The sequence below is a fragment of the Streptomyces sp. NPDC059743 genome, assembly GCF_042732975.1.
Classification (GTDB): Bacteria; Actinomycetota; Actinomycetes; order Streptomycetales; family Streptomycetaceae; genus Streptomyces.
Genome location: NZ_JBHWGS010000008.1, coordinates 116,641 through 216,209 on the forward strand (window position 1 = coordinate 116,641; position 99,569 = coordinate 216,209).

General features: G+C 70.3%; 85 protein-coding genes and 3 pseudogenes (1 of these 88 running past the window's edge). 41 read left to right on the top strand and 47 right to left on the bottom strand.

Features of this window, described 5'->3' with window-relative positions; all coding sequences use genetic code 11:
• A pseudogene (locus ACFV6H_RS16620) lies at positions 1–131 on the top strand (LamG-like jellyroll fold domain-containing protein); it begins 1,785 nt to the left of the window's first position.
• A gap of 88 nt (positions 132–219) precedes the next feature.
• Here the strand turns inward: ACFV6H_RS16620 and ACFV6H_RS16625 are convergent.
• Positions 220–906: an HAD family hydrolase gene (locus tag ACFV6H_RS16625; RefSeq protein ID WP_385542256.1), complete on the bottom strand. Its 687-nt coding sequence runs from the start codon at positions 904–906 to the stop codon at positions 220–222.
• Positions 907–1,105: 199 nt separating this feature from the next.
• On the opposite strand from ACFV6H_RS16625, the gene ACFV6H_RS16630 reads away from it, so the two are divergent.
• Complete coding sequence (locus ACFV6H_RS16630) at positions 1,106–2,161, top strand: lactonase family protein (RefSeq protein ID WP_385542258.1); 1,056 nt, start codon at positions 1,106–1,108, stop codon at positions 2,159–2,161.
• 116 nt (positions 2,162–2,277) lie between these two features.
• Here ACFV6H_RS16630 and ACFV6H_RS16635 read toward each other — a convergent pair whose 3' ends face one another.
• The 5 genes from ACFV6H_RS16635 to ACFV6H_RS16655 form a co-directional block, all read right to left on the bottom strand.
• Positions 2,278–3,198, bottom strand: coding sequence for a sirohydrochlorin chelatase (locus ACFV6H_RS16635; RefSeq protein ID WP_384782583.1), 921 nt, complete (start codon positions 3,196–3,198; stop codon positions 2,278–2,280).
• A 95-nt stretch (positions 3,199–3,293) separates the two neighbouring features.
• On the bottom strand, positions 3,294–4,280 hold the full coding sequence (locus tag ACFV6H_RS16640) for an N-acetylglucosamine kinase (protein WP_384977905.1): 987 nt from the start codon (positions 4,278–4,280) through the stop codon (positions 3,294–3,296).
• Between the two features lie 64 nt (positions 4,281–4,344).
• A complete protein-coding gene (locus tag ACFV6H_RS16645) occupies positions 4,345–5,022 on the bottom strand; it encodes a uracil-DNA glycosylase (RefSeq protein ID WP_093603755.1) in 678 nt (225 codons plus the stop codon).
• 150 nt (positions 5,023–5,172) lie between these two features.
• Entirely contained in the window at positions 5,173–6,258 is a 1,086-nt protein-coding gene (locus ACFV6H_RS16650; protein ID WP_385542261.1) for a WD40/YVTN/BNR-like repeat-containing protein, read from the bottom strand.
• A 90-nt stretch (positions 6,259–6,348) separates the two neighbouring features.
• Positions 6,349–7,428 (bottom strand): NADH:flavin oxidoreductase/NADH oxidase, encoded by a 1,080-nt coding sequence (locus ACFV6H_RS16655; RefSeq protein WP_385542263.1) that lies wholly within the window; start codon positions 7,426–7,428, stop codon positions 6,349–6,351.
• 179 nt (positions 7,429–7,607) lie between these two features.
• Here ACFV6H_RS16655 and ACFV6H_RS16660 point away from each other — a divergent pair, with 179 nt between their 5' ends.
• Together ACFV6H_RS16660 and ACFV6H_RS16665 are read left to right on the top strand one after the other, a co-directional pair.
• Positions 7,608–7,958, top strand: a complete 351-nt coding sequence (locus ACFV6H_RS16660) for an ArsR/SmtB family transcription factor (RefSeq protein ID WP_384977915.1) — start codon at positions 7,608–7,610, stop codon at positions 7,956–7,958.
• A gap of 119 nt (positions 7,959–8,077) precedes the next feature.
• Positions 8,078–8,986, top strand: a complete 909-nt coding sequence (locus ACFV6H_RS16665; RefSeq protein ID WP_384977918.1) for a DUF6214 family protein — start codon at positions 8,078–8,080, stop codon at positions 8,984–8,986.
• Between the two features lie 60 nt (positions 8,987–9,046).
• Here the strand turns inward: ACFV6H_RS16665 and ACFV6H_RS16670 are convergent, their stop codons facing one another.
• Positions 9,047–9,724: a DUF305 domain-containing protein gene (locus tag ACFV6H_RS16670; RefSeq protein WP_384977921.1), complete on the bottom strand. Its 678-nt coding sequence runs from the start codon at positions 9,722–9,724 to the stop codon at positions 9,047–9,049.
• Positions 9,725–9,881: 157 nt separating this feature from the next.
• Between ACFV6H_RS16670 and ACFV6H_RS16675 the strand changes: the two genes are divergently transcribed.
• Positions 9,882–11,378, top strand: coding sequence for an LVIVD repeat-containing protein (locus ACFV6H_RS16675; RefSeq protein ID WP_384977924.1), 1,497 nt, complete (start codon positions 9,882–9,884; stop codon positions 11,376–11,378).
• Here the strand turns inward: ACFV6H_RS16675 and ACFV6H_RS16680 are convergent.
• The 5 genes from ACFV6H_RS16680 to ACFV6H_RS16700 all read right to left on the bottom strand — a co-directional run bounded on the left by ACFV6H_RS16680 (position 11,354) and on the right by ACFV6H_RS16700 (position 15,401).
• Positions 11,354–12,007 carry a TetR/AcrR family transcriptional regulator gene (locus ACFV6H_RS16680; RefSeq protein WP_384977927.1) on the bottom strand — a complete coding sequence of 218 codons (654 nt, stop codon included), beginning with the start codon at positions 12,005–12,007 and terminating at the stop codon, positions 11,354–11,356. The two genes, ACFV6H_RS16675 and ACFV6H_RS16680, sit on opposite strands and share 25 nt — an antisense overlap.
• A gap of 214 nt (positions 12,008–12,221) precedes the next feature.
• Positions 12,222–12,932: an HAD family hydrolase gene (locus ACFV6H_RS16685; protein ID WP_384977930.1), complete on the bottom strand. Its 711-nt coding sequence runs from the start codon at positions 12,930–12,932 to the stop codon at positions 12,222–12,224.
• Positions 12,933–12,951: 19 nt separating this feature from the next.
• Positions 12,952–13,665, bottom strand: a complete 714-nt coding sequence (locus tag ACFV6H_RS16690) for a phosphatase PAP2 family protein (RefSeq protein ID WP_384977957.1) — start codon at positions 13,663–13,665, stop codon at positions 12,952–12,954.
• Between the two features lie 55 nt (positions 13,666–13,720).
• Entirely contained in the window at positions 13,721–14,656 is a 936-nt protein-coding gene (locus tag ACFV6H_RS16695) for a M56 family metallopeptidase (protein WP_384977960.1), read from the bottom strand.
• A 142-nt stretch (positions 14,657–14,798) separates the two neighbouring features.
• Positions 14,799–15,401 (bottom strand): DUF5134 domain-containing protein, encoded by a 603-nt coding sequence (locus tag ACFV6H_RS16700; protein ID WP_385542267.1) that lies wholly within the window; start codon positions 15,399–15,401, stop codon positions 14,799–14,801.
• A 406-nt stretch (positions 15,402–15,807) separates the two neighbouring features.
• On the opposite strand from ACFV6H_RS16700, the gene ACFV6H_RS16705 reads away from it, so the two are divergent.
• On the top strand, positions 15,808–17,082 hold the full coding sequence (locus tag ACFV6H_RS16705) for a glycoside hydrolase family 71/99-like protein (RefSeq protein ID WP_385542269.1): 1,275 nt from the start codon (positions 15,808–15,810) through the stop codon (positions 17,080–17,082).
• A gap of 108 nt (positions 17,083–17,190) precedes the next feature.
• Here ACFV6H_RS16705 and ACFV6H_RS16710 read toward each other — a convergent pair whose 3' ends face one another.
• The 6 genes from ACFV6H_RS16710 to ACFV6H_RS16735 form a co-directional block, all read right to left on the bottom strand.
• A complete protein-coding gene (locus ACFV6H_RS16710) occupies positions 17,191–19,497 on the bottom strand; it encodes an ROK family protein (protein ID WP_385542271.1) in 2,307 nt (768 codons plus the stop codon).
• On the bottom strand, positions 19,490–22,699 hold the full coding sequence (locus tag ACFV6H_RS16715) for an alpha-mannosidase (protein WP_385542273.1): 3,210 nt from the start codon (positions 22,697–22,699) through the stop codon (positions 19,490–19,492). Before ACFV6H_RS16715 ends, ACFV6H_RS16710 begins: the two co-directional genes overlap by 8 nt.
• Before the next feature lie 210 nt (positions 22,700–22,909).
• A complete protein-coding gene (locus tag ACFV6H_RS16720; RefSeq protein ID WP_385542275.1) occupies positions 22,910–23,989 on the bottom strand; it encodes a Gfo/Idh/MocA family protein in 1,080 nt (359 codons plus the stop codon).
• On the bottom strand, positions 23,974–24,642 hold the full coding sequence (locus ACFV6H_RS16725) for a ThuA domain-containing protein (protein WP_385542277.1): 669 nt from the start codon (positions 24,640–24,642) through the stop codon (positions 23,974–23,976). Before ACFV6H_RS16725 ends, ACFV6H_RS16720 begins: the two co-directional genes overlap by 16 nt.
• Entirely contained in the window at positions 24,639–25,985 is a 1,347-nt protein-coding gene (locus tag ACFV6H_RS16730) for an enolase C-terminal domain-like protein (RefSeq protein WP_385542279.1), read from the bottom strand. Before ACFV6H_RS16730 ends, ACFV6H_RS16725 begins: the two co-directional genes overlap by 4 nt.
• 112 nt (positions 25,986–26,097) lie before the next feature.
• The gene (locus ACFV6H_RS16735; RefSeq protein WP_256098137.1) at positions 26,098–26,883 is read right to left on the bottom strand and encodes an IclR family transcriptional regulator; all 786 of its coding nucleotides are present in this window, start codon (positions 26,881–26,883) and stop codon (positions 26,098–26,100) included.
• Between the two features lie 158 nt (positions 26,884–27,041).
• On the opposite strand from ACFV6H_RS16735, the gene ACFV6H_RS16740 reads away from it, so the two are divergent.
• The 5 genes from ACFV6H_RS16740 to ACFV6H_RS16760 all read left to right on the top strand — a co-directional run bounded on the left by ACFV6H_RS16740 (position 27,042) and on the right by ACFV6H_RS16760 (position 31,812).
• Positions 27,042–28,430 carry an ABC transporter substrate-binding protein gene (locus tag ACFV6H_RS16740; protein WP_385542281.1) on the top strand — a complete coding sequence of 463 codons (1,389 nt, stop codon included), beginning with the start codon at positions 27,042–27,044 and terminating at the stop codon, positions 28,428–28,430.
• The gene (locus ACFV6H_RS16745) at positions 28,427–29,386 is read left to right on the top strand and encodes a carbohydrate ABC transporter permease (RefSeq protein ID WP_385542284.1); all 960 of its coding nucleotides are present in this window, start codon (positions 28,427–28,429) and stop codon (positions 29,384–29,386) included. The genes ACFV6H_RS16740 and ACFV6H_RS16745 overlap by 4 nt, the downstream gene beginning before the upstream one ends.
• Before the next feature lie 16 nt (positions 29,387–29,402).
• Entirely contained in the window at positions 29,403–30,311 is a 909-nt protein-coding gene (locus ACFV6H_RS16750) for a carbohydrate ABC transporter permease (RefSeq protein WP_385542286.1), read from the top strand.
• Positions 30,311–31,198, top strand: a complete 888-nt coding sequence (locus ACFV6H_RS16755; protein ID WP_385542288.1) for an NAD-dependent epimerase/dehydratase family protein — start codon at positions 30,311–30,313, stop codon at positions 31,196–31,198. The genes ACFV6H_RS16750 and ACFV6H_RS16755 overlap by 1 nt, the downstream gene beginning before the upstream one ends.
• 65 nt (positions 31,199–31,263) lie before the next feature.
• Complete coding sequence (locus ACFV6H_RS16760) at positions 31,264–31,812, top strand: GNAT family N-acetyltransferase (RefSeq protein WP_093601440.1); 549 nt, start codon at positions 31,264–31,266, stop codon at positions 31,810–31,812.
• A gap of 77 nt (positions 31,813–31,889) precedes the next feature.
• Here ACFV6H_RS16760 and ACFV6H_RS16765 read toward each other — a convergent pair whose 3' ends face one another.
• On the bottom strand, positions 31,890–32,573 hold the full coding sequence (locus ACFV6H_RS16765; protein WP_093601438.1) for a glycerophosphodiester phosphodiesterase family protein: 684 nt from the start codon (positions 32,571–32,573) through the stop codon (positions 31,890–31,892).
• A 279-nt stretch (positions 32,574–32,852) separates the two neighbouring features.
• Between ACFV6H_RS16765 and ACFV6H_RS16770 the strand changes: the two genes are divergently transcribed.
• From ACFV6H_RS16770 to ACFV6H_RS16785, 4 genes are all read left to right on the top strand, one after another.
• Positions 32,853–34,265: a DUF6421 family protein gene (locus ACFV6H_RS16770; protein ID WP_385542291.1), complete on the top strand. Its 1,413-nt coding sequence runs from the start codon at positions 32,853–32,855 to the stop codon at positions 34,263–34,265.
• A gap of 26 nt (positions 34,266–34,291) precedes the next feature.
• Positions 34,292–35,065 (top strand): SDR family NAD(P)-dependent oxidoreductase, encoded by a 774-nt coding sequence (locus tag ACFV6H_RS16775; RefSeq protein WP_385542560.1) that lies wholly within the window; start codon positions 34,292–34,294, stop codon positions 35,063–35,065.
• Entirely contained in the window at positions 35,044–36,129 is a 1,086-nt protein-coding gene (locus tag ACFV6H_RS16780; protein ID WP_385542293.1) for a threonine aldolase family protein, read from the top strand. The genes ACFV6H_RS16775 and ACFV6H_RS16780 overlap by 22 nt, the downstream gene beginning before the upstream one ends.
• Positions 36,130–36,244: 115 nt before the next feature.
• Positions 36,245–36,937 carry a B3/4 domain-containing protein gene (locus ACFV6H_RS16785; RefSeq protein WP_385542295.1) on the top strand — a complete coding sequence of 231 codons (693 nt, stop codon included), beginning with the start codon at positions 36,245–36,247 and terminating at the stop codon, positions 36,935–36,937.
• 109 nt (positions 36,938–37,046) lie between these two features.
• On the opposite strand, the gene ACFV6H_RS16790 is transcribed toward ACFV6H_RS16785, so the two are convergent.
• Entirely contained in the window at positions 37,047–37,775 is a 729-nt protein-coding gene (locus tag ACFV6H_RS16790; RefSeq protein ID WP_384978006.1) for a lysophospholipid acyltransferase family protein, read from the bottom strand.
• Positions 37,776–37,917: 142 nt separating this feature from the next.
• On the bottom strand, positions 37,918–38,334 hold the full coding sequence (locus tag ACFV6H_RS16795; protein ID WP_384978008.1) for a DUF4395 domain-containing protein: 417 nt from the start codon (positions 38,332–38,334) through the stop codon (positions 37,918–37,920).
• Positions 38,335–38,453: 119 nt separating this feature from the next.
• On the opposite strand from ACFV6H_RS16795, the gene ACFV6H_RS16800 reads away from it, so the two are divergent.
• The 5 genes from ACFV6H_RS16800 to ACFV6H_RS16820 all read left to right on the top strand — a co-directional run bounded on the left by ACFV6H_RS16800 (position 38,454) and on the right by ACFV6H_RS16820 (position 43,081).
• Complete coding sequence (locus ACFV6H_RS16800) at positions 38,454–38,867, top strand: TlpA family protein disulfide reductase (RefSeq protein ID WP_384978472.1); 414 nt, start codon at positions 38,454–38,456, stop codon at positions 38,865–38,867.
• A gap of 178 nt (positions 38,868–39,045) precedes the next feature.
• Positions 39,046–39,552, top strand: a complete 507-nt coding sequence (locus ACFV6H_RS16805; protein ID WP_385542297.1) for a flavin reductase family protein — start codon at positions 39,046–39,048, stop codon at positions 39,550–39,552.
• A gap of 217 nt (positions 39,553–39,769) precedes the next feature.
• Positions 39,770–40,564, top strand: coding sequence for an electron transfer flavoprotein subunit beta/FixA family protein (locus ACFV6H_RS16810; RefSeq protein WP_385542299.1), 795 nt, complete (start codon positions 39,770–39,772; stop codon positions 40,562–40,564).
• A 72-nt stretch (positions 40,565–40,636) separates the two neighbouring features.
• A complete protein-coding gene (locus ACFV6H_RS16815; RefSeq protein ID WP_385542301.1) occupies positions 40,637–41,599 on the top strand; it encodes an electron transfer flavoprotein subunit alpha/FixB family protein in 963 nt (320 codons plus the stop codon).
• Positions 41,600–41,776: 177 nt separating this feature from the next.
• A complete protein-coding gene (locus ACFV6H_RS16820) occupies positions 41,777–43,081 on the top strand; it encodes a DUF6986 family protein (protein ID WP_385542303.1) in 1,305 nt (434 codons plus the stop codon).
• Positions 43,082–43,119: 38 nt separating this feature from the next.
• Here the strand turns inward: ACFV6H_RS16820 and ACFV6H_RS16825 are convergent, their stop codons facing one another.
• Positions 43,120–44,163 carry a LacI family DNA-binding transcriptional regulator gene (locus tag ACFV6H_RS16825; RefSeq protein ID WP_093599709.1) on the bottom strand — a complete coding sequence of 348 codons (1,044 nt, stop codon included), beginning with the start codon at positions 44,161–44,163 and terminating at the stop codon, positions 43,120–43,122.
• 193 nt (positions 44,164–44,356) lie between these two features.
• Here ACFV6H_RS16825 and ACFV6H_RS16830 point away from each other — a divergent pair, with 193 nt between their 5' ends.
• Positions 44,357–45,331, top strand: coding sequence for an ROK family protein (locus ACFV6H_RS16830; protein ID WP_385542305.1), 975 nt, complete (start codon positions 44,357–44,359; stop codon positions 45,329–45,331).
• A gap of 101 nt (positions 45,332–45,432) precedes the next feature.
• Here the strand turns inward: ACFV6H_RS16830 and ACFV6H_RS16835 are convergent, their stop codons facing one another.
• The 3 genes from ACFV6H_RS16835 to ACFV6H_RS16845 form a co-directional block, all read right to left on the bottom strand.
• A complete protein-coding gene (locus ACFV6H_RS16835) occupies positions 45,433–48,273 on the bottom strand; it encodes a BTAD domain-containing putative transcriptional regulator (protein ID WP_385542307.1) in 2,841 nt (946 codons plus the stop codon).
• Positions 48,274–48,613: 340 nt separating this feature from the next.
• Entirely contained in the window at positions 48,614–49,039 is a 426-nt protein-coding gene (locus ACFV6H_RS16840) for a hypothetical protein (protein WP_385542309.1), read from the bottom strand.
• A gap of 104 nt (positions 49,040–49,143) precedes the next feature.
• The gene (locus ACFV6H_RS16845; RefSeq protein WP_385542311.1) at positions 49,144–49,356 is read right to left on the bottom strand and encodes a hypothetical protein; all 213 of its coding nucleotides are present in this window, start codon (positions 49,354–49,356) and stop codon (positions 49,144–49,146) included.
• Positions 49,357–49,580: 224 nt separating this feature from the next.
• Between ACFV6H_RS16845 and ACFV6H_RS16850 the strand changes: the two genes are divergently transcribed.
• Positions 49,581–50,618, top strand: a complete 1,038-nt coding sequence (locus tag ACFV6H_RS16850) for an NUDIX domain-containing protein (protein ID WP_384978032.1) — start codon at positions 49,581–49,583, stop codon at positions 50,616–50,618.
• Positions 50,619–50,729: 111 nt separating this feature from the next.
• Here the strand turns inward: ACFV6H_RS16850 and ACFV6H_RS16855 are convergent, their stop codons facing one another.
• Entirely contained in the window at positions 50,730–51,101 is a 372-nt protein-coding gene (locus ACFV6H_RS16855; protein ID WP_385542313.1) for an MBL fold metallo-hydrolase, read from the bottom strand.
• Between the two features lie 119 nt (positions 51,102–51,220).
• Complete coding sequence (locus tag ACFV6H_RS16860; RefSeq protein ID WP_385542315.1) at positions 51,221–52,585, bottom strand: dipeptidase; 1,365 nt, start codon at positions 52,583–52,585, stop codon at positions 51,221–51,223.
• 161 nt (positions 52,586–52,746) lie between these two features.
• Here ACFV6H_RS16860 and ACFV6H_RS16865 point away from each other — a divergent pair, with 161 nt between their 5' ends.
• Positions 52,747–54,036, top strand: a complete 1,290-nt coding sequence (locus tag ACFV6H_RS16865; RefSeq protein ID WP_385542317.1) for a geranylgeranyl reductase family protein — start codon at positions 52,747–52,749, stop codon at positions 54,034–54,036.
• Between the two features lie 80 nt (positions 54,037–54,116).
• Here ACFV6H_RS16865 and ACFV6H_RS16870 read toward each other — a convergent pair whose 3' ends face one another.
• On the bottom strand, positions 54,117–54,566 hold the full coding sequence (locus ACFV6H_RS16870) for a nitroreductase/quinone reductase family protein (protein ID WP_384978042.1): 450 nt from the start codon (positions 54,564–54,566) through the stop codon (positions 54,117–54,119).
• A 127-nt stretch (positions 54,567–54,693) separates the two neighbouring features.
• Here ACFV6H_RS16870 and ACFV6H_RS16875 point away from each other — a divergent pair, with 127 nt between their 5' ends.
• From ACFV6H_RS16875 to ACFV6H_RS16885, 3 genes are all read left to right on the top strand, one after another.
• Positions 54,694–55,446: a TetR/AcrR family transcriptional regulator gene (locus tag ACFV6H_RS16875; RefSeq protein ID WP_385542319.1), complete on the top strand. Its 753-nt coding sequence runs from the start codon at positions 54,694–54,696 to the stop codon at positions 55,444–55,446.
• Between the two features lie 85 nt (positions 55,447–55,531).
• Positions 55,532–56,863 carry a histidine kinase gene (locus ACFV6H_RS16880; RefSeq protein WP_385542321.1) on the top strand — a complete coding sequence of 444 codons (1,332 nt, stop codon included), beginning with the start codon at positions 55,532–55,534 and terminating at the stop codon, positions 56,861–56,863.
• 65 nt (positions 56,864–56,928) lie between these two features.
• Positions 56,929–57,594, top strand: coding sequence for a response regulator (locus ACFV6H_RS16885; protein ID WP_385542563.1), 666 nt, complete (start codon positions 56,929–56,931; stop codon positions 57,592–57,594).
• A gap of 24 nt (positions 57,595–57,618) precedes the next feature.
• On the opposite strand, the pseudogene ACFV6H_RS16890 reads toward ACFV6H_RS16885, so the two are convergent.
• From ACFV6H_RS16890 to ACFV6H_RS16900, 3 genes and pseudogenes are all read right to left on the bottom strand, one after another.
• A pseudogene (locus tag ACFV6H_RS16890) lies at positions 57,619–57,708 on the bottom strand (DUF6332 family protein); the annotation flags it as partial.
• A 60-nt stretch (positions 57,709–57,768) separates the two neighbouring features.
• The gene (locus tag ACFV6H_RS16895) at positions 57,769–58,116 is read right to left on the bottom strand and encodes an SCO4225 family membrane protein (RefSeq protein WP_385542323.1); all 348 of its coding nucleotides are present in this window, start codon (positions 58,114–58,116) and stop codon (positions 57,769–57,771) included.
• A 117-nt stretch (positions 58,117–58,233) separates the two neighbouring features.
• On the bottom strand, positions 58,234–59,505 hold the full coding sequence (locus tag ACFV6H_RS16900) for an MFS transporter (protein ID WP_385542325.1): 1,272 nt from the start codon (positions 59,503–59,505) through the stop codon (positions 58,234–58,236).
• A gap of 133 nt (positions 59,506–59,638) precedes the next feature.
• Here ACFV6H_RS16900 and ACFV6H_RS16905 point away from each other — a divergent pair, with 133 nt between their 5' ends.
• The 4 genes and pseudogenes from ACFV6H_RS16905 (at position 59,639) to ACFV6H_RS16920 (ending at position 64,931) form a co-directional block, all read left to right on the top strand.
• Positions 59,639–60,856: an ROK family protein gene (locus ACFV6H_RS16905; RefSeq protein WP_385542566.1), complete on the top strand. Its 1,218-nt coding sequence runs from the start codon at positions 59,639–59,641 to the stop codon at positions 60,854–60,856.
• Positions 60,857–61,147: 291 nt separating this feature from the next.
• Positions 61,148–61,453 carry an SHOCT domain-containing protein gene (locus ACFV6H_RS16910; protein WP_385542327.1) on the top strand — a complete coding sequence of 102 codons (306 nt, stop codon included), beginning with the start codon at positions 61,148–61,150 and terminating at the stop codon, positions 61,451–61,453.
• A pseudogene (locus ACFV6H_RS16915) lies at positions 61,450–62,187 on the top strand (ABC transporter ATP-binding protein); the annotation flags it as partial. The gene ACFV6H_RS16910 and the pseudogene ACFV6H_RS16915, both read left to right, overlap by 4 nt.
• Before the next feature lie 173 nt (positions 62,188–62,360).
• Positions 62,361–64,931 carry an ABC transporter permease gene (locus ACFV6H_RS16920; protein WP_385542329.1) on the top strand — a complete coding sequence of 857 codons (2,571 nt, stop codon included), beginning with the start codon at positions 62,361–62,363 and terminating at the stop codon, positions 64,929–64,931.
• Positions 64,932–64,965: 34 nt separating this feature from the next.
• Here the strand turns inward: ACFV6H_RS16920 and ACFV6H_RS16925 are convergent, their stop codons facing one another.
• Both ACFV6H_RS16925 and ACFV6H_RS16930 read right to left on the bottom strand, forming a co-directional pair.
• A complete protein-coding gene (locus ACFV6H_RS16925) occupies positions 64,966–65,490 on the bottom strand; it encodes an ATP-binding protein (protein WP_176732501.1) in 525 nt (174 codons plus the stop codon).
• 267 nt (positions 65,491–65,757) lie between these two features.
• Positions 65,758–66,075 carry a hypothetical protein gene (locus tag ACFV6H_RS16930; protein WP_093594388.1) on the bottom strand — a complete coding sequence of 106 codons (318 nt, stop codon included), beginning with the start codon at positions 66,073–66,075 and terminating at the stop codon, positions 65,758–65,760.
• Positions 66,076–66,253: 178 nt separating this feature from the next.
• On the opposite strand from ACFV6H_RS16930, the gene ACFV6H_RS16935 reads away from it, so the two are divergent.
• Entirely contained in the window at positions 66,254–67,507 is a 1,254-nt protein-coding gene (locus ACFV6H_RS16935) for a PLP-dependent cysteine synthase family protein (protein ID WP_385542331.1), read from the top strand.
• Positions 67,508–67,520: 13 nt separating this feature from the next.
• Here ACFV6H_RS16935 and ACFV6H_RS16940 read toward each other — a convergent pair whose 3' ends face one another.
• Both ACFV6H_RS16940 and ACFV6H_RS16945 read right to left on the bottom strand, forming a co-directional pair.
• Positions 67,521–67,988: an SRPBCC family protein gene (locus ACFV6H_RS16940; RefSeq protein ID WP_385542333.1), complete on the bottom strand. Its 468-nt coding sequence runs from the start codon at positions 67,986–67,988 to the stop codon at positions 67,521–67,523.
• Between the two features lie 134 nt (positions 67,989–68,122).
• The gene (locus tag ACFV6H_RS16945; protein ID WP_384785705.1) at positions 68,123–68,971 is read right to left on the bottom strand and encodes a DeoR/GlpR family DNA-binding transcription regulator; all 849 of its coding nucleotides are present in this window, start codon (positions 68,969–68,971) and stop codon (positions 68,123–68,125) included.
• Between the two features lie 332 nt (positions 68,972–69,303).
• On the opposite strand from ACFV6H_RS16945, the gene ACFV6H_RS16950 reads away from it, so the two are divergent.
• Positions 69,304–71,718 (top strand): hypothetical protein, encoded by a 2,415-nt coding sequence (locus ACFV6H_RS16950; protein ID WP_385542569.1) that lies wholly within the window; start codon positions 69,304–69,306, stop codon positions 71,716–71,718.
• Positions 71,719–71,808: 90 nt separating this feature from the next.
• Here ACFV6H_RS16950 and ACFV6H_RS16955 read toward each other — a convergent pair whose 3' ends face one another.
• From ACFV6H_RS16955 to ACFV6H_RS16970, 4 genes are all read right to left on the bottom strand, one after another.
• Complete coding sequence (locus ACFV6H_RS16955; RefSeq protein WP_385542335.1) at positions 71,809–74,226, bottom strand: right-handed parallel beta-helix repeat-containing protein; 2,418 nt, start codon at positions 74,224–74,226, stop codon at positions 71,809–71,811.
• A 190-nt stretch (positions 74,227–74,416) separates the two neighbouring features.
• On the bottom strand, positions 74,417–75,025 hold the full coding sequence (locus ACFV6H_RS16960) for a hypothetical protein (RefSeq protein WP_384978071.1): 609 nt from the start codon (positions 75,023–75,025) through the stop codon (positions 74,417–74,419).
• Positions 75,026–75,183: 158 nt separating this feature from the next.
• On the bottom strand, positions 75,184–76,059 hold the full coding sequence (locus ACFV6H_RS16965) for an MOSC domain-containing protein (protein ID WP_385542337.1): 876 nt from the start codon (positions 76,057–76,059) through the stop codon (positions 75,184–75,186).
• 82 nt (positions 76,060–76,141) lie between these two features.
• Positions 76,142–76,615 (bottom strand): DUF6643 family protein, encoded by a 474-nt coding sequence (locus ACFV6H_RS16970; RefSeq protein WP_385542339.1) that lies wholly within the window; start codon positions 76,613–76,615, stop codon positions 76,142–76,144.
• A gap of 250 nt (positions 76,616–76,865) precedes the next feature.
• Between ACFV6H_RS16970 and ACFV6H_RS16975 the strand changes: the two genes are divergently transcribed.
• Positions 76,866–78,176 carry a TerD family protein gene (locus ACFV6H_RS16975; RefSeq protein ID WP_385542341.1) on the top strand — a complete coding sequence of 437 codons (1,311 nt, stop codon included), beginning with the start codon at positions 76,866–76,868 and terminating at the stop codon, positions 78,174–78,176.
• A 37-nt stretch (positions 78,177–78,213) separates the two neighbouring features.
• Here ACFV6H_RS16975 and ACFV6H_RS16980 read toward each other — a convergent pair whose 3' ends face one another.
• A complete protein-coding gene (locus ACFV6H_RS16980; RefSeq protein WP_385542343.1) occupies positions 78,214–79,434 on the bottom strand; it encodes a glycosyltransferase in 1,221 nt (406 codons plus the stop codon).
• Between the two features lie 58 nt (positions 79,435–79,492).
• On the opposite strand from ACFV6H_RS16980, the gene ACFV6H_RS16985 reads away from it, so the two are divergent.
• On the top strand, positions 79,493–80,410 hold the full coding sequence (locus ACFV6H_RS16985) for a glutamate racemase (protein WP_385542572.1): 918 nt from the start codon (positions 79,493–79,495) through the stop codon (positions 80,408–80,410).
• Between the two features lie 224 nt (positions 80,411–80,634).
• Complete coding sequence (locus ACFV6H_RS16990) at positions 80,635–81,195, top strand: hypothetical protein (protein ID WP_384785728.1); 561 nt, start codon at positions 80,635–80,637, stop codon at positions 81,193–81,195.
• Positions 81,196–81,253: 58 nt separating this feature from the next.
• Here the strand turns inward: ACFV6H_RS16990 and ACFV6H_RS16995 are convergent, their stop codons facing one another.
• Positions 81,254–82,369 carry an O-antigen ligase family protein gene (locus tag ACFV6H_RS16995; RefSeq protein WP_385542345.1) on the bottom strand — a complete coding sequence of 372 codons (1,116 nt, stop codon included), beginning with the start codon at positions 82,367–82,369 and terminating at the stop codon, positions 81,254–81,256.
• Between the two features lie 383 nt (positions 82,370–82,752).
• Between ACFV6H_RS16995 and lnt the strand changes: the two genes are divergently transcribed.
• From lnt to ACFV6H_RS17015, 4 genes are all read left to right on the top strand, one after another.
• Positions 82,753–84,357: an apolipoprotein N-acyltransferase gene (lnt, locus tag ACFV6H_RS17000; protein WP_385542347.1), complete on the top strand. Its 1,605-nt coding sequence runs from the start codon at positions 82,753–82,755 to the stop codon at positions 84,355–84,357.
• Positions 84,358–84,366: 9 nt separating this feature from the next.
• Positions 84,367–84,846 (top strand): NUDIX domain-containing protein, encoded by a 480-nt coding sequence (locus ACFV6H_RS17005; protein ID WP_093605205.1) that lies wholly within the window; start codon positions 84,367–84,369, stop codon positions 84,844–84,846.
• A gap of 55 nt (positions 84,847–84,901) precedes the next feature.
• Positions 84,902–85,768 (top strand): 3-hydroxybutyrate dehydrogenase, encoded by an 867-nt coding sequence (locus ACFV6H_RS17010; RefSeq protein WP_385542349.1) that lies wholly within the window; start codon positions 84,902–84,904, stop codon positions 85,766–85,768.
• Positions 85,769–85,854: 86 nt separating this feature from the next.
• Positions 85,855–87,747 carry a helix-turn-helix domain-containing protein gene (locus ACFV6H_RS17015; RefSeq protein WP_385542351.1) on the top strand — a complete coding sequence of 631 codons (1,893 nt, stop codon included), beginning with the start codon at positions 85,855–85,857 and terminating at the stop codon, positions 87,745–87,747.
• Between the two features lie 79 nt (positions 87,748–87,826).
• On the opposite strand, the gene ACFV6H_RS17020 is transcribed toward ACFV6H_RS17015, so the two are convergent.
• Together ACFV6H_RS17020 and ACFV6H_RS17025 are read right to left on the bottom strand one after the other, a co-directional pair.
• Positions 87,827–89,227 carry an MFS transporter gene (locus tag ACFV6H_RS17020; protein ID WP_384978096.1) on the bottom strand — a complete coding sequence of 467 codons (1,401 nt, stop codon included), beginning with the start codon at positions 89,225–89,227 and terminating at the stop codon, positions 87,827–87,829.
• 385 nt (positions 89,228–89,612) lie between these two features.
• Entirely contained in the window at positions 89,613–90,302 is a 690-nt protein-coding gene (locus tag ACFV6H_RS17025; protein ID WP_385542353.1) for a hypothetical protein, read from the bottom strand.
• Between the two features lie 473 nt (positions 90,303–90,775).
• Here ACFV6H_RS17025 and ACFV6H_RS17030 point away from each other — a divergent pair, with 473 nt between their 5' ends.
• Positions 90,776–91,981: a glycosyltransferase gene (locus ACFV6H_RS17030; protein WP_385542355.1), complete on the top strand. Its 1,206-nt coding sequence runs from the start codon at positions 90,776–90,778 to the stop codon at positions 91,979–91,981.
• A gap of 85 nt (positions 91,982–92,066) precedes the next feature.
• Here ACFV6H_RS17030 and ACFV6H_RS17035 read toward each other — a convergent pair whose 3' ends face one another.
• From ACFV6H_RS17035 to ACFV6H_RS17050, 4 genes are all read right to left on the bottom strand, one after another.
• Positions 92,067–93,086 (bottom strand): MBL fold metallo-hydrolase, encoded by a 1,020-nt coding sequence (locus ACFV6H_RS17035; protein WP_385542357.1) that lies wholly within the window; start codon positions 93,084–93,086, stop codon positions 92,067–92,069.
• A 273-nt stretch (positions 93,087–93,359) separates the two neighbouring features.
• Positions 93,360–94,634 carry a cytochrome P450 gene (locus ACFV6H_RS17040; protein ID WP_385542359.1) on the bottom strand — a complete coding sequence of 425 codons (1,275 nt, stop codon included), beginning with the start codon at positions 94,632–94,634 and terminating at the stop codon, positions 93,360–93,362.
• 525 nt (positions 94,635–95,159) lie between these two features.
• Entirely contained in the window at positions 95,160–95,891 is a 732-nt protein-coding gene (locus tag ACFV6H_RS17045) for a Clp protease N-terminal domain-containing protein (protein WP_385542361.1), read from the bottom strand.
• A gap of 158 nt (positions 95,892–96,049) precedes the next feature.
• Positions 96,050–98,785, bottom strand: coding sequence for a LuxR C-terminal-related transcriptional regulator (locus ACFV6H_RS17050; RefSeq protein ID WP_385542363.1), 2,736 nt, complete (start codon positions 98,783–98,785; stop codon positions 96,050–96,052).
• 203 nt (positions 98,786–98,988) lie between these two features.
• Between ACFV6H_RS17050 and ACFV6H_RS17055 the strand changes: the two genes are divergently transcribed.
• Positions 98,989–99,569: FG-GAP repeat domain-containing protein (locus tag ACFV6H_RS17055; RefSeq protein WP_385542365.1), on the top strand; the 581-nt coding region annotated here is incomplete at its 3' end.

Consider the following 99,569-nt stretch of genomic DNA (forward strand, 5'->3'; position numbering starts at 1 on the left):
CTCTCGGTCTGCCCTGGCTGCTCGGCGGCTACGAGTACGGCGGCACTCTCGACCAGCTCTTCTACGGCTGGGTCGGTGACATACGCGTCGTGGAACGCCCGCTGCCCGTACGCGACTTCATGAACGCCTGAACCGTCCGTCCGAGCCTCGATGTGGTCCGCCGACGGACGCGGGACCGCCCGCCGTGTGCTGCCTCGCGCGCGGCGGGCGTCTCCGGTGTCACCGGGCCCCGAAGAGCCAGGTGTACGCGGCCTGCGCCGTGAACTCGCGCTGCCCGCCCGGGAACAGCAGCCCTGCCGTGGCGAACTCCGGGTCGGCGGCGGTGGTCCGGACATAGGGAATCGCAATACAGCGCATTCCGGCGGCGTGTGCCGCGACCGCACCGGGACCGGCGTCCTCCAGGACCACACATCCCGCGGGCGCCGTGCCCAGTCGGCGCGCCGCCTCCAGGAAGACGTCCGGCCGCGGTTTGCCATGGGCGACCTCCTCCGCAGAGACCGTTGTGGTGAAGTACCCGTCCAGACCGGTGACGGTCAGGGCCATGTCGATGGCCGCGCGGGACGAGCCGGACGCCACGGCCATCGGTACGCCCTCGGTGTGCAGCCGCTCCACGAACTTCCGCATCTGCGGGAACACCTCCGTCGAGGTGCGGACCCGCTCCAGATAGAGCCGGTTCTTCTCGGCGAGCAGTTCATCGACCGGCGCGTCGATCCCGTACTCCTCGCGCAGCGCCGCCAAGGTCTCCCGGGTGCCGATCCCGATGAAGCGGGTGTGATGCTCCCAGGTGAAGCCGGTGACACCGTGCTGGGCCAGGACCTGTCGTCCGGCTTCGTAATAGTTCGGCTCGCTGTCCACGAGTGTTCCGTCGAGATCGAAGATGACCGCCGGTGTATACGAAGTACTCATGCGCTCCAGCATGCCAAGCCGCGCCCGCCATCGCTCATGGCTCCCGTCCCCAGGCGATCTCCGGCGATCGCCAGGTGATCCGCATGCGATCCCCAGGTGTTCCCGGGCCCGGATCCGGGGATTGGTCCAGACCGCCTGCTACCGTCGGCCGGGCATCAGCGGATCGGTCGTTGAGGTTCAGCCGAAGAGGGGACATATCGTGGGCGGCAGGAACGACGGGCGGGCCTTCATCGGGTCGTTCACTTCGGCGGGTGGCCGCGGCATCATCCACGCGGCCATGGACGCGGAGACCGGCGCGCTGACGGAACGAGGAGCGACCGACGCCGTCGCCGATCCTTCCTTCCTGGCGCTCTCGCCGGACGGTTCCGTGCTGTATGCGGTTTCCGAGACGGAGGAGGGCGCGGCGGCGGCCTTCACGGCACCCGACGGGACCGAGGCCCGGGTGCCGAGGCTGATCGGCGATCCCGTCCCTGTATGCGGTGCCAGTCCCACGCATCTCACGCTCGCCGGCGGCCATCTGCTGACCGCCAACTACGGCTCCGGCAGCGTCACGACTCTGCCGGTCGGCGGCGACGGCGGACTGCTGGCCGCCGCCGGAGTGCTCCAGCACGAGGGCCGGGGCCCGCATCCGGACCGGCAGCGCGGTCCGCACGCGCATCAGGTGGTGGCCGATCCGAGCGGGCGCTGGATCCTGGCCACCGACCTCGGCACCGACTCCGTACGGATCTCCGCCCTCGACACCGCATCCGGAGAGCTGACGGCGCACGGCGAGACGGCGCTGCGTCCCGGCACCGGGCCGCGCCATCTCGCCTTCCATCCGGCAGGCGGCCATGCCTATGTGCTGAACGAGCTGGAACCGACGCTCACCATCTGCCGCTGGGACGCGGAGAAGGGCCTACTCGAACCGGTCGGTGAGACTCCCGTCCTGCCCGACAGCGTGGAGGTCGCGAGCTATGCCTCGGAGGTGGTCGTGTCCCACGACGGACGGTTCGTCTGGGCCGCCAACCGAGGCCATGACAGCATCGCCGTCCTCGCGCTCGACGCCACATACGAGAAGGCGGAACTGGTCACCACCGTGCCCTGCGGTGGCCGCTGGCCGCGCGATCTGGCCCTCGATCCGACGGGCCGCCGTCTGTACGCCGCCAACGAGCACTCCGGTGATGTGACCTGGTTCGACATCGACCTGGCGACGGGCATCCCGGCCCGCGCGGGCTCCATCAAGGCGCCCGCCGCTTCCTGCGTGATCTTCGGCTGACCGGACCACCGGACCGAACGCGGAAGGGCCCGCGCCGGAGAGGTCCGGTGCGGGCCCTTTCCATGCGTACGGAGGACATGGCCGTCCCGTACACAAGGGCATCCGTCGGTGTGGTGTCAGTGCGTCGGTGATCCCTGCGGCTGCGCGGGAATGCCCAGCGCCGTCGTGTACTTCGACAGCACCAGCTTGCCGATCGCCGGATAGGCGCCCAGCGGTTCCGCGGCGGCGCAGTCGGCCTCCTTGAGCGCTGCTTCGAGCAGCCCTTCGGGCAGCTCGGGGCCGACCAGATACGGCGCGAGCGCGAGCTGCGTCGAACCGGATTCGCGCAGTTGCTCCGCGATCGCGGTGATCGAGCCCTCCTCGTCGAGCGCGGCGGCCATCACCGGTACGGCCAGACGCGCGGCCAGCAGCATTCCGGTGATCCCGGCGGTCTGGACCGCCTCCTGGCCGCCCACCGTGGCCAGGATGATGCCGTCGGCCGCCGTCGCGACCGTGAACAGCCGGGCGCGGTCCGCGCGGGCCAGCCCGGCCTCCGACAGACGTACATGCAGAGCCTCGGCGAGCAGCGGGTGCGGACCGAGGACATCCGTCAGCTCCGCGACGGCGCCGCTCTCCGCGACGGCCTCACGTATCCGCGAGACCAGTCCGCTGTCGGGACCGGCGAGCAGCGGTACGACAACGGCGGCGGGGCCTTCGGGCTCGGTGACCTCACGGCCCGCGGCCTTCGCCAGCTCATAGCGTTCGGTGCGCAGCGCGGCGGTTCCCGCCAGGACGCCCGCCAGCGCCGGGTACTCCTCGTCGTCACCGTCCAGGAAGCCGATGACGGCGTTGAGGCCGGGCAGCTCGGAACGGGCGATGCTGACGATCTCTTCGGCCAGACCGCGCACGGCGGCCGAGGGGGTGCCGGGAACGGCGAGAACAAGCGCGGGCGCACCTTCGGGAGCCGCCACCGGTTCGGGACGGCGGTGGCGCCCCGACTGACGGGGTCGCGGCATTCGTACAGGCAGGCCGGATGCGGGCCCAGTGGGGGTGCTCATGCCGTCGAATGCTACTGGTTTTGTGGGCGCGGCTGTTCGGGGAGGGGGCGCTCGTGAACCATCTGTCCTTATTTATCCGTTAGGTATTTTTCCGCTCATCTGTCCTGATGTGTCGGGACGTAGAGCAGCCGTGGATCGTACGGCAGCCGCAGCGAGTCCTTGGCGAGTTCCGCAGCGATCCGCAGCGCTCCGGTCAGCGGATCGGCCGCGGCGGAGACGGTGGTGGCATGCGGAAGCTGCTCGGCCAGCTCGGCCCGCAGCGGTACGAGCAGCGGGTCGCCGAGCTTGAACAGGCCACCGGTGAGGGCGACTTCGGGCGTCCCGGAGGCCGGACAGACCGCCGTGGCCGCCTCCGCGATATACCGCGCGGCGAGCGCGAGGATCTCCGCGGCGACCGGATCCGAGGCCGCGCAGCGGGCCACTTCCGGTGCGAACGAGGCGAGTACGGCGGGCCGGTCGGTACGTGGATAGAGCAGGCCCGGCAGCTCGCCCGCGGGCCCGAAAACCGCTTCCGTTCTGGACAGCAGTGCGGGTGAACCGCCTCGCCGTCCGTCGTGCGCGCGCATGGCCGCCTCCAGCCCGGCACGCCCGATCCAGGCACCGCCGCCGCAGTCGCCGAGGAGATGGCCCCAGCCGTCGGCGCGGTGCCAGCCCGTCAGATCCGTGCCGAGCGCGATCATGCCCGTACCGGCGGCGACGACGGCCCCGGGCCGCTGTCCGAGCGCGCCCGCATAGGCGGTGACCGCGTCCGCGGCGAGCGCCAGCCGCCGTACGCCGAGCGCACGCTCCAGCGCCGTGGGCAGTTCGGCCCGGAGCCCGCCGCCGAGCGTCGCCATCCCGGCCGCGCCGATCGCGACCGCGGACAGGGTGTCCGTACCGGCCCGGGCCAGCAGCGCCTCGACCGCGGGCAGCAGTTGGGCGAGCAGATGCCCGGGATCGATACCGGTGGGCCCGGTGCGGACCGGCTCGGCGGCGGCCGTGGTGCCGATCGTCCTGACTCCGGCCGACTGGCCGCCGGCCGTCGAACCGAGCGCGATCCGCAGCCCGGAGCCGCCCGAGTCCACGCCCAGCACCCAGCTCATCGCCGCTCCCCGGTCATGACCGCTGCCCGTTCATCGCGGCCTCCGCCTCATCGCGGCACCCGGCTCATGGAAGCTGCCAGTCCACCGGTTGCGCGCCCTGGCGGACCAGCAGATCGTTGGCCCGGCTGAACGGACGCGAGCCGAAGAAGCCGCGGTCCGCCGACATGGGCGACGGATGGGCCGACTCGATCGCCGGGAAGTCACCGAGGAGCGGTCGCAGATTGCGGGCGTCACGGCCCCAGAGGATGGACACCAGCGGCTTGCCACGGGCGACCAGCGCGCGGATGGCCTGCTCCGTCACCTCTTCCCAGCCCTTGCCACGATGGGCGGCGGGCTTGCGGGGCGCGGTGGTCAGCGCCCTGTTGAGCAGCAGGATGCCCTGCTGCGTCCAGGGCGTCAGATCGCCGTTGGAGGGCCTGGGCAGCCCAAGATCCGTATTCAGCTCCCGGAAGATGTTCTCCAGACTGCCGGGCAGAGGACGCACCTCGGGCGCGACGGAGAAGCTCAGTCCCACCGCGTGTCCCGGAGTCGGATAGGGATCCTGGCCGACGATCAGGACCCGTACCTCGTCAAAAGGCTGCTGGAAGGCCCGCAGCACATTCGGTCCGGCCGGCAGATAGGTGCGCCCGGCGGCGATCTCCGCCCGGAGGAAATCACCCATTTCGGTGATGCGTCCGGCCGCTGGGCCCAGTGCGTCCGCCCATCCGGGCTCGACAATCTCATTCAAAGGTCTTGCTGCCACGGAGGGCCACTCTACTGCCGCGAAGGGCACACCTCGGCACGCACCCGCCAACCCACCTTCGCCGCACGGCATTTGCCCACCACCTCACAACCCGCTCAGCCGGCTGTCCGGCTGTCGGAAGACCGTCCTGCTGTCACAAGTGTCCTGCTGTCACAGGAGGGCGGCCGCACGGACACAGAGCACATCCGGCAGATGCGAGGCGAGCTGCTGCCAGCTTTCTCCGTCGTCCGCGCTCGCGTACACCTCGCCATTGCGATTGCCGAAGTAGATTCCCGCGGGATCGGTGTCGTCCGTACACATCGCGTCCCGCAGCACCGTGCCGTAATGGTCGCCCTCGGGCAGTCCCGCCGACAGCGGCTCCCAGCTTCCTCCCGCGTCCTCCGTACGGAAGACCCGGCAGCGGCGTCCGGCGGGAACGCGGTCCGCGTCGGCGTTGATCGGGAAGACATAGGCCACATCCGCGCGGTGCGGATGGGCGACGACCGCGAAACCGAAGTCGGACGGCAGGCCCGAGCCGATGTCGCTCCACCGGCCGCCCGCGTCGTCGCTGCGGAACACACCCCAGTGGTTCTGGAGATACAGCCGGTCCGGATCGCCCGCGCCCTGCGCGATCTTGTGGACGCACTGCCCGAACTCCGGATGCGGATCGGGCAGGAAGACCGCCGACACGCCTTCATTGGACGGCGCCCAGCTCGCGCCGCCGTCCCGAGTGCGGAACACGCCCGCCGTGGAGACCGCGACCGTCACGGCGTCCGGATCCCGAGGATCCGTGATCACCGTGTGCACCGCCTCACCGCCGCCGCCCGGCACCCACTGCGAGCGGGTGGGATGCTCCCACAGCGGCCGGACCAGCTCGAAGGTCTCGCCGCCGTCGTCCGAGCGGAACAGCGCGGCGGGCTCCGTGCCCGCGTACACCACATCCGGCGCCTTCGGTCCCGCCGGATGGAGCTGCCACACCCGCTCCAGGGACGCGCCCGTGTCCTTGGGGAACTTCACCGCGGGCCGGCTCGGCTCGGTCCAGCTCGTCCCCAGATCGTCCGACCGGAACACGGACGGGCCCCAGTGCAGACTGTCGGCGCCCACCAGAAGCCGTGGCACCGCCCGGCGGGTGTCGATACCGATCGAGTACACCGCTTGCGCGTTGAAGTGCGGCCCTTCGAACTCCCATCGGCCGCCGCGCCTGCGGCCGAGGAAGAGCCCCTTGCGGGTGCCCACGGTCAGTAGCACGTCGGTCATCGCCGACACCTCCAGGACGTCGCTGTCACGGTACGGGCCAGTCTGCACCCGACCACTGACAATGGCGCCTGGGGTGAACGTCCGCGCAGGTCAGAAGGCCCGGTGATACTGCGGCGGGACAGCTGCGGAGGCGCCCAGCTCACCGGCGGCACGGCGGGCCCAGGACGGATCGCGCAGCAGCTCCCGGCCGAGCAGCACGGCGTCGGCCTCACCGTTGGCGACGATTTTCTCGGCCTGCTCGGCGTCCGTGATCAGTCCGACGGCCGCCACCGGCAGCGCGGTCTCCTTCCTGACCCGGGCCGCGAACGGTACCTGGTAGCCGGGACCGAGCGGGATGCGTACGCCCGAGGCATTGCCTCCGCTCGACACATCGAGCAGATCCACGCCGTGCGCCACCAGCTCGTCCGCGAGGCGCACCGTGTCGTCCACGGTCCAGCCGCCCTCGTCCAGCCAGTCGGTGGCGGAGATCCGGAAGAAGACCGGCAGCTCGTCCGGCCACTCGGCTCGTACGGCGTCGACGACCTCCAGGGCGAACCGCGCGCGGTTCTCGAAGGAGCCGCCGTAGGCGTCCGTACGCCGGTTGCTGTGCGGGGAGAGGAACTCGCCGATCAGATAGCCGTGCGCGCCATGCACCTCGACCACCTGGAAGCCCGCCTCCCGGGCCCGCCGCGTGGCCGCCGCGAACTGCCCGACGATCTCCTCGATCTGTTCCACGGACAGCTCCGCGGGCACCGGATGGCCGTCCTTGAAGGGCACCGCGCTCGGCGCCAGCGGCTGCCACCCGTTGGCCTCGGGACCGACCGGCTCGCCGCCCTTCCAGGGCCGGTCCGTAGACGCCTTGCGCCCGGCATGAGCGAGCTGGATTCCCGGAACTGTGCCCTGCGTGCCGAGGAAGCGCGTGATACGGCGGAACGCCTCGACCTGCGTATCGTTCCAGATCCCGAGGTCGGCGGGGCTGATCCGGCCCTCCGGGCTGACGGCCGTGGCCTCGGTGAGGATCAGCCCGGTGCCGCCGGCCGCGCGCGCCGCGAGATGCGCGAAATGCCAGTCGTTGGGGACTCCGGTGTCCGGGCCGGTCTCGTCCGCGGAGTACTGGCACATGGGTGCCATCCAGACCCGATTGGGGATGGTCAGCGACCGCAGGGTGTACGGCTCGAACAGTGCGCTCACGGTGGACTCCATTCATACGGCGAACTCGGGCGGCGACGGGCGCGGCCGGGCACAGCGGCCGGGCCCGCGCGTCGCGGCGCGGTCCCGGTGATGCTTACTACGATAGCCATCGTAGTAAGGCGACTGTCAAACTACGAAGCCTCTCGTACGATGAGACTCCCTGAAGGAGTGGAGCCGCTGTGACCGCCGCGACCAGTACCCGTGAACTCGCGCATCCCGAGCGCACGGAGATCCGTCTGGAGGATGTACTGCACGCGCTCGCCGACCCGCTGCGGCTGCGTGTCGTGCGCGAGCTCGCCGAGGCGGACCGTGAGCTGGCCTGCTCGCACTTCGAGCTGCCCGTCACCAAATCCACCACCACGCACCACTTCCGGGTACTGCGTGAGAACGGCGTGATCCGGCAGGACTACCGAGGTACGGCCAAGATGAACGGGCTGCGCAGGGAGGACCTGGACGCTCTCTTCCCGGGGCTGCTCGACAGCGTCCTGGAGGCCGCCGGCGCGCAGGCGAAGCGGCTCGGCGGCAGCTGATCCGGGCGGGCGCCCGTCCCCGGCGCGGTATGCGGTGCGATGAGCCGACAGGGTGCCGTACGGGGCCGGGCCGTGCGCGCCATGACAAGAGGCGCGGATTGCCTGATTAAGTTGTGAATGTGTCGGAACATAAATGGATTTCCGCCCAGGAACCCCATGAGCGCGATGCGTACGAGTGGCCCGTGTGGGAGGTGCAGGGGCACGGCACCGTCACCGGCGCCGGTGATCCCAGGGACGGCGCCACACGGCGCGAGATCCTGCCGCCCTGGGTCGATATCCGGCTGACCTTCGCGGACGGCGCCCGGCTCGATGTGCTCGCGGTCGTACGGGACGGCCGTATTGCCATCGAGGACGCGCAGGCCGATCCGCCGCTGGCCCTCGAAGGCTTCGCCGCGCTCGCCGGAGCGATCGAGGCGCCGCTTCAGAACGCCTGCCAGGTGGTCTCGGGCCGGCACCGGCCGCCGGTGCCGGGGACCGTGGTCGCCGAGCCGCCCGTCGCCGGGCCCGTGGCCGGTGAGACGGCCGCCCAGGGCGCCGTCGTCGGCGAGCCCTCCGTGGATGCCGGGCAGGCCGCCGACGGGACCGTGGAGGCCGAGCGGGCCGAGGCCGTCCCGGCCGCCTACGAGATTCCCGCGTACGGCACTCCCGTGTCCGACACCGCCCAGGACGGTCCCGGCCGTGACGTTCCCGCGGCTGACGCGCCCTCCGCCGAGCCTCGCGAAGAGGCGGCGGCCGAGCCCGTGTCCGAGCCCGAGCGGGAACCGGCCGCAGAGGCAGTGGAGGCCGCAGAGTCCGGGCCGGAGCCCGGACGGGAGTCGTCGGGCCGGCACCGGGCCCGTCCGTCGCCGCCGCGCGGCAGCGCCGCCCGGCGCAGCGTCGCCGAGATCTACCGCGCGGCCCAGCAGGCGGGCCAGGATCCGGTGCTCGCGGTGATGTCGGCGACCGGGTTCAGCCGTCGCAAGTCGCTGAAGCTGATCGCGGGCGCCCGCGACGAGGGCCACTTGACGCCGCGTCACCACAGACGCTGACAACACCGCGGCCACCGGCTCCCAGCGGCCTGCTCACATCGAGCCATCGAGCGCATACGGTCACATCGAGCGCATACGGTTCATCTCGACGGTCTGCTGGGCGATGACCTCGTTCGCCATCTCCTCGACCATGACGTTCTTGCCGTCCGTGAGCACTTCCGTGGCCATGGTGATCGCACCTTGGTGGTGTGCCGTCATCAGCTTCAGGAACAGCTCGTCGAAGGCCTTGCCCTTCGCCGCCCGCAACTGAGCCAGTTGGGCCTCCGTGGCCATCCCGGGCATCGTGTGGTGATCATGGCCCTGCTGCGGCTTCGGCCCGCCGTTGTTCTTCAACCAGGCGTCCATCACGTCGATCTCCGGCTTCTGCGAGGCGGCGATCCGCTCCGCGAGCAGCTTCACCGGCTTCGATCCGGCCCGGGTCTCGGCGAGTTCGGTCATCTTCAGCGCCTGACCGTGGTGGACGATCATCATCTGCGCATAGGTGTAGTCGGCCGAGTTGGGCGTGTTGTCGGGTGCGGCCTTCGCCGCCTCCTCGGCGGAGAGCGTCTTCGCGGGCTCGCCCGGTTTGCCCGGCGCCACCACGACCGAGGCGCTGTCGTCCTTGGCCTTGTTCTTGCCGCCGTCCCCCGAGTCGCAGGCTCCCAGGGCGAGTACGGCGACGGCGGCCACCGCCGCGAGAGCGGCCCTGCGGACACGCTGACTCCTGTGGTGGATCAACACGGCGACCTCCTGCGGCACTTGATGTGGTGAAACTTTCCTAGCACGCTTCGACATACGAGTGATCAAAAACTTTCATTACGTCTGTGTTGCCATCTGTTGAGATGTACATGAGAGGGACGATACTGCCGAGGTCCGTGACCCGTTCAACTCTGAACGGATACAAGGGAGGACCGCAGTGATCTCGTTGCACACCACCCGCGTGCGGCGTAGACGTCTGGGCGTGGCGGCAGCCGCGGCCGGACTCTTCGCCACGCTGTTGACCGCCGGACCGGCGGTCGCCACACCCGACCCCGGTGACAGCCCGGCCTCGAAGGAGATCTCCTCCAGCCAGGCCGCCGAAGTGAAGGCGGCCATCCAGCAGGACGAGATACCCGGTGTGGACGAAATCGTCCACAGCGACAACATCAAGCATCTGTCGAACGCCCCCAAGGACCTGATCACGGGGCTCAACTCGGACCTGGCCTTCCAGGGCAAGTACGCCTTCGCGGGCAACTACGACGGCTTCCGGATCTTCGACATCAGCAACCCGAAGTCCCCGAAGACCGTCACCCAGGTGCTCTGCCCGGGATCGCAGAACGATGTCTCGGTCTCCGGTGATCTGCTCTTCCTCTCCACCGACTCCTCGCGCAGCGACAACTCCTGCACGAGCGTCGCCCAGTCGGCGACGATCAAGGAGTCCTGGGAGGGCATCAAGATCTTCGACATCAGCGACATCCGGAACCCCAAGTACATCGCCGCCGTCGAGACCGCGTGCGGTTCGCACACCCACACCCTGATCCCCGAGCGCAAGAACGTCTACGTCTACGTCTCGTCGTACTCGCCGAGCACGACGTTCCCGGACTGCCAGCCGCCGCACGACGGCATCTCGATCATCAAGGTGCCGCGCAAGGCCCCGGAGCGGGCCAAGGTGGTGAACTTCCCGAACCTCTTCCCGGACGGCGGAAACCCGGGCGGGACCACCAACCCGGGTGTCTCGGCGACCACCGGCTGCCACGACATCACGGTGCTGCCCTCCAAGGACCTGGCCGCCGGTGCGTGCATGGGTGACGGCATCATCTTCGACATCAAGCACCCCGAGCGACCCAAGGTGATCGACCGGGTCCAGGACAACGTCAACTTCGCCTTCTGGCACTCGGCCACCTTCAACCAGGACGCGAACAAGGTCGTCTTCACCGACGAGCTGGGCGGCGGTGGCGCCGCCACCTGCAACGACACCGTCGGTCCGAACAAGGGCGCCGACGGCATCTACGACATCGTCGGCAAGCGCGACGACCGCAAGCTGGTCTTCCGCAGCTACTTCAAGATCGACCGTCCCCAGGCGAACACCGAGAACTGCGTCGCCCACAACGGCTCGCTCATCCCGGTCGAGGGCCGCGACATCATGGTCCAGGCCTGGTACCAGGGCGGTGTCTCGGTCTGGGACTTCACCAACTCCTCCCAGCCCAAGGAGATCGCCTACTTCGAGCGCGGACCGCTCTCGGCCACGCAGATGGTGACCGGCGGCCCCTGGTCGGCCTACTACTACAACGGCTACATCTACTCGAACGACATCGCCAAGGGCTTTGACGTACTGCAGCTCAACGACCGCAGGACGGACGACGCGAAGAAGGTGCGGATGGACGAGCTGAACGTCCAGACGCAGCCTGACTACTTCGAGGACTTCCGCCACTGAGCGGTGGTGCCCTGATCCGTTCCGCCGGGCGGTTCACCGCCCGGCGGAACGCCGAGTTCCCATTCCAGCCCGTAGCGCTGGAACAGCTCGGCGCGCAGCCGTGGCAGCGGCATCGGCGCGCCCGGCATGAGCACCGCGAAGACCGCGCCCATCAGCAGGGCGCGCAGCATCGGATACTCGCCGTCCGGGTCGGGCGATCCGTATCTGGTCACCGTCTCGCGCAGCAGGGCCGCGAGTCGCTGCTGTTCCGGACACTGCACAAAGCCCTCGGCCTGGAGAATGCCGGCCATATGTGTCCGCATCAGTACGGGGCTGTCGGCCGCGAGCCCGAGGATGGCGTCGATCGCCCGTGCCAGCAGTTCGCGTCCGTCGTCCGTCACCGGCTCGCGTCCCAGGGCCGCGGCCAGCGTCTGATGCATCAGCCGGTGCACGGCGGACTGGAGGAGCTGCCGCTTTCCCGGGAAGTAGTACGAGATGAGACCGCGCGCCGAACCGGCCCGGTCGGCGATGTCGGCGAGCGTCGTGGCCTCGTAACCGCGCTCGGCGACCAGCTCCACCGTGGCTTGCAGCAGCCGCTCCCGGGAACGCCGGCGTAGCTCTTCATTGACCGATGGGCTCCGCGGGGACATGCTTGACTCCTGCGTTGACTGGCTCTCAGCCAATATACTCAGTGCGTCCCGTCTCAGACCTCATCGGGCCTGGTCAACGGGGCTGCCGTCTGCCTTGGGCGACGCGGGGGATCGCCCAAGACAGACGGTTTCAGCATGCCCGGTGGTGCCGGGACGCCCGTTTCGAGGTACGGGAGTGCCCGATTTCCGGGCGCGGGCGCCCGATGCTCCTGTGTTACGGAAGCGGCCCGCGGCCTGCGAGAGCGAGGACGGGACGCAGTCCCGCAGGGCGCTCCTCCACCGGCAGATGGTCCACGAAATGGACCGAGCAGCCCAGCGCCGCCGCTCCGCCGTCGGCTCCCCGGTCGTCCCCGACCATCAGCACATCGTGCGGATCCTGTCCCAGGGCCTCACAGGCCGTCCGGAAGAGCCGGACGTCGGGCTTCTGGACGCCGTGCTCGTACGAGAGCACATACGCGTCGACAAGGGCGTCGAGACCGTGCGCGCGGAAGACGGGCCGCAGATCCCAGCCGATATTGCTCACGACGCCGATCCCGATGCCCCAGCGCCGCAGCGTGCCGAGCACCTCGGCCGCGTCGGCGTACGGACGCCAGGCGTCCGGTGTCATATGGCGCTCGTAGAGCGCGTCGTACAGGGCGGGACTCGGCAGCTCCACCTGGCGTGCCAGCCCGGTGTACGCGGCGCGGTGGAGCTCGGCGCTCTCGTCCCGGGTGGCCCACACTCCGGCCAGCTCGCGCGGTACCCGCTCCGGTGAGGACCCGCCGGGCAGCGCACCTGCCACGGCCAGCTTCATCGCGTACCGCCGTACCTCGTCGGGTGGCACGGCCACATCCGCCTCGTTGAGCACGGCTCGCAGCCAGGATCCTGCTGATTCGATGCGGAAAAGAGTTCCGGAAAAGTCGAAGAGCACGCCCTTGAAGGTCATGCGTCAGATCCTCGCGGCGTCACCGCTCCCGGGACAAGGCCAGGCGGCTGTAGGAAGCGATGGAAAAGGCCACCAGGCAGCCGCCCAGCAGCCAGCCGGCCAGGACGTCGGCGCTCCAGTGGACGCCCAGCCAGAGGCGTGTGAGGCCCGCGCCGGCCACGGAGACGACGGCGACGGCCAGTGCCGTACGCCATACCCGTCGGCCGACTCCATGGCGGTGCGCCACCCACAGCAGGAGTCCGCAGCTCACCGCGGCGGTCATGGCGTGGCCGGAAGGGAACGCGGCGAAGTGGGCCGAGTCGACCGGATCCGGCCACTGCGGGCGCTCGCGTCCCACGGTGTACTTCATCCCTTGGGAGAGGGCCGCGCCCACCGCGCTCGTCACCGCGACCCAGCAGGCGAGCAGCCGTCTGCCGCGCAGCCAGACCACGATGACCGCCGCCGCGATCAGCAGCCGCATCGTCCATGGGTCCCAGGCCCAGTCGGTGAGCACCCGGTTGATCCAGGTGACTCCGGGCTCGGCCACCGCCCGGCGGTGCAGCGCCTCGGCGGTCATCCGGTCGAAGGAGAGCAGCGGCCCCCACTCGGCCACGACAAGTATGACGAGCAGACCCAGCAGAACGGCCAGCAGACCGCCCGTACGGGCCGGTGTGATCCGTGGGGGAGGAGCCGGGGCTCCCAGGCTTGTCGGCGGCGGTGTCGGATCGGCTTCGGGGATCAACGGCGAGCGCATGGGGAAATCCTCGCCGACGCCGGGCGCGACGGGCCAGTCCGTGCGGGCGTCCGGGTTATCCGAGCGCACGCAGTGCCGGTACGAAGGCGACCAGGAGCGGCACCACCGGCACGGCAGCGGCGGCGGCGGTCAGCCGCAGTCTGCGGCCCGCGGTGAGCCGTGGAACGGGAGACAGCAGCCGGTTCACCCGCTGCGGAAGCTGGGCGTCCGGCGCTGTGCCCGGCCCGAACACCCCACGGTCCTCGTTCAGTTCGACCAGGGCGAGCGCGATGGTCAGCCGGCCGAAGCGGCGCGAGGCCACATCGTCCGCGGCCAGCTCGATCAGCCGGTGCATCTCGTCGCGGAACGCCGCGAACACCGGCACCTGCGGAAAACCGTTGGCGAGCGCTCCCGAGCAGTGCAGCAACCAGTCGTGCCTGGCCCGCGCGTGGCCCTGCTCATGCGCCAGCACGGCATCGAGCTGACTGCCCTTCAACCGGCGCAGCGCCGCCGTGGTGATGACCAGTTGAGGCTCCACGCCCGACAGCCACCAGGCGTCCGGCCGCTCGCCCTCCAGGACGACGAGCGGCTCACCGCCGGGCTCCTCGCCGGGCAGCGCGGGAGCGCGTACGAGCAGCTCCGCGCGGCGCTGACGGCGCCTGCGGCGGGCCCGGTGGATCTCCCGCGACAGCATGGCCGCCGTCCAGACACCGCCGCCCGCCAGAGCCACCGCGAGCAGGGCCGACCACGGCCGGTGCGAACCCAGGGCGTAGGCCTCCACCACTCCGCGCGGCGCGGGCGCGAAGACATGTCCACGGACGGCCAGCCAGGCCGCCGCGGCGCTGAAGGTCATGGAGAGCGCGAAACTCAGCAGGACGGCCGCCACGACGCACTGCCACACCCACAGCGCCACCACAGGCTCGCGCTCCGGCCAGTCGGCACGCGCCAGCAGGCGCGGAGCGACGACGGCGGCCAGTGCGCCGAGAAGCAGCAGCGCCAGGGAGACCATCATGGTCATCAGAGTATGAGGACGGCACTGCTCCGCGGCAGGTCCTCGTCGGTCAAGTGACCTAGGACACGTTTTGGCCGGTGCGGGCCCGTCCCGTACGGAGCCGGCCCTGGTGCGACACGAAGCCGGCCCTGGTGCGGCCCGGTCATACGGTCAGCAGCATCGCCAGCATGGCTATGCCCATGGAGAGCCGGCAGGCCAGCGCCAGCTCGGTCCTGTCGCCCCAGCGGAGCCCGGCCGTGGCCGTGCCAGTGCCGATGACCATCGCCGTCCCGCCGGCCTCGGGCGCCGCTCCGACGGGCAGCGGCAGCAGACGTCCGCCCGTCCACAGCACATAACCGGCGTAGTAGATCAGCAGCGCGCCGGTGATCAGCGGTGCTCCGGCCGCCGTATGCGCGCCGTGCGCACCACCGGGCGCGGCGGCCATGGCCCCGGCCATATAGACCATCGCGAGTATTCCCAGCAGATGGTGCGTCCCGTGCGCGCGGTACGCCGGTATACGGGACCGTACGACCGTGTACAGCGCGGCGCCGCCGAACACCGCCGCGTACACCGTCCACACCCACCGTGGCGGTGGCAGGACGGCCGCGGGCACGGCCATGACGGCCATCCCGAATCCCATCAGCGCTTCACTCCCGGCCCATCTGCGCTGTTCGGCCACGCCGCTGCGCATCCGGAGCAGACAGTAACCTCCGGTCGCCACGCAGAGCGCGACAAGCAGCCAGCCGGCCGCCGCCGGTCCGTGCACCGCGCACCTCCCCCGTTGAACGGTGTCGGGAAGGTCATGCCCGGCGCCGCTCACACGCAGTCAGGCGCAGGCGAGCGCAGAGGGACACAAAGGGAGCGCACCGGTGGTACACGAGCCGGCCCGGCGCCGCCGTTCCCGGCCCTCGCGCCACCGCGCCCGGCTTCGCGCCCCCGTTCCTTCATTCGCATTTCGCTGGAAACGGAAAGCGTAAAGAAAATCGACTGACACACGGACGGAATTCCCGTAAGAATTCCCGGCGCCCATGGCCTTGTGGCCGACGCGGCCCCCGACTACTTTGCACATGCGTGCCCTTGGAGGCCTGGCGGGCTGCCGCCGCCTTGCAAATCCCCCCACCTCCGAGGACTTTACGTATTCCTGGCAGATATCTAGTGGGAGGAAATCCTCCATGCATATGTCACGACGGTCGGTCATCGCGTCCGCGCTGGCCGCGTCCGCCGCGATCGGTGGCGTCGGCGCTGCCCAGCAGGCTGCCGCGGCAGCCGAACCGAGGCGCCGAGCACAGCCGGGACCCGCCGCGAGTCCGCCCGGCGACGTGGTCGGCAAAATCACCGTGGGCTACCAGGGCTGGTTCGCCTGTACCGGCGACGGCGCTCCCATCAATGGCTGGTGGCACTGGAGCCGGAACATGAGCCAGCCGCCCTCGCCCAGCAATACGACCATCAAGTCCTGGCCGGACATGCGGGAATACTCGCGTAGTTACCGCACGGCCTACGCGAACTTGAACGGCGGTCAGCCCGCGACGCTGTTCTCCTCCTGGGACCAGCAGACCGTCGACACCCACTTCCGCTGGATGCGGGAGAACAACTGCGACACCGCGGCGCTCCAGCGCTTCAACCCGTACAGCCCCGAGGGCCCCACCCGGGACGCCATGGCACAGAAGGTGCGCCAGTCCGCCGAGGCCAACGGCCGTAAGTTCTACATCATGTACGACGTCACCGGCTGGACGTCCATGCAGTCCCAGATCAAGGAGGACTGGACGACGAAGATGCGGGCGCACACCGCGTCCAGCGCCTATGCCCGGCAGAACGGCAAGCCCGTGGTGTGCATCTGGGGTTTCGGCTTCAACGACCCGGGCCGGCCCTTCGCGCCCGCGCCGTGCAAGGACGTGGTCGACTGGTTCAAGGCCCAAGGCTGTTATGTGATCGGCGGAGTGCCCACCCACTGGCGCAACAGCACCGACGACTCAAGGCCCGGCTTCCAGGATGTGTACCGCTCGTTCAACATGATCTCGCCCTGGATGGTCGGACGGATCTCCAATGCCGCCGACACCGACCGGTTCTTCCGTGACGTCAACACGCCGGACCAGGCCGAGTGCAATGCGCGCGGTATCGACTACCAGCCCTGTGTGCTGCCCGGAGATCTCCAGGAACGCCACCGCGCCCATGGGGACTTCATGTGGCGGCAGTTCTACAACATGGTCAGGCTCGGCGCGCAGGGCATCTACATCTCGATGTTCGACGAGTTCAACGAGGGCAACCAGATCGCCAAGACCGCGGAGAACGGCTCGCAGGTGCCGTCCGGTTCGGGCATCTGGGCGCTCGACGAGGACGGCACCTCCTGCTCGTCGGACTACTATCTGCGGCTGACCGGCGACGGCGGCCGGATGCTCAAGGGACAGATCGGACTGACGGCGACGAGGCCCACGCAGCCGAGGATCTGACGAGGTTGCGCAGAGGGTTACGCAGGGCGCGGGCCGCCGGGACACCTCCGGCGGCCCGCACCTCCGTCTCCACCCCGCGCTTCCGTTTCGCCGTCTCCACAAGGGAGTTCAGCCCGTCGGCAGATGCCGGGCCCGGCCCTCGCGCCCTCGCAGCCTCGGTGTGAACGTCGCGTGGAAGATGGTCGACGCGGCCCCGACCGCCGCCGCCTCCGCGCTGAGCACGGACGGTTCGACCTCGACACGGCGCAGCCTTCTGGCCGTCGGGAACTCGTTGACCGTACGGGTGATCTCGTCCAGATAGAAACCGGCGACGTCCTCGGTGAAGAAGGGTCCGCCGAGCACGATCAGATCGATGTCCAGCAGATCGACCAGCCCCAGCGCGCCGCGGCCCACCGCCTGCGCCACCTCCCGTACGGCCGCCGAGGCCGCCGGATCGCCCGCGGCGGCGGCCTCACCCACCGCCAGATACGCCGCGGTGCTCCCGGACGCGGTGCCTCCGGACGAGGCGCTCCACGACGCCGTCCGTACGGGCCGCATTCCGCGCCGTACGGCCAGATCCGGCACCGACACCGGCGGATTGCACTCGGGCAGGATCTCCGGGCGGCCGTCCTTGTCCACACGGCCCAGCGCGATCGCGCAGAGCTGCCCGAACTCACCGGCGTTGGCGCTGATCCCGCGGTAGATGTCACCGTTGAGATAGAGCCCGGTGCCCACGCCCGTACCGAGATAGAGATACGCGAAGTCCCTGGCCCTGCGGTCACGGCCGATCCATCGCTCGCCGGCGGCGGCAGCGGTGGAGTCCTTCTCCATCAGGACCGGGCACGGGAAGTGGTCCTTCAGCAGATACAGCAGAGGAAGATCGCCCCAGGCCGACATCAGCGGTGGCCCCAGCACCGTGCCCGACGCGATGTCGACCGGTCCGGGCACCGCGACGCCGATACCGAGGAAACCGTCCTCCCGCACCGCCCCGCGCGCCTCCGTCAGCGTTTCACGCCCCAGCGCGGCCACCCGCTCCACGAACTCCGCCGGATCGATGTCGGCGGTGACGGGCCTGGTACGGGTGCAGACGATCGCGCCGTCGAGATCGATCACGACGGCGGTGAGCACCTCCGGATCGATATGGATACCGAGTGCGTGCGCGGCCGTACCGCAGAGCCGTACCGGTGTACGCGGCTTGCCGGAGGTGGCGCGCCGCTGGGCGTCCTCGATCAGGATGCCCCGGTCCAGCAGCGAGCGCGCGATCCGGGAGACCGACTGCTGGGTGAGACCGGTGCGATGCGCGATCTCGCCCCGGGTGATGGTGCCGGAGAGCCGTACCGTCTCGATGACCACGCACTCGTTGAACGAGCCCAGATCGATCTGGTTGACGCCGCTCCAGGACTGGTTACGCGCCGTGGCGCCGATCGTCCGGTCGGTGCCGAGATGCCCGGCCACATTCTCGCGCAGCCAGCGCACCGCGTCGCACGGCCGGTCGGAGCGCGCCGTCGCGTACCGCTCCAACTCGGCGGCGAGATCGAGATAGACACGGCGTGAGGACTCGGGATGGCTGGTGCTGTCGAGCGCGACCATGGCCCGCAGAAAGGTGCGCCAGGTCGAACGTGCTGGAATCTGATGCCGCGTTACCTGACGCGACGTCACCTGCCCTTCGTACGAGGGCGATACGGGCACGGCGTCCGTGTCCCAGAGCGTGATCGCGTGCAGACCCAGGTCAGGATGGCTACGGCTCGCCTCGGCCAGATACTCCGACAGGCCGTGGTCCTCCGACCGGTCCCGCGCCGGCCCTGCCCCTTCGGCTCCGCGCGCCTTCGCCGCCGTCAGCGCGGCCTCAAGCGCCCGGTCGAGACCGGCCAGCACCTCCGTACCGATCACCGTCCCGGCGGCGGCGGGCCGGGCGGCTCCTCGCCGGGTGCCCGCGAGCAGCACGGCGCGCGACGGGTCCACATAGAGGCCCATCAGCCAGACGGGAGCGCCGGGCAGCGGCGGTCTGGTCGGTACGGACGGTGCCCGCGCCTCGTCAGGGCCGAGCCGCCAGCGCCGCCGGATCCCGGCGACCGTGGCATGGGAGAGTCCCAACTCCCGTGCCACCGCGCGGGACGCGCCGCTGCCGCCGGGCGCCAGCAGCGTACGGGTGACGACCTCCGCCTCGTCGACCGTGGCCGGTCTGCCGGTGCGCGGCCGGTGTTCGAGCCCGTCGAGTCCCGCGCTCGTCCAGCGCTGGCGCCAACTGCCCACGGTCTGCCGGGACACCCCGAGCCGACGGGAGATCTCGGCGTCGCGCAGCCCGTCGGCGGCGAGCAGCACCACGCTCGCGCGCGTGGCGAGCGGGCCGCCCTCCTCGGCCCAGCGGCGCAGGACGGCCCGGTGCTCCGGGGGCAGAGAGCCGACCGGGCCGTCGTCCGAGGGAGCCTCAGGCATCGCTGCCACCGGCCCCGTGTGCGCCGCCCTCGTCCCGCGGACCGTGCTCGCGCACCAGCCGCAGTGTGAGGATCTGGAACGGCCGCAACGCCAGCGCGACCGTACCGTTCTTGTGCGGACGCTCGGCGAGCGTTTCCTCCAGCAGGTCCGTCTCCCGGGCGGCGGCGACCGGGAAGCCCGCCGTGAGGACTGTACGCGCCCGGCCGCCGCGCGACTCGTAGAGCCGTACCACCACATCGCCAGAGCGGTCGTCGGCCAGCTTCACCGCCTCCACGACGACATCGGGATGGTCCACGGAGACCAGCGGCGCAGCGGCGGGCCCGGCTGGTCCAGCGGGTCCAGCGGGTCCGGACGGTCCGGCGGCTCCCGGGCGCAGCGGCAGCGTGAGCGCGTATCCCTCGCTGATCGCGTCGCCGATGTCAGCGCCGGGCCGCAGCGCGTGCCGGAAGCGCTGCGGTCCTCGGTCGGCGTGCGGATCGGGACTGTGCGCGGCGCGCAGCAGGGAGAGCCGTACGGTCGTGGTGGTGCCCGCGTCGTCACGGGTGTGGCGCGAGACGTCGTATCCGTAGGAGGAGTCACTCGCCAGCGCCACGCCCCAGCCGTGTTCGCCGACATGGATCCAGCGGTGCGCCCAGAGCTCCGAACAAGCCGCGTCCCGGCCGGAGTTCTCATGCGTAGGGCGCTCGACATGGCCGAACTGGATCTCGCCCGTGCTGTGTTCGGCATGCACATCCAGCGGCCAGACGGCCTTGAGGATCGTGTCCCGCTCGCGCCAGTCGACCTCCGTGTCGACGGTCAGGGCATGGCTGCCCGCCGTCAGGGACAGCACCTGCTCGATCGTGGATCTGCCCGTGCTCCGTACCACCCGGACGGAGCACAACAGCGGTCCGCTCTCGACCACTTCGAGCGCGCACGCGCGATCGAGATCGCGACCGGAGCGCCGGTGGTGCGGATCCAGATTCCAGGCGCTCCCGTGCGCCGGATCGTCGCGGTGCAGCCGCAGCAGATTGCCCGCCGCGCCCGGCGCGATGGCGTCCCGGCCGGTGGTCAGGTCCAGTGCGGAGCGTACGAGTCCCTCGGCGTCGAGCCGGATCCGTAGCAGCCCGTTGTCCAGCAGCACTCCGCCGCCGTCCACCGGCCGTACGGTCACCGGCGCGACATCGGCGGGCAGATGACCGTACGGACCTCGGCTGAGCGCGGGCGCTTGCGCCACCACGGCGATCCGGCCGTTGGACAGCCGCTGACCGCCGTCGGCGGGCCGGTCACCGTCCAGGACGACCACCTCGCGGCGCGGTCGCGGCCCGGCGTTGTAGACGGCGGTGCCCGTGTCCTCCGGTGTCCCGATGGCGCGGCGGACGAGCTGATCGAGAGCGCGATGGATCTCCCGGTGGCTCCGCTCGGCCTCCTGGTGCACCCAGGCGATCGAGGTGCCTGGCAGGATGTCATGGCTCTGGTGCAGCAGGACCTTCTTCCAGAGCGCTTCCAACTCCTCGTACGGATACGGGATGTTGTCCCGCACCGCTGCCGTCGCCGACCACAGCTCCGCCTCGCGCAGCAGTGATTCGGCGCGGCGGTTGCCGCGCTTGATGCGCGCCTGGCTGGTGTACGTGCCGCTCCGGGCGCCGGCGAACAGTTCACCGCGCCAGACCGGAGCGTCCGGGCACTCGTCGAGGGCGTCCCGGAAGAAGTGCGAGGGATGCCGGATCCCGACCTTCGGTGAGCCCTCCAGATCGGCCAGCCGGCGGGCGCGCTCCAGTGTCTCGCGCGTGGGCCCGCCGCCGTCCGCATGACCGAAGGGCAGCAGGGAGCGGCTGCCCGCGCTCCCGACAGTGTTCGAAGCGTGCGCGGTGTTCGCGGCGTACGTGGTGAACTCGTCCACGGTATGGGCCAGTTCACCGCCGGTGAGTGAGGAGCCCTGGCCTGCGGCGGGCGGGACATGGCTGAAGAGCCGGGTGCCGTCGAGGCCCTCCCACCGGAAGGTGGGAGAGGGCGGACCGTACGCGCCGTCCTGGGCCGGCCGTCGGCCCAGGAACCAGCGGGCTCCGGCGAGCGCGGCCAACTGCGGGAAGGCGGCGCTCATTCCGAACGAGCCCGGCAGCCAGACACCGTCCGAGTCGGTGCCCAGCTCCTCGCGGTAGAAGCGGCGGCCGTACACGAACTGCCGGGCCAGCGCCTCACCACCGGGCAGCGCCCCGTCGGGCTCCACCCACATCCCGCCGACCGGTGCCCAGTTGCCGTCCGCGACGGCCTTGCGCACCCGCTCGAAGACATGCGGATGGTGGTCCTTCATCCAGGCGTACCGCTGCGCCGAGGAAGCCGTGAAGGTCAGCTCCGGATACTCCTCGGCCAGTGCGGTCACCGTGCTGAACACGCGGGCGGTGTGCCGTACGGCCTCGCGCATCGGCCACAGCCGGGCGGAGTCGGCGGGCGTGTGGCCGACGGCGGCGACGGTGTGCGCCGACTCGTGCGCGCGGCGGGCGAGTACAGGAGAGAGGAGCTCGCGGGCGGTCCCGGCCGTCCCGGCGACATCGCGTGGATCCACGGCGTCCACGGCCTGTTCCAGGGCGCGCAGGATCTCGTATCTGCGTGGCAGTTCCACCGGGAGCGCGCGCATCAGTCCGTCGAGGACATCGATGTCATGGATGAGCTGCCAGATGTCCTCGTCGCGGACGGCGAGATCGGCGCGGAGCAGCCGGTGGAGCGGCTCGTCGCCCGCGGTGACCGGATCGCCGTACAGCGATCCGGCACCGGACCCGGCGTCGATCGGCGGATTGGCGGCGGCCTCCACGAGCAGCGCGACCTGCTCACCGCCGCTCGCCGCCGCCGATACGGTCAGGGACCGGTTGAGCGGATGCAGCCCTTGGAGCGGAGTGCCGTGCGCGTCATGCACGAGTCCCTCGGCGTGGCTGTCGAAGCCGAGGTCGAAGACCGCCTCCACCCGCCGGCCTGCCCAGCGCTCCGGGACGGTGGCCCGGACCTGGAACCAGGTGGTGGACCAGGGACCGCCCCACAGATCGCCGATGGCGAAGGGCGTGTACGCGGCCCGGAGGGCCACATCGACAGGAACCGGCTCACCGGGAATGTGCCAGGCACCGACCTCCATCGGAAGCCGCGCGGTGTGGAGCGCGGGACGCAGACGGGCGGCGAGGAAATGGGCTATCCGCTCTTCTCCGGCTTCTCCGGACTTTCTGCGGTCATGCATGGGCGGCCCTTCCTGTCCAGCCAGTAACCGCCATGTAAAACCAAGAGTGTTATCAAGTCAACGCCTTTCTCCATTCCTTCTTGTTCCAGGTGGTGAGGGCCCATGGAGAATTTGTCAGGCAATTAATCATCCGAATAGTGAAGACTCTGGAAAGTAAGTGAATTGACGGCCTCTCCCTACCGCCGGGACACAGCCGGAACACCGCCGGGACTACCGGCCCACCGGCTCCGGCCTGGCACAACTGCTCTCCACCGGCAGACTTCTGTCCTCCCGCGCCGACGCGAGCAGCGTCAGCATGATGTCCAGGACATGGCGCGACAGCTCGGCCGACGCCCGGTGCGGACGGCCGGCGGCGAGCGCCTCGGCCAGATCGGCGAGGCCCGTACCGCGCCCGGCTCCGGCATATCCGGCCGACACGGGAAGAGTCGCCCAGTCATCGCCATCGCGGTGCAGTTCCACGGGCCCGTCGAAACCGTTCGGATCGGGCACCGACAAGGAGCCCTCCGTGCCGTGCACCTCGATCCTCGGCAGCCGCGCGGCATGGATGTCGAAGCTCATCAGCAGCGTGGTGAGCACTCCGTTCGCGTGGTGCAGTACGCCCGTGACATGGGTGTCCACCTCGACCGCGAACCGCTCGCCCGCCCGTGGGCCGCTGCCGATCTCCCGCTCGGCGCGAGGCCGTGACGCGGCGCCGGTGACCTTGACGACTGGTCCCAGCAGATGGACCAGGGCGGAGAGATAGTACGGACCCATGTCGAGCAGCGGACCGCCGCCCGGCCGGTAGTAGAACTCCGGGTCCGGATGCCAGCGTTCATGTCCTGGGCCGGTCATAAAGGCCGTCGCGGCGACCGGTGTGCCGATCAGCCCGTCGTCCACCGCCTTGCGCGCCGTCTGGACGCCGGTGCCGAGTACGGTGTCGGGCGCGCAGCCGACGCGTAGCCCGGCGGCTCCGGCGGCGGCCAGTACGGCGTCCGCCTCCGCGCGGGTGGCGGCCAGCGGCTTCTCGCCGTACACATGCCGGCCTGCGGCGAGCGCCGCGAGAGCGACCTCAGCATGGGCCGCGGGGATCGTGAGGTTCAGTACGGCGTCGACATCGGCGCGTGCCACCAGCTCGGCCACCGAGCCGCTGACCGCGACTCCGGGCACCCGGGCGGCCATCGCGCCGGCGCGGCCGGGATCGAGATCCGTGACGGCCGTGAGTGTGACGCTGTCCAGCCGTTCCAGCGTGTCCAGATACGCGCCGCTGATCTTGCCCGCGCCGACCATGCCGATCCTCAGCGGCTCGCCCACAGGAGTCCCCTCTCGGTGAGCGTTCGTACCTCGGGCACGTCGAAGTCGTCCGGCTTGTGGCCGATGGCGGAGACGAAGACCCGTCCCGCTCCCCAGTGCCGCGTCCAGACGGCGGGCATGGTGACCGGCCGTGCCCGTTCCTCGTCCGCCGCGAACTCGGTGGTCGCGAGGACATCGATCAACGGGTCGGTGGAGAGCCAGTACTTCTCCGTATGGACCTGGAAGTCGCCGAGTCCGGCGATCACCGGATGGTCGGCGTGCTCCTCGGCGAGCGTGACCGTGTGGTCGGAGAAGCCGGGCGGATGCATCAGGAACTGGCCGCCGGTCAGCAGCTGATAGCCGACATCGCCACGGAAGGAGTCGACGATCCCGCCGTGCCAGCCGGCCAGTCCGGTGCCCGCGCGGACCGCCGCGGCGAGCCCGGCGCTCTGCTCGGCGGTGATCTCGCCCATGGACCAGCACTGGACCACCAGATCGGTGGCGCCGAGGAGTTCCGCGTCCGCGTAGACATCGAGAGTGCCGGAGATCCGGATGCTGAAGCCGCGATCGCGCAGGAAGGGCAGGAACAGCTCGGTGATCGCCACCGGCTGGTGTCCCTCCCAGCCGCCGCGGACCACAAGTGCCTTACGGGTGCCGGAGGTTTCGGAGGTCATGGTCGTTGCACGCTCCCATCGGTGTTGCGCAGCAGGGCCCAGCGGTCGTGCTCCAGTGGCTCGGGCACGGGATGGCGGCGGGCGGCGGCCTCGTTGAAGTCGACGCCGTGGCCCGGTGTCTCGTGCGGCGCGAGGCCTCCGTCGTGGGCCGTGATGGTGCCCGGGAACACCTCGGCGACCGCCGGTTCGAACACCGCTGCCTCCTGGATTCCGAAGGCATGGCTGCTGATGTCCAGCGCGAGGGTGGCGGCCTGGGCGACAGGGCTGACATCGGCGGGCCCGTGCGGTGCGAGCCGTACGCCGCGCAGCTCGCAGAGCGCCGCCAGTTTGCGGACCGGAGTCAGTCCGCCCAGCGTCGGGATCCGCACTCGGGCGAAGTCGATGACCGGCACGGGCCCTTCGAGCAGCGGCAGGAACTGGCTCACATCGCTGAAGAGTTCACCGACGGCCAGTGGTACGGAGGAGCCCGCCCGCATCCCCGCGAAGTGCGCCGCGTCCTCCGGAGCGAGCAGATCCTCGACGAAGTAGAGCCCGGCTCCCTCGACGCGGCGCAGAAAGTCCCGTGCCTGCCGGGGATCCAGCCGCTCATGCACATCGTGCAGCAACTCCGTCCCGTCACCGACCCGTTCCCGTACCTCGGTCAGAATGCCCGGTACGGTCCGTACATACGCGGCGGAGTCCCAGGGCACCGCGCGATGGCGCAGCGCCCACGCGTCGGCCGGTCCGCCCGCCTTCGTGCCATAGGTGTCCGAGCCCGGGACCGCCGCCTGGACGCGGACATGCCGGTAGCCGCGTTCCCGTGCGGCCATCACCTTCTCCGCGAGCTCGGCGGCGCCGGTACCGTCCACATGGGTGTAGGCGTCCGCGCGGGTACGGACCCGTCCGCCCAGCAGCGAGTACAGCGGAGCGCCGAGCCGTTTGGCCTTGAGGTCCCAGAGGGCGACATCGATACCGCCCAGGGCGTTGCCGGTGATCGAACCGCCGCGCCAGTAGGCGCTGTTGAGCATCAGCCGGTGGAGGTCCTCGATGTCGTCGGGATCGCGCCCGACGAGCAGCGGCGCCAGATAGTCGTCCAGCACGGACCGTACGGCGAGGGTGCGCTGCGGATCGCTGGCGCATCCCAGGCCGTACAGCCCCGGTTCATTGGTCTCGACACGGACGATGAGATGAGGACAGCCGTGCGGAGCCGTCAGAAAGGTGCGTACGGCCGTGACACGGACCTTGGCGCCGCGTTCCTCGACCCAGGGCGCGGGAGCGAGAAGGGCAGGAGCGCCGGGAACGGCGGGAACAGCGCGAATACCAGGGATACCGGGGAGAGGGGAGCGGGCATCGGGCTCAGCCATGCGAACTCCAGCGTACAGATAGCAGAATGATGTACTGCTACTCGAACGTATTGAAGCCGACTTTGATTTGTCAATGACTCTACCAAATATCGCTCGGAGCCTTCAGCGGTCCTCAGTGCTGTCCGAGCCGTTTGAGCAGAGTGCCCAGCGAGTGGGCCGCCTCGGTGACCGCGCGGGCGACCTCCTCGGCGCGGGCGTCGTCCATCCGGCTCTTGGGCGCCGAGCAGCTGATCGCGTCGCCGCCGCCGTGGCCGGTGCCGAGCGCCACGGCGACACACCGTATGTCGGGCGAGTTCTCGCCGTCGTCCATCGCCCATCCGCGCAGCCGTGCCTCGGCGAGCTGGGACAGCAGCGACTCGGGATCGGTGACGGTGTCCGGAGTGAGCCGTTCCAGCGGCCAGTTGAGCCGCATCCGCACCTCGGCCGCGTCGTACTGGGAGAGCATCGCCTTGCCCAGCGCGGTGGCGTGCGCCGGGAGTCTGCGGCCCACCGCCGAGTACATCCGCAGCGCGTGCCGCGACTCGCGTTTGGCCAGGTAGACGACGTCCGTACCGTCGAGCCTGCCGAGGTGCACCGACTCGCCCGTCTCCTCGGCGAGCGCGTCGAGCACCGGTCCCGCGAGGCTCGCCACATCGTCGCCCTCCAGATAGGCAGTGCCCGTCAACAGGGCTTTGAGACCGAGGCTGTAGCGGGTGCCCGACGCGTCGAGATCCACCCAGTGGCGTGCCTCCATCGTGCGGAGGATCGCGTGCAGACTGCTCTTGGGTACAGCCATGGCGCCGGCCATCTCGGCCAGCGAGAGCCGGGCGCCCTCCGCACCGAGCAGTTCGAGCACCTCCAGTACCCGAGCGGCGGACTTGACCTCTTCGGGCTTGCGCCCGCGCGCTGCTGCTGCCACCGATTCCACGGAACCTCCGCTTCCCGCACCGGCGCCCCTCGGCGATCCGGTCAGCACGAAATCTCGACGTGCGTCTTGACGCTATATCACCCCGACCATAAGTTCAGTCACTCCAACGTCATTCGGCCTTCTGAACGGTTGATCCTTAGGTAGGGGCGATGCGCATACCATTTTCGCGGAATGTCCGGCTCGCGGCGGTCGCCGCGGCGACCGCGCTCTCACTGACCACCCTCGCCGCCTGCGGCGGATCGTCCGACTCCGGCGGAGACTCCGCCTCACTGGAGATGTGGACCTTCAAACAGTCCCATGTCGGCGCGTTGCGCAACGCGGCGGCCGAGTTCAAGAAGCAGACCGGTATCACGGTCAAGGTCGAGGCGTACACGCCCGACGACGCGTACCAGACCAAGGTGCAGAGCGCGGCGAAGACCGGCGATCTGCCGGATGTGCTCGAAGTGCACTCCGACGGCGAGGACCGCGTCTTCGGCGCGGCCGGGATCCTCGCCGACATCAGCGACGACTTCAAGGGCGAGTGGGCCGGCCGTATCCAGCAGCCCGTACAGCAGTCCGGACTCGTCACCGAACAGCGCTTCAAGGACGCGCAGCCCGAGACCGCCAGGGACCACGGCATCGAGAAGGGCGCCCGCTACAGCGTGCCGCTCACCGTGGGCACCTTCGGCATCGTCTACGCCAACAAGAAGATGCTGGCCGAGGCGGGCATCACCGAACCTCCGGCCGACTGGGCCGGATTCCTCGACGCGCTCAAGGCCACCACGGCCAAGAATCCGACCACCGGAGGTCTCGCCCTCGGCCTCAAGATCCAGGCCACCGGACTGACCTGGGTCCTCCAGCCGCTCGCCTTCAGCCAGCTCGGACAGCAGGGATACGAGGCCCTCTTCGGCCAGGACGAGAGTGCGGACTTCGCCTCGCCCAACGGGATCAAGGTGCTGAGCCTGTACGACCAGCTCACGCCGTACTGGATGCCGGGCACCCAGAGCCTCACCATCGACGAGGCCGACCAGGCCTTCGCCCAGGGCAAGGCAGCCTTCGACGTCGGCGGCACCTTCACTCTGGCCTTCCTCCAGCAGAACGGGATGAGCCCCGACGACGTACTCGCGTTCGCACTGCCCTCCCTGAAGGACGGCGCCGTACCGGACCGCGCGCTCGGCCCGCTCGCGCTCACCGGTCTGAGCGTCTCCGCGACCAGCGACCAGCCCGGCAACGCCAAGAAGTGGATGGAGTTCCTCTCCACACAGAAGACCGCCGCGCAGTTCGCCAAGGACGCCTCCGACGTACCGGCCACCGAACTCGGCGCGGACTCCGCCACCGTTCTCGGCCCGGCGCTCTCCGCCATGGTCGACAGCTTCAAGGGCACGCCGCAGAACACCTACGATCCCAACCGCGGCAATGAGTTCCGCGCGCCCGGCTACGAACAAGACGACGCCGGCGCGATCCTCGCCGATCTCACGCCTCTCAAGCAGCAGTCCGTCGAGGAGACGGCCAAGAAGCTCCGTGAGCTGAACGCCGCCTACTGGGCGGCGGCACGGTGACAACGGCTCCCGGCGCGGTGACGGAGGCGCCGGCGGCAGAAGGCACGCGCCGCCGGCGCCCGCGTTCGTACGAGACGCTCACCGGGTATCTCTTCGTCGGCCCCGCCGTGGTCCTGTTCTGTGTCATGGGCCTGTACACGGTCGGCTATGGCCTCGCGCTCAGCTTCGCCACCTGGAACGGCTTCACTCCGAACTGGAAGTGGGTCGGCCTCGACAACTACGCCGATCTGCTCTGGCGCAGCCCGGTCTACGCGCCGCGGGCACGGCGCGCGGCGCTGAACACGCTCTGGGTCATGATCGCGGCACCGGCCCTGACCGTCGCGGTCTCCTTTCCGCTGGCCGTACTGCTCAACCGGATCAAGCGGTTCCGGTCGGTGCTGCGTTCGGTGTACTTCCTGCCGTATGTCACCAGCGGAGTCGCGGTCTTCTTCGCCTGGCAGTACATCCTCCAGCCGGACGGCGCCGTCAACATCCTGCTCGACAGCCTGGGCCTGGGCTCGCTCCAGCAGCCGCAGGGCTGGCTCGGCAATCCCTCCACCGCCCTGCCCACCATGATCGTGGTGACGGTCTGGGGACAGGTCCCGGTCGCGATGCTGCTCTATCTCACCGGACTTCAGGGCATCGACCGCAGTGTGCTGGAGGCGGCGGAGCTGGACGGCGCCGGCTGGTGGCGTACCAACGTCTCGGTGGTGTGGCCTCTGGTGCGGCCCATCACCGCCGTGGTGGTGCTGCTCAATCTGAGGGAGTCGCTCCAGGGCTTCCAGACCTTCCTGGTGATGACCAACGGCGGCCCGGGCGACCACACCAATGTGCTGGGACTGGAGGCGTACCGCCTCGCGTTCATGAAGAACCTCTCGCCCACCCTGGGGCTCGCCAGCGCGCTCGGCTGGATCCTGTTCGCCGCCGCCGTGGTTCTCGCCCTGATCAATCTGCGCGCGCTGCGGAGCAGAACATGACATCGCGGAGCACGACATGACATCGACATCTCTCACAGCGCGAACTTCCAAGGCGCGAACTCTCAACGCGCGCACCGGTCCGCCCGGCGAACGCGCCGCCCGCACCCGCCGACTGGTCGCCCGCACCGTCGTCGGCGTCCTGCTCGCGCTGTACGGACTCGTCAGCGTCTACCCGTTCCTCTGGATGGTGTCGGCGGCCTTCAAGGACCGGATCGAGGTCGTACGCGGCGGACATCTCATCCCGGACAACCCGACGCTCGACACGCTTGTCGACACCTGGAACAAGCTGCACTTCTTCGACTTCTTCCTGAACAGCCTGCTGGTCACGGGCTACACCGTGGTATTGACACTGGTGATCTACGCGGCGGCCGGCTACGCCTTCGCCGTACTGCGCTTTCCCGGCCGGAGCGCCCTCCAGAAGCTCTTCGTCTCGCTGCTGTTCGTCCCGGCCATCACGGTGATGCTGCCGATCGTGATGCTGGAGAACAAGATGGGCATCCTCGGTACGCACTTCGGACTGGTGCTGCCCTTCGTCAACGGCGGTGCTCCGCTGTCGATCCTGCTGATGACCGGAGCCTTCATGGCCGTACCGGGCGAGCTGCGCGACTCCGCGCGTGTCGACGGCGCGAGCGAACTGCGTATCTTCACCGGCGTCTATCTGCCACTGGCCAGGCCCGCGCTGATCACGGTGGCCCTGCTGACGGCGATCCCGACCTGGAACGAGTTCCTGCTCACCCGGGTCTCGCTCAACGATCCGTCCACCTACACCCTGCCGCTGGGCCTCCAGACGCTCTCGGCGGAGAACGTGCCGCACTACAACAATCTGATGGCGGGCGCGCTCATCGTGGTCATCCCGGTGATCCTGCTCTTCCTCAGTCTCCAGCGGTACTTCGTCAACGGACTGGTCGGGGCGGTGAAGGGCTGATGCGCGTACTGGTCACCGGAGCCGCCGGGCATATCGGACGGTTCGTGCTGGACGATCTGCTGGCCCGGGGCCATCAGGTCGTCGCCACCGATCTGCTCCCGGTGGACGAGCCGCGCGCCGAGGCCGTCCACACCGGTGATCTCCGCGATCCCGATCTGGTGCGCAAGGCGATGGACGGAGCCGAGGCCGTCGTCCATCTCGGTGCGATCCCGCATCCCAATGTGGACGACGCGAGCGATCTCTTCGCCACCAACTGTCTGACCGCGCACCGGGTGCTGGACGAGGCCGGACGCGGCGGTGTCCGCCGGGTGGTGGCCGCCTCCAGCATGGCGGCCGTCGGACTCGCCTGGTCGCCGGTGCCGCAGTCGCCGCGGTACGTCCCGCTGGACGAGGAGCATCCGACGCTCGTCCAGGATCCCTACGGACTGTCGAAGATCGTCCTGGAGGAGACGGCCCGCGCCGTCCACCGGCGCCACGGGACGGACATCGTGTGTCTGCGGCTGCCCTTCACCGGGACCGGAGAGCGGCTCATGCGCCAGTTCGACGCCGTACGGGCCGATCCCGCGGCGCACCGGATGGATCTGTGGGGCTGGCTGGACACCCGGGACGCGGCCGAGGCCGTCCGGCGCGCGCTGGAGACCGAGCTGTCCGGCTGCCATGTGCTCAATGTGGCCGCGCGTGACACCAGCTCACCGCTGCCGACCGCCGAGCTGATGGCGCGCCACCATCCGGGCGTGCCCGTCTTCGCCGAGCTGGCGGGCCATGACTCGCTGTTCGACACCGGAGCCTGTGCCCGGCTCCTCGGGTTCGTACCGCGCTACGGGCGTCCGCTCGCGGGAGCGGATCCCGGCCCACCACCCGGGGGCGCCCGTACGGGTCCGGGTTAGGCTGCGGACGTCTTCAGTACGTCCTCAGAGCGACGCCGCACGACCGGATACGGAGAACGCGCACCATGGACACCGCCTCGCGCCCCACCGGCGAACTCACCTACCGGGACGCCACGGCGGCCGACACCGAGGCGCTCGTCGCCCTCATCGAGTCGGCCTATCGCGGCGACAGCAGCCGTACGGGATGGACGACCGAGGCGGACATCCTGGAGGGCCAGCGGACCGATCCGCAGGGCGTGCTGGAGGTCATCGAGGCGCCGGGCAGCCGGCTGCTGGCGGTCGAGCGCGACGGCGGGCTGATCGCCTGCTGCCAGCTCGAACACCGCGGTGAGGCCGCCTACTTCGGGATGTTCGCCGTACTGCCCGGTGCACAGGGCGGAGGTCTCGGACGGCGGATCATCGCCGAGGCGGAGCGCGTCGCGCGGGAGACCTGGGGCGTCCGTGAGATGCATATGACCGTGATCACGGTCCGCGAGGAACTGATCGCCTGGTACGAGCGGCGCGGCTACCGCCGTACGGGAAAGCTCTTCCCGTTCCCGTACGGCGACGAGCGCTTCGGTATCCCGCAGCGCGACGATCTCGCGTTCGAGCTGCTGGTCAAGCCGCTGGTCTGAGACCGCGCGGCCCGGGACCGTACGTGGCGTACGCAGCCCGGGACCGCGCGCCCGGCCTGTGACCCGGGCGCCGTGGCTCAGGCCGTGAACCGGCCGGTCCGCCGGATCTCCGGGAGGTCGGTGGTCACCGCGTCCAGCTCGAAGGCCCGCGCGAGCCGGAGCTGATCCTGTGTGTTCACCACCCAGCCGATCACCCGCAGCCCTCTGTCGTGCGCGCGCTCCACGACCTCCAGCGTCAGTCTGCGGATGTTCAGGGCCAGTGAGGCGGCGCCCACCGCCTCGGCCCGGTCCACCACGTCCGCGCCCCAGCGGCTCGCGATCAGCACCGTCCGTACGCCGGGCACCAGCGCCGCGATCTCGGCGACCGCCGCGTCGTGGAACGACGACACCTCGACGCGCCCGGTCAGCCCGCGCCGGTGCATCACCTCGGCCAGCGCCCGCGCCGCGGCCACATCCTTGATCTCGGCCTGGAGCGGCGACCGTACGGCGTCCAGGACCTCCTCGAAGACCGGGATCCGCTCGCCGTCGCCCGCGTCCAGCTCCCGCAGCTCGGCCAGGGTCCGGTCGGCGATGGCGCCCGTGCCGTCGGTCGTACGGTCCACTTCGGTGTCATGCATCACGACGAGCGCGCCGTCCTTGCTCAGATGCAGATCCAGCTCGATGGCGTCCATGCCGGCGTGCTCGGCCCGTACGAAGGAACGCAGGGTGTTCTCCGGTGCGACACCCATCACTCCACGATGACCGATGGTCTGGAAAGTCAAGGTTCGTCTCGCTTCCGTCGACTGCGGCTCTAGCGCGGCACTCTAGTGGCCGGTCACGAGATGGGAACCCGTCGCGCACCGGCGAGCCGCCTCGGCGAGCGGTGGCCCGCCCAGTCCCGGTGCGGCACGATGGAAGTGTGTGTCCTACCTCATTACGGCAGGAAAAACAGCGGTGACCATGGGGGGTCCGCAGGATAATTTGTCACAGCCGTTCTTGTACGGCGGAACAAGAGACCTATACGGTGTCTTGACGCCAAGATCTCGCGTGGAGGAAGTGACATGACGGAAATTCTTGCGCAGGACACCGCACCCGGCACAAGCCGTGCTGTCGGTGCCGTCGGCGCTGATCGAGTGGTCGAGCATCCTGCCTGGGCACAGCTCAAGAACGCCGTCGAGGAGATCCGCCCGTGGCAGTCCAAGGACGGCTCGATCGACTTCGACGCCGAGGGCGCTCCGGCGCGCGGGATTGTCGAGGTGGCGCTCGACCGCGTGACCTCCGCCGTCGAACAGCTCTCCCCGCTGCTGCCGCACGACGCCGCGTACCACCGGGCGCTCGTCGCCGACCTCCGCAAGTGGGCCGACAGCGCCTTCGACGTTCCCGACTTCCTGGACTCGCTGCTCGCCTTCCAGCCCGCGGCCGACCGGCGGGACGGTCTCCAGCATCTCGCCGTCTTCCCCATGTACACGCAGAACGGCAATCCCGACCGCAATCTCGAAGCCGTCGTGCTGCGGATGGTCTGGCCCGAGTGGCTGGCCGAGCTGGAGCGCACGCGCTACGACAACCCGCTCTTCTGCGGAATCACCTTCGAGGACTTCACCGCCGGCTACGACACCAACTCCGCGGTGTTCTTCCCGGAGACCATCGCCGTGCGCGAGGCTCCCGAGCGGTTCACCTGGGGCGGGATCTTCTGCGACCGCGAGGCCGCCCGCTTCCGCCGTGTCACCGAGGCCGCCGTACGCACCCTCGGCGTCGAACTGCCCGACGACATCACCGAGATGGTCGCCGACCAGGACCGCTGCCAGCAGGCCTTCGTGCTCTGGGACATGATCCACGACCGTACGCACAGCCATGGCGATCTGCCGTTCGACCCGTTCATGATCAAGCAGCGCCAGCCGTTCTGGATGTACGGGCTGGAGGAGCTGCGCTGCGATCTCACCGCGTTCCGCGAGGCGGTACGGCTGGAGGCCGATGGCGTGGCGCAGGGCCGCGACGTCCAGTACGCCGTGCTCTTCGACCGGATGTTCCGCTTCCCGGTCACCGGCGCGCGCGTACGGAACTACGACGGCCTCGGCGGCCAGTTGCTCTTCGCCTATCTCCACCAGCACGAGGTGCTGCGCTGGACCGACAACACCCTGCGTATCGACTGGGAGCGCGCTCCCGGCGTCACCAACCAGCTCTGCTCCGAGATCGAGGACCTCTACCGGGCCGGTATCGACCGTCCCAAACTGGTCCACTGGTTCGCGGCGTACGAACTCGTCTCGGCGTATCTCTCCCCGCATCCCGGCTCCCGCTGGGCCAAGGGCCCCGACGCGCTCGATCTGTCACAGCCGCCCCGTAAGCTCGTGGACGACGTGCTGCCGGACGAGTTTCCGCTCAGCATGTTCTACGAGGCGCTTGCCAAGAAGCTCAAGAACGTGATCGCCTCCACCAAGGGAATCACCGCCACGAGCACCGAGCGGATGGCCGCGTGACCACTCAGCCGCAGGAGGCGACGAGCATGCACAAGAGCGGCGGGAACGGCGGTACGGGCGGCGGCGCGCTGGACGGCGCGGTTGTCGCGGTCGCGGGAGCGGCAGGACCGGCGGGCCGCGCCGCCCTGCTGCGGCTGGCCGAGGCGGGCGCCGTCGTCGTCGCGGCCGACGCGGATCCGGCACGGCTGGCGGAAGCCGTCGACGCCGCCCGTTACGCGCACGGCGGAGCCACGGTCACCGGGGACACCGTCGATCTGCTCGATCTCGACGCCACGCGCCTCTGGGCGGCCAAGACCGAGAAGGAGTTCGGCCGGATCGACGGACTGGTCCATCTCGTGGGCGGCTGGCGCGGCAGCGCCTCTTTCGCCGAGACCGACCTCGCCGACTGGGGGGTGCTGGAGAAGCTGCTGATCCGTACGGTCCAGCACACCTCACTCGCCTTCCACGACGGTCTGCTGCGCAGCGACCGCGGCCGGTTCCTGCTGATCAGCGCCGCGGGCGCGAGCAGGCCCACCGCGGGCAACGCCGCGTACGCCGCGGCCAAGTCCGCCGCCGAGGCCTGGACGCTGGCGCTGGCCGACGCTTTCCGTAAGGCGGGGGGCGAGGAGGGACCGCGCGCGGCGGCTGCCATCCTGGTGATCAAGGCGCTGGTGCACGACGCGCTGCGCGCCGAGCGCCCGAACGCCAAATTCGCGGGCTTCACAGATGTCACGGTGCTGGCCGAGGCCATCGCCGCGGTCTGGGAGCGGCCCGCCAGGGAAGTGAATGGAAAGCGCCTGTGGCTGACTCCCGAGCCGTGAGCCGTACGACGGACGCCCGCCGGCACCACGATCCCGAGGTGCGCGGCTTCGCCAGTGACAACTACGCCGGCGCCCATCCCGAGATCCTCGCCGCCCTCGCCGTCGCCAACGGAGGCCATCAGGTCTCCTACGGCGACGACGACTACACCGATCATCTCCAGCGGATCATGCACAGCCACTTCGGGCAGAGCGCGGAGGCCTTTCCGGTCTTCAACGGCACCGGCGCCAATGTGGTGGCACTCCAGGCGCTCACCGACCGCTGGGGCGCGGTGATCTGCGCCGAGTCGGCGCATATCAATGTGGACGAGTGCGGCGCGCCCGAACGGGTCGGCGGCCTCAAGCTGCTGACCGTACCCACACCCGACGGCAAGCTCACGCCCGAGCTGATCGACCGGCAGGCATGGGGCTGGGAGGACGAGCACCGGGCCATGCCCCAGGTCGTGTCGATCACCCAGAACACCGAGCTGGGCACGGTCTACACGCCCGACGAGATCCGGGCCATCTGCGCACACGCCCATGAGCGCGGCATGAAGGTGCATCTCGACGGCGCGCGCATAGCCAACGCGGCGGCATCCCTGGACGTCCCGATGCGCACCTTCACCAATGCCGTCGGTGTGGATGTCCTCTCGTACGGCGGCACGAAGAACGGCATGCTCTTCGGCGAGGCCGTGGTCGTCCTCAACCCGGACGCCGTACGGGCGATGAAGCATCTGCGCAAGCTGTCGATGCAGCTCGCGTCCAAGATGCGCTTCGTATCGGTGCAGTTGGAGGCGCTGCTCGCGGGCGATCTGTGGCTCCGCAACGCCCGGCACAGCAATGCGATGGCGCAGCGGCTCGCGGAGGGCGTGCGCGCGGTGGACGGTGTGGAGATCCTCCACCCCGTCCAGGCCAACGCGGTCTTCGCCCGGCTGCCGCACGAGGTCAGCGTGCGGCTCCAGCGGCGCTTCCGGTTCTACTTCTGGGACGAGAAGGCCGGGGATGTCCGCTGGATGTGCGCCTTCGACACGACCGAGGACGACGTGGACGCGTTTGTGCAGGCGCTGAAGGAAGAGGTGGCCGCATAGCCGGGACGGGGACTGGGACCGGGGCCGGGCCGTACGGCCGGAGTGTAATAGGGTGGACCATTCGGTACTCTATGGTGCACTGCATTCGCTCCGGAACCTTGAGGCACCACAGACCATGACACTGACGCTCACCGTGTCGGACGAGGTACGCACCCTCGCGCCCGGCTTCACCCATCTCGCCGTCGAAGCCCATGGCCTGGTGAACGGCCCCAACACCGACGGCAGTTCGGCCCTGCTGGACGACGCGGCCCGGCGGCTCGCCGACCGGCTCGGAGGGCGCGCGCCGCACGAGGATCCGCATCTGGCCGCCTGGCGCGAGACGTACACCGCCTTCGGCGCCAAGCCGTCCCGGACCCGCAACTCCGCGGAGGCCCTGGCCAAGCGCGCCCTGTCCGGCTCCGGGCTGCCGCGGATCAATCTGCTGGTCGATCTCTACAACGCCGTGAGCGTCGCTCATCTCATCCCGGTGGGCGGCGAGGACACGGACCGTATCGTCGGCGGTATGCGGCTCGTACGCGCCACCGGCGACGAGCCGTTCGCGACGGTCGCGGGCGGCGAACCGGCGGTGGAACATCCCGAGCCCGGCGAGGTCGTCTGGCGTGACGACGAGGGCGTCACCTGCCGCCGCTGGAACTGGCGTCAGGGCGTCCGTACGAGGCTCACCGAGGAGTCGGTGAACGCGGTCTTCCTGCTGGAGCGCCTTGCGCCCATGACGCTCGCCGAACTCGACACGGCCGGTGCCGAACTCGCCGAGTCACTGGAGAAACTGAGCCCGGGAGCGCGCATCACGGTCCATCCGGCGGGCTGACGGGCGACGGACGCGGGGCCGGTTGTCGTACGTACGGCCTTCGGAACCGCCACGCGTGGCGGTTCCGTTCCGTCGGCAGGTCGGCAGTGACGTTTCGGCCGGAGCCGGCTCAGCTCGTTTCCAGCTCGCGGGCCTCGGCCGGTGTCGGCGCCGTACCGCCCAGATGCGTCGGCACCCACCAGGTGTCGTGCGCGTCCCTGGGACGCACCGGATACGCGCGCTGCGCCGCCTCCAGCAGATCCTGCACCCGGTCCCGCAGCCGCCGGGTGATCGCGCCCGCGTACTGGTCCGCCGCGGCCTCCACCTGCTCGCCGATCCGCATCGTCACCGGGATGTGGCTGCGCCTGAAGTTACGCGGACGGCCCTTCGTCCACAGCCGCTGGGTGCCCCACAGCGCCATCGGGATCAGCGGCACGCCGGCCTCCTGCGCCAGCCGTGCCGCACCCGACTTGAAGCTCTTCAGTGTGAAGGACTGCGAGATGGTCGCCTCGGGGAAGACTCCGACGATCTCGCCCGAGCGCAGCGAGTCCAGCGCGTGGGCGTACGCCTGCTCGCCCTGCTTGCGGTCGACCGGAATGTGCTTCATCCCGCGCATCAAAGGCCCCGAGACCTTGTGCCGGAAGACCGACTCCTTCGCCATGAAGCGCACCAGACGCTTCTGCGGCAGTGCGGCCAGTCCGGTGAAGATGAAGTCCAGATAGCTGATGTGGTTACTGACGAGCACGGCGCCGCCGGTGCGCGGGATGTGCTCCGAACCCTGCGTGTCGATCTTCAGGTCCAGCGCCTTGAACATCGTGCGGGCGGCGCCGATGACCGGTCGATAGACGAGCTCTGCCATCTGGTGGGGACCCTTCTGTTCCGGGGAGGGTTCTCCCGGCGGAAGTTACGCAGCCGTAGGTTTTCGGCATTGCGCCGATGGTGCCCCATACACGGCCCCGTGGCCAGTCCTGGTCTGCGCGCGGGGCGAGATTCTCGTCACGTCAGCGCAGCCCGGCGTTGGCCCGCCGTACCAGCAGATACATCTCGCATCCCAGGCAGTAGCCGAACGCCGCGTTGAGAAAGGCGGCGGCGAGCGCGCAGCCGGTGGCCGCGAGCCCGAGCCAGAGCGGGCCCCAGAAATAACCGACCAGCCCTATAAGGGAGAAGACCAGTCCGACCGCCTGGGCGAACCGCGGCGGCTCGGGCGACTCGAACTCCACGGGCGGTCCGATCCGCGGGCGTACGGCCGTACGGAACAGCCAGCCGTACGGTGAACGCCCTACGCCGCCCACCGCGCCCACCGCGAAGCACAGCGCCTGCCAGGCGAGCAGCGCGCCGCTGCCGGTGATCAGTACCACGGCGAGTACGAAGGTCGTGACGGCCGCGCCGAAACGCGGCCCTCTGATGTCGATGTCCATGACGTCAGCATCCCTCGCCGGAGCCGCCGTGGGACCGCGGAATATTTTGCGGTTGTGTGAACGCTGCACCCGAGGGCGCCGGTGTGGCCGGGCGCCATATCGGTGTGAGGACGGACGGGATGACGGGACTGGTGGTGTGCGCGGCGGTGCTCGCCGTGGCGAGCGCCTTCGGGCTGCTGCGCCGTCGCGTCGACGGGAGACTGAAGATGCGGGTGAAGGACGGCGAGAAGCGGCTCGGCGCCGCCGAGTTGGGCGCCGAACTGGGGGAGCGGGCCACGCTCGTCCAGTTCTCCAGCGCGTTCTGCCAGCCCTGCCGGGCGACCAGACGCACCCTCAGCGAAGTGGCGGGGATGGTCGACGGAGTCTCCCATGTCGAACTCGACGCCGAGGAGCGGCTGGAGCTCGTACGTGAGCTGGGCATCCTGAAGACGCCCACAGTGCTGGTTCTCGACGCCGCGGGCCGCATCGTGAAGCGCGCGGCCGGACAGCCGCGCAAGGCCGATGTGATCGCCGCGCTGGGCGAGGCGGTGTGAGCCACGCACTTGACTGCGCCTGCCACGCATCGTCACCCTGACGAGGTGCCCCAGGAACTCCTTCTCCATGGGCGGGTCCATGTCGACCTGGCCCGTAACGCGAGTGCGCGCTGTCCGGGCTGCTGAGCAGCCACGGATCCCGTACGTATCTCCCGCAGCCCGCCGAAGGACAATTCGAATGACGGCGACACCCGGTCTCGGCACTCCTCAGCTTGCCTCTCCCGAGCTGCTCCGCTCGGTGTTCCGCCGGCATGCGGCGGGCGTCGCGGTCATCACGGCCCAGGGCGACCGCCCGGTCGGATTCACCGCCACCTCGCTCAACTCCGCCGCCGCGGAGCCTCCGTTGGTCTCCTTCGGCGTGGGCACCTCCTCGTCGAGCTGGCCGGTCCTGGCCGAGGCCGCCCATGTCGGCGTCCATATCCTCGGTGAGCACCAGCGGGAGCTGGCCGCCACCTTCGCGCGCAGCGGCGCGGACCGCTTCGCGCCGCCCACGGCCTGGCGTACCGGACCGGAGGGCGTCCCGGTGCTCGACGGCGTCCTGGCGTGGCTGGTCTGCCGGGTGATCGCGCGCGTGCCCGCCGGGGATCACCGTCTGATGATCGCGCAGGTCGTCGTCGGCGATCCCGCGGGCTCGGGCCGGCCGCTCCTCTACCACCAGGGACGCTTCAACGCGCTGCGCGACTGACCGTTCCCGCCGTCCGTTCCCGCCGTGGCCGCAATCCCTGCTCGGGCGTTGGCAAGCTCACAGTTACAAGCGCTTGCTCAGAGGGAATCCTCTGGCTGTACTGGCGAGTAATATTGACGTCGGTGCGCCGGTCCCCCGACCGGAAACCGTCCCATAAGGCGCCTATGCTGCGTGCAACAAGGCAGCCCAGAAATGACGATGCAGTAGGAGAGCCGGCGTGAGCTTGAGGATCGTTGTCTGTGTGAAGTATGTGCCCGATGCCACCGGTGACCGGCATTTCGCGAAGGATCTGACGGTGGACCGTGAGGATGTGGACGGTCTGCTGTCGGAGCTGGACGAGTACGCGGTGGAGCAGGCGCTGCGGATCGCGGGTGACTGGGACGGTGACGGTGATGCGGAGATCACTGTGGTGACGGTGGGTCCGGAGGATGCCCGGGACGCGCTGCGCAAGGCCCTGTCCATGGGCGCGGACAAGGCCGTGCATGTCGAGGACGACGCGCTGCACGGCACCGATGCCCTCGGCACCTCCCTGGTGCTCGCCAGGGCCGTCGAGAAGACCGGCTACGACCTGGTCGTCTGCGGTATGGCCTCCACGGACGGCACGATGGGCGTGCTGCCCGCGCTCCTGGCCGAGCGGCTGGGCGTCCCGCAGGTGACGCTGCTCTCCGAGGTGTCGGTGGAGGACGGCCTGGTCAAGGGCCGCCGCGACGGCGACACCGCGAGTGAGGTGCTGGAGGCGTCCCTGCCGGCCGTCGTCTCGGTGACGGACCAGTCGGGTGAGGCGCGGTATCCGTCGTTCAAGGGGATCATGGCGGCGAAGAAGAAGCCGGTGGAGTCCTGGGACCTGGAGGATCTGGAGATCGACGCTGAGGAGGTCGGTCTGGCGGGTGCGTGGAGTGTGGTGGATGCGGCGGTGGCGCGTCCGGCCCGTACGGCGGGCACGGTGGTCAAGGACGAGGGTGAGGGCGGCAGGCAGCTCGCCGAGTTCCTCGCGGGCCAGAAGTTCATCTGAACCCCCGCACAGACCCGCGCAGACCCGACCGACCCGCCCCGCACGCTTCGTAAGCAGGAGAGAAGAAGTCCCATGGCTGAAGTTCTTGTCTATGTCGATCACGTGGACGGTGCCGTCCGCAAGCCCACCCTGGAACTGCTGACCCTGGCCCGCCGCATCGGCGAACCGGTCGCCGTCGCCCTCGGCACCGGCGCCGCAGACACCGCGCCGGTGCTCGCCGAGCACGGCGCGGTCAAGGTCCTCACCCACGACGCCGCCGAATACGCCGACTATCTGGTCGTGCCGAAGGTGGACGCCCTCCGGGCTGCCTATGACGCGGTCTCGCCCTCTACGGTGCTGCTGCCGTCGTCGGCGGAGGCCAAGGAGATCGCCGCGCGGCTCGCGGTCCGTACCGGCTCGGGCCTGATCACCGACGCCGTCGACCTGGAGGCCGGTGAGGAGGGTCCGGTGGCCACGCAGTCGGTGTTCGCCGCCGCGTTCACCACCACCTCCCGCATCACCCACGGCACCCCGGTCATCACCGTCAAGCCGAACTCGGCTCCGGTCGAGACCGCCCCCGCCGCCGGCACCGTCGAGGCGCTCTCCGTGGTCTTCTCCGCGCAGGCTGCCGGGACGAAGGTCGTCTCCCGTACGCCGCGGGAGTCGACGGGCCGCCCGGAGCTGACCGAGGCCGCGATCGTTGTTTCCGGCGGCCGTGGCGTCAACGGCGCGGAGAACTTCGCGCTCATTGAAGCCCTCGCCGACTCCCTCGGCGCCGCCGTCGGCGCCTCCCGCGCCGCCGTCGACGCCGGCTGGTACCCGCATGCCAGCCAGGTCGGCCAGACCGGCAAGAGCGTCTCCCCCCAGCTCTACATCGCCTCCGGGATCTCCGGCGCCATCCAGCACCGCGCCGGTATGCAGACCTCCAAGACGATCGTCGCCGTCAACAAGGACGCCGAAGCACCCATCTTCGACCTCGCCGACTACGGCGTGGTCGGTGACCTCTTCGAAGTCGTCCCGCAGCTCACCGAAGAGATCAAGAAGCGCAAGGGCTGACACAAGAACACAAGAACTGAGCCGCGACAGCGCGGTGCGTACGGTTCCGGGGCCGCGTGGTGATCTCCACCGCGCGGCCCCGCGCCGTCCATTGACGCGGTTCGAACCGGCCGACTAACTTCATTCAACGGATTGTTGATTCCGGAAAGCGGAAGACCGGAACGGAAGGGTGTGGTCATGGCGCGGCAGGAGAAGGTGGCCACGAGTCTCGCGGGCGCGGTCGGCGTGGACATCGGCCGCTCCCTCGCGGCGGTCGACGCCGAACTGGCCCGTCGCTATCCGGGCGATCCCGGCACCCGTCAGCCCGTCCACACCGTCTACGTGCCCGCCGACGCCTTCGACGCCGGCACGATCCGTTCCTGGGGCGACCAGGCGCTCGCCGCCCTTGACGAACACGCGCCCGACGCGCGCTCGCTGGCCCGTGCCCTGGGCCTGTCCGACGCGCTGGCGGAGCCGGTGTACGAGCGCGTACGGGCCAAGCTGGAGCGCGAGCCCGTCGAGGACCTGCGGATCGACTTCGAGGACGGCTACGGCCCGCGCCCGGACGCCGAGGAGGACGAGGCCGCGGCGCGTGCCGCCCGGCTGGTCCACGAGGCGTACGGGAACGGCACCGCCGCGCCGTACATGGGTATCCGGATGAAGTGCCTGGAGGCCGCGGTACGGGACCGGTCCATCCGGACGCTCGACATCTTCCTCACCGGGCTGACGGAGGCGGGCGGTCTGCCCGGTGGACTGGTGCTGACACTGCCGAAGGTCACCTACGCGGAGCAGGTCACCGCGATGGTGCGGCTGGCCGAGGAGTTCGAGAAGGCGCGCGGGCTGGAGCCGGGACGGCTCGGCTTCGAGATCCAGATCGAGACCAGCCAGTCCATTCTCGGAGCGGACGGCACCGCCACCGTGGCCCGGATGATCGACGCGGCGGGCGGCCGGGCCACCGCGCTGCACTACGGCACGTTCGATTACAGCGCCTGCGTCGGAGTCAGCGCCGCGTACCAGTCGAGCGACCATCCGGCCGCCGACCACGCCAAGGCCGTCATGCAGGTCGCCGCGGCGGGAACGGGCGTACGAGTCTGCGACGGCTCCACCAATGTCCTGCCGGTCGGCCCGACCGCCCAGGTCCACGAGGCGTGGCGACTGCACTACGGCCTCACCCGGCGCGCGCTCGCCCGCGCCTACTACCAGGGCTGGGACATGCATCCGGGCCACCTGCCGACGCGGTACGCCGCGGTGTACGCGTTCTACCGCGAGGGACTGGAGCCGGCCGCCGCGCGGCTGGCCGCCTACGTCGCGCGTGCGGGCGGCGACGTACTGGACGAGCCCGCCACCGCCAAGGCGCTCAGCGGCTATCTGCTGCGCGGCCTGGACTGCGGCGCGCTCGACACCGAAGAGGTGTCCGGGCTCACCGGCCTGACCCGGGCCGACCTGGAGGATTTCGCGATCCCACGCAGGGCGGCCCTGACGGTCGCGACGGAGATGCCGTAACGGACCGTCCGCACGGAGCTCAGCTGCCCCCGACGACCTCAGCCGTCCGACGGCGGAGGTATCTCACCCGAGCCGCGGGCGATCAGACGCGTCGGCACCACCACGCGCGACGGGGCGTCGGCCGCGCCGTCGAGACGGCTGAAGAGGCGCTCAGCGGCCGTACGGCCCAAGGTCGCAGCGTCCTGGGCGATGACCGTGACGCCAGGGCTCAGCAGATCGGCGAGTTCGATGTCGTCGAAGCCGACGAAGGCGACCGGACGGTGGTGCGCGGCCAGTACCCGTACCGCCGTCACCGTCACACGGTTGTTGCCCGCGAAGATCGCCGTGACCGGCTCGGGCCCGGCGAGCATCGCGGTCACGGCGTCGCGTACCCGTTCCGGCGCGGTCGTGCCGAGCGAGACCCAGTCGTCGTGGATCTCCAGCCCCGCGTCCGCCATCGCGGTGCGATATCCGCGCAGCCGCTCGATGGCCGTGTGGATCCTGGGCTGGTCGCCGATGAAACCGATCCTGCGATGGCCTCCCGCGATCAGATGCGCCGCGCCGGAGCGGGCGCCGCCGAAGCTGTCGGAGAGCACCGTGTCCGCGTCGATACGCCCGGCCGGCCGGTCCACGAAGACGGTCGCCACTCCGGCCTTGATCTCGGGCTCCAGATAGCGGTGGTCGTGCCCGGCCGGGATCACGATCAGCCCGTCCACCCGCCGCGCGCACAGCGCCAGCACCAGTTCCTGCTCGCGGTCCGGGTCCTCGGCGCTCGAACCGTTGATGAGCAGCGCGCCATGGGCGCGGGCGACCTCTTCCACCGCGCGGTTCAGCGGCCCGTAGAACGGGTCGGCGAGATCCTCCAGGACCAGACCGATACTGGCGGTACGGCCCTTGCGCAGCACCCGCGCCGAGTCGTTGCGGCGGAAGCCCAGCGCCTCGATCGCCTCCTGCACCCGGCGCTCGGTGTCGGGTGTGACACCCGGTTCCGCGTTGACCACGCGCGAGACCGTCTTGAGCCCGACTCCGGCCCGTGCGGCCACATCCTTCATCGTGGGCCGGTTACCGTAACGGGGCTCGGGGCGGCGGGCGGTGTCTGCCACAGTGCGCTGTCCTGTCGTCATTTCTTCGGTGATTCTCCGGGCGGTTCGCCGGAGGATTGTCATCCTCGGCCGTGGCGACGAGCATAGGCCCTGGACAACGTTGTCAGGTGAATGGAGACTGTTCACCGAAGCCGCAGGTCCGTACATCCCCCCATACACGCGGGGATGCCTCATCCCCGGGAGATCCGACCCGATGCATACCGACTCCGTTGTCTCACTCGACATCGGCGGAACCAAGATCGCCGGCGCGCTGGTGGACGGCGGTGGCAGGATCCTCGTACGGGCGCAGCGGCCGACACCCGCGCGGGAGGACGGCGAGACGGTGATGCGGGCCGTCGAGGAGGTCCTCGCCGAGGTCCTGGCCTCTCCGCTCCGGGCGTCGGCGAGGGCCGTCGGTATCGGCAGCGCCGGTCCCGTGGACGCCTCGGCCGGTACGGTCAATCCGGTCAATGTCGTGGGCCTGCACGGCTTTCCACTGGTCGAGCGGGTGGCACTGGCCACCGGCGGGCTGCCGGTGACGCTGGTCGGCGACGGAGTCGCGATGACCGCGGCGGAGCACTGGCAGGGCGCGGCGCGCGGTTACGACAACGCGCTGTGCATGGTGGTCTCGACCGGTGTCGGCGGCGGGCTCGTACTGAACGGAAAGGTCCACGCGGGACCGACCGGCAACGCCGGGCACATCGGACACATCAGCGTCGACCTGGACGGCGACCTCTGCCCGTGCGGCTCGCGCGGCTGCGTGGAGCGCATCGCCAGCGGGCCGAACATCGCCCGCAGGGCGCTGGAGGGCGGCTGGGAGCCGGGCCCGGACGGTGACACCTCCGCCGCCGCGGTGGCCGCCGCCGCGCGGGCGGGCCATCCGGTCGCCATCGCGTCCTTCGACCGTGCGGCGCAGGCGCTGGCCGCCGGGATCGCGGCGACGGCCACGCTGGTGGAGATCCGTATCGCCGTCATCGGCGGCGGAGTCGCCAACGCGGGCGAGCTGCTCTTCGCACCGCTGCGCCGCTCGCTCCAGGACTACGCGACGCTCTCCTTCGTCCAGCACATCAAGATCGCGCCGGCGCTGACGGGCACGGACGCGGGCCTGGTGGGCGCGGCAGCGGCGGCGACACTGGCGATACGGGACGAGGCCACGCCGGCAGAGGCCACACCGACCACGGTCGCCTGACCTCGGGGAGGGACGCTTCGGACATGGGCCGAAGCAGGTTCAAGCCCCGGGGCTCGCAGTGAGCCAGCCCTGGGCTCCCGGTAAGTCAGGCTGTCGGGTGCTCAGTTCGTCGGGGTGTTCAGTTCTTGGAGCATCGTGCGGACGCGGTCGAGTTCGCTCTCGGGGTGGCCGATGCCGATGAGGATCGTGAGGGCCTGCTGCCAGGCCTCGCGCGCGGCGGGCGGTGCGCCCGTCGCTCGGTGGGTCTCGCCGAGGTGGATCAAGGTCTCCGCCTCGTTGAAGCGATGGCCCAGCGCCCGGTTGAGCCGCAGACTGTGCCGGAAGCACTCCTTGGCGTTCCCGTGGTCGCCGATCCGTTGGTAGGCATAGCCCAGGGTGTCCCAGGTGCCCGCCTGGCCGCGTTCGTCGCCGAGTTCCTGTTGCAGCGCCAGGGCCTCCTCGCAGTCGAGGACGGCCTGTTGGTAGTCGCCGCGTTGGATACGGTCCCAGCCGAGCGCGTTCAGTGCCCGCGCGCGTCCCGAGCGGTGGCCGCTCGAAGTGAAGAGGTCGAGGGCCGTCAGATCGTGCTCGTACGCGGCCCGCTCGTCGCCTTCCAGCTCGTACAGCCAGCTCAGCGTGAGATGGGCGTGCGCCCTGCCCGGATCGTCACCGAGATCCCTCGACAGGGCGAGCGCCACCTCCAGTTCGTCCCGGGCCTCGGCGGCGCGGGCGGTCTGGGAGAGGGCCCAGGCCAGTCCACGGCGGCACTCGGCCTGCGCCGAGCGGTCGCCCAGCCGTACGGCCGCGGCCAGCGCCGCGCGCTGCGCGCTCTCCACCTCGTGCCAGTGCCCGAGCCGCGACTGAAAGGTGAGCGTCGCCCACGCCAACTGCCATACGCGCGCGTCCAGGCCGAGGCGCGCGGCGTGTTCGACGGCCGCGGTCAGCACCGTGTGTTCGCGGCCGAACCACTTCATCGCCTCGTCGTGGTCGGCGAGCCGTTCCGGCGTCAGACCGTCGGCCGGCGGTGGCAGCGTGAGCGGGTCCCGGTGCGGAAGGAGCAGTCTGTCGGCGGCGTACGCGGTGTGTACGTAGTGGTCGAGCAGCCGGTCGAGCGCGGCGGTGCGCTCGGCCTCGGTGTCGAAGCTCTGGGCGAGTTCGGTGGCGTACGCGCGCAGCAGGTCGTGGCAGGTGTAGCGGTGAGGCGTGTGCTCCTGGACGAGATGCGCGGAGTGCAGCGTACGCAGACGGGCGCGGAGGCGCGAGAGCGGAAGCCCGGTGAGACTGGCGGCTGCGGGCAGCCCGATATCGGCGCCCGGCGCCAGGCTCAGCAGCCGGAACACCCGGGCCGTGGGCGCGTCGAGAGCCTCGTACGAGGAGGCGAAGACTGCCCTCAAGTCCGTCGCCGTCTCGCCCGCGTCCAGGGCGTCGAGCCGAGTGGCCGCCTCGTGCAGCTCCGAGGCGAGTGCGGCGAGCGGCAGCGCGGGATTCATCGTGGCTCGCGCGGCCAGAATGCTGATGGCCAGCGGCAGTCCGGCGCAGTGCTTCAGCAGCGTGGCGGCGGCGTCGGGCTCGGCGGCGATCCTGGCGCCGCCGAGATGGCGCGTCAGCAGTTCGAGCGCCTCCGCGTCGGTGAGGACATCCAGTGTGAGAGGCGTGCCGCCGTGCGCGGCGGTCAGCCCGGTGAGCTGATGGCGGCTGGTGACCAGGACGGTACAGGTGGGACTGCCGGGCAGCAGCGGCAGGACCTGGGTGGTGGAACGGGCGTTGTCGAGCAGGATGAGCAGGCGTTTGCCCGCGGTCAGGCTCCGGTAGAGCGCGGCCTGCGCGTCCGGGTCCGCGGGGATCGTGCCCGGTGGCGCTCCGAGGGCTTCCAGGAAGGCACGTACCGCCACCGCCGCCGGTACAGGGTCTCCGGACGGCGAGAAGCCGCGCAGATCGGCGTAGAGCTGACCATCGGGAAAGCGCTCCTGGCAGCTGTGGGCCCAGCGCAGGGCGAGCCAGGTCTTGCCGATACCACCGGTGCCGCCGATCGCCGAGATCACCACGGTGCCGCCGCGCTCGGCCCGTGGCTCCAGCAGCTTTCCCAGACGGGCGAGTTCGCGGTTGCGGCCGGTGAACATCGGCGGCGGAGCGGGCAGTTGCCGTGGTACGGGAGCGGGCGGCGCCGTCGATTCCACGGGAGAACCGGGAGAACCGGAGGAACCAGCGGAACCCGGAGTACGGCGCGCGGGCGCGGGCTTGTCGAGTACCGGATCGGCCGTGAGGATCCGCTGGCGCAGTTCGCGCAGCGGCGGTCCCGGGTCGGTGCCCAGCTCCGTGGCCAGCAGCTGCCGGATCTCCTCGTAGCGGGCGAGGGCGTCGGCGGGCCGGCCGCCGCGGTACAGGGCCAGCATGAGCTGGCCGACCAGCCGCTCGTCCAGCGGGTGCGCCTCGACGCGGGTGGCCAGTTCGGCCGGCAGCCCGGTGTGCCGTCCCGACCGTAACCGGATGTCCACCAGGTCCAGTTCGGCCGCATGTCTCTCCCGGCGCAGGGCCTCGCGCAAGGAGTTGAACCACGGGCTGTCCTGCTCGGTGGCGGCATCCCCGCGCCAGAGCGCGAGCGCCTCCTCGAACAGGGCCTCGGCCTCGGTGTCGTCGGCCGTACGTGCCCGCTCGACCAACTCGCGGAAACGGTGCAGGTCCACAGCGGACGTGTCGACGGTCAGTACGTAACCGCCGGAGCGCCGCTCGATGTCCGCGTCGCCGGCGGCCGGGGAAAGGGCCTGGCGCAGCCGGGAGATATAGCTGTAGAGGGACGCCTGCGCCCGCTGCGGAGGGCGTTCGCCCCATACCCGGTCGATCAACTGGTCAACGGATACGACCCGGTTGGCGTCAGCCATCAGCGCTGCCAGCACACAGCGCTGCCGGGCATGTCCCAGCTCCACCGGCCGGCCGTCGAGCCGTGCCTCGATGGATCCGAGCAAGCCGAACTCCACCGGCAATCCGATCACCCCCTGGCCCGGACCTTAACGCCGAAAGTCCGGGCCGACCTGCTGATTCCAGGTCTTCTCAAGGTTGGCCCAAAGTCGGCCAGGGAGAGTACTCCTCGGCGCGGGAGCCGACGGGGGACGCGGCGGGGGAGAGAGTGCCCGGCAGTGGCACGGCCGCGATTCGGCTCCGGGCCGGACCACGCACGGGGGGCGTGGTCCGGCCGGCGTCGTCCGGTGCACCGGTGCGCGGGGGCTCCGTACTCCCGTAATGCCGCACTCCCATAGTGCCGTGCTCCGGTACGTGGAAGGTCCTCTGGTACGAGGAGGCGCGGCCCTACCGCGTCGTCTGACACGCCACGCGTCGGCTGCCGCGGAACTTCACGCACAGCTCCACCTCGTTGCCGGTGTCCGCCGTGGGCCAGCGATAGGTCAGCGCCTTGCCCGAGCGGGTGGCCATCGCCGTGTCGATGTGCTGCCCGTCGCGGAAGAGCGCCACCGGCCGGGCGGTGACCTGCTCCGGCGGATTGGTCCAGATACCGGTGACCGCGTTCCGTCCGCCCTCGCCGTCCAGTCTGATACAGATCTGCGGACCGGAGAAGTGGTGGGTGCAGGCGCTGCTGTCGGCCGTCGCGGGAGGCGCGGTCAGTGAGACGGCGATGCCCGCCAGCGCGAGTGTCAGGGCGGACCGTCGCCCGCGCGGGCGGCGTCCCGGGCCGGTGAGTGCGGCGGGGACGGCCGGAGCGGCCGGTGTTCTGGGCATACGCATAACGGATGTCTCCGGGTCGTACGGCGCTCGGGTGCGGGACCGGCTCGGGTACGGGACGGGCGCGCGGACGGCGCCCTCACGCACTCCTACGACTACGGCTATGACTGCGGGCGCGGCTGTGGCTGCGGTAGCGACTGCGGGGCGGACTCGGTCGCCTGCTGCGGCACGACCACGAGGAAGACGTCCGAGTCGAGGTCCATCACCACCTCCGCCGGCGTCCCTTCGTCCCTGCGCGCCCGCGCGAACTCCTCCGCGGGCCAGCTGCCGCGCGGCCCTCCCGCGGGAAATTTCTCCAGCACCGTCCGACACATTGGATGCCCCCTTGTCACATCGAGTTCCAACGACGTTCCTCGGGATTGTGTTACGGCCCGGCACGGACATCGATTCGTACAGTGGCCGTTCCCGGCCTCGGTACGACATCGAACCGGCCACAGCTCGGCCACAGCACCGTGTGTGAGCCCATGGCCCGATCGGGCGGGGGTTTCCGGGGCAGGGTGTTGCGGGCAGTCCACTGGGGGCTACGGAAGGGGGGACCGTGATCGTTTGGATCAATGGCGCGTTCGGAGCGGGCAAGACCAGTACCGCACGTGAACTGATCGACCTGATCCCGAACTGCACACTGTACGACCCCGAGCTGATCGGCGGGGAAGTGGAGCAGCTTCTGCCGCAGAAGCGGCTCGCCGAGGTGGGCGACTATCAGGATCTGCCGATCTGGCGGCGTCTGGTGGTCGACACCGCGGCGGCCCTGCTGGCCGAGGTGGGCGGTGCGCTGGTCGTGCCCATGACCTTGCTGCGGCAGGAGTACCGGGACGAGATCTTCGGCGGGCTCGCCTCCCGCCGTATCCCGGTGCGTCATGTGCTGCTTGCCACAGACGAAACGATCCTGCGGGGACGGATAGCGGCTCGTCAGGTGGCGGAGGACGATCCCGAGGTGAACGAGCGTACCCGGCGGTGGTGCTACGAACATATCGAGCCCTACCGCGCCGCGCTCGGCTGGCTGACCGGCGACGCCCATGTCATCGACAACACCGGACTCACGGCCCGGGAGACGGCCGTCTCCCTCGCGGCGGCGGTACGGACCGGTGCGGCCCGCGTCAGCGAGATCGTCCAGACGCCCGAGCCGACCGCCGAGACGCTCGCCGCCGGAGTGCTGCTCTTCGACGAGCAGGACCGGGTGCTGCTCGTGGACCCCACGTACAAGCCCGGCTGGGAGTTCCCGGGCGGAGTGGTGGAGGCCGGCGAGGCGCCCGCACGGGCCGGGATACGGGAGGTCGCCGAGGAGATAGGCATACAGCTGACCGAGGTGCCCAGACTGCTGGTGGTCGACTGGGAGCCACCACGGCCACCGGGCTACGGCGGGCTGCGGCTGCTCTTCGACGGCGGGCGGCTGCCGGCGCGGCTGGCCGGGACACTGCTGCTGCCCGGACGCGAGCTGAGAGGCTGGCGTTTCGTGGGCGAGGAGGAGGCGGCGGGACTGCTGCCGCCGGCCCGGTACGAGCGGCTGCGCTGGGCGCTGCGCGCGCGGGAGCGCGGGACGGTGCTCAACCTGGAGGACGGCGTCCCGGTCGGCTGACCACGACCGCGACACCGTGTGGGAGTTGGGGCATGTCCTGTGCGGTGCGGCTCCGGTGCGGCTCCGGCGCCGGCCGCTCGCCACAGGCCCGGGCAGGCAGACAGGTCCGCTCTAGCCGAGGTCGCCGAAGCCCGGTGTCGGGTCGCCGTGGCCGTAACAGACCGTGGACGGGGCCAGCGCCACGAGCCGGCGCATCGACTCCTGGGCGCGCTCGCGGTCCACGTTGAAGACGCCCAGGGCGATCCCGCCCACGGAGGCGATGGTGTCGCCCACGAACAGCACACCGTGGCGCGGCAGATGCACGGCGATCGAGCCGTCGGTGTGCCCGGGAGCGTGCACCACCCGGGCGCCGTCGCCGAAGTCCAGCTCGTCGCCGCGGCCTCCGCGGCCGTTGCCGCCGTCGCGCCAGAGATAGGCCTGGCCGATCGGGAAGCGGAGCATATGCAGCCGAGAGCTGATCTCCACGAGGTCGATGAGGTCCATACGGCGAACGTACGCAGCCGGCCACGTCCGCCGTACGGATCTACGCTCTCGGCGATCTCCGCTCTCCGCTGAACCCGATATCGGAACCCGATACGGCTCCCTCCGGGCAGCTCCGGAACTCAATCCCGCTTGGACTCCGCGTAGTTGAGCAGGAAGTGCGCCTCGGCCACCGAGAGCCGCTCCAACTCCTCCGGAGAGACACTCTCGTTCACCGCGTGGATCTGCGCCTCCGGCTCGCTCAGCCCGATCAGCAGGATCTCCGCCTTCGGATACAGCGCGGCCAGGGTGTTGCAGAGCGGAATGGAGCCGCCCTGACCGGCCGTCTGCATGTCCTGTCCCGGATACGCGACACGCATCGCGTCCGCCATCGCCGTATACGCCGGGCTCGATGTGTCCGCGCGGAACGGCTCGCCCTGGCCGACCTGTTCCACCGACACCCGCGCCCGCCACGGCGTGTGCTTCTCGATGTGCGCGGTCAGCAGCTTCGTCGCCTCGGTCGCGTCCTGGCCCGGCGGTACGCGCAGGCTGACCGTCGCCCGCGCGCTCGCCTGGATGGACGGCGTGGCACCGACCACCGGCGGGCAGTCGATGCCCAGTACGGTGACGGCGGGACGCGCCCAGATCCGGTCGCCGACCGAGCCGTGGCCGATCAGCCCGACTCCGTCGAGCACCTTGGCGTCCTTGCGGAAGTCGGCCTCGTCATAGACGATTCCGTCCCACTCGGCGTCGGCGGCCAGACCGTCCACCGTGGTGGAACCGTCCTCCGCGCGCAGCGAGTCCAGCACCTTGATGAGCGCGGCGAGCGCGTCGGGCGCGGCTCCGCCGAACATGCCCGAGTGCAGATTGCCTTCGAGCGTGTCGATCCGTACGCGCAGCAGCGTCATCCCGCGCAGCATGGCCGTGACCGTCGGCAGTCCCAGCCGGAAGTTGCCGGCGTCGCCGATGACGATCGTGTCGGCGGCGAGCAGCTCCGGGTGCGCCTCCGCGTACCGTTCGAGACCGCCGGTGCCCTGCTCCTCCGAACCTTCCACGATCACCTTGACGTTCACCGGGACGCCACCGTTCGCCTTGAGGGCGCGCAGCGCGAGCAGATGCATCAGGAAGCCGCCCTTGCAGTCGGCCGCACCGCGCCCGAACCAGCGGCCGTCGCGTTCGGTCAGCTCGAAGGGCGGTGTCAGCCAGTCCGACTCGTCCAGCGGCGGCTGTACGTCGTAGTGCGCGTAGAGCAGCACCGTCGGCGCGTTCTCGGGGCCGGGCAGCAGACCGTAGACGGACTGTGTACCGTCCGGGGTGTCGAGGACGGAGACATCCTGGAACCCTTCGGCGCGCAGCGCGTCGGCCACCCACACCGCGGCGGCCTCGCACTCGCTCCTGGGGAACACCGCGGGATCCGCCACCGAACGGAAGGCCACCAGTTCCGCGAGCTCGGTACGGGCACGGGGCAGCAGGGACGCGACGGTCTCGGCGATCGGATTCGCGGTCATGGGCACGCTCCTGGTGGGTGCGTCGTTGTGTTAGTCGGGTGCACGTCGAATGTACGTCGAAGGGTTCAGCAGATCCTCCCACAGCGGGCTTGCCGGGCCAGCGCCGTAGGATGCCGTTCGACAACAGGGGCCACCGGTCGGATCAGGAGCAGAAGCACATCGTGAGCAGCGAGAACGCAGACGCCGGAAGCGAGCACGACGAGCCGGTATGGGATGTCGTCGTGGTCGGCGCAGGGCCGGCGGGAGCCTCCGCGGCATACGCGGCGGCGGTCGCGGGCCGTCAGGTGCTGCTGGTTGAGAAAGCCGAGTTGCCCCGCTACAAGACCTGCGGGGGCGGGATCATCGGGCCCTCGCGCGACGCGCTGCCGCCGGGCTTCGAGCTGCCGCTCAGGGACCGGGTGCACGCGGTGACGTTCTCGCTGAACGGAAAGCTGGCCCGTACGCGCCGCTCCAAGCGGATGCTCTTCGGGCTGCTCAACCGCCCGGAGTTCGACGCGAGTCTGGTGGAGCACGCGCAGAAGGCCGGCGCGGTGCTCCGTACGGGCGTGACGGTCACGCGCGTCGAGCAGCACGGTCCCGCCGTGCCCGACCGCCGTACGGTCGCCGTCGTCCTCGCCGACGGTGAGACGGTGCTGGCGCGTGCCGTGGTCGGCGCCGACGGCAGTGCCAGCCGGATAGGCGCGCATGTCGGAGTCAAGCTCGACCAGGTGGATCTGGGCCTGGAGGCGGAGATCCCGGTGCCGCCGACGGTCGCGGAGGACTGGGCGGGACGCGTGCTCATCGACTGGGGCCCGCTGCCCGGGAGTTACGGCTGGGTGTTCCCCAAGGGCGACACGCTCACGGTCGGTGTGATCTCGGCGCGTGGCGAGGGCGCGGCGACCAAGCGCTATTTGGAGGACTTCATCGCCCGGCTCGGGCTGGCCGGTTTCGAGCCCTCGGTCTCGTCCGGGCATCTCACCCGCTGCCGCAGCGACGACTCACCGCTGTCGCGCGGCCGGGTGCTGGTGTGCGGAGACGCGGCGGGCCTGCTGGAGCCCTGGACCAGGGAAGGGATCTCCTTCGCCCTGCGCTCCGGACGGCTGGCGGGCGAGTGGGCGGTACGGATCTCGGAGGCGCATGACGCCGTGGACGCGCGCCGTCAGGCGCTGAACTACGCGTTCGCGATCAAGGCCGGCCTCGGTGTGGAGATGGGCGTCGGCCGGCGGATGCTCGCGATCTTCGAGCGCCGGCCGGGGCTGCTGCACGCGGCGATCACCGGTCTGCGCCCGGCCTGGAACGCGTTCGCGGACATCGCCCGTGGCTCGACGTCGCTGGCCGGTCTCGTACGGAACCATCCGCTGGCCCGGCGTGCGCTGGATGTGCTGGACCGCAGACAGGCGGCGTCGGCCGCCGTGTCCGAGGAGAGCGTGCCGGAGCCCGCCGCCGCGTCGGAGGCGGGCGCGAAGGAGTGAGCGCCGGCGGCGGCCTGCCGGTGGTTCGCCGCGCGTCCTTCCTGAAGCCGCGCGTCCCTGATGCCGCGCGTCCTTCCTGATCAGGAGTCCGTCCTGATCAGGAAGACCGGATGGTCGGGCGCCGCCGCGATGATCTCCGCGTCCGAGGACTTCGCGGTGACTCCCTGGAAGTACTGGTTGACCTCCCAGCCCCAGCGCTCCAGATAGGTGCGCAGCACCGCGAGCTTCTCGCTGTCGGGGATCTCGGTGGCGGTGAACGTCCGGATCCGGCGGCCCACGCGCAGCTCGCCGCCGCCCGCGACGCGCATGTTCCGTACCCACTGCGAGTGGCCACGGGCCGAGATCAAGTACTGGCTTCCCTCGTAGGTGTGCGGGTTGACGGGGATGCGCTGCATCTGGCCGCTCTTGCGACCGCGTACGGACATCTCCGCCGTGCCCAGCATGCTGACTCCGTGCCGGGCGAGCCGGCCGATGACGTTGTTGAGCCGGCCGGCGAACCGGCCGGTCCGGTAGTAGTAGGGCTCCGACATGGTGACTCCTCCGAGATTGTGAGAGCGGTGCTCTCGCTTGAGAGCAGTGTGCACTGGTGGGCGCTCCAAAGCAAGAGCGGCGCTCTCTTTTTGGTGCGATGCTCCGGAACATGGCACACTGCTCTCCATGACGACCATCCGTGGAGCCAGGGAACGGGCCCGTACCGAAGTCACGGCGGCGATCAAGGACGAGGCGCGCAGACAGCTCGCGGCCGAGGGCGCCGCGAGGCTCTCGCTCCGCGCCGTCGCCCGTGAGCTGGGCATGGTGTCGTCCGCGCTCTACCGCTACTTCCCGAGCCGGGACGATCTGCTGACGGCGCTGATCGTCGACGCGTATGACGCGGTGGGCTCGGCCGCGGAAGGGGCCCTGGCGGTTGGAGGTCCGGCCGGCTCGGCCACGTCGGTCGGCTCGGCCGCCGAGCGGGCCGGTCACGCCGAGCCGGTTGATCATGTCGGCTGCTGGACCGCTGTGTGCGCGGCGGTACGGGCCTGGGCCCTCGCCCATCCGCACGAATACGCGCTGATCTACGGTTCTCCCGTACCCGGCTACTCGGCGCCTCAGCTCACCGTCGCGCCCGCGTCCCGGGTCGCCCTCGCGCTGATCTCCATCGCCGAGGACGCCCAGCGCGTCGGCGAGATCACACCGCCGGCGCTCTCCGACGAGCTGCGACCGGAGGCCGAGCGGCTGACCGCGCAGTTCGGCTTCGGTCTGCCACCGGAGGTGGTGGCGGCGCTGGTGGCGTCCTGGGCGCAGCTCTTCGGGCTGATCTCGTTCGAAGTCTTCGGCCAGTTCAACAAACTTGTCGAGGCCCGCGACGAACTCTTCGCGCAGGCCACGCGACGCCTGGCCCATGACGTCGGGATGCGTGACGCCGGATAGCGTGGCGTCGTACTCCTCAGGGAGTATGGGTGATCGCCACATACGGCTGACGCCATGGACGTGTCGGCCGGTCTAGCGTGACGGTATGGAAGAGCAGCCCACCCGTCGAGGCCGGAACGGCGGCGGCCCGCCCGGTCCGCCCTGGTCGCGGAGGCCGCGAGGGCCGTGGGGGCCGCGCGGCGGACCGTGCGGACGGTTCGGTCACCGTTTCGGCGACGGGCCCGGCCGGTGGTCCGGCGACGGTTCCGGTTCCGGCTTCCGGTTCGGCGGCGGGCGGCCGAGCCGTCGGCTGCCCTGGCCCTCGACTCTGCTCCTGGCCGTCTTCGTTCTCGTCGGAACCACCTTCGCCGGGGCCAATCAGCACGGCGATCGCCTCCCTCTCGACATCTACGCCCGGCTGCTGCTGCTCGCGGGACCTGTCCTGCTGTTCTTCCGCCGCCGCCACCCTGTCGTCTCCGTCTTCGGCGTCTCGGCGAGCGCCCTGATCTACTTCGCTGCCGGCTATCCGTACGGACCGATCTTCCTCACCGTGGGCGTGGCCACTTTCGCCGCGATCGTCTCGGGCCACCGGCGGGCGGCATGGTGGGCCGTCGGACTGCTCTGGGCCGGCCATGTGCTCATCGCACACTGGCTCTACCGCTGGCTGCCTCCGGCGCACGACCACGCGGCGCCCTGGGGACAGGAACTCGTCATCGCCGCCTTTGTGTTCGCCCTCTGCGCGGCCTCCGACGTCGTCCGGGTCCGCAGGGAGCAGTGGGCCAGGGAGGGCGCCGAGCGCCGGGCGGCCGAGAAGCGCAGACAGGACGAGGAACGGCTGCGGATCGCCCGTGAGCTGCATGACGTACTCGCCCACTCCATCTCCGTCATCAATGTCCAGGCGGGCGTCGGGCTCGCCCTGCTCGACTCCGATCCGGAACAGGCCCGTACGGCGCTCACCACCATCAAGGCGGCGAGCAAGGAGGCGCTCGGCGAGGTACGGCAGGTCCTCGACACGCTCAGAACGCCCGGCGACGCCCCGCGCGCGCCCGCTCCGGGCCTCGACCGGCTGCCCGAACTCGTGGAACAGGCCGCGGGCGCCGGGCTCACCGTCGAGATCCTGCGGGACGGACGGCCGGTCGCGCTGCCGCCCGGCACCGATCTGGCCGCCTTCCGGATCATCCAGGAGGCGCTGACCAATGTGGTGCGCCACTCCGGCTCCCGTACGGCACAGGTCCGGCTCGGATACGCGCCCGGACTGCTCGAACTCCGGATAGCCGACGCGGGACCCGCGACCGGCGGAGACGCGGGCGGCAGCGGCAACGGTCTCGTCGGAATGCGTGAGCGCGCCGCCGCGCTCGGTGGCACGATCGAGGCCGGACCGCGGCCCGACGGCGGTTTCCGCGTCCGGGCGACGATTCCCGTGAGGGCCGAGGAGTGACCGTCGAGGACCGAAGTCTGACGCTTGAGGACCAGGAAGTGCCCGTTGAGGACCAAGAGGTGACCGTGATCCGTGTGCTGCTCGCCGACGACCAGTCGCTGGTACGGGCGGGCTTCCGCGCGCTGCTCGACGCCCAGCCGGACATCGAGGTCGCCGGTGAGGCCGCCGACGGCGAGGAGGCGGTGCGCCGCGTGCGCGAACTCCGGCCCGATGTGGTGCTGATGGACATCCGGATGCCACGGCTGGACGGTCTGGCCGCCACGCGCCGGATCACCGAGGACGGAGGGCTCGACCAGGTGAAGGTGGTCATGCTCACCACCTTCGAACTCGATGAGTACGTCTTCGAGGCGATCCGCTCCGGCGCCTCCGGCTTTCTGGTCAAGGACACCGAGCCGGATGAACTGCTGCGCGCGGTAAGGGCGGTGGTGGCGGGCGACGCGCTGCTGTCGCCGGGAGTGACGCGCAGGCTCATCGCCGAGTTCGCGTCACGCTCCAAGATCCCGGCGGACTTCGCGGGACTGGGTGGACTGACCGAGCGCGAGCGGGAGGTGATGGCCCTGGTCGGTATCGGCCTCTCCAACGAGGAGATCGCCCGCCGGCTGGTCGTCAGCCCGCTCACCGCGAAGACGCATGTCAGCAGGACGATGGTGAAGTTGGGCGCCCGTGACCGGGCCCAACTGGTCGTTCTGGCCTATGAGTCGGGACTCGTACGACCGGGCTGGCTCGGCTGAGCGGGCGGGTTCGGCGAGGCGTACGGCCCAGATGCCGCGCCCGGCCGCCGAGGGAAGCGCGAAGCCGATCTCGACCGTGACGGCATCCCGTTCGGCAGCGCTCCGTGTCCCCATGAACCGAGTCTGGCTCCGCCACGGAGCGATGGGAAGACGCCCCGCCCGGGCCCGGGCCCGTCAGGCCTGGCGCGGGTGCGAAGGCTGTCGCGGGTCACGCAGCAGCCGTACGAAACCGCCCAGCGCCGCCGCCTGGATCAGTACCGAGAGCACCAGCGCGGGATAGACGAACGCGGCGGAGTCGGCGAACGTACCGCCGACCAGCTCACCGCCCACGAAGAACACGAAGATCGTCGGCGCCGCGAGGAAGAACAGCCACACTCCGGCGAACGACGCGTCCGGGTGCGCCACGAAGAGGGTGTCGACCGCGACGAAGACGGCCGCCGCCGCGACCAGACCGAGATAGACCTGGGACACGCGGTTCCCGAAGGTCAGCCGCGCGAGTGTGGTCAGCAGTCCAGAAGCCATGATCTTCTCCCCTGAGGTGTGGTACTTCCAGGGTGCGCCGGATCGAACGGCTGTGCCTGAGTACGCCTACTCAGCCTGCGTATGTGGGCTGCCCACATACACCTGCACCGGAGCTGCTCACGCCTGCTGACGCGTCGGCCGGTCGGCGGGCTCCGCCGACACATGCCGTGCCGCGTGGGCGATGACCGCGGCTGCCGCCGCCAGCAGCGCGACGGTGGTCAGGGCGAGTGGCAGCGAGAACCAGTCGGCCAGAAAGCCGATCGCGGGCGGGCCCAGCAGCATCCCGCCGTACCCCAGCGTGGACGCGGTGGCGACACCGCCGGGTCCGGCCAGTGCGCCCGCGCGGCCGACGGCCACCGGGAAGATATTGGCGAGGCCGAGACCGGCCACGGCGAAGCCCGTCAGCGCTGTCCAGGCGGTCGGCGCGAGCGCGCCGAGCAGCATCCCGAGCGCGGCGGTGAGGCCACCGAGGACCAGGGCGCGGTTCTGGCCGAGCCGCTCCAGCAGGACCGTGCCGGAGAGCCGGCCCGCCGTCATGGCGAGGGCGAAGAGGGAGTAGCCGGCGGCGGCCAGTCCGGGAGAGGCGTCGAGGTCCTCGGTGAGATGGAGCGCGCTCCAGTCGGCCATCGCGCCTTCGCCGTACGCCGTGCACAGGGCGATCACTCCGAAGAGCAGTACCACCCGCCGTGTGCCGCGCCGATGTTCATGCGCCGTGTGCGCCACGCCCGCCTCGGCTCCAGGCCCGGACACCGGCACAGGTACGGGTGCGGGTGCGCGCTGCCGCAGCAGCACCGGCCCGGTCACCGCGGTCACCAGCAGTCCGACACCGGTCAGGAGCAGAAGATGGACGGTGGGGGAGAGACCGCCCGCGACCAGCCCACCGAGCCCTGCCCCCACCATGCCGCCGAGGCTGAACGCCGCGTGAAAGCTGGAGATCACCGGCCGCCGCAGAGCCGCGACAAGATCGACGGCCGCGCTGTTCATGGAGACGTTCAAGGAACCGTAGGCCGCGCCGAAGACCAGCAGCACCAGACCGAGCGCCGGCGCCGAGTGCGCCTGCGGTGGCAGCACGATGCTCAGCGAGAGCAGCACCGCCGACACCACTGTCACCGGATGGCTCCCGAACCGCTGGCACAGCCGCCCGGTGAACACCATCGTGACCACGGCGCCCGCCGATACGCCCAGCAGGGCCAGCCCGAGATCGCTCTCGGAAGCTCCGGTCTGATCCTTGATGGCAGGGATACGGACCACCCAGCCGGCGAACATGAAGCCATCGAGCGCGAAGAAGACGGTCAGCGCGGTACGGAGCCGGGACAACGAGGACCGAGCCGCGAGGTCCGCGTCATCGCCCCCCGAGACGGCCGTCCCTACTTTGTTTAGATGCGGCACAAAATGAGAATAGGCGCGAGGAAGCATCCGTACAAGTCGCGCGGAGGCACCGAGCGGGCCCTGAGGCCCGGTGTCCGTGCAAGGTGTGGCCGAGGAGGTCGTTGTGCCTTCGGATCATGGGAGACTCGCCTCCATGGACGGCAAGGTGACCACTACCCGGACAAGGCTGGAGAGAGGCCGCGGCGCGCTCGGCCCTGCGCTGGAACTGGTTCATACGGGTCGTGCGCCCACCCGGGCCGTGCTCACCGCGGAGCTGGGTGTCACCCGGGCCACGGCCGGAGCCGTCGCCGCGGAGCTGGAGGCCCTCGGGCTGATCCAGGTGGACTCGCGGCCCGGGGCCGCAGCGGGCTCGCAAGGGCGGCCCTCGCACCGGCTGTCGGTCGACGACAACGGTCCCGTCGCCCTCGCCGCCCAGGTGCACGTCGACGGTTTCCGGGTCGCGCTGGTCGGGCTGGGCGGCCGTATCGTCGCCACCGCTCCCCGCAGCGGTACGGTCTCGGCCGACCCGGCCCAGGTGCTCGGCGAGGCCGTGGAGGCCGGGGCCGCGCTGCTGCGCTCCACCGGACGGCGCTGTGTGGGCGCGGGCCTCGCCGTGCCCTCGGCCGTCGCCGAGCCCGGAGGCACCGCCCTCAATCCGCTGCACATCGCCTGGTCGGCCGGCGCCCCGGTCCGTGACGTCTTCGCCGAGCGGATACGCGCGGCCGGTATCGAGGGCCCCGCCTTCACCGGGAACGACGTCAACCTCGCCGCCCTCGCCGAGCACCGGCACGGCGCGGGCCGCGGTGCCCAGCATCTGCTCTGTGTCGCCACCGGACATCGCGGTGTCGGCGGCGCGCTCGTCCTCGACGGCCGCCTGCACACCGGCAGTTCGGGCCTCGCCCTCGAAGTCGGCCATCTCACGGTCAATCCGGAGGGCCGGCCCTGCTACTGCGGCAGCAAAGGCTGTCTCGACGTCGAGGCCGATCCGCTCGCCTTCCTCACCGCCGCCGGCCGCGCGCCGGGCCCCGAGGTCTCCCTGCTCCAGCAGTCACGGGATCTGCTCCGTACGGAGTACGCCGACCCGGCCGTACGCCGGGCCACCGAGGAGCTGATCGACCGGCTGGGACTGGGGCTCGCCGGGCTGGTCAATATCCTCAACCCGGACCGGATCATCCTCGGCGGACTCCACCGCGAACTGCTCGACGCGGACCCGGAGCGGCTGCACGCCGTCGTGGCCGACCGCAGTCTGTGGGGCCGCGGCGGTGGCGTACCGATTCTGCCCTGCACGCTCGACCACAACAGCCTGGTGGGCGCGGCCGAGATGGCGTGGCAGCCGGTGCTGGACGATCCGCTGGGCGCCCTCACGCGCTGACGGCCCTCACGCGCTATGCGCGCTCACGCGCTATGCGCGCTCACTCGCCGGGTTCTGCGCACTGCGGCTGTGACAGATACAGGACCTGATAGCGGTCGCCCATCGTGCGCGGTGTGTCGTGCTCCCGCGGGCCGGTGGAGCGCGGCAGGGAGCAGCGCGTGGACCCGCGGCTACTCCCTGAGTGGTACGCGCACGGCCGCTGGCCGTACGACGACTCGGGCCGGTCCCGACGCGAGGCTCGGAGGAGACAAGCAAAGACAGCGAGACCTTCTCCGGAGGAGCTGAACCGAGATGAACACTCTGGCCTTTCACGGCGGGCCCGGCCCATGGATTCTGCTGTTCCCACTGTTCTGGGCGGCGGTTGTATTCGGCGCCCTCACCCTCCTGCGCCGCACCGTATGGCGCCGTGGCAGGAGCAGTGGCGGCGGATTCCGTGGCCCTTGGCAGCCCGCGGACATTCCGTACGACCACCAGTCGCCCATAGCGATGCTCGGCCGCCGGTTCGCGGCCGGTGAGATCGACGAGGACGAGTACTGGCGCCGACTGTCCGTGCTGGACGAGCAGTTCGGCCGTACGGGCAAGGCGGGTACGGCATGAGCACCGCCACGGTGACCGGTACCGCGGCCCGTGTCGTCGGCGCCGTGAAGATCTACGGCAAGGGCGATACGGAAGTGCGGGCCCTGGACGGAGTGAGCGTCGACTTCACGGCGGGCCGCTTCACCGCGATCATGGGGCCCTCCGGCTCCGGGAAATCCACCCTGATGCATTGCGCGGCCGGACTCGACACCCTCACCTCGGGCTCCGCCTTCATCGGCGGTACGGATCTGAGCACTCTCGACGACCGAGGGCTCACACTGCTGCGCCGCGAGCGGATCGGCTTTGTCTTCCAGGCCTTCAATCTCATTCCGACCCTCACGGTCGCCGAGAACATCACTCTCCCGATGGACCTCGCGGGCAGACCGCACAACGACGATCTGCTGGACGACCTCATCGACACCGTCGGACTGCGCGACCGGCTGCACCACCGGCCCGGTGAGCTGTCCGGTGGACAGCAGCAACGCGTCGCCGTGGCCCGCGCGTTCGCGGCCGGCCCCGATGTCGTCTTCGCCGACGAACCGACCGGCAACCTCGACTCGCGCGCGGGGGAGGAGGTGCTGCGGCTGCTGGGCCGTACGGTACGCAGGACGGGCCGTACGGTCGTCATGGTCACCCATGACCCGGTCGCCGCGGCCCATGCCGACGAGGTGGTCTTCCTCGCGGACGGTCGGCTGGTGGACCGGATGCGGAACCCGACCGCCGACCGAGTGCTCGACCGTCTGAAGGCGTTCGACGGCAAGAACGCGGTGGACATGGGCCTGGCGGTCATGGGCCCGGCGGCCATGGGCCCGGCGGCCATGGGCCCGGCACACACAGCCCTCGCGCACATAGCCCCGGCCCACACGGACCCGGCAGACACAGAGGCCGCCACCGCCAAGCGCTCCACCACCCGCAAAGGGCCGACCACATGAGCGGGACCCGCGCCTCACTCCGTATCAGCCGTAACTCGCTCCGCGCCCACAAGCGGCGCTTCGCGGGCACCTTCACCGCCGTTCTGCTCGGTGTCGCCTTTCTGACCGGCACTCTCGTCATGGGCGACACGCTGCGCGGCAGCTTCGGCACCATGTTCGGCGAGGCCGCGGGCGGCACCGACGCCGTCGTCCGCAGCTCCAATGTGGTCACCGTCCCGGGCGAGGGCCAGGGCAGCAGAGAGCCGGTGGACACCGCGCTGATCGCCCGTATCGGGCGGACACCCGCGGTTGCCGCCGTCGCGCCCAGGATCGAGGGTGCCGGACAGCTCGTCGGCGCGAACGGCGAGCCCATCGGCGGCCAGGGCCCGCCCACCGTCGCCGGCAACTGGATCGACGACCAGGAACTCAACCCGTACCGCCTCGCCGAAGGGCGCGTGCCCGCCAGGACCGGCGAGGTCGTCGTCAACCGCGGCGGCGCCGAGGCCGGCGGACTGAGGATCGGCGACAGGACCGTACTGCGCACTCCGGATCCGGTCGAGGTGACCGTCGTCGGCCTGGCCACCTTCGCCGGCGAGGACGGCATGGCCCAGGTCACCTATACCGGTATGACGCGGGCCGACGCCGAGAAGTACCTCACTCCCGAGCCGGGCAGGGCCGCGAGCATCCAGGTGCGCGCGGGACCCGGAGTCAGCCAGCGGGAACTGGTCGACGCGCTCACTCCCGTCCTGCCGCCCGGCGTCGAAGCGATCACGGGACAGGAGTCCGCCGACGAGAACCAGGACATGATCTCCGGTCAGTTCCTCGGTCTCTTCACCACATTGCTGCTGGTCTTCTCCGGCATCGTGCTGCTCGTCGCCACCTTCTCCATCCACAACACGTTCGCCATCGTCGTCGCCCAGCGCACCCGTGAGAGCGCCCTGCTGCGCGCACTCGGCGCCTCGCGCGGCCAGATCGTCGGCTCGACGCTCGCCGAGGCGGCCGTCGTCGCGCTGGCCGCGTCCGCCGCCGGACTGCTCGCCGGCCTCGGGATCGCGGCGGGCCTTCAGGCGCTGTTCCCGGCCATCGGATTCCCGTTCCCCGAAGGCCCTCTGGTGATCGGGGCGCTCTCCATGCTGCTGCCTCTCGCCGTCGGTGTCGTCGTCTGTCTGGGATCCGCGCTGCTTCCCGCCGTACGGGCCGGGCGCACCGCTCCGCTGGCCGCGCTGCGCGAGACCGCGGTGGACCATTCGGGTGGCTCCCGGACGCGCGCTGTCACCGGAACGGCTCTGGGCGCGGTGAGTGCGGGCGCCATCCTCACCGGAGTCCTCGCCACGCCGTCACTGCTGCTCGCCGGTACGGGCGCGGTGCTGGCCCTGGTCTCGTTCGTGGTGCTCGGCCCGGTGGCGTCCTCGTACGCGGTACGGATCCTGGGCGGGCCGCTGGACCGGCTCCGAGGCGTGTCGGGCGGGCTGGCCAGGCGCAACGCGCTGCGTAGCCCCAAGCGCACCGCCGCGACCGCCACCGCGCTGATGATCGGTGTCGCCGTCGTCTCGCTGTTCACGGTCTTCGGCGCCTCGCTGAAGGCCACCATGGACCGCACGGTGGACCGCTCCTTCGCCGGGGATCTCGCGGTGAGCGCGCCCGCCTTCGGCGGCGGAGGCAGCGGGCTGAGCCCCCGGCTGGCCCCGGCCCTCGCGAAGCTGCCCGAGGTGGCCGTCGCCGTCGGTCTCGGCAGAGGAGTGGCCGAGGTCGACGGGCAGGGCCGTGCGCTGACCGTCACCGATCCGGTCGCGCTTGCCGAGGGCTTCGATCTGGGCTCCGTACAGGGCTCGCTCACCGGTCTCGGTACGGACGGGATCGCCGTCTCGGACACCGAGGCGGACAAGCGTGGCCTGCGGCTCGGCGGCAGTGCCGAACTCGCCTTCACCGACGGGAAGAAGGAGACCGTCACCGTCCGTGCCGTCTACGGGCGGTCGGAACTGGCGGGCGACTATGTCATCACCCGGGCCGCCTGGGCGCCGCACCGCGCGCAGGACTCCGACACCCTGGTCTCCGTCACCTTCCGGGACGGCGTGTCCGCCGCCACCGGCACGGCGGCGGTCGAGAAGGCGGCGGAGGCGTACGGAAACCCGGAGGTGCAGACGCGTGACGAGTACGCGCGTACCGCGGCGGGAGCCATCGACATGATGCTGACTCTCGTCTACGCGCTGCTCGCCCTCGCCGTGGTGATCGCCCTGCTCGGGATCGCCAACACCCTGACGCTCGCGGTCCACGAGCGGACCAGGGAACTCGGTCTGCTCCGGGCCGTCGGCCAGACCAGGGCCCAGCTCCGGGCCATGGTGCGCTGGGAATCGGTGCTGGTCGCCGCGTTCGGTACGGCCGGCGGACTGGCTCTGGGCGGGCTGCTCGGCTGGGTGATCGTCAAGGCGTCCGAGGGCGCCGGGGACACGCCCTTCGCCTTCGCCGTACCGCCGGTTCAACTGGTAGTGATCGCCGTGGTCGGGCTGACGGCCGGTGCGATCGCGGGCCGGCGGCCCGCGCGCAGGGCCGCGCGCCTGGACGTACTGCGCGCCATCGCCACGGAGTAGCCACGGTCGCGCGCGGTCAGCTCACCATGCGCGGTCAGCTCACCATGACCGACCGGACCGTGGCGGCCCTGTGCTCGCCGGCCAGAGTGCCGAACTCGAAGTCCGGGAAGGGACCGTCGGTCGTCGCTCCGTACACCGGACTCAATGCCTGGGAGAGTGCGGCCGGCGGCGCGGGAAGCGTGAACCAGATGCTCTTGCCCGTATCGCCTCGGGCGCGCACGCCCCAGCTCTCGCTCACGGCCGCGATCAGTGCGAGACCGCGACCGCCTGTGTCGAAGGGATTGGCACGGTTGACCGTCGGTATCCGGGGGTCGTGGTCACTGACCGAGACCATGAGGCGTTCGAGCAGCAGCTCGATATCGACGGTGCACAGCTTGTCGGGCTGCGCGTGGCGGTGGACGTTGGTCAGCAGCTCGGTGACGCCGAGTGCCGCTTGGTCGATCAAAGGATCGAGATGCCAAGAACGCAATTGTGCGGAGATGATTCTGCGGACCTGACCGATCCGCGACGGCAGGGCCTGGAGCTCCACCGTGCAATGCCTGCGGGGCTGGCTGATCACGGCTGCGACTCCCCGAAATGAGGTCCGGAAGACGACGAAGGAACGGGTCCGGCAGCGCGCTCGCTGGCTCGCCGCTGTTCCCGGCCCGGCGGGGCTGGATCGCAGTGTTACCGCCGGTTCACCCTGAGTGATGTGAGACCAGAGTGAACCAGGGGACCCGGCTTCGCAACTCGCGGCGGATCAAAGGCTGATCGCGTCTTCCGCGGTAGGTCGGACGCTCTGCCGCGGGCCATGTGTGCGCGGCGGTTCAGGCGCTCCGCGGGCAGGTCATGTGTTTTTGTGGCTCGCCCGGCTCACGGCCTCCATGAACCGCACGGCCAGCGCCGACGCGTCGGGTCTGTGATCGCGCTGGCCCATGGTCAGCCGGTAGCGGATCCCGTTCACGGTGGCGACCGTGCTGCCACGGCCCGCGAACCAGGGCCTCGCCGCCCGTACGGCCCGCAGCGGCGCGCTGTCGATCACCCGGCCGTAGCTGGTCAGCAGAGCCAGTCTGCCGTCCTGGATGAGGACTTGGCCTGCCTTGGTGAGCGACCGCGGCCACCGTTCTATCCGTACCCCGCGCGCGTCGAACTCCGGCTCAGCCATGGCCCTCAGCCCCCTCCGTGCATACCCCGCACAGGCAGTCTGCCCAAGTATGCCCATGGACACCAGACCGCCTTGCGCACAGGGTCTCCAAGGCATCGCTATGGCTGCCCAAAGCGGACGTTTGCGCAGGTGGTAGGGGTACCTTCAGGAGAGGGACGAGGAGACGAGGACCACGGACATGACGCGACCGGACAGCACGGGAGAACGGGACGGTACGGGAGCGGCCGAGGCCACGACGACGGCGGGCGGCAGGACGGTGGCGGGCGGTAGGACAGCGGCCGACGGTGGGACAGCGGCCGGAGTCACGGCGGCGGGCGGCGGTGAGGTCAGGGCGACCGTCGACGTGGACCGCAGCGACGCCGAGTACCGCGCGTGGCTCAAGGAAGCCGTGCGGAAGGTCCAGGCCGACGCCAACCGCTCCGCCGACACCCATCTGCTGCGCTTCCCGCTGCCCGAGCGGTGGGGCATCGATCTCTATCTCAAGGACGAGTCGACGCATCCGACCGGCAGCCTCAAGCACCGGCTCGCCCGCTCGCTCTTTCTCTACGGTCTGTGCAACGGCTGGATCCGTCCCGGCAAGCCGGTGATCGAGGCGTCCAGCGGCTCGACGGCGGTCTCCGAGGCGTACTTCGCCAAGTTGATCGGCGTGCCGTTCATCGCGGTCATGCCGCGTACCACCAGCGCCGAGAAGTGCCGGCTGATCGAATTCCACGGCGGGCGCTGCCACTTCGTCGACGACTCGCGGAAGCTGTACGAGGAGTCCGCGGGCCTGGCCGCCAGGACCGGCGGCCACTACATGGACCAGTTCACCTACGCGGAGCGCGCGACGGACTGGCGCGGCAACAACAACATCGCCGAATCGATCTACCAGCAGCTCAAGTTGGAGCGCTATCCGGAGCCCGCCTGGATCGTCGCCACGGCCGGGACCGGCGGCACCTCGGCGACCATCGCGCGCTATGTGCACTACATGCAGTACGACACCCGGATCTGTGTCCCGGACCCGGAGAACTCGTGTTTCTTCGACGGCTGGACCCGTAACGATCCGCTGGCGTGCAGCGAACTCGGCTCCCGGATCGAGGGCATCGGCCGGCCCCGGATGGAACCGAGCTTCGTGCCGGGAGCCATCGACCGGATGATGAAGGTGCCGGACGCGGCGAGTATCGCCGCCGTACGCGCGCTGGAACGGGCCATCGGACGGAAGGCGGGCGGCTCCACCGGTACGGGACTGTGGAGCGCGCTGAAGATCGTGGCGGAGATGGTCGCGGCGGGACACCACGGCAGTGTGGTGACCTTGCTCTGTGATCCCGGCGACCGGTATCTCGACAAGTACTACTCGGACGCCTGGCTCGGCCGGCAGGGCCTGGACATCGCTCCGTACACGGTCACACTGGACCACTTCCTGGCGGATGGAGTCTGGCCGGACAGCGCCTGACGCCCACAGGGCTTCAGGCCTTCGCGAGGCGCCGGTCGAGGGCGCGCACCGCCTGCCGGAAGGTACGGCCCATGGCCGGGCGGGCCAGCCGTAGGACGGTGCGGTACACCGCCGTACCATCCGTGGCCACGGTCCACCGCACCCGGGTGCCGTTGCCCACCGGTGCCAGCCGCCATGCCTCCAACAGGGCGTGTACGCCGGGTGCGTCGGTCTCGTCGGTGCGATACGCGTAGAGCACATCGGGCTGGGCGGCCAGCACCGTCTCCCGGAAGCGGGCACCGCCCTTGAGCCGTACCGTACGGCCCTCCGGCGTGGGCGTGGCGGCGGTCACCTCGCTGAACCACTCGGGCCAGGACTCCGTTTCGGTGGCGAGCGCCCGGTAGACCGCTTCCGGCGGCGCGCTCAGCAGGCCCGTGTACGCCAGACGTACGGGCGCGGACTCGGCGAAGTCCAGTTCCACGGAATGGAGTTGGCGGGCCATGGACAGCACATCCCTGGGCGGCGTCGAATGATGGGACCGGACATTTTAGTGCGTGGCACGGGACGAATGCCCTGGTCCGTCACACAGCAAACGGCTGACGGCACGGCCGCACACGAGATACCGGGCGCGCGCGGTCAGGCATCCTGCGGCGGTATCAGGTCCTCGGGCCCACCCGCCACCACCAGGCCCGGGAGCAGCTCGGCGAGCTCCTCGCGAGCCTCCTGCGGCAGCCCCGCGTCCGTCACCAACGTGTCCACCTGGTCCAGCGTCGCGAAGGAACTCAGGCCCACCGTGCCCCACTTGGTGTGATCGGCGATGGCCACCACCCGGCGCGCCGACCGCATGAACCGCCGGTTGGTCTCCGCCTCGCCGAGATTCGGTGTGGACAGCCCGGCCTCCACCGAGATGCCGTGCACGCCGAGGAACAGCACATCGAAGTGGAGCGAGCGGATCGCCTGGTCCGCCACCGGGCCGACCAGCGCGTCCGACGGTGTGCGCACCCCGCCGGTCAGCACCACCGTCGCCGCTCCGGGATGCCCGCCGCCCGCCATGCCCGCGCGCTGCGCCGCGTGGAAGACCTCGGCGACCCGTATCGAGTTGGTCACCACCGTCAGATCCGGTACGTCCACGAGATGGTGGGCCAGCACATAGGTCGTGGTCCCGCCGGACAGGGCGATCGCGCTCCCGGGCACTACCATGGCCGCCGCCGCCCGCGCGATGTCCTCCTTGGCGGCCAGCTCCAGCGCCGACTTCGCCTCGAATCCCGGCTCGTGCGTGCTCGCCTCGACCACCGGCACCGCACCACCGTGCACCTTCTCGATGACGCCCTGGCGGGCCAGCGCGTCCAGGTCCCGCCGCACCGTCATGTCGGAGACATTGAGCCTGCGCGTCAGCTCGTTCACACGGACTCCGCCGCGCCGGCGCACCTCGTCCAGGATCAGGGCACGGCGCTGCTCCGCGAGGAGGTTCTGACTGTCACTCACCGCCTGGCCGTTCCTTTCCTGGTCCTCGTCCAGATGGTCGCTGGAGTTTCGCTGCAGTTCCGCTGTCGTCCGATGCCGTATGCCGTATGCCGTATGCCGTATCCCGCCGTCCCCGATGGCCGAGGATGTCCGATCGGTACGGGTCCCTCATCCTCGCACGGGGTTCGGACACTCGCGCCGGGGGTTGGCGGAGGCGGGCCCCGGGGAGATTCCGTGAGAGTCGCGCGGGCAACGGCCGGGATCCGCGATTCTGGTGCCTCTTGTCGCGCGGGCCGTTCCCGGTCCGGATTCACTCCGATCACTCCGAACCCTGTTCACTCCGAGAGCGAGCCATCGAAGTGCCCTCAGAAACTCCGGATCCGCAGAGCGGCGGAGCCGCGCTCGAACTGCTGGTCCATGGCGTCGGCGGGGCCACCCCGCAGAAGATGCTCGACGATCCGCGTACGGTCAGGATCACCGGTGACGAGACGGCCGCCGTCTACCGGCGCAGGGACGACGCGGAGGCGGAGCGGCATCCGGAGCGCCATGCCGACCGGCCCGTCCCCGAGGCGTACTGCTGGTCCAACCTCACCTCGGGAAACGGCTCACGCGCGCTGTGGCTCCTGCTGCTTCCCTTCATGGTGGTCAATCTCGCGCACTGGATGCGGCCCGCCACCAAGGGCCTGGTCAAGTTCCAGCGGCTGTACGGAGTCCTCGTACGGCTGGTCGCCCTCACTCTCACCGTGCTGCTGACCGCCGCCGCCTGCGAGGTCGCGCTCGATCTGACGGCGTGGCAGTGCGCGGGCTCGGCGGACTGTGTCGCCGAGCGGTCCTGGCTCGGCTTCCTGTCGCCGGAGGGACATGGCTGGTGGTCGCAGCCCGGCCGTCGGCTCGCCCTCGCCTCGCTGGTGCCGACGGCGCTGGTGGGACTGCTCTGGTATCTGTCGAACCGCACATGGAGCGCGTACGAGGCCCAGCGCCCGCCCACCGACACACCGTCAGCGTCCGCCTCCGCCACGGCCGCGGCCGCGGCCGATGACCCCACCACCGCCACGGCCACCACTGCGGCCGACGGGCGTCCCGCGCCCGGTGAGGGCCCGGTGAAGATACGGCCCGCGATGGGCCGTCCCGGATTCTGGTACGGCCGCCGGCTCGTCGCCCGGCTCCGTGCCGCGCACACCGCCGCCGGCTTCCTCACCGTCGCCGCCGCGCTGACGACGGCCGCCACCGAGCACGACAGCGGCTCCGCCGGTACGTCGACGGCCGTGCCGGGCCGGCTGCTCCAGGCGGCGCTTCTCGTCTGCGCGGCCGTGGTGCTCTGGGCGGTGTGCAGCAGAGGCCGCAGCGAGCGCCGGCGCGATGCCACGCTCGACCGGATGCTGATCAGCCGGCTGCCCGTCGGCGCGCTCGCCCTGCTCGTCCTGTCCATGGTGTACGCCGCGTGGTCCAGGCCCGGCTGGATCTCCACCGGTGTGCTGCCCGGCGACATGACCTTCCGGGTGATCGCCCTCGCACAGGTCGCCCTGGTCGTCGCACTCGCCGTCACCGCCCATGTCCTCCACCGCCGCGCACCGCATCCGAGGACCGCGATGCGCGGCCTCGGCGGACCGGCCGTCGCGATGCTCGCCTGCGGGCTGGGCGGTGTGATGACCGGCGGAGTCGCCCAGCGTGTCGCCGACTGGCTCGACGGGGACGCCACACCGGGGATGGGCGGAGGCGCGATCGCCGGTCCGCCGGTGCTGCTGAGCTGGCAGGCCTCGGTCATTCCCGTTCTGCTCGCCCTGCTGCTGGTCCCGGCCGCCGTCCTCGCCGTACGTACCGTACGCACCACCCGTGAGCTGGCGGACGTCGTCGAGTCGGAGTACGACAAGGTGACCGCGGACTCCATCCGTACCCAGCAGGTGGCGGGCGCCCGCGCCAGGGCCATGCTCACCGACGCCGCGCCCTGGCTGGTCGGTCTGATCTCCGGCGCCTCCCTGCTGCTCGGCTCCGCCGCGATCGCCGGATCCTGGCTGAGCGGCGAGGTGCCGGGCCAGGCCGCGAAGGGCGCCGACTCCTTCGTGGAGTCCGTGGCCGACACCGCGCAGGCGCTGGGCTCCTGGCTCGTCGGCCTCGGTTTCATCCTCTTCGTCACCTGGGGCCGCCGCGCCTACCGTGACGCCTCCGCCCGGCGCACCATCGGCATCCTCTGGGACGTGGGCACCTTCTGGCCGCGCGCGGCCCATCCCTTCGCACCGCCCTGCTACGCCGAGCGCGCCGTGCCCGACCTCACCTGGCGGATCACCTCCTGGACCGCGCGTACCGGCGGCCGGCTCGTCCTCTCGGGCCACTCGCAGGGCAGCGTGCTGGCCGCGGCGGCCGTCTGGCAGCTTCCCGCCGCCACGCGCCACCGGGTGGCGCTGCTGACGTACGGGTCACCGCTGGAGCGGCTGTACGGCCGCTGGTTCCCGGCGTACTTCGGCGCGGGACCGCTGAGCGATCTGAGCAGGGAAGTGCACTGCTGGCGCAATCTGTGGCGGGCCACCGATCCGATCGGCGGACCGGTCCTGGTGCCCGCCGAGGGCGACCGTCCCGAGGTGGACCTGGGACCTCTGAAGGATCCGCTCGCCTATGGCCGTACGGCGCTGCATCCGCTGCCTGAGCCGGTCCTCGGACACTCCGACTACCAGGCGGATCCGGACTTCGCGGCGGAACGGGCCGCGCTGCTCGACCGGCTGCCTCCGCCGGTGGTGCCGCAGCAGCGAGCAGCCCGACAAGCAAGGGAGTGAGCAGGCAAGGGAGTGAGCAGGCAAGGGCGCGAGCAGGGGAGCGGCGCTCAGGGCCAGGACGGGCTCAGGCAGCCAGGGCAGTCAGGGCGCTCAGGGCAGTTCGGGCAGATCGTCCGCGTAGAGCAGCGTCAGATCGTCCGTGCTGGTCTCCGGCAGCTGGGCGACCCGGCCCGCGTGCCGCTCCACCATCGACTCGAACGTCTGGCGTGCGGTACGGCCGTTGCCGAAGGCGGGCCCCTTGGGCAGCGCCGTGAAGTACTTGACGAGTGCCTCGGCCGTACCGTCGCCCAGCCGGTACTCCTGCTCCTCCGACTGCTGCCGCACGATCCGCAGCAGCTCGTCGGGCTCGTAGTCGCTGAAGGTGATGGTCCGTGAGAACCGCGACGCCACGCCCGGGTTGACCGTCAGGAAGCGCTCCATCTCGGCCGTGTACCCGGCGACGATCACCACGACCGCGTCCCGGTGGTCCTCCATCAGCTTCACCAGCGTGTCGATCGCTTCCTTGCCGAAGTCCCGCCCGGAGTCCTCGGGAGAGAGGGCGTACGCCTCGTCGATGAAGAGCACTCCGCCGCGCGCCCGGTCGAAGGCCTCCTGCGTACGGATCGCCGTGGAGCCGATGTGCTCGCCGACCAGGTCCACCCGGGAGACCTCCACGAGATGGCCGCGCTCCAGCACTCCGAGGGAGTGCAGGATCTCGCCGTACAGCCGGGCCACCGTCGTCTTGCCGGTGCCGGGAGAGCCCGTGAAGACGAGATGGCGGCGGACCGACGCGGCCTTGAGGCCCGCCTCCTTGCGCCGCCGACCGACCTCGATCATGTCGGTCAGCGCACGGACCTCCCGCTTGACGCTGTCGAGACCGACCAGCGCGTCGAGTTCGCCGAGGACTTCCTCCGAGGAGCGCGCGGGCGCGGTGCCCGGGACGGCGTCCTGTGCGGTCGCGGCCGTGGACGAGGCGGCGCTCTGCGCGGGGACCGCGCCGAGCAGCCCGGTGGTCTGTGTCGCGGTCAGCACGGTGGGCGGCTCGGACGACGGAGCCAGTACGCCGCTCTCGTCGCTGGTGCAGTCCTCGGCGGTCGGGCCGTTCTCGGCGAACTCGTAACCGCCGCGCGCGCACCGTTCCGTACGGCACCGCGTGAGCGTCGTACGGCAGCCGTCCATCACATGGAAGCCGTAGCCGCCGCCGCCCGTCACCCGGCAGTTGTGGAAGGTGCCGCGGCCCTCGGCGGAGACATAGAAACCGGCCTCGGCGGACGAGGTGACCGTACAGCGCTCGATGGTGGGATCGGCGCCCTTGGTGACGATGACACCGGTCTGTACGGAGTCGATGGTGCAGGAGTTGAGCGTGCCGCCGCTGCCGTGGTCACGGAACCAGGCGCCGGTGGAGGCCTCCCTGATCCGGCAGTCGTCGAGCTGCGCGGTCGCGCCGTCGCTCACCGACACCGCCGTGTTCCGCACCTGGGAGATGTCGCTGTCGACGACATCGGCACGCGAGCCGCGGTCGAGGACGAAGAGCGCGTCGGGCACGTCGTGCACCCGGCAGGAGTCGAGGACGACGGTCGCCCCGTCGCTGACCCAGACGGCCGGATAGTCGCCCGTACTGTCGTGGATCTCGCACTGGTTGGCGTCCACACGGGTGCCCGGGTCCCAGACGGAGAGGCCGTTGCGGCCGAAGCGGCGCACCGTGGAGCGGGTCAGTGTCAGCACCGAGCGGGAGCGCAGATCGACCGCGTTCTCCGGGATGTCATGGATGTCGCAGTCGGAGAGGGTGAGCACGGCGTCGGTGTCGAGGGTTATCCCGTCGGCCGAGGTGCGGTGCACGGAGGAGTCGGTGAGATGAGCGGCGGCGCGGGACGTCACCTGCACACCGGTGCCCTTGATCTCGTACACCTCGCAGCCGATCGCCTCCATCCCGCTGCCCTCGCCGGTGATGGACAGGCCCGCGCCCGAGGCGTGGTGGATACGGCAGCGCTCCAGCCGGGGATGCGCGCCGCCGCGCACCGAGACACCGGACTGTCCGGCCGCGACGACCTCGCACTCCTCGAACACTCCGCCCGCGCCGTCGAGTACGCCGATACCGACACCGGCCGGGTTGTCGACGGTGCAGCGGCGCACGGTGGGCCGCGCCGCGCCGCGTACCTCTATGCCGGCCGCCGAGCGGGTCACGATCCGCAGCTCCGTCAGCTCGGGCGCGCCGTCCTCGACGAGCAGCGCGGGCGATGTCGCGTCCTGGCCCTCCACGAGGAGGTCCTGGATGGTGGCGGAGGCACGGACGGTCAGCGGGACGCCGTCGGCGGGCGCGATACGTACGGAGCCGGCCGAGCCTTCGGGACCGCGCAGCGTGACGGCGCGCGCCACGACGAGATTCTCCCGGTAGGTGCCGGGGGCGACGGTGAGGATGTCGCCGTCGCCGGCCGCCTCCAGGGCAGCGGCGAGGGACGCGTACTCGCCCGTGCGGCGCCGCCAACGCGATGTTCCGGAGTGCGTCACCTGGACCGTGCCCTGTGCCATGGCGCTGTTGTGCCCCCACCTCGTGCGTGTGCGCGTGCTGTGCCGTCCCGGGCGCCGGCCCCGGACCCCGGCCGCAAGGGCGGACCGGGCGGCACCACCGTAGCGCGCATGACACCTCCGAGTTGACGCGAGAGGCCGCTCTCGGACGGGACTTCGCCACGGCGCGGCCTGATCGGAGGGCAGGTGCCTGCTAGCTGCCCGCGCCCATGCGGCCCCAGTCCGGGCCGGCTTTGGCCCAGGCCCGGTCGAGGTGCTCGTACCTCCGCTGTACCAGGCGCCATACGATCAGCCGCCTGCCGCACTCCACCAGACCGGCCGCCAGCACACCGGCGCCGAGACCGACAAGAACGGCGTGGCTGCGCGCGCTGTCCGCGTTCATCGGAGGCTTCACCGGTCTGCCGCGCTCGTCGGCCCAGATGCCGAAGGTGTCGCCCGCCCGGGGCTTGCGCGAGGGCGCGGAGACAAGGCCCGTACGGGAACTGCCGTCCACCGTCCGCCAGGTGGCGATCACCTTGCTGCTCGTGTCGTGCTGCGCGGCCGACTCGGCGTCGAACGGGACGGTATGGCGCTCGGTGGAACGGCCGACGACCATGGCGGTCGTCCGGTGCCGGTGTTCGTGCTGGAACCGGACCGTCTCCCGCAGCGACGCGTCGACGGCGTTCCCGCAGAGCCAGCCGACGACCGGAGCGGCGAGCGCGAACAGCCCCACCGCCGTCAGCGCGACCCATGCCTCGATCAGATCCGTCCCTCTGCGCAGGGGGTTGCGCCGCCAGCGCCAGAGTCCCAGTATCGTGCGCACCGTTTCGCACCCCCTTCCGTGTCCGTTTTAGCCGCGGGCAGCACGGTTTACGCGCGATGAGTGCGAAGAGAGAGCAAGCTCACTTCGTTGTCCCCTGCACCCAAAGCCGGATGTGCCGGGCAGGTTGGGAACCACGGGATCAGTCGGGAACCACGGGATCAGTCGAGCACCGTGAACGGATCGCCCACGCGGAGCGTGCCGGTGGACTCCGGGACGAGGTTCTGCCCGAAGATCAGCCGGCCGTCGAACTTGCGGTACCGGCCGAGGGTGCGCAGCGGCTCCTTGCCCCGCTCGGCGGTCCGCTGGTCCGTGGTGGTGACGACGCACCGCCCGCAGGGCCTGGCGACCCGGAAGGTCACGTCTCCGACAGCGACGCGGCGCCAGTCGTCCTCGGCCCAGGCCGCTGTCCCGGCCACGACGAGATTCGGCCGGAACCGGTCCATCGGCAGCGGGCCCTCCTCCGCGTGATCCCCTTCCGCGATCCAGGAGTTGAGGGCGTCGAGCGAGGCGAGCGTGGTGACCAGCAGCGGAAAGCCGTCCGCGAAGCTGACCGTCTCCCCGGGCCGCGCGAACTGTGGATCGACGGGCCTGCGCGAGGCCGGGGCGTCGAGATGGACGAGCCTGACCTCCACCCCGAGGTACGTGCTCGCCCAGTCGTGTGCCTCGCTCCCCGCGGGCACGGCTTCGACCTTGGTCCCGAAGATGTCCACCACGACGGTGCCGGTGCCTCCAGGCTCCGGTCCCTCCTCCAACGCCCGCGGTTCGAGGACCGTCAACGGCTCAAGTCCCGGCGCGTGCAGCCGGATCCCGCCGTCCGGCCGTGGCTCGGCGCGGGCCAGGGCCAGCCGTGGCCGCTGGCGCTGCGTGACCACCTTTCCCGTGCCGTCGATCAGCGTCCAGCGGCGGTCTCCGGCGAGCCCCCAGGGCTCGACGAGCGCGCGCTCGGGCGTACAGCCGGCCATCGACTTGACCGGATGGACCCGCAGGGCGTGCAGAACCGACCGGGCCGACTGGGCCGACCGCGTTGGTCGCACCGACTCGGCTGGTTGAGCTGGTTGAGCTGGTTGGACTGGCTGATGGACCGGCTTCGGCATGAAGCCATCCTGTCAGCAGCCCTCAGTACCCCCGTGTCTGATAGGGCCGGTTGTACGGGTCGTCGTACTGCGTGGGCGGCGCGGGCGCCGGGCGCGGAGCCGCCGGACGCATCGCCTCGTAGCCCGTACCGGGCATCGGACGCTGCGGCTGGGGCTGAGGCTGCGGCTGGGCGGCCGGGTAACCGCGCGGCGGCACCTGCTGCGGTATGTACGGCGCGGGCGCGTGCTGCAACGGCATGGGCTGCTGCATCGGCATCGGCTGCTGCTGGTAGCCGCCGTACGACGGTGCGGGCTGGGAGGGCGCCGGGGGAAGGGCGGGCAGCGCGGACGGCAGAGCCGGCAGATAGCTGTTGCCGGTGTCATAGGCGGAAGGCACTCGGATCGGCGCGATCTGAGGCGTGCCCCGCTCCGCGACCAGGGAGTCGTAGATAGGGGTGTCCGGGAACGACGGCGCGGTGTAGTAACCGCCGCCGTAGGTGGCGCGGGGGGAGGTCATGGAACATAAGTTAAGCCCACGATGTGCCGGTTGGGGAGTCCGATAAGGGGGTTCTTTGGGGAGCTGTGGGAGACTTCGGATCCCCAATGCGAGCGAACATGGGAAAAACGGTCGTCCGAAGATGTTCGGATCGTGTAAAGGGCAAGCTAGCGGGGGGTTACCGACGGGTCCCGCAGGTCCGAACGGCGTTCCTACCATTAGGTTGGCGGCACGAAATCTTCGGACACCCCGACCCGCGATGGGGGCGAGCATGGCCATGCTTAAAGGAGCCAATCTGCCGGTACCGGCGCCTGCTGTCCGAGTCGAATTGGGATGGCGTTCAGGACCCGGCGTACCGGACGTCGACGCGTCGGCGCTGCTGCTCGTCTCGGGGAGAGTCCGCTCCGACGCCGACTTCGTCTTCTACAACCAGCCGGTGCACGCGTCGGGCGCGGTACGCCACGAGAACAAGGCGAGCGAGGGAGCCGGCGTCACGGACACGCTCACGGTCGATCTCGCGCGTGTGGAGCCCACCGTCGAGCGGATCGTCCTGGCGGCGTCCGCCGACGGCGGCAGCTTCGGACAGGTGCCCGGGCTCCATGTACGGGTGCTGGACGCGGCTGCGGGCACCGAGATCGCGCGGTACGACAGCCAGGACGCGACCGTCGAGACGGCGTTCGTCCTCGGTGAGCTGTACCGCCGCCAAGGGAGCTGGAAGTTCCGCGCGGTGGGGCAGGGTTACGACAGCGGACTCGCGGGCCTGGCGACGGACTTCGGTATCTCGGTCGACGAGCCGACGCAGCACTCCGTACCTGCGGCACCAATGACGACGCCTACGACGCCTACGACGCCCATGGCATCCGCAGCGTCCGCCCGGACGGTGCCGACCGTGCCCGCCGTGCCACCGGCTCCCGCGCCCGCCGCGCCTCCCGCTCCGGCTCCCGTACGGCTCAGCAAGGTGACACTGACCAAGGAATCCCCGACCGTCTCCCTCGCCAAGCAGGGCGGCAGCTCCGGCGCGATGCGTGTGAACCTCAACTGGCAGGTGCGCAAACAGTTCAAGGGCTGGGGCGCCAAACTCGGCCGGGCCGTCGCCATGCATGGTGATCTCGATCTCGACCTGTGCGCACTCTATGAACTCACCGACGGCCGCAAAGGCGTCGTCCAGGCACTCGGCAATGCCTTCGGCGCGCTCAACCAGCCGCCGTACATCCATCTCGACGGCGACGACCGCACGGGCGGGAGTGCCAGTGGTGAGAACCTCACCATCAACCTCGATCACAAGGACCGACTGCGCAGGATCGTCATCTTCGTGACGATCTATGAAGGCGCCCGCAGTTTCGCGGATCTTGACGCGACGGTCACACTCCAGCCGCAGCACGGCGCTCCGATCGACTTCTCACTCGGTGAATGCACCGTGCCCTCCACGGTCTGCTCACTGGCGCTGATCACCAATACCGGCTCGGACCTCGTGGTCCAGCGCGAAGCGCGCTTTCTCGTACCGGATCGCGGCGTCAGTCCTCAACGGACCATCGATTACGCCTATGGCTGGGGCATGAACTGGACGCCCGGCAGGAAGTGACGTACGCGCGCCCGCTCCGGAGACCCGGATCGCGCCGTCAGCGGTCCGGGGTCTCCGGAGCGGCCTGCGGGCGGGTGTACGTACGGCCCTTCCAGGCCGCGCCACGGCCTCGGTAGTGCTGTACGGCGGAGTCGACCGTCATCAGCAGATAGAGCGACGCCGTGAGCGGCAGGAGCGGGGCCAGCCAGAGCGACTGCCGGTAGTAGCGCAGCATCGGGATGTACGTGCCCGTCATCACCGCCCACGCGGCGAAGCCCAGCCATCCCGCCGCCGTGTCGCCGCCCAGCACACCCGCGCCCAGCGCCACCGGCGGTACCAGATAGATCAGCGCGAGACCCGCCACCGTCCCGAGGAGCACCAGCGGATTGTGTCTGAGCTGCGCGTAGGCGCTGCGCGAGACCATCCGCCAGAGATCGGCCAGCCGTGGATAAGGACGCACGCTGTCGACGCGTTCCGCGAGACCGAGCCAAATGCGGCCTCCACTGCGCTGTACCGCCCGCGCCAGTGACACATCGTCGATCACGGCCTGATGGATCGATTCGGGCACCTGTGCGCGTACGGCGGCCTCCGTACGGAGGAGGACACAACCGCCCGCTGCTGCCGCCGTACGGCGGCCGGGACGGTTGACCCAGCGGAACGGATAGAGCTGCGCGAAGAAGTACACGAACGCCGGTACGACAAGCTTCTCCCAGACGCTCGCCACCCGGAGCCGCGCCATCTGTGAGACCAGATCGAGGTCATGCGCCCGGGCGGCGGCGACCAGTTCCCGCAGACTGTCCGGCTCATGGGCGATATCGGCGTCCGTCAGCAGCAGATACTCGGGGCCGTGCGCGCGCGCCAGCGCGATGCCGTGCCGCAGTGCCCACAGCTTTCCGGTCCAGCCGGGCTCCGGTTCGCCGGGCGAGGCCACCGTCAGCGGCAGCCCGCCGAGCCGCGCGGACAGCTCGCGGGCGAGCCCGCCCGTACCGTCCTCGCTGCCGTCGTCGATCAGGAAGATCTCGGCCTCGCCGGGATACGTCTGCGCCAGCAGGGACGGCAGGCTCTCGGGGAGCACCGCCGCCTCGTCCCTGGCGGGTACGACGACGGCGACGGACGGCCAGCGGGTACGGGCCTCGGCCGTGCCCTCGTCGTCCTCGTCCGTGTGGTACGGCTCGTGCTCGGGCAGCCGCTGGTCCGTACGCCAGAAGAATCCCTGACCCAGCAACAGCCAGCCCCATATGGCCAGCGAACCCATGGCGATCCAGGCAACGGCACTCATTCGCCGCAGTCTGCCCCACATCAACGGGACCGCACACGCGGTCGACTATGGTGACCGGGTGAAGATCGCGCTCATGGACTCAGGCATCGGTCTGCTCGCGGCTGCCGGCGCGGTACGGAGGCTCTGCCCCGAGGCCGATCTCGTCCTCTCGTCCGACCCCGACGGCATGCCCTGGGGACCGCGTACTCCGCAGGACGTCACCGAGCGCGCGCTCGTCGTGGCGCGCGCCGCGGCGGAGCACCGTCCCGACGCGCTGATCGTGGCCTGTAACACCGCGACCGTGCACGCCCTGCCGACGCTCCGCGCCGAACTGGAGCCGGGACTGCCGGTGATCGGTACGGTCCCGGCGATCAAACCGGCCGCGGCGGGCGGCGGGCCGCTCGCGATCTGGGCCACCCCGGCCACCACCGGCAGCCCGTACCAGCACGGACTGATCCGTGACTTCGCGCCGTCCGTCGGTGTCACCGAGGTGCCCTGTCCGGGGCTGGCGGACGCCGTGGACGCCGCCGACGAGGCCGCGATCGACCGCGCGGTGGCCGCGGCGGCGGCGCTCACACCGCGCGATGTAAGGGCCGTCGTCCTGGGCTGCACCCATTACGAACTGGTCGCGGAACGTATCCGTACGGCCCTTCGGCGGCCTGGTCTGCCGGATGCGGTCCTGTACGGCTCGGCCGACGCGGTCGCCGCGCAGGCGCTCCGCAGGATCGGTGAGGGTGGCGGTGCGGGGGCCGGGTCCGGAGACGGCCGCAGCTACGGCTACGGCGTCGACCGGGTCCTGGTGACATCGGTCACGTCGACGGGACTCTCGGACGGCGCGATGGGCGGTTCCTCGGGCAGTCCGGCGGGCAGTCCGGCGGATCGTCCCTCGGGCGCGCGGCTGACGGTACTGCTCAGTGGTCGGGAGTCGGTGCTTCCGGAGCCCGCGCTCGCCTACGCGGAGGGCCGGCTGCTCGCCGCAGTCGACCAGGTGCGCTGACCCGCGCCGACTCGCGCCGTACCCGCGCCGACTCGCGCCTACCCGAACGGAGCATGCTCCGAAGAGCATCCGGAGTACGTCCGGAGCGCCTGCTGGACGCTCGCGGGAGGCGTACCGCACGACCGCTGACCGTGTACGGGCTCGTATGAAGCGCGTACGGGGTAACGCCGCATCAGGTTGCGGAGGGACTACCGGCGCACCGGAACCTGGGTACTCTGCAAGACATGAGGGAGCACCCCCGGCATGAGGGCCACCCCGATGAGCCCGTGCCCGACACCTGGACAGGCCGCGCCACCAATCGTGCGCAGTGGCTGCTCGCCGCCGCCGGCGCCGCGTGTATCGCGCTCGGGATCGTGCTGGCCGTGGAATCCTCCTGGTCCTCCGGATTCGCCGCCCTGCTGATGTCGGTCGTCGGCTGTGTGGCGGCGGGACTGCTGATTCTCTTCGGCACCCTGGCGTTCGTACATGTCGCGGTCCGGGTGGAGGGCGACTGCCTGGAGGTGCGCTGCGGACATATGGGCCTGCCGCGCCGCCGTATCCTGCTCGCCCATGTCGTGGACGCCGACTTCGCGCCGAGAGTCACTCCGCGCCAGTGGGGCGGCTGGGGCTATCGCTGGCGGCCCGAGATGGGCACGGCCGTGGTGGTACGCCGTGGTGAGGCCCTGGTGCTCAAGCTGGGCGACGGCAGGATCTTCACCGTGACGGTGGACGACGCCGAGTCCGCGGTGCGCTTCATCCGCAGCCGTCTGCAACTCGCGCCCAAGTCCAACGCGGCGGGCATCTGAACGCTGAGGTACGTGCCTAGGACAGGGCCTGGGCTGGCCGGGCCGAGCCCGTAGCCGTTCAGGCGGGCCCGTAGCCGTGGGGCCGTTCTCTCTTGTCCGGTGCCGCCGATGTGTGTGCCGATGTGACGGACGACACAGGAATGGCGTCGGCCTCCGGTCTCGCCGTGGCCAGGCCCGCGAGCAGACCCGCGCCCGCCGTCACCGGAGTGAAGCTCAGCGCGTTGCCCACGCTCGCCACGGCGGCGAGTGCCGTCAGCGCGGCACCGGCCGTGAGGACCACCGGCGTGGAGCACGCCGAGCGCGCCAGCCCGTACAGCAGCCAGCCGAACACGGCGCCCAGCAACAGGACTCCCACCACTCCCTGTTCCGCGGCCTGCTGGAGCGCTGCCGAGTGCGGTGTGCTGTCGCTGTCCAGCGACTGCGTCACGGTCGGACTGAGGTCGCCGAAGCGGTCGGGTCCCGAGCCCAGCAGCGGGTGCTCCTTCGCCAGTTCGGCCGCGTCCTGCCACAGCGCCACCCGGTGCTGGGTGAGCTGGCCCTCCAGCGAGACCGAGAGCCCTTCGGGCAGCACCTGCTCCGCCACCGCCCATGAGGCGCCCACCACCAGCGCTGTGACCAGGGCGAGTCCGGCGAGTCCGGCCACCCGCCGCCGCGTCCTGGCCGCCGCCAGCGAACACAGCAGCACTCCGAGCACCGCGACGAACCCGGCGACCGAACCGAACAGCAGCGCGGCGCCCGCGATCGTCACCGCCAGCAGCGTCATGGTCAGCCGAACGGATGACGGGCCGGCCGCCGTCGCCGCGCAGCAGGCCGCGCCCGCCGCGAGCACCAGCAGCCCGGCCACCGCGCCGGTGTCGCCCGGCGGAGTGCCCACGGCCACCGCCGTACCGAATCCCTCCTGGCCTGATGCGATCGCCGCCGCGAGCCAGGCGACCGCCATCACCGAGGCCGTCGCGACCGGCGCCAGGGAGCCGCTGATCCGGCCGCTGGCGTAACCCGCCGTGACGGCCAGCACCGCGAGCAGAACGCCTTCGGGTCTGCCGTCGGTCCCTGCCGCGCTGATCAGCGCCCACACGGCGCAGGCGCCGAGGACCACGGCGCCGACGACATCGGGCGCGCCGGAGCGTTCCGGTACGACTGATCGTTCCACCGGTGGTTCCGCTGGTGCGGCCATCCCGTCGCCCCCCGACCTCTGACGGCCCTGTCCACAACCGCCGGATCCGGCCATGCGACAAGGACTGGCGGACACGGTAATGGCAGCGATGCCGATGTGTGGAGGGATTGCGAAGGTACGCCGCCCTGCGTATCGGCTGCATCGGCCGTACGCGGTGACGCCTGCGAGTGGTGCCTGCGGTGACGCGCGCCCTTGGCGCGCTCACAGTGCGCCGTTCCCGCGCCGCTCCTGAGCCGTTTACGAGCCGTTCCCGAGCCACTTCCGAGTCGCTTCCGACACGTCCTCGGGCGCGGTCGGCGGCCCGTACTCCTGGCCCGTACTCCTGGCCCGTACTCCTGGCCCGTGCGCCCCGGCACATGGCGTCCCACCGTAGACTCCGCCAGGTGAGCGCCACCATCACCACCGTCGAGCCCACTCCGTCCGTCCCGGCCTCCGGCGGCCGTGGTCTGCTGCGACGGTTCATCCGGCCGGGCGCGGCGGCGCTGTCCGGCGTCATGCTGTACGCGAGCTTTCCACCCCGCACCCTGTGGTGGCTGGCGCTGCCCGGCTTCGCCCTGCTCGCCTGGAGTCTGTACGGCCGCCGCCCACGCGCGGCACTCGGCCTCGGCTATCTCGCGGGACTGGGCTTTCTGCTGCCGCTCCTGGTCTGGACGGGCGCCGAGGTCGGGCCGGGACCATGGCTCGCGCTGGTCGCGATCGAGGCGCTCTTCATCGCTCTCACCGGTATGGGCATCGCGGCCGTGTCGCGGCTGCCCGTATGGCCGGTCTGGGCCGCGGCGGTCTGGATCCTCGGCGAGGCGGTCCGCGCGCGGGTGCCGTTCGGCGGATTTCCCTGGGGCAAGATCGCCTTCGGCCAGGCGGACAGTGTCTTCCTGCCGCTCGCCGCGGTCGGCGGCACGCCCGTACTCGGCTTCGCCGTCGTCCTGTGCGGCTTCGGGCTGTACGAAGCGGTACGCCAGGTCCTTGCGTACCGGAGGACCGGTACGGTCCCGCGCCGCGCCGGCGCCATCGCCGCGCTCACCGTCTTCGTGCCCGTCGTGGCGGCACTCGCCGCCCTGCCGCTGGTGGACGACTCGGCAGAGGACGGCACCGCAACCGTCGCCGCGATCCAGGGCAATGTGCCCAGGGCGGGCCTTGAATTCAACGCCCAGCGCCGCGCGGTCCTCGACAACCATGTCCGCAGGACGCTCCAGCTCGCCGACGAGGTGAAGGCGGGCAAGGAGCCTCAGCCCGACTTCGTCCTGTGGCCGGAGAACTCGTCCGACATCGACCCGTACCGCAACGCCGACGCGCGGGATGTGATCGACCAGGCCGCCAGGGCGATCGGCGTACCGATTTCCGTCGGCGCCGTCGTCACTCCGGACACCGGACCGCTGCGCAACACCCAGATCCTGTGGGATCCGGAGCGCGGCCCGACGGCCACATACGACAAGCGGCAGATCCAGCCCTTCGGCGAGTATCTGCCACTGCGCTCCCTCGTACGGACGATCAGCCCGGGCTACGCGGACATGGTGCGCCGGGACTTCGGCCGGGGCAGCGAGCCGGGCGTCTTCGATCTCGCGGGCACCGAGGTGGGGCTCGCCACCTGCTACGAGGCGGCCTTCGACTGGGCCGTACGGGACACCGTCACCCATGGCGCCCAGCTCATCTCCGTACCCAGCAACAACGCCACCTTCGACCGCAGCGAGATGACCTATCAGCAGCTCGCGATGTCGCGGGTGCGGGCCGTCGAGCACAGCAGGACGGTTGTGGTGCCGGTCACCAGCGGCGTCAGCGCGATCATCCAGCCGGACGGCAGGATCACCGAGAAGACCGGGATGTTCACACCGGGCGCGCTCGTCGCCGAGGTCCCGCTCCGCTCGTCGCTGACTCCGGCCACCCGCCTCGGTACGCTTCCCGAGGGCCTGTTGGCGGCGGTCGCGGTGGGCGGTCTCGGCTGGGCGACGGCCCGTTCCGTACGCAACAGGAGGAACGCGGCGGCCGGTTAGGGTCGGTGTATGGGAACTCCTGACTTCATCCGGCAGATCCGCGCCACCGCGGGCCACCAGCTCCTTCTGCTGCCCGGCGTCAGCGCGATCGTCTTCGACGACGACGGGCGCGTACTGCTGGGCCGCCGTGCCGACACCGGGCGGTGGTCGGTCATCGGCGGGATCCCGGAGCCGGGGGAGCAGCCCGCGGTCACGGCGGTCCGCGAGGTGTACGAGGAGACCGCCGTACGGTGTGTGGCGGAGCGCGTCGTGCTCGTCCAGGCGCTCAAACCGGTCGTCTATCCCAACGGCGACGAGTGCCAGTACATGGACATCACCTTCCGCTGCCGCGCGGTCGGCGGTGAGGCGCGGGTCAACGACGACGAGTCCCTGGATGTGGCGTGGTTCCCGGTGGACGGACTGCCGGAGCTGGGGGAGTTCGCGCTCCTGCGGATCAAGCAGGCGCTCACCGATGCACCCACATGGTTCGAACCTATGCCTCTCCGGTGAAGTGTGGGCGCTGACCACATCGGTCGGGACCTGAGCGCTGCTTAGGGTGCGGAATATGACCGCGCCCACCACACCAGGTCCCGCCGACGCTTCCGCCTCCTCCTCCGAGGCCGCTGCCGCTTCGGACGGCGCTCCCGCCGTAGCTCCTTCCGCTCCCGTCGCGCTCGACCTCGGCGGCCGTGTGGCACTGGTCACCGGTGCCGCGAGCGGTATCGGCCGCGCCTGCGCGCTGCGGCTCGCGGCGGCCGGGGCCCGCGTCAGAGCCGTGGACCGGGACGGCGAAGGGCTCGAAGGCCTGGCCAAGGACGCCAAGGGACTGCTGGGTGCCGTCGAACCACGGGTCCTCGATCTGACCGACCTCGACGCGGCCGAGCGGGCCGCGGCGGGCACGGACGTCCTGGTCAACAACGCCGGACTCCAACTGGTGCGTCCCATCGAGGACTTCCCGCCCGATGTCTTCCACACCGTTCTCACGGTCATGCTGGAGGCGCCCTTCCGGCTGATCCGAGGCGCGCTGCCGCACATGTATGGCGAGGGATGGGGCCGGATCATCAATGTGTCCTCCGTACATGGGCTGCGCGCCTCGGCCTTCAAATCGGCCTATGTGGCCGCCAAACACGGTCTGGAAGGTCTCTCCAAGACCGCGGCGCTGGAAGGGGCCTCGCACGGAGTCACCTCCAACTGCGTCAACCCTGGATATGTGCGTACACCACTGGTCGAGAAGCAGATCGCCGACCAGGCGCAGACCCATCACATTCCCGAGGAGCGCGTTCTCACCGATGTCCTGCTCCAGGACTCCGCGCTGAAGCGCCTTCTCGAACCGGACGAGGTGGCCGAGGCGGTCGCCTATCTCTGCACTCCGCAGGCGTCCTTCATCACCGGTATCTCGCTCACTCTGGACGGCGGCTGGACCGCGCACTGACTCTTCCGAGCGGCCGGGTTGTCCACATCGCTTGCGTTGTCCACAGGGCTGGCGCGGCCGGCCGTACGACGGGTAATCCTGTGTCCATGTCCCACGATCAGGCTTCCTACCTGGAACTCCTCGCCCGCGGCGCCGCGGCGGAGGCATACGACCGGCCCGCGCTGCTCGCCCGTGCCGACGGCGCGGGAGCGGAGACGCTCGCCGCGCTGGAGCACGCCAAGCGGCTCGCCCTGCGGGTGCGGGCCGAGCTGGCGGAGCGGCGGCGCCGGGAGGCCGAGCTGTCGGCGCTCTTCGAGACCGCGCACGACCTGGCGGGTCTGCGCGATCTCGACGCGGTGCTCCGGGCGATCGTGCAGCGCGCCCGTTCACTGCTGGGCACGGAGGTCGCGTATCTCTGTCTCAACGATCCGGCGGCGGGCGACACCTATATGCGCGTCACGGACGGATCGGTCTCGGCCCGCTTCCAGCAGCTCAGACTCGGCATGGGCGAAGGACTCGGCGGGCTCGTCGCCCAGACCGCGCGTCCCTATGTCACCGACAGCTATTTCGACGATCCTCGCTTCCAGCACACCAGAGCCATCGACTCCGGTGTGCGCGACGAAGGACTGGTCGCCATCCTCGGTGTTCCGCTGATGCTCGGCAGCCAGGTCATCGGGGTGCTCTTCGCCGCCGACCGCCGAGCCCGGGTCTTCGAGCGTGAACAGATCGCCCTGCTGGGCTCGTTCGCCGCGCATGCCGCGGTCGCGATCGACACCGCGAATCTGCTGGGGGAGACCCGGTCCGCGCTCGCGGAGCTGGAGAAGGCCAACGAGATCATCAAGGAGCACAGCGCGGTCATCGAGCGCGCCTCGGATGTGCACGACCGGCTCACCGAACTCGTGCTGCGCGGCGGCGGGGTCAATGACGTGGCGAGCGCGCTGTCCGAAGTGCTGGACGGCACGGTGGAGTTCGCGGGCCCAGGCTCCTCCTCCGTGACCGCTCTGGAGCTGACCGGGACCGACGGCCGTGCCAAGTGCCACGACGAGGTCTGGGGCGTCGCCGTCTCGGCCGGTGGTGAGCTGCTCGGCGCGCTCGTCCTGCGCGGCCATCCCGAGCTGGATCCCGTCGACCAGCGCACCCTGGAGCGGGCCGCCATGGTGACCTCACTGCTGCTGCTCGCCCGACGCTCGGCGGGCGAGGCCGAACAACGCGTGCGCGGCGAGCTGCTGGACGACCTCCTCGACGCGCCGGACCGTGATCCGCGGCTGCTGCGCGAACGGGCCGTCCGGCTTGGCGCGGATCTCGACGCTCCGCATGTGGTGCTGGCCGCCCGGATCGACGGCCCCGCGCCCGACACCACGGAGCGGGAGACGGCCGACCGGCGCCGGCTGTGGTCCGCCGCGTCGCATCTCGCCGCCACCGGACAGGGACTGGCCGCCACCCGTGACGGAGGCACGGTCCTGCTGCTGCCGCTCGCGCCCGGCGACACGGCCGCCGGTCTGGCCCGTCGTACGGCGGCGCAGCTCGGCGGGGCGCTGCGCGAGCCCGTCACCATAGGCGCCTCCGCCGTCGTGGAGTCGCCCGCCGGGCGGCCGGGTGCGATAGCCGAGGCGTATGCGGAGGCGAGGCGCTGTCTGGACGCGCTGCGGCTGCTCGGCCGCTCGGGCGACGGCGCCGCCGCCCAGGACCTGGGCTTCCTCGGACTGCTGCTCGCCGACACCCGTGACATCGAGGGCTTCGTCCACCGCACCATCGGCGACGTCGTGGACTACGACCGGCGCCGGGGTACGGATCTGGTCCGCACCCTGGGCGCGTACTTCGCGTGCGGTATGAGCCCGGTCCGTACGAAGGACGCACTGCACGTCCATGTCAACACCGTCGCCCAGCGGCTCGAACGGGTCGGGCGGCTGCTCGGTCCCGACTGGCAGTCACCGGCGCGGGCCCTGGAGATCCAGCTCGCGCTGCGGCTGCACGCGATGGCCGCCGCCGTCGTGCGGTGAACGGTGTGTTCATCGCACGACAGCGGCGGCCCGACGGCCATGATCCGCCCTGTCCTGCCCGTACCTCCGCGCGGCGGAGTCAGGAGCGCGGCGTACGTACGGACGCGGACTCGGCCCGGCGCGGCGTCGGCACCTTCGTGGAGTCCGGCTCGGCATCGACATCCGTGAGATCGCGCTGCCGGGTCTCCCGTGCGCAGAGGATCGCCACGACGGTGATCAGCGCGGCGGCGATGACATAGAGGGAGATCGGCGTCGAGCTGTCGTAGTCGGCGAGCAGCGCCGTCGCGATGAGCGGCGCGGGCGCACCGGCCGCCACCGAGGCGAACTGCGCGCCGATCGAGGCGCCCGAGTACCGCATCCGGGTGGCGAACATCTCTGAGAAGAAGGCCGCCTGCGGCGCGTACATCGCACCGTGCAGCACCAGCCCGACCGTGACGGCCAGCAGCATATTGCCGAAGCTCGCGGTATCGATCAGCGCGAAGAAGGGGAACATCCAGGCACCGACGCCGACCGCACCGATCAGATACACGGGCCGGCGGCCGATACGGTCCGACAGCGCGCCCCAGAGCGGGATCACCGCGAAATGCACGGCGGAGCCGATGAGTACGGCGTTGAGCGCGGTCTGCTTGCTCACCTCGGCGGCGGTCGTCGCGTACACCAGGATGAAGGCGGTGATCACGTAGTAGCTGATGTTCTCCGCCATCCGCGCGCCCATGGCCACCAGCACATCCCGCCAGTGGTGCCGCAGAACGGAGACGATCGGCGTCTTCTCGGCCGTGTCCGCCGTGGCCTTGCGCTGTTCGGCCTGGGCCAACGCCGCCTTGAAGACCGGGGATTCATCGACGGAGAGCCGAATCCACAGACCGACCAGCACCAGCACACCGGACAGCAGGAACGGTATGCGCCAGCCCCATGAGGTGAAGGCGGCGTCCGAGAGCAGCGCGGTGAGCGCCGAGAGCACGCCGGTGGCGAGCAACTGCCCGGCCGGCGCGCCGGTCTGCGGCCACGAGGCCCAGAATCCGCGCCGCTCGGCGTCCCCGTGCTCCGACACCAGCAGCACGGCCCCGCCCCACTCACCACCGAGCGCGAAGCCCTGGATCAGCCGCAACACGGTCAGCAGCACGGGAGCGGCCGTACCGATGGTGGCATGCGTGGGCATCAGCCCGATGGCGAAGGTCGCGCCTCCCATCATCAGCAGACTCAGCACGAGCAGCTTCTTACGCCCGAGCCGGTCGCCGAAGTGCCCGAAGACCAGCGCGCCGATGGGCCGCGCGGCAAAACCGACGGCATAGGTGAGGAAGGACAGCAGCGTCCCGACGAGCGGATCGGAGTCGGGAAAGAACAGCTTGTTGAAGACGAGAGCGGCGGCGGAGCCGTACAGGAAGAAGTCGTACCACTCGATGGTCGTGCCGATGAGACTCGCGGCGACGATGCGCTTGAGCGAGCTGGGTGTTGGGGGAGCGGATGCCGAGGCAGCCATGGTCACCACTTCCGAGCGGGTCCGGGGACGGTTGTTGTGTCGCCACACCGTAGGAATGCCCAGGTCAAGGGCCCATGTGGTGGGACACCATAGTTCGGGGCTGGGGTGTGCGTGGGCGACCCATGTCATCACCTGTTCTCGCCCGTGCTGACTCGGCGCTGACTACGCTGCCGACCGGCCGCCGTGTGCCAGAGCTGCGCTGCGATGCCCGGCTCGCCGTTGCTGTGTCGGCTGCTGTTCCGCGGCACCCGGCCTGTCGTTGCACCCACTCCGGTGCGGCCGAGTGCAAGAACAGCACGTTCCCGTACAAGAAGGAGGCCAACGGCACCTACAAGAAGGGTCGTGAATACCTCGGCTCCGATCAGACTCGTCGGCGCCTGGGGAGTCAGCCCGCGGTGGTGTTGTAGTTGACGATTCGCTCCACCATGAGAGCGACCGCACCGGCCAGTGGGCTGTCCGTCCCTTTGCTCACCACATCAGGTAACCGGTGTGCCTCCTCCTCGGTGGCGGCCACCATGCCCCAGAACGCGTTGAAGCCCGAAGGATCCGCCGGCTTTTCGGCGGCTGCCCCGACCGTCACGACGCCGTCCCCCTCGACCACGGCCAGCGCGCCCATCTGCTGCAGCGTGTCGGGATCCCGCTCTTCGGCGGCCACTACGCTCCAACCCGCCACCCCTATTTGTCGCAATGCGGCGAGAAGACTGCCAGCACTACCCGCGCCGGTGACAACGATGTCAGGCAGGACGAGGGCCACCGGCCCTTGCGTCATCGGCAGGGCGGACCGGATCGCCCCGTCGAGCCCCGGTTCAAACGACTCGTCCTGGTAGACAAAGACAATCTGAAAGGTCTCGGCGTAGCGCGCGAGATAACTCACCGTGTCCAGCTTGTGTGTCCTGAATACGACGACCAGGCGTACGTTGAGTCCGCTTTTGGCCAGTTCAACAACGGCCTCCAGGCTGCGGTCCAGCACAGTGACCCCAGGAGCCAGACAGTGCAGCTCCTTCGAGTAGGGCGCCCCGAAGCGCGTTCCGAATCCGGCGCAGGGCAAGATGATCGAAACATCAGGGATGGGCACGGACGAACTATGCATTGAGTGGCTCTCAGGTTGTGTTGACGATCGGGAACCTTGCGCGCCTCACCGGGTACGGGCCGCCCAAGACCGACGCCGCACCGTCGGCCTGGAAGGCACGCTGGCGCTCACCGTAGCCACCGAGGACGGCTCCACGCGAGAGGGAGCACCGTCACCCGGCTCACCAGGCAGTGGACCGACCACCACACGGCGCTCCACGACCGGCACCTGTCCGGTGTCGACTGCTTCCAACTCCGGTACGACGGCGCTCACTTGCGCATCCACCTGAGTGAGGGCAAGGCGTGCACGGGCCCTGCCACCTTGGTGTTCGGGGACCACCGCCGCGTTCAGTACCACGCGACGTACACTGCTGCCGCGCACCCGCTACGACCGACGCATCGCCGTCAACGAGGACCGCTCGAAGCCTGGGCGGGCACGGGCCGGAACGTATGGGAAGACAGAACGAAAGAGGACGCAGAATGCGGGTGTTGTTGTCTACATACGGGACGCGTGGCGACGTCGAACCGCTGGTGGCACTCGCGGTGCGGCTACGGGCGCTCGGCGTGGAGGTGCGGATGTGCGCCCCGCCGGACGAGGAGTTCGAGGAGCGGCTGGCAGGTCTCGGGGTACAACTGGTGCCGGTCGGGCCACCGGTGCGGGCGTTGATGCGCGGGACGGCTCTGCCGTCGGCGGCGGATCTGTCCCGGTACCGGACCGAGCTGGTTGACACACAATTCGACATCTTCCCTACGGCGGCCGACGGATGTGACGCGCTGGTGGCGGCCGGCCTGGCGCAGATTGCCGCGCGGTCTGTGGCCGAGGCCGCAGGCATCCGCTACGTGTACGCGAGCTATTCAGCGGTCAACCTGCCGTCGCCGCATCATGCGCCGCCACCGCGGCCGGGCTGGCCGGAGCCGGAGGTGAACGACAACCGGACGCTGTGGGAGCTGGACGCCCACAACGTGAACGCGCAATTCGGCGAGACGCTCAACGGCCACCGGGCATCGATCGGTCTGCCACCGGTGGACAACGTCCGCGACCACGTCTTCACCGACCAGCCGTGGCTGGCGGCGGACCCGGGTTTGGGACCGTGGCGGGAGACCCCGGGCCTCGACGTGATACAGACGGGTGCCTGGACCCTGGCGGACGAACGCCCGCTCCCGGCCGAATTGGTGACGTTCCTGGACGCGGGCGCGCCGCCGGTCTACGTGGGCTTCGGCAGTATGCGCCCGTCGCCGGACATCGCCCGCAGGGCCATCGAGGCGATCCGCGCACAAGGTCACCGCGCACTCGTCTCCCGCGGCTGGGCGGACCTGGACCTGGTCGACGACCGGGACGACTGCTTCGCCATCGGCGAGGTCAACCAGCAGCGTCTGTTCGGCAGGGTGGCCGCCGTGGTACACCACGGCGGCGCGGGCACGACGCTGACGGCCGCCCGGGCGGGCGTGCCGCAAGTGGTGGTAGCTCTCCAACTGGCGGACAACCCGTACTGGGCCGGCCGGGTGGCAGACCTGGATATCGGCGCGGCACTCGATGGTCCGACTCCGACCATCGAGTCCCTGAGCGTCGCGTTCAAGACGGCCCTGGCACCCGAGACCCGGGCGCGGGCAAAGGCTCTGGGCACCGAGATCCGCACCGACGGAGCGACGGTGGCCGCGAGCCTGCTGCTCGACGCCCTCCGGTGAGCGAGGCCGACCCGGCCCGCCGGCCTGGGATGGAGAAGGCTCACACCGTCACCGTCACCGTCACCGTCTGCCGACCGTGGGCCGGTCAAGGCTGCCCAGAACCACCAATCGCACCGGCAGCCGCTTCGGCGTCGGCGATCCTCCCGCGCAGCATGAGGTTCATCACCGCCATGAACCGCTGCGTCCGCGGCCGGCCGAGTACGAAGGGGTTGACTCCGTCGGGCCGGTTCCGAAGCTGCTCGGCGCGTTCGAGACCGTAGTCGTTGGGGTGGTTGGACAGTTCCACGTCCACGTTCGCCTGCCGGATCCGGTCCCGGAAGGAGTGGATGGATGCCAGGTAGGTGCGCAGCTCCGTGAGTGTGTCGGGCGGGTTCATGCCGCCCCACAGCATGGCGGTGTGGCGCTCACAGCCCGCCCGCACCGGGATGACCGACGAGACGGTGCCCGAGGTGTGGCCCGGGGTGTGGTGCAGTTGGATCGTTGTGCCGCCGAGCGTGAGCCGTTGCCCGTCCGCGATCTCCAGGTCCCGGGTGGGGGCATTGTCCGGACGGGTACGGGCGATGAGGTCCCAGTCGGCCCGCGTCATCAGAACGCGTGCTCCGTAGCGGTCGGCGAGGTACTGCGCGCCGCCGAAATGGTCGTCGTGGCCATGGGTGACGACGACGTACTTGATCGTCTCCGGATCGGCTCCCAGCTTGCGCAACCCGGGGACGAGAATGTCCTCGGCCTCCGCGGGGGAGGTGAGCGCGTCGATCAGTACGATCCCGTCGTCGGTCAGCACCGCCATGGCGGAGACCCAGCCCGCGCTCAGAAAAGCCAGGTTGTCGAAGATCTTCAGCGGCTCCGATGCGGGCGGGCGGGGAAGGTCGATGCCAGGGGTCAGAGCCGTCACGAGGGCGCGCAGGACCGGATCGCTTCCGGCCAGCCTGCGGGCACGGTCGTGGTAATCCTGTGCATCCGCTCCGACGGTCACGGCCACGGCCGGTGAGGTGAGACCGACCGAGCCGGCACTGGCACCGGCAGCGAGTGCGAGGGCGGCGAGTTGGCCGAAGCGACGCCTGGACAGATGGCCGGCTAAGTCGTCGTGTCCGGGGAAATGGGTCATGGTGAGTCTCCTGGTTACCGCTCTGACGCGTGAGCCGAATCGGGATCACGATAGGCGAAGGAGGCGGAGTGACAGTCATTCCTGCGCTCCGCACGACGCATCACCCTGCACCGGCCGAACAACTGGCCCTGGCAGCACGCCTGGACACACCTCTTCGACACCGTCCACGGCCCACCCGGCCCGGCCTGACGGCCCCTGCCGATGAGTCGGCCCTGCTCATCGAAGTCGAGGTTGGGCGACGGCCACGGTTCGGCGTACCTGCGACAGTTGCCGCTACCCGGTCGGCAGGAAGCGGGCTCTGAGGTTTGCGGGGGCCAGTCGGTCGACGAACTCCGGTGTCACCGACGCGGCGTTCGGTGATTCGATGGTGAAACGGTGTGCCAGTCGGGAGGTGGTCAGCGTCAGCTGTCGCATGGTCAGCGCCGAGCCCAGGCACACCCGTGGTCCGGCACCGAACGGGAGGTAGGCCGGTCCGGGGGCCGATCGTCCGTCCAGCCACCGGGTGGGGTCGAACTCGTCCGGTCGGGGCCACCACCGGGGGTCCCGGTGGATCAGATAGGGATTGAGCAGTACGTCGTCACCGGGGCTGAGCGACCAGTCGCCCAGGGTGGTCGCCGTACTGGCGGTACGGGTCATCAGCCACGCGGGCGGATACAGCCGGAGCGTCTCCCGGACCACGGCCTCGGCCAGCGGGGTGCCGTGGTCCGCCGGACCGTTCGCCTCGTCGCGGAGGTCGTCCACGAGCCGGGGGCGGCGGGCGAGTTCCCATACGACGGAGGTGAGCGCGGCGGCAGGGACGCCGTGGCCGCCCATGAGGACGCTGTGCAGCGTCGACACCACGGTGTCGACGGGCGGGGCCGGTTCGGCGGCGAGGAGAAAGCCGAGCAGGTCGTTCCGGGGCGCGTCGGACTTCGACGCGCGCCGCTCCCGGACCATGCCGGTCAGCGTTTCGGTCAGACGCCGGTAGGTGTGGAAGAAGCGGCGGTGGCGGGGGAGCGGCAGCCACGCGGGGAACTCGTGGGACGACTCCGCGAAGGGCTGGGTGGCGCGGACGGTCTCGTGGAGCAGCTCGGGGATGCCGGCGGAGTCCGCGCCGAAGCAGTACTCGGCGATCGTCCGGGCGGTGAGCGTCCGCATCGTGGTGAGCACGTCGACATCACGGCCGGCCCCGTCGGCGATGACCGCGTCGAGGATCGCGACGGTCAGGTCGTCGGTCGTGGCTGCCACCGTACGGTTGAGCCCCGGCCACGCGGCCCGGCGTTCGGACATCCAGGACGTGGCGTGTGCGGTGGCCTGGTCGAGATCCCGCCGCATGTCGAAAGGCGCCAGCTCGGTCACAAAAGCGTCGCCGGTGCGGGCGAGCGCCTCGTGGGTGAGTTCCGGGTCGATCACGAACAGCGTGTGCTCGTCGTAGGAGAAGACGTCACCGTACTCCCGGTGGCAGCGGCGCAGGAAGCCGATCCGGTCGGCCTCGTACTCGCGGGTGTTGCCCCTCAGCCAGTGCCCGCGCGGGCCCGGCGGCCATCTGAGCTTCTCGCGGTGCGCCATGCGCCCTCCCCGGTGAATCGCAGGTGAATCGCAGGACCCCTCGTGAGGGATCCTGCGATCGGCGTTCTCCGCTGAGCGGGTCGGGCTACCGAGCGTGGTAGGGCCAGTAGATGTAGCGTCCGCTGACCCGCTTCCGGCCCACCAGGTGAGCCACCAGGCGGCGTGTCCGTTTCATGAACACCTCACTGCCATCAGGGCGAATAGTTTTTCGATCGTGCCACGGTCTCTTGCACCGGGCAATATCGCGTCCCGGGTTCTCGCCGGATGCTGTGACATCAGGTGATGTCGGGTCAGGTGGGATGTGTGGCACGGAGGTTCGTGCAACGCAGGTTGGAAAACATGCGGGCCTACCAGTCCCAAGGGCCGACTGCCTCGTGCCGGGCCTCGCCCGCTTCCTCGACGCCGTCGGGAGCGGGCGACCCTCCATGTCCCTACGGGAGTTGCTGTCGCCCGTCCGGCTGATGGAACGGGTGGTATCGCTGCTGCGAGGGCCCGCCCGCCGGGCACGGGCGCGCCGCGCCACTGCTACTCCTGGAGCTTCTCCCGGATCGCCACCAGGGCGGCGGACACGTGCTCCTCGGTGCTTGTTTTGTCGAGGCCGAGCCCGCTGAGTACGCCCTCGCCGTCCTCCTGCTCCAGCAGCGCCAGCAACAGGTGCTCCGTGCCGACGTAGTTGTGGCCCAGCCGCAGTGCCTCGCGGAAGGTGAGCTCGAGGACCTTCTTCGCCCGGGCGTCGAAGGGCACGAGGTCGGGCACGGGCTCACCGGAGGGCTCCGGCAGCGCCCCGGCCACGGCCTCCCCGACCGTCTCCAGATGTACGCCCTGGGCGACGAGCACCTGTGCGGCCAGCCCCTCCGGGTCGTCTAGCAGACCGAGTACGAGATGCCCTGTGCCGATCCGCGTGTGACCACCTTCGCGGGCCTTGTTCTGGGACGCCACGACGACGCTCCTGGCCCGCGGGGTGAACCTGCCGAAGTCCTGGTTCGCGTCGGGCGCCGGCTCGTCCTTCGTCACGAACCGCTTCTGGGCGGCCTGCCGTGTGACGCCCATGGACCTGCCGATCTCGGTCCATGAGGCGCCGGAACGGCGGGCCTGGTCGACAAAGTGGCCGATGAGGTGATCGGCCACATCGCCGAGATGGTCAGCGGCGACGACAGCGCTCTGGAGCTGATCGAGGGCGTCGCCGTGCACCTTCTTGATCGCCTCGATGAGGTCGTCGAGGCGGACGGGATTGGTCATCTGAGTCGGTTTCACCATGAGGCAACCCTAGGTTGACAGTCGAGCTTATGTCAACCGGTGGTTGACACCTTGGGGGCGAGACCGCCTGCACCGTCTCGTGTCACGGCCGCCGCATGCTCACCCTCCGCCACCGTGAACTCCACGAAACCCTGGCCGCCGCCACCAGCATCCACCTGTCAGTTCTCCATGGCATCGTCGGAGGATGCGCGGAGGCCGGCGGCGAGGACGTTCCGTAGCTCTTTTCGACTGGCCACACCGGTCTTGCGGTAGACGCGGTAGAGGTGGTTGTCGACGGTACGTACGGTGATGCCGAGTTGGCCGGCGATGTGCTGGCTGCTCTGTCCTGTGGCGGCAAGGCGCGCGATGTCGCGTTCCCGGTCGGTCAGTTGAGGTGTCCGGCAGGCGAGGACGGCGGGTGTCATGACGCCCTCGCAGTGCTGGGCGAGCTGATGGCAGTGGTCGGTGGCCCGTTGGGCGTGGTCGGTGTGTGCGTTGCGTGACCACAGGCGTGCCGCGTGCGCTGCGGCTTCGGCGGCGTGCAGATGCATGCCGACGGTGTCGAACGCCGTACAGACCCGCTCCACGGAGGCTGCGTCGCGGGCGGCGAGGGCTCCGGCGTGTTCGGCGTAGATCGCGATGTGCGGAGCGTCGGTGGCGTCGGCGAGTTCGGCGAGCCGGGCGGCGACGGACGCGGACTGACCGAGGCGTACCGGCAGGTGCAGCAACTCCGCTTCCCAGAGCAGGGCTTGCTGGTGCCGGGCGTCTTCGGCCGCACGGATCGCCTGCCGTGCGGCGTCGCGGAGACGGCCCTGAGCGGCCAGAATCCACGGTTGGGCCATCTGGAAGGCGAGGACATGGAGGACGCGATAGGACTCCACGCGGACCAGATGCGCCTGGTCGAGCAGTGCCCGCGCCTTGGCGGCGTCGCCGATCTGCGCCTCGGTGGTGGCCCACTCGCCGAGCAGCAGTGCCTGCTGGCCCCAGGTGGTGTCGTCGCGCAGAGTGGAAGCGGCCTCGCGTAGATGCCGCCGGGCCGTGCGCAGGAGTCCGGTGCGGTTGGCGATCCTGCCGAGGTAGAACTGCCAGAGGCCCTGGTTGCCCACCCACTGGGAATCGTGTGCTTGCTGGTACTGGGCGAGGGCGGTCGCTTTGGCTTCGCGCAAGTGTCCCGAGAACGCCTGGGCGTTGGACAGCCAGCCCAGCAGGCCGGTGTGGAGCATGGGTAAGTCGTCCTTGCCCGACGTGATCGCCAGAGCCGATTCGATCACCTGTAACGCTGCGCCGGTCCGGCCGTGGGAGAAAAGGTCGACGCACTCGGCGTAGCGCATTCTGAGGATTGTCGGTGTGTTCGGCGATACGCATCGCCGGGCGCGGGTGATGGCCTGGGCGTAGGCCGGCCAGTCGGCCTGCGTCGCGAGCAGGATGGCCTGGAGGGCGGCCAGTTCCGCGCGTGCGGCCTCATCGCTGATTGTCTCTTCGGTGCGGCGCAGCAGTGCCACCGCGTCGGCGGGCCGGTCCAGGGACAGATACATATTGGCGGCCCGCAGTTGCACCGACTGCAACTCGTCGCGCTCGGGTGTGACGGTCTGCGGCAGGCCGCTGTGGACCTGCTCCGCTTGAACACCGTGCCCGGTGTAGCCGAGCGCGACGGCCAGCGCGCGCCGGGCCGGCGCACCGCCTCCGGCATCACAGGACGCTTGGGCCAGCCGTGCCGCCAGGGCGAAGTCCATTGTCACGTTGGCGCGTTCGGCGGCGGACAGCAGGAAGTGCGGATCGGTGAGATCACCGCTTTCGAGGCGCCAGCCGCCGACACGCGCCAGGTCCTCGCGCCGGTGCATGCCCGTCCGCTGGATCGCTTCGGCCAGATCCCGGCAGTATCGCTGCCGCCGGTGAGGCGGAGTCTGCCGACGCAGCACCTCACCGTAGAGAGGATGGGCCAGCCGCAGATGTGTGCGTCGGCCGTCCTGCTCGCTGACGATGAGGTGACGGAGGTCGAGTTCGTCCATGACGGCGGCGCCGGTGAGCTGTTCAAGGACCGTCACACCGAGCGGTTCTCCCAACGCCAGGAGCTCGGCGGCGCGCTGTACCTCGGAAGGCAGCTGCCCGATACGCCGGCTCACCAGATCAACGAGCTGTGTACTGAGCTGGACCGGTCCCTGCCAGCGCCATACCTCCGCTACGACCGCGAGCGTTCCGGAGGCGAATCCCGCATCGACAAGCTGCTGCAACCACAGCACATTGCCACCGCTGCTCTGCCACAGCCGGTGCGCGGTCGAGGTCTGCACCGGTCCGCCCAGCGTCCGTTCCAGCAGGCGGCCGACGGAATCCGGATCCAGTGGTGGCAGATCGACCCGGGCGGCGTAGTCGCCGCGTACCAATGCCTCGATCGCGTCCGGCATCGGTACACCGGAGCGTGCGGTGAGAACGATCTGCGTTCCGCGGCGTACGGCCAGATGCAGCAGCAGGGCCGCCGAACCGTCGTCCAGCAGATGCGCGTCATCGACGAACAGGATCTGCTGTCCCTCGCGGACATCGGCGAGCAGTGCGTCGGCGAGGAGCGCGTCGGCCAGCATCCGCAGCAGATTGGGACGCCCGCTGGTGGTGGGCAACGTTGTCGGTAACAGGTGGGCCAGAGCGCCGAAGGGAATGCGCGCGGCGCTCTCGGTGGCCGATGCCGTCAGCACCCGCCGCTGGGACACAGCGGTTCGGGCCAGCAGTTCGCGGGCCAGCCGCGTCTTACCCACTCCGACAGGCCCCATGATCAGCAGGCCCGGCCGAGCCGGATCCCCCATCAGCGAGGTCAACTCGCTCAATACTCCTTCCCGGCCCGTGAGAGGCCAGGAGCGAGGAGACGGATGGGCTTGACGTCCAAGACGCCCTGGCGATACCGGACGTTCTTTCTGACCTTTCATCGGCAGCCCTTCCGCGTGAGATCAGCCCTTCGCCCACCGGACCCACAGGCCCATGACCGGAGTTGAGTATTGCATTACTCACGACACGACGTGGTTCCGAAGATTAGTTTCTCGGTGCCGCGTGGGGCGCGAAGAAATGATTCCCGAATGTCGCCCGCAGCCCTTTCGCGTACTGAAAGCACACCTTTGTCCATGGAGGCGCAATGAAGATCAGTACGAGCCCGCCATCCGCCTTACGCGTCCCCGGAAACCGGCGCAGACGGCGGCTGATCGGGTCTCTGACCGCGGCCCTGCTGGCCCTCGCCCTGCCGATGTTCGGCTCGACCGCTGCCGAGGCCTCGACCACCGCCGAGGCCGCGACCGGTGTCTTCTCCACCTTCGGCGTGGCCGACTGGGACAGCGACGGACATCCCGACATCATCACCCGGCACAACGGGACGAACGATCTGTGGCTCTACCCCGGTGACGGCCGACGTGGCTATTCCAGCCAGACACCGGTGAAAATCGGCAATGGCTGGGGCGGTTACACCTCTTTCGGTGTGGCCGATTGGGATAGTGACGGGCATCCGGACATCGTGACTCGGAACGATGGGACGAATGATCTGTGGCTGTATCCGGGTGATGGTCGGCGTGGGTATTCCGGCCAGGCACCGGTGAAGATCGGCAATGGCTGGGGCGGCCTCTCCTCCTTCGGTGTGGCCGATTGGGATAGTGACGGGCATCCGGACATCGTGACTCGGAACGATGGGACGAATGATCTGTGGCTGTATCCGGGTGATGGTCG

Coding starts and splice junctions, on each gene's coding strand:
- ACFV6H_RS16625 (WP_385542256.1), bottom strand. CDS start 906: ATGAGTACTTCGTATACACCGGCGGTCATCTTCGATCTCGACGGAACA.
- ACFV6H_RS16635 (WP_384782583.1), bottom strand. CDS start 3,198: ATGAGCACCCCCACTGGGCCCGCATCCGGCCTGCCTGTACGAATGCCG.
- ACFV6H_RS16640 (WP_384977905.1), bottom strand. CDS start 4,280: ATGAGCTGGGTGCTGGGCGTGGACTCGGGCGGCTCCGGGCTGCGGATC.
- ACFV6H_RS16650 (WP_385542261.1), bottom strand. CDS start 6,258: ATGACCGACGTGCTACTGACCGTGGGCACCCGCAAGGGGCTCTTCCTC.
- ACFV6H_RS16680 (WP_384977927.1), bottom strand. CDS start 12,007: ATGTCCCCGCGGAGCCCATCGGTCAATGAAGAGCTACGCCGGCGTTCC.
- ACFV6H_RS16685 (WP_384977930.1), bottom strand. CDS start 12,932: ATGACCTTCAAGGGCGTGCTCTTCGACTTTTCCGGAACTCTTTTCCGC.
- ACFV6H_RS16690 (WP_384977957.1), bottom strand. CDS start 13,665: ATGCGCTCGCCGTTGATCCCCGAAGCCGATCCGACACCGCCGCCGACA.
- ACFV6H_RS16695 (WP_384977960.1), bottom strand. CDS start 14,656: ATGATGGTCTCCCTGGCGCTGCTGCTTCTCGGCGCACTGGCCGCCGTC.
- ACFV6H_RS16705 (WP_385542269.1), top strand. CDS start 15,808: ATGCATATGTCACGACGGTCGGTCATCGCGTCCGCGCTGGCCGCGTCC.
- ACFV6H_RS16710 (WP_385542271.1), bottom strand. CDS start 19,497: ATGCCTGAGGCTCCCTCGGACGACGGCCCGGTCGGCTCTCTGCCCCCG.
- ACFV6H_RS16715 (WP_385542273.1), bottom strand. CDS start 22,699: ATGCATGACCGCAGAAAGTCCGGAGAAGCCGGAGAAGAGCGGATAGCC.
- ACFV6H_RS16725 (WP_385542277.1), bottom strand. CDS start 24,642: ATGACCTCCGAAACCTCCGGCACCCGTAAGGCACTTGTGGTCCGCGGC.
- ACFV6H_RS16730 (WP_385542279.1), bottom strand. CDS start 25,985: ATGGCTGAGCCCGATGCCCGCTCCCCTCTCCCCGGTATCCCTGGTATT.
- ACFV6H_RS16740 (WP_385542281.1), top strand. CDS start 27,042: ATGCGCATACCATTTTCGCGGAATGTCCGGCTCGCGGCGGTCGCCGCG.
- ACFV6H_RS16750 (WP_385542286.1), top strand. CDS start 29,403: ATGACATCGACATCTCTCACAGCGCGAACTTCCAAGGCGCGAACTCTC.
- ACFV6H_RS16755 (WP_385542288.1), top strand. CDS start 30,311: ATGCGCGTACTGGTCACCGGAGCCGCCGGGCATATCGGACGGTTCGTG.
- ACFV6H_RS16760 (WP_093601440.1), top strand. CDS start 31,264: ATGGACACCGCCTCGCGCCCCACCGGCGAACTCACCTACCGGGACGCC.
- ACFV6H_RS16770 (WP_385542291.1), top strand. CDS start 32,853: ATGACGGAAATTCTTGCGCAGGACACCGCACCCGGCACAAGCCGTGCT.
- ACFV6H_RS16775 (WP_385542560.1), top strand. CDS start 34,292: ATGCACAAGAGCGGCGGGAACGGCGGTACGGGCGGCGGCGCGCTGGAC.
- ACFV6H_RS16785 (WP_385542295.1), top strand. CDS start 36,245: ATGACACTGACGCTCACCGTGTCGGACGAGGTACGCACCCTCGCGCCC.
- ACFV6H_RS16790 (WP_384978006.1), bottom strand. CDS start 37,775: ATGGCAGAGCTCGTCTATCGACCGGTCATCGGCGCCGCCCGCACGATG.
- ACFV6H_RS16795 (WP_384978008.1), bottom strand. CDS start 38,334: ATGGACATCGACATCAGAGGGCCGCGTTTCGGCGCGGCCGTCACGACC.
- ACFV6H_RS16800 (WP_384978472.1), top strand. CDS start 38,454: ATGACGGGACTGGTGGTGTGCGCGGCGGTGCTCGCCGTGGCGAGCGCC.
- ACFV6H_RS16805 (WP_385542297.1), top strand. CDS start 39,046: ATGACGGCGACACCCGGTCTCGGCACTCCTCAGCTTGCCTCTCCCGAG.
- ACFV6H_RS16815 (WP_385542301.1), top strand. CDS start 40,637: ATGGCTGAAGTTCTTGTCTATGTCGATCACGTGGACGGTGCCGTCCGC.
- ACFV6H_RS16820 (WP_385542303.1), top strand. CDS start 41,777: ATGGCGCGGCAGGAGAAGGTGGCCACGAGTCTCGCGGGCGCGGTCGGC.
- ACFV6H_RS16830 (WP_385542305.1), top strand. CDS start 44,357: ATGCATACCGACTCCGTTGTCTCACTCGACATCGGCGGAACCAAGATC.
- ACFV6H_RS16840 (WP_385542309.1), bottom strand. CDS start 49,039: ATGCCCAGAACACCGGCCGCTCCGGCCGTCCCCGCCGCACTCACCGGC.
- ACFV6H_RS16845 (WP_385542311.1), bottom strand. CDS start 49,356: ATGTGTCGGACGGTGCTGGAGAAATTTCCCGCGGGAGGGCCGCGCGGC.
- ACFV6H_RS16855 (WP_385542313.1), bottom strand. CDS start 51,101: ATGGACCTCATCGACCTCGTGGAGATCAGCTCTCGGCTGCATATGCTC.
- ACFV6H_RS16860 (WP_385542315.1), bottom strand. CDS start 52,585: ATGACCGCGAATCCGATCGCCGAGACCGTCGCGTCCCTGCTGCCCCGT.
- ACFV6H_RS16870 (WP_384978042.1), bottom strand. CDS start 54,566: ATGTCGGAGCCCTACTACTACCGGACCGGCCGGTTCGCCGGCCGGCTC.
- ACFV6H_RS16875 (WP_385542319.1), top strand. CDS start 54,694: ATGACGACCATCCGTGGAGCCAGGGAACGGGCCCGTACCGAAGTCACG.
- ACFV6H_RS16880 (WP_385542321.1), top strand. CDS start 55,532: ATGGAAGAGCAGCCCACCCGTCGAGGCCGGAACGGCGGCGGCCCGCCC.
- ACFV6H_RS16895 (WP_385542323.1), bottom strand. CDS start 58,116: ATGGCTTCTGGACTGCTGACCACACTCGCGCGGCTGACCTTCGGGAAC.
- ACFV6H_RS16905 (WP_385542566.1), top strand. CDS start 59,639: ATGGACGGCAAGGTGACCACTACCCGGACAAGGCTGGAGAGAGGCCGC.
- ACFV6H_RS16910 (WP_385542327.1), top strand. CDS start 61,148: ATGAACACTCTGGCCTTTCACGGCGGGCCCGGCCCATGGATTCTGCTG.
- ACFV6H_RS16920 (WP_385542329.1), top strand. CDS start 62,361: ATGAGCGGGACCCGCGCCTCACTCCGTATCAGCCGTAACTCGCTCCGC.
- ACFV6H_RS16930 (WP_093594388.1), bottom strand. CDS start 66,075: ATGGCTGAGCCGGAGTTCGACGCGCGCGGGGTACGGATAGAACGGTGG.
- ACFV6H_RS16935 (WP_385542331.1), top strand. CDS start 66,254: ATGACGCGACCGGACAGCACGGGAGAACGGGACGGTACGGGAGCGGCC.
- ACFV6H_RS16940 (WP_385542333.1), bottom strand. CDS start 67,988: ATGGCCCGCCAACTCCATTCCGTGGAACTGGACTTCGCCGAGTCCGCG.
- ACFV6H_RS16955 (WP_385542335.1), bottom strand. CDS start 74,226: ATGGCACAGGGCACGGTCCAGGTGACGCACTCCGGAACATCGCGTTGG.
- ACFV6H_RS16970 (WP_385542339.1), bottom strand. CDS start 76,615: ATGACCTCCCCCCGCGCCACCTACGGCGGCGGTTACTACACCGCGCCG.
- ACFV6H_RS16975 (WP_385542341.1), top strand. CDS start 76,866: ATGGCCATGCTTAAAGGAGCCAATCTGCCGGTACCGGCGCCTGCTGTC.
- ACFV6H_RS16980 (WP_385542343.1), bottom strand. CDS start 79,434: ATGAGTGCCGTTGCCTGGATCGCCATGGGTTCGCTGGCCATATGGGGC.
- ACFV6H_RS16990 (WP_384785728.1), top strand. CDS start 80,635: ATGAGGGAGCACCCCCGGCATGAGGGCCACCCCGATGAGCCCGTGCCC.
- ACFV6H_RS16995 (WP_385542345.1), bottom strand. CDS start 82,369: ATGGCCGCACCAGCGGAACCACCGGTGGAACGATCAGTCGTACCGGAA.
- ACFV6H_RS17005 (WP_093605205.1), top strand. CDS start 84,367: ATGGGAACTCCTGACTTCATCCGGCAGATCCGCGCCACCGCGGGCCAC.
- ACFV6H_RS17010 (WP_385542349.1), top strand. CDS start 84,902: ATGACCGCGCCCACCACACCAGGTCCCGCCGACGCTTCCGCCTCCTCC.
- ACFV6H_RS17015 (WP_385542351.1), top strand. CDS start 85,855: ATGTCCCACGATCAGGCTTCCTACCTGGAACTCCTCGCCCGCGGCGCC.
- ACFV6H_RS17020 (WP_384978096.1), bottom strand. CDS start 89,227: ATGGCTGCCTCGGCATCCGCTCCCCCAACACCCAGCTCGCTCAAGCGC.
- ACFV6H_RS17030 (WP_385542355.1), top strand. CDS start 90,776: ATGCGGGTGTTGTTGTCTACATACGGGACGCGTGGCGACGTCGAACCG.
- ACFV6H_RS17035 (WP_385542357.1), bottom strand. CDS start 93,086: ATGACCCATTTCCCCGGACACGACGACTTAGCCGGCCATCTGTCCAGG.
- ACFV6H_RS17040 (WP_385542359.1), bottom strand. CDS start 94,634: ATGGCGCACCGCGAGAAGCTCAGATGGCCGCCGGGCCCGCGCGGGCAC.
- ACFV6H_RS17045 (WP_385542361.1), bottom strand. CDS start 95,891: ATGGTGAAACCGACTCAGATGACCAATCCCGTCCGCCTCGACGACCTC.
- ACFV6H_RS17050 (WP_385542363.1), bottom strand. CDS start 98,785: ATGAAAGGTCAGAAAGAACGTCCGGTATCGCCAGGGCGTCTTGGACGT.